Origin of the sequence: Mesorhizobium amorphae CCNWGS0123, from assembly GCF_001686985.1 — a bacterium.
GTDB classification, from domain to species: domain Bacteria; phylum Pseudomonadota; class Alphaproteobacteria; order Rhizobiales; family Rhizobiaceae; genus Mesorhizobium; species Mesorhizobium amorphae.
The window spans coordinates 1,688,844-1,803,593 of the sequence record NZ_CP015318.1; the positions used below are offsets into that span (position 1 = coordinate 1,688,844).

General features: G+C 62.7%; 96 protein-coding genes, 1 tRNA gene, 1 pseudogene and 1 riboswitch (2 of these 99 running past the window's edge). Of the genes and pseudogenes, 50 read left to right on the top strand and 48 right to left on the bottom strand.

The annotated features are described in order from the left end of the window. Positions 1-150, top strand: the 3' end of a protein-coding gene (locus tag A6B35_RS07935; RefSeq protein WP_006199963.1) for a thermonuclease family protein. It extends 696 nt beyond the left edge of the window; only the last 150 of its 846 coding nucleotides appear in the window; its start codon lies beyond the left edge, outside the window; the stop codon is at positions 148-150. Here A6B35_RS07935 and A6B35_RS07940 read toward each other — a convergent pair. Then, positions 113-1,762, bottom strand: coding sequence for a lysine--tRNA ligase (locus A6B35_RS07940; protein WP_006199962.1), 1,650 nt, complete (start codon positions 1,760-1,762; stop codon positions 113-115). The two genes, A6B35_RS07935 and A6B35_RS07940, sit on opposite strands and share 38 nt — an antisense overlap. 156 nt (positions 1,763-1,918) lie before the next feature. On the opposite strand from A6B35_RS07940, the gene A6B35_RS07945 reads away from it, so the two are divergent. After that, complete coding sequence (locus A6B35_RS07945; protein ID WP_006199960.1) at positions 1,919-2,332, top strand: tellurite resistance TerB family protein; 414 nt, start codon at positions 1,919-1,921, stop codon at positions 2,330-2,332. Positions 2,333-2,348: 16 nt separating this feature from the next. Here the strand turns inward: A6B35_RS07945 and A6B35_RS07950 are convergent, their stop codons facing one another. After that, positions 2,349-3,188: an ABC transporter substrate-binding protein gene (locus tag A6B35_RS07950; RefSeq protein WP_006199959.1), complete on the bottom strand. Its 840-nt coding sequence runs from the start codon at positions 3,186-3,188 to the stop codon at positions 2,349-2,351. Positions 3,189-3,451: 263 nt separating this feature from the next. On the opposite strand from A6B35_RS07950, the gene A6B35_RS07955 reads away from it, so the two are divergent. The 3 genes from A6B35_RS07955 to A6B35_RS07965 all read left to right on the top strand — a co-directional run bounded on the left by A6B35_RS07955 (position 3,452) and on the right by A6B35_RS07965 (position 5,685). Continuing rightward, on the top strand, positions 3,452-4,183 hold the full coding sequence (locus A6B35_RS07955; RefSeq protein ID WP_006199958.1) for a helix-turn-helix transcriptional regulator: 732 nt from the start codon (positions 3,452-3,454) through the stop codon (positions 4,181-4,183). A gap of 97 nt (positions 4,184-4,280) precedes the next feature. Further along, a complete protein-coding gene (locus A6B35_RS07960) occupies positions 4,281-4,919 on the top strand; it encodes an acyl-homoserine-lactone synthase (protein WP_006199957.1) in 639 nt (212 codons plus the stop codon). Between the two features lie 16 nt (positions 4,920-4,935). Further along, a complete protein-coding gene (locus A6B35_RS07965; RefSeq protein WP_006199955.1) occupies positions 4,936-5,685 on the top strand; it encodes an enoyl-CoA hydratase-related protein in 750 nt (249 codons plus the stop codon). 93 nt (positions 5,686-5,778) lie between these two features. Here the strand turns inward: A6B35_RS07965 and ppk2 are convergent, their stop codons facing one another. Further along, on the bottom strand, positions 5,779-6,684 hold the full coding sequence (gene ppk2 / locus A6B35_RS07970) for a polyphosphate kinase 2 (protein ID WP_006199954.1): 906 nt from the start codon (positions 6,682-6,684) through the stop codon (positions 5,779-5,781). Between the two features lie 114 nt (positions 6,685-6,798). Here ppk2 and A6B35_RS07975 point away from each other — a divergent pair, with 114 nt between their 5' ends. The 3 genes from A6B35_RS07975 to A6B35_RS07985 all read left to right on the top strand — a co-directional run bounded on the left by A6B35_RS07975 (position 6,799) and on the right by A6B35_RS07985 (position 10,021). Further along, entirely contained in the window at positions 6,799-8,064 is a 1,266-nt protein-coding gene (locus tag A6B35_RS07975; RefSeq protein ID WP_006199953.1) for an ATP-binding protein, read from the top strand. A 129-nt stretch (positions 8,065-8,193) separates the two neighbouring features. Beyond that, positions 8,194-8,919: a phosphate signaling complex protein PhoU gene (phoU, locus tag A6B35_RS07980; RefSeq protein WP_006199951.1), complete on the top strand. Its 726-nt coding sequence runs from the start codon at positions 8,194-8,196 to the stop codon at positions 8,917-8,919. A gap of 91 nt (positions 8,920-9,010) precedes the next feature. After that, entirely contained in the window at positions 9,011-10,021 is a 1,011-nt protein-coding gene (locus A6B35_RS07985) for a magnesium and cobalt transport protein CorA (protein WP_006199950.1), read from the top strand. A gap of 79 nt (positions 10,022-10,100) precedes the next feature. Here the strand turns inward: A6B35_RS07985 and A6B35_RS07990 are convergent, their stop codons facing one another. Next, positions 10,101-10,619, bottom strand: a complete 519-nt coding sequence (locus A6B35_RS07990; protein ID WP_006199948.1) for a GcrA family cell cycle regulator — start codon at positions 10,617-10,619, stop codon at positions 10,101-10,103. A gap of 357 nt (positions 10,620-10,976) precedes the next feature. On the opposite strand from A6B35_RS07990, the gene A6B35_RS07995 reads away from it, so the two are divergent. The 3 genes from A6B35_RS07995 to A6B35_RS08005 all read left to right on the top strand — a co-directional run bounded on the left by A6B35_RS07995 (position 10,977) and on the right by A6B35_RS08005 (position 14,218). Further along, positions 10,977-12,176: an aspartate aminotransferase family protein gene (locus A6B35_RS07995; RefSeq protein WP_006199946.1), complete on the top strand. Its 1,200-nt coding sequence runs from the start codon at positions 10,977-10,979 to the stop codon at positions 12,174-12,176. Positions 12,177-12,193: 17 nt separating this feature from the next. Then, positions 12,194-13,105: an ornithine carbamoyltransferase gene (gene argF / locus A6B35_RS08000; protein ID WP_006199941.1), complete on the top strand. Its 912-nt coding sequence runs from the start codon at positions 12,194-12,196 to the stop codon at positions 13,103-13,105. A gap of 78 nt (positions 13,106-13,183) precedes the next feature. Further along, entirely contained in the window at positions 13,184-14,218 is a 1,035-nt protein-coding gene (locus A6B35_RS08005; RefSeq protein WP_081482046.1) for an Hsp33 family molecular chaperone, read from the top strand. A gap of 86 nt (positions 14,219-14,304) precedes the next feature. Here A6B35_RS08005 and apaG read toward each other — a convergent pair whose 3' ends face one another. Further along, positions 14,305-14,697, bottom strand: coding sequence for a Co2+/Mg2+ efflux protein ApaG (gene apaG, locus A6B35_RS08010; RefSeq protein WP_006199938.1), 393 nt, complete (start codon positions 14,695-14,697; stop codon positions 14,305-14,307). 230 nt (positions 14,698-14,927) lie between these two features. On the opposite strand from apaG, the gene A6B35_RS08015 reads away from it, so the two are divergent. Beyond that, positions 14,928-16,076, top strand: a complete 1,149-nt coding sequence (locus A6B35_RS08015) for a ceramide glucosyltransferase (protein WP_006199936.1) — start codon at positions 14,928-14,930, stop codon at positions 16,074-16,076. 40 nt (positions 16,077-16,116) lie between these two features. On the opposite strand, the gene A6B35_RS08020 is transcribed toward A6B35_RS08015, so the two are convergent. Next, positions 16,117-17,304 carry an O-succinylhomoserine sulfhydrylase gene (locus tag A6B35_RS08020; RefSeq protein ID WP_006199934.1) on the bottom strand — a complete coding sequence of 396 codons (1,188 nt, stop codon included), beginning with the start codon at positions 17,302-17,304 and terminating at the stop codon, positions 16,117-16,119. Between the two features lie 55 nt (positions 17,305-17,359). Continuing rightward, positions 17,360-17,437, bottom strand: a riboswitch (SAM riboswitch). Between the two features lie 78 nt (positions 17,438-17,515). Between A6B35_RS08020 and A6B35_RS08025 the strand changes: the two genes are divergently transcribed. After that, positions 17,516-18,610, top strand: a complete 1,095-nt coding sequence (locus A6B35_RS08025; protein WP_006199933.1) for a 2'-deoxycytidine 5'-triphosphate deaminase — start codon at positions 17,516-17,518, stop codon at positions 18,608-18,610. A gap of 97 nt (positions 18,611-18,707) precedes the next feature. Then, positions 18,708-19,481, top strand: coding sequence for an ABC transporter substrate-binding protein (locus A6B35_RS08030; RefSeq protein ID WP_006199932.1), 774 nt, complete (start codon positions 18,708-18,710; stop codon positions 19,479-19,481). A gap of 177 nt (positions 19,482-19,658) precedes the next feature. On the opposite strand, the gene araD1 is transcribed toward A6B35_RS08030, so the two are convergent. The 4 genes from araD1 to chvE form a co-directional block, all read right to left on the bottom strand. Next, entirely contained in the window at positions 19,659-20,651 is a 993-nt protein-coding gene (gene araD1, locus A6B35_RS08035) for an AraD1 family protein (RefSeq protein ID WP_006204533.1), read from the bottom strand. Positions 20,652-20,850: 199 nt separating this feature from the next. Continuing rightward, positions 20,851-22,143 carry a multiple monosaccharide ABC transporter permease gene (gene mmsB / locus A6B35_RS08040; protein WP_006204534.1) on the bottom strand — a complete coding sequence of 431 codons (1,293 nt, stop codon included), beginning with the start codon at positions 22,141-22,143 and terminating at the stop codon, positions 20,851-20,853. Beyond that, positions 22,140-23,672 (bottom strand): multiple monosaccharide ABC transporter ATP-binding protein, encoded by a 1,533-nt coding sequence (mmsA, locus tag A6B35_RS08045; RefSeq protein WP_006204535.1) that lies wholly within the window; start codon positions 23,670-23,672, stop codon positions 22,140-22,142. The genes mmsB and mmsA overlap by 4 nt, the downstream gene beginning before the upstream one ends. 100 nt (positions 23,673-23,772) lie before the next feature. Beyond that, positions 23,773-24,840 (bottom strand): multiple monosaccharide ABC transporter substrate-binding protein, encoded by a 1,068-nt coding sequence (gene chvE / locus A6B35_RS08050; protein ID WP_006204536.1) that lies wholly within the window; start codon positions 24,838-24,840, stop codon positions 23,773-23,775. Between the two features lie 294 nt (positions 24,841-25,134). Between chvE and A6B35_RS08055 the strand changes: the two genes are divergently transcribed. Beyond that, on the top strand, positions 25,135-26,124 hold the full coding sequence (locus tag A6B35_RS08055; protein WP_040583486.1) for a LysR family transcriptional regulator: 990 nt from the start codon (positions 25,135-25,137) through the stop codon (positions 26,122-26,124). Positions 26,125-26,247: 123 nt separating this feature from the next. Here A6B35_RS08055 and A6B35_RS08060 read toward each other — a convergent pair whose 3' ends face one another. Beyond that, on the bottom strand, positions 26,248-27,618 hold the full coding sequence (locus A6B35_RS08060) for a putative sugar O-methyltransferase (protein ID WP_006204538.1): 1,371 nt from the start codon (positions 27,616-27,618) through the stop codon (positions 26,248-26,250). A 112-nt stretch (positions 27,619-27,730) separates the two neighbouring features. Here A6B35_RS08060 and A6B35_RS08065 point away from each other — a divergent pair, with 112 nt between their 5' ends. Together A6B35_RS08065 and A6B35_RS08070 are read left to right on the top strand one after the other, a co-directional pair. Beyond that, entirely contained in the window at positions 27,731-29,980 is a 2,250-nt protein-coding gene (locus tag A6B35_RS08065; RefSeq protein WP_081482233.1) for a glycosyltransferase family 2 protein, read from the top strand. 265 nt (positions 29,981-30,245) lie between these two features. Next, positions 30,246-30,692, top strand: a complete 447-nt coding sequence (locus tag A6B35_RS08070) for a hypothetical protein (RefSeq protein ID WP_006204541.1) — start codon at positions 30,246-30,248, stop codon at positions 30,690-30,692. Between the two features lie 35 nt (positions 30,693-30,727). On the opposite strand, the gene A6B35_RS08075 is transcribed toward A6B35_RS08070, so the two are convergent. Next, positions 30,728-30,801: transfer RNA gene (locus A6B35_RS08075), tRNA-Gly, on the bottom strand. 185 nt (positions 30,802-30,986) lie between these two features. On the opposite strand from A6B35_RS08075, the gene A6B35_RS35460 reads away from it, so the two are divergent. The 3 genes from A6B35_RS35460 to A6B35_RS08095 all read left to right on the top strand — a co-directional run bounded on the left by A6B35_RS35460 (position 30,987) and on the right by A6B35_RS08095 (position 33,082). Continuing rightward, the gene (locus A6B35_RS35460) at positions 30,987-31,940 is read left to right on the top strand and encodes a lysophospholipid acyltransferase family protein (protein WP_139032245.1); all 954 of its coding nucleotides are present in this window, start codon (positions 30,987-30,989) and stop codon (positions 31,938-31,940) included. Between the two features lie 17 nt (positions 31,941-31,957). Beyond that, the gene (locus A6B35_RS08090) at positions 31,958-32,716 is read left to right on the top strand and encodes a glycosyltransferase (protein ID WP_006204544.1); all 759 of its coding nucleotides are present in this window, start codon (positions 31,958-31,960) and stop codon (positions 32,714-32,716) included. 102 nt (positions 32,717-32,818) lie between these two features. Further along, positions 32,819-33,082: a DUF6460 domain-containing protein gene (locus tag A6B35_RS08095; RefSeq protein WP_006204546.1), complete on the top strand. Its 264-nt coding sequence runs from the start codon at positions 32,819-32,821 to the stop codon at positions 33,080-33,082. A gap of 17 nt (positions 33,083-33,099) precedes the next feature. Here A6B35_RS08095 and A6B35_RS08100 read toward each other — a convergent pair whose 3' ends face one another. Continuing rightward, positions 33,100-34,002, bottom strand: a complete 903-nt coding sequence (locus tag A6B35_RS08100; protein ID WP_006204547.1) for a histone deacetylase family protein — start codon at positions 34,000-34,002, stop codon at positions 33,100-33,102. Between the two features lie 126 nt (positions 34,003-34,128). Here A6B35_RS08100 and A6B35_RS08105 point away from each other — a divergent pair, with 126 nt between their 5' ends. Further along, positions 34,129-35,460 carry an MATE family efflux transporter gene (locus tag A6B35_RS08105; protein ID WP_006204549.1) on the top strand — a complete coding sequence of 444 codons (1,332 nt, stop codon included), beginning with the start codon at positions 34,129-34,131 and terminating at the stop codon, positions 35,458-35,460. Here A6B35_RS08105 and A6B35_RS08110 read toward each other — a convergent pair. Together A6B35_RS08110 and A6B35_RS08115 are read right to left on the bottom strand one after the other, a co-directional pair. After that, a complete protein-coding gene (locus A6B35_RS08110) occupies positions 35,457-36,533 on the bottom strand; it encodes a quinone-dependent dihydroorotate dehydrogenase (RefSeq protein WP_006204551.1) in 1,077 nt (358 codons plus the stop codon). The genes A6B35_RS08105 and A6B35_RS08110 overlap by 4 nt on opposite strands. Next, complete coding sequence (locus A6B35_RS08115; protein ID WP_040583488.1) at positions 36,530-36,880, bottom strand: DUF952 domain-containing protein; 351 nt, start codon at positions 36,878-36,880, stop codon at positions 36,530-36,532. The genes A6B35_RS08110 and A6B35_RS08115 overlap by 4 nt, the downstream gene beginning before the upstream one ends. 104 nt (positions 36,881-36,984) lie before the next feature. Here A6B35_RS08115 and A6B35_RS08120 point away from each other — a divergent pair, with 104 nt between their 5' ends. Continuing rightward, positions 36,985-37,413 (top strand): hypothetical protein, encoded by a 429-nt coding sequence (locus A6B35_RS08120; RefSeq protein WP_006204553.1) that lies wholly within the window; start codon positions 36,985-36,987, stop codon positions 37,411-37,413. 119 nt (positions 37,414-37,532) lie between these two features. Continuing rightward, positions 37,533-38,192, top strand: coding sequence for a response regulator transcription factor (locus tag A6B35_RS08125; protein ID WP_006204554.1), 660 nt, complete (start codon positions 37,533-37,535; stop codon positions 38,190-38,192). 19 nt (positions 38,193-38,211) lie between these two features. Here A6B35_RS08125 and A6B35_RS08130 read toward each other — a convergent pair whose 3' ends face one another. Then, entirely contained in the window at positions 38,212-41,688 is a 3,477-nt protein-coding gene (locus A6B35_RS08130) for a PAS domain-containing hybrid sensor histidine kinase/response regulator (protein ID WP_006204555.1), read from the bottom strand. Positions 41,689-41,925: 237 nt separating this feature from the next. On the opposite strand from A6B35_RS08130, the gene mscL reads away from it, so the two are divergent. Both mscL and A6B35_RS08140 read left to right on the top strand, forming a co-directional pair. Beyond that, entirely contained in the window at positions 41,926-42,345 is a 420-nt protein-coding gene (mscL, locus tag A6B35_RS08135; protein ID WP_006204556.1) for a large conductance mechanosensitive channel protein MscL, read from the top strand. Positions 42,346-42,451: 106 nt separating this feature from the next. Further along, positions 42,452-43,618, top strand: a complete 1,167-nt coding sequence (locus A6B35_RS08140; RefSeq protein ID WP_006204557.1) for a pyridoxal phosphate-dependent aminotransferase — start codon at positions 42,452-42,454, stop codon at positions 43,616-43,618. 22 nt (positions 43,619-43,640) lie between these two features. Here the strand turns inward: A6B35_RS08140 and hemA are convergent, their stop codons facing one another. Then, entirely contained in the window at positions 43,641-44,918 is a 1,278-nt protein-coding gene (gene hemA / locus A6B35_RS08145; protein ID WP_006204559.1) for a 5-aminolevulinate synthase, read from the bottom strand. Between the two features lie 278 nt (positions 44,919-45,196). On the opposite strand from hemA, the gene galE reads away from it, so the two are divergent. The 3 genes from galE (at position 45,197) to A6B35_RS08160 (ending at position 49,362) form a co-directional block, all read left to right on the top strand. Further along, the gene (gene galE, locus A6B35_RS08150) at positions 45,197-46,192 is read left to right on the top strand and encodes a UDP-glucose 4-epimerase GalE (RefSeq protein ID WP_006204560.1); all 996 of its coding nucleotides are present in this window, start codon (positions 45,197-45,199) and stop codon (positions 46,190-46,192) included. An 89-nt stretch (positions 46,193-46,281) separates the two neighbouring features. Continuing rightward, complete coding sequence (locus A6B35_RS08155; protein ID WP_006204561.1) at positions 46,282-47,532, top strand: D-amino acid dehydrogenase; 1,251 nt, start codon at positions 46,282-46,284, stop codon at positions 47,530-47,532. A 3-nt stretch (positions 47,533-47,535) separates the two neighbouring features. Then, on the top strand, positions 47,536-49,362 hold the full coding sequence (locus A6B35_RS08160) for an alanine racemase (RefSeq protein WP_006204562.1): 1,827 nt from the start codon (positions 47,536-47,538) through the stop codon (positions 49,360-49,362). Positions 49,363-49,417: 55 nt separating this feature from the next. Here A6B35_RS08160 and A6B35_RS08165 read toward each other — a convergent pair whose 3' ends face one another. The 7 genes from A6B35_RS08165 to A6B35_RS08195 all read right to left on the bottom strand — a co-directional run bounded on the left by A6B35_RS08165 (position 49,418) and on the right by A6B35_RS08195 (position 56,575). Continuing rightward, complete coding sequence (locus tag A6B35_RS08165; RefSeq protein ID WP_006204563.1) at positions 49,418-50,785, bottom strand: FGGY-family carbohydrate kinase; 1,368 nt, start codon at positions 50,783-50,785, stop codon at positions 49,418-49,420. After that, positions 50,782-51,096, bottom strand: a complete 315-nt coding sequence (gene rhaM / locus A6B35_RS08170; RefSeq protein ID WP_006204564.1) for an L-rhamnose mutarotase — start codon at positions 51,094-51,096, stop codon at positions 50,782-50,784. Before rhaM ends, A6B35_RS08165 begins: the two co-directional genes overlap by 4 nt. Then, positions 51,096-52,097, bottom strand: coding sequence for an ABC transporter permease (locus A6B35_RS08175; RefSeq protein ID WP_006204566.1), 1,002 nt, complete (start codon positions 52,095-52,097; stop codon positions 51,096-51,098). Before A6B35_RS08175 ends, rhaM begins: the two co-directional genes overlap by 1 nt. Then, a complete protein-coding gene (locus A6B35_RS08180; RefSeq protein ID WP_006204567.1) occupies positions 52,094-53,071 on the bottom strand; it encodes an ABC transporter permease in 978 nt (325 codons plus the stop codon). Before A6B35_RS08180 ends, A6B35_RS08175 begins: the two co-directional genes overlap by 4 nt. Beyond that, complete coding sequence (locus tag A6B35_RS08185) at positions 53,068-54,627, bottom strand: sugar ABC transporter ATP-binding protein (RefSeq protein WP_065518167.1); 1,560 nt, start codon at positions 54,625-54,627, stop codon at positions 53,068-53,070. Before A6B35_RS08185 ends, A6B35_RS08180 begins: the two co-directional genes overlap by 4 nt. A gap of 86 nt (positions 54,628-54,713) precedes the next feature. Continuing rightward, on the bottom strand, positions 54,714-55,709 hold the full coding sequence (rhaS, locus tag A6B35_RS08190; protein WP_006202200.1) for a rhamnose ABC transporter substrate-binding protein: 996 nt from the start codon (positions 55,707-55,709) through the stop codon (positions 54,714-54,716). Between the two features lie 56 nt (positions 55,710-55,765). Continuing rightward, positions 55,766-56,575 (bottom strand): DeoR/GlpR family DNA-binding transcription regulator, encoded by an 810-nt coding sequence (locus A6B35_RS08195; protein WP_006202201.1) that lies wholly within the window; start codon positions 56,573-56,575, stop codon positions 55,766-55,768. Positions 56,576-56,762: 187 nt separating this feature from the next. Here A6B35_RS08195 and A6B35_RS08200 point away from each other — a divergent pair, with 187 nt between their 5' ends. The 3 genes from A6B35_RS08200 (at position 56,763) to ggt (ending at position 62,102) form a co-directional block, all read left to right on the top strand. After that, positions 56,763-58,865, top strand: coding sequence for a bifunctional rhamnulose-1-phosphate aldolase/short-chain dehydrogenase (locus A6B35_RS08200; RefSeq protein WP_006202202.1), 2,103 nt, complete (start codon positions 56,763-56,765; stop codon positions 58,863-58,865). Between the two features lie 89 nt (positions 58,866-58,954). Beyond that, positions 58,955-60,247, top strand: coding sequence for an L-rhamnose catabolism isomerase (gene rhaI, locus A6B35_RS08205; RefSeq protein ID WP_006202203.1), 1,293 nt, complete (start codon positions 58,955-58,957; stop codon positions 60,245-60,247). A 115-nt stretch (positions 60,248-60,362) separates the two neighbouring features. Further along, a complete protein-coding gene (ggt, locus tag A6B35_RS08210; RefSeq protein ID WP_006201086.1) occupies positions 60,363-62,102 on the top strand; it encodes a gamma-glutamyltransferase in 1,740 nt (579 codons plus the stop codon). Positions 62,103-62,120: 18 nt separating this feature from the next. On the opposite strand, the gene A6B35_RS08215 is transcribed toward ggt, so the two are convergent. From A6B35_RS08215 to A6B35_RS08225, 3 genes are all read right to left on the bottom strand, one after another. Further along, positions 62,121-62,465 (bottom strand): hypothetical protein, encoded by a 345-nt coding sequence (locus A6B35_RS08215; protein ID WP_006201085.1) that lies wholly within the window; start codon positions 62,463-62,465, stop codon positions 62,121-62,123. Between the two features lie 161 nt (positions 62,466-62,626). Continuing rightward, positions 62,627-63,982, bottom strand: a complete 1,356-nt coding sequence (locus A6B35_RS08220) for a sigma-54-dependent transcriptional regulator (RefSeq protein ID WP_006201083.1) — start codon at positions 63,980-63,982, stop codon at positions 62,627-62,629. Further along, the gene (locus A6B35_RS08225) at positions 63,979-65,850 is read right to left on the bottom strand and encodes a sensor histidine kinase (protein ID WP_006201082.1); all 1,872 of its coding nucleotides are present in this window, start codon (positions 65,848-65,850) and stop codon (positions 63,979-63,981) included. Before A6B35_RS08225 ends, A6B35_RS08220 begins: the two co-directional genes overlap by 4 nt. A 233-nt stretch (positions 65,851-66,083) precedes the next feature. On the opposite strand from A6B35_RS08225, the gene A6B35_RS08230 reads away from it, so the two are divergent. Then, positions 66,084-67,415, top strand: a complete 1,332-nt coding sequence (locus A6B35_RS08230; protein WP_040582399.1) for a dicarboxylate/amino acid:cation symporter — start codon at positions 66,084-66,086, stop codon at positions 67,413-67,415. Between the two features lie 111 nt (positions 67,416-67,526). Further along, entirely contained in the window at positions 67,527-68,108 is a 582-nt protein-coding gene (locus A6B35_RS08235; RefSeq protein ID WP_006201080.1) for a histidine phosphatase family protein, read from the top strand. Between the two features lie 30 nt (positions 68,109-68,138). Here A6B35_RS08235 and A6B35_RS08240 read toward each other — a convergent pair whose 3' ends face one another. Then, positions 68,139-68,888 carry a pseudouridine synthase gene (locus A6B35_RS08240; protein ID WP_006201079.1) on the bottom strand — a complete coding sequence of 250 codons (750 nt, stop codon included), beginning with the start codon at positions 68,886-68,888 and terminating at the stop codon, positions 68,139-68,141. 270 nt (positions 68,889-69,158) lie between these two features. Between A6B35_RS08240 and A6B35_RS08245 the strand changes: the two genes are divergently transcribed. Genes A6B35_RS08245 through A6B35_RS08255 form a run of 3 tightly spaced genes read left to right on the top strand, consistent with a single transcriptional unit; the run spans position 69,159 to position 72,973 of the window. Next, complete coding sequence (locus A6B35_RS08245) at positions 69,159-70,028, top strand: ABC transporter substrate-binding protein (RefSeq protein ID WP_040582398.1); 870 nt, start codon at positions 69,159-69,161, stop codon at positions 70,026-70,028. Further along, positions 70,021-72,060, top strand: coding sequence for a Fe(3+)-hydroxamate ABC transporter permease FhuB (fhuB, locus tag A6B35_RS08250; protein WP_006201077.1), 2,040 nt, complete (start codon positions 70,021-70,023; stop codon positions 72,058-72,060). The genes A6B35_RS08245 and fhuB overlap by 8 nt, the downstream gene beginning before the upstream one ends. Positions 72,061-72,085: 25 nt before the next feature. Then, positions 72,086-72,973, top strand: a complete 888-nt coding sequence (locus A6B35_RS08255; RefSeq protein WP_006201076.1) for an alpha/beta hydrolase — start codon at positions 72,086-72,088, stop codon at positions 72,971-72,973. On the opposite strand, the gene A6B35_RS08260 is transcribed toward A6B35_RS08255, so the two are convergent. Then, positions 72,970-73,410, bottom strand: a complete 441-nt coding sequence (locus A6B35_RS08260; protein ID WP_006201075.1) for a hypothetical protein — start codon at positions 73,408-73,410, stop codon at positions 72,970-72,972. The genes A6B35_RS08255 and A6B35_RS08260 overlap by 4 nt on opposite strands. Before the next feature lie 1,149 nt (positions 73,411-74,559). Next, positions 74,560-75,732 (bottom strand): coiled-coil domain-containing protein, encoded by a 1,173-nt coding sequence (locus tag A6B35_RS08270; protein ID WP_006201073.1) that lies wholly within the window; start codon positions 75,730-75,732, stop codon positions 74,560-74,562. A 686-nt stretch (positions 75,733-76,418) separates the two neighbouring features. Here A6B35_RS08270 and A6B35_RS08275 point away from each other — a divergent pair. After that, positions 76,419-78,548 (top strand): adenylate/guanylate cyclase domain-containing protein, encoded by a 2,130-nt coding sequence (locus A6B35_RS08275; protein ID WP_193364549.1) that lies wholly within the window; start codon positions 76,419-76,421, stop codon positions 78,546-78,548. 336 nt (positions 78,549-78,884) lie between these two features. Here A6B35_RS08275 and A6B35_RS08280 read toward each other — a convergent pair whose 3' ends face one another. Beyond that, positions 78,885-79,631: a bestrophin-like domain gene (locus tag A6B35_RS08280; RefSeq protein ID WP_244425893.1), complete on the bottom strand. Its 747-nt coding sequence runs from the start codon at positions 79,629-79,631 to the stop codon at positions 78,885-78,887. Between the two features lie 507 nt (positions 79,632-80,138). On the opposite strand from A6B35_RS08280, the gene A6B35_RS08285 reads away from it, so the two are divergent. Next, positions 80,139-80,798, top strand: a complete 660-nt coding sequence (locus tag A6B35_RS08285) for a L,D-transpeptidase (RefSeq protein ID WP_040582358.1) — start codon at positions 80,139-80,141, stop codon at positions 80,796-80,798. Positions 80,799-80,810: 12 nt separating this feature from the next. After that, positions 80,811-81,323 carry an OmpA family protein gene (locus A6B35_RS08290; protein ID WP_006201064.1) on the top strand — a complete coding sequence of 171 codons (513 nt, stop codon included), beginning with the start codon at positions 80,811-80,813 and terminating at the stop codon, positions 81,321-81,323. 602 nt (positions 81,324-81,925) lie between these two features. Here the strand turns inward: A6B35_RS08290 and A6B35_RS08295 are convergent. Beyond that, the gene (locus A6B35_RS08295; RefSeq protein WP_139032190.1) at positions 81,926-83,539 is read right to left on the bottom strand and encodes a hypothetical protein; all 1,614 of its coding nucleotides are present in this window, start codon (positions 83,537-83,539) and stop codon (positions 81,926-81,928) included. 176 nt (positions 83,540-83,715) lie between these two features. Continuing rightward, on the bottom strand, positions 83,716-84,210 hold the full coding sequence (locus A6B35_RS37500) for a TIR domain-containing protein (protein WP_139032189.1): 495 nt from the start codon (positions 84,208-84,210) through the stop codon (positions 83,716-83,718). On the opposite strand from A6B35_RS37500, the gene A6B35_RS08300 reads away from it, so the two are divergent. Further along, a complete protein-coding gene (locus A6B35_RS08300; RefSeq protein WP_006201060.1) occupies positions 84,189-84,827 on the top strand; it encodes a NapC/NirT family cytochrome c in 639 nt (212 codons plus the stop codon). The genes A6B35_RS37500 and A6B35_RS08300 overlap by 22 nt on opposite strands. A 116-nt stretch (positions 84,828-84,943) precedes the next feature. On the opposite strand, the gene A6B35_RS08305 is transcribed toward A6B35_RS08300, so the two are convergent. Next, positions 84,944-85,396 (bottom strand): pyridoxamine 5'-phosphate oxidase family protein, encoded by a 453-nt coding sequence (locus A6B35_RS08305; protein ID WP_006201059.1) that lies wholly within the window; start codon positions 85,394-85,396, stop codon positions 84,944-84,946. A gap of 266 nt (positions 85,397-85,662) precedes the next feature. Between A6B35_RS08305 and A6B35_RS08310 the strand changes: the two genes are divergently transcribed. From A6B35_RS08310 to A6B35_RS08330, 5 genes are all read left to right on the top strand, one after another. Beyond that, positions 85,663-86,583 (top strand): universal stress protein, encoded by a 921-nt coding sequence (locus A6B35_RS08310; RefSeq protein WP_006201057.1) that lies wholly within the window; start codon positions 85,663-85,665, stop codon positions 86,581-86,583. A gap of 12 nt (positions 86,584-86,595) precedes the next feature. Then, a complete protein-coding gene (locus A6B35_RS08315) occupies positions 86,596-88,233 on the top strand; it encodes an MBL fold metallo-hydrolase (protein ID WP_006201056.1) in 1,638 nt (545 codons plus the stop codon). Between the two features lie 73 nt (positions 88,234-88,306). Further along, positions 88,307-90,868: a cation-translocating P-type ATPase gene (locus tag A6B35_RS08320; protein WP_040582356.1), complete on the top strand. Its 2,562-nt coding sequence runs from the start codon at positions 88,307-88,309 to the stop codon at positions 90,866-90,868. A 189-nt stretch (positions 90,869-91,057) separates the two neighbouring features. After that, on the top strand, positions 91,058-93,448 hold the full coding sequence (locus A6B35_RS08325) for a phosphoketolase family protein (RefSeq protein WP_006201052.1): 2,391 nt from the start codon (positions 91,058-91,060) through the stop codon (positions 93,446-93,448). A gap of 67 nt (positions 93,449-93,515) precedes the next feature. After that, positions 93,516-94,682: an acetate/propionate family kinase gene (locus tag A6B35_RS08330; protein WP_006201051.1), complete on the top strand. Its 1,167-nt coding sequence runs from the start codon at positions 93,516-93,518 to the stop codon at positions 94,680-94,682. Between the two features lie 42 nt (positions 94,683-94,724). Here A6B35_RS08330 and A6B35_RS08335 read toward each other — a convergent pair whose 3' ends face one another. Together A6B35_RS08335 and A6B35_RS08340 are read right to left on the bottom strand one after the other, a co-directional pair. Then, positions 94,725-95,240 (bottom strand): GNAT family N-acetyltransferase, encoded by a 516-nt coding sequence (locus A6B35_RS08335; RefSeq protein ID WP_006201050.1) that lies wholly within the window; start codon positions 95,238-95,240, stop codon positions 94,725-94,727. A 72-nt stretch (positions 95,241-95,312) separates the two neighbouring features. Then, entirely contained in the window at positions 95,313-95,960 is a 648-nt protein-coding gene (locus A6B35_RS08340; protein WP_006201049.1) for a helix-turn-helix domain-containing protein, read from the bottom strand. Between the two features lie 839 nt (positions 95,961-96,799). On the opposite strand from A6B35_RS08340, the gene A6B35_RS08350 reads away from it, so the two are divergent. Together A6B35_RS08350 and A6B35_RS08355 are read left to right on the top strand one after the other, a co-directional pair. Further along, positions 96,800-97,540 (top strand): metallophosphoesterase family protein, encoded by a 741-nt coding sequence (locus tag A6B35_RS08350; RefSeq protein WP_006201047.1) that lies wholly within the window; start codon positions 96,800-96,802, stop codon positions 97,538-97,540. Positions 97,541-97,556: 16 nt separating this feature from the next. Beyond that, a complete protein-coding gene (locus tag A6B35_RS08355) occupies positions 97,557-99,020 on the top strand; it encodes a bifunctional serine/threonine-protein kinase/universal stress protein (RefSeq protein WP_006201046.1) in 1,464 nt (487 codons plus the stop codon). On the opposite strand, the gene A6B35_RS08360 is transcribed toward A6B35_RS08355, so the two are convergent. From A6B35_RS08360 to arcD, 6 genes and pseudogenes are all read right to left on the bottom strand, one after another. Beyond that, complete coding sequence (locus A6B35_RS08360; protein WP_006201045.1) at positions 98,994-99,815, bottom strand: universal stress protein; 822 nt, start codon at positions 99,813-99,815, stop codon at positions 98,994-98,996. The two genes, A6B35_RS08355 and A6B35_RS08360, sit on opposite strands and share 27 nt — an antisense overlap. A 123-nt stretch (positions 99,816-99,938) precedes the next feature. Next, positions 99,939-101,560: pseudogene (gene groL / locus A6B35_RS08365) on the bottom strand (chaperonin GroEL). Positions 101,561-101,781: 221 nt separating this feature from the next. Then, entirely contained in the window at positions 101,782-102,705 is a 924-nt protein-coding gene (gene arcC, locus A6B35_RS08370) for a carbamate kinase (RefSeq protein WP_006201042.1), read from the bottom strand. Between the two features lies 1 nt (position 102,706). Continuing rightward, the gene (argF, locus tag A6B35_RS08375) at positions 102,707-103,708 is read right to left on the bottom strand and encodes an ornithine carbamoyltransferase (protein ID WP_006201041.1); all 1,002 of its coding nucleotides are present in this window, start codon (positions 103,706-103,708) and stop codon (positions 102,707-102,709) included. An 18-nt stretch (positions 103,709-103,726) separates the two neighbouring features. Continuing rightward, positions 103,727-104,941, bottom strand: coding sequence for an arginine deiminase (locus A6B35_RS08380; RefSeq protein ID WP_006201040.1), 1,215 nt, complete (start codon positions 104,939-104,941; stop codon positions 103,727-103,729). A 10-nt stretch (positions 104,942-104,951) separates the two neighbouring features. Continuing rightward, a complete protein-coding gene (gene arcD, locus A6B35_RS08385; protein WP_006201039.1) occupies positions 104,952-106,418 on the bottom strand; it encodes an arginine-ornithine antiporter in 1,467 nt (488 codons plus the stop codon). Between the two features lie 263 nt (positions 106,419-106,681). Between arcD and A6B35_RS08390 the strand changes: the two genes are divergently transcribed. Both A6B35_RS08390 and A6B35_RS08395 read left to right on the top strand, forming a co-directional pair. After that, entirely contained in the window at positions 106,682-107,329 is a 648-nt protein-coding gene (locus tag A6B35_RS08390) for a BON domain-containing protein (RefSeq protein WP_006201038.1), read from the top strand. A 69-nt stretch (positions 107,330-107,398) separates the two neighbouring features. Next, complete coding sequence (locus A6B35_RS08395) at positions 107,399-108,382, top strand: zinc-dependent alcohol dehydrogenase family protein (protein ID WP_006201037.1); 984 nt, start codon at positions 107,399-107,401, stop codon at positions 108,380-108,382. 20 nt (positions 108,383-108,402) lie between these two features. On the opposite strand, the gene A6B35_RS08400 is transcribed toward A6B35_RS08395, so the two are convergent. From A6B35_RS08400 to A6B35_RS36160, 6 genes are all read right to left on the bottom strand, one after another. Then, positions 108,403-108,993, bottom strand: a complete 591-nt coding sequence (locus tag A6B35_RS08400; RefSeq protein ID WP_006201036.1) for an NAD(P)H-dependent oxidoreductase — start codon at positions 108,991-108,993, stop codon at positions 108,403-108,405. Between the two features lie 32 nt (positions 108,994-109,025). Further along, a complete protein-coding gene (locus A6B35_RS08405; protein WP_040582389.1) occupies positions 109,026-109,412 on the bottom strand; it encodes a hypothetical protein in 387 nt (128 codons plus the stop codon). Positions 109,413-109,492: 80 nt separating this feature from the next. Next, positions 109,493-110,737, bottom strand: coding sequence for an MgtC/SapB family protein (locus A6B35_RS08410; RefSeq protein ID WP_006201034.1), 1,245 nt, complete (start codon positions 110,735-110,737; stop codon positions 109,493-109,495). Positions 110,738-110,750: 13 nt separating this feature from the next. Continuing rightward, complete coding sequence (gene trxC / locus A6B35_RS08415) at positions 110,751-111,200, bottom strand: thioredoxin TrxC (RefSeq protein ID WP_006201033.1); 450 nt, start codon at positions 111,198-111,200, stop codon at positions 110,751-110,753. A gap of 31 nt (positions 111,201-111,231) precedes the next feature. Then, positions 111,232-113,085, bottom strand: coding sequence for a heavy metal translocating P-type ATPase (locus tag A6B35_RS08420; protein WP_006201032.1), 1,854 nt, complete (start codon positions 113,083-113,085; stop codon positions 111,232-111,234). A gap of 182 nt (positions 113,086-113,267) precedes the next feature. Next, on the bottom strand, positions 113,268-113,441 hold the full coding sequence (locus tag A6B35_RS36160; protein ID WP_006201031.1) for a hypothetical protein: 174 nt from the start codon (positions 113,439-113,441) through the stop codon (positions 113,268-113,270). Between the two features lie 166 nt (positions 113,442-113,607). On the opposite strand from A6B35_RS36160, the gene A6B35_RS08425 reads away from it, so the two are divergent. Next, positions 113,608-114,750: the beginning of a bifunctional acetate--CoA ligase family protein/GNAT family N-acetyltransferase gene (locus A6B35_RS08425; protein WP_006201030.1), read on the top strand. Its footprint extends 1,539 nt past the window's final position; the window shows 1,143 of its 2,682 coding nt (coding positions 1-1,143); it begins with the start codon at positions 113,608-113,610; its stop codon lies beyond the right edge, outside the window.

A 114,750-nucleotide genomic window follows, 5' to 3' on the forward strand; every position in this document is an offset into this window, starting at 1 on the left:
AAGGGCATTTTCGGATCAGGGCCGATCCTTACCGGCCTGGCGCCGGTTCCGCCGGCACCAAGCCCTGCGCCTCAGGCGCCGGGCTCGATACTGCAGGAAGAGGACGGCGTTCTTACGCCGCCAACTGACCAGCCAGAGCCCGCTCAATAAGCGCACGCGTTTCGGCAATGCCGTAGAGCGCCGCGAACGAGCCGAAGCGCGGCCCGCGCTCCTGCCCGATCAGCACCTGGTAGATCATCTGGAAGAAGGCGACCGAAACACCCGGCCCGCCTTCCGGGCTCTGCTTGGAATGGTCCTGGTAGCGCTCGATCCGGCGCGCGACGTTGAGCGCTGCGTTCTGGATTGCCTCGCCGTCGGCGGCGGGCGACAATACGGAGAGCGCCTCCGAAAGCTTGCTTAGCGCCTCGCGCTCCACCACGTCGGCGGCGCGGTAGACCTTGGCCGGCTTCACGAAATCGTCGAAGTAGCGGATCGCATAGCCCGTCAGCCTGTCGAGCTCGGGATGCGTCTTCGGCGTCACGCCCAGCGCATGGCGCGAGATGAACCCCCACAGCACATCCTTGTTCTGCGCGTTGGAGGCGCTGACCAGGTTGAGCAGCAGCGAGAACGGCACCGGCAGGTCGATTGCCGGAGGGTTGCCGTCATGCATGTGCCAGACCGGGTTGCCCAGCCGCTCCTTCCAGTCCTGCCGCGGATAGGCGGCGAGGAAGGTGTAATACTCGTCCACGGCCCGCGGGATGACGTCAAAATAGAGCTTCTTGGCCTGCCGCGGCCGCTGGTACATGTAAAGCCCGAGGCTTTCCGTCGGCGCATAGGCCAGCCACTGGTCGATGGTGATGCCGTTGCCCTTCGACTTCGAGATCTTCTGGCCGTTCTCGTCGAGGAACAGTTCGTAGACGAAATGTTCCGGCGCCCGTCCGCCCAGAATGTTGCAGATGCGGTCGTAGACCACCGCGTTCGTCTGGTGGTCCTTGCCGAACATTTCGAAATCGACGCCCAGCGCCGCCCAGCGCATGCCGAAATCAGGCTTCCACTGCAGCTTCACCTTGCCGCCCCTGATCGAAAGCGTGGTCTCGGTGCCTTCGTCGTCGAAGGTGATGGTGCCGGCCTTGGCGTCGACATGCTTCATCGGGACGTAAAGCACGCGGCCGCTCTTCGGCGAGATCGGCAGGAACGGGCTGTAGGTGGCCTGGCGCTCCGGCCCAAGCGTCGGCAGCATCACCGCCATGATCTCGTCATAGCGTTCGGCCGCGCGCAGCAGCACCGCGTCGAAACGGCCGGCCTTGTAATACTCGGTCGCGCTGGCGAATTCGTAGTCGAACCCGAACGTGTCGAGGAAGCGGCAAAGCATCACGTTGTTGTGGTCCGCGAAGCTCGCAAAGTCGCCGCCGAACGGATTGGGCACCGACGACAGCGGCATATGCAGATACGGCTCGAGCGCGGCGCGATCCGGCACGCTGTCGGGGATCTTGCGCATGCCGTCCATGTCGTCGGAGAAGCACAGCAGCTTGGTCTTGACCGCGTCCCTGGTCAGCACGCGAAAGGCGTGGCGCACCATCGAGGTGCGCGCGACTTCGCCGAAGGTGCCGATATGCGGCAGGCCGGACGGCCCGTAGCCGGTCTCGAACAGGACGGTTTCCGGAAAGTCCGTGTTCTTGTAGCGCTCGATGATCTTTTTGGCTTCCTCGAACGGCCAGGCCTTGCTTTCGGCCGCCGCCACGAGCATCTCGGGATTGAGATCGATGATGTTTGATCCCGCCATGTTACTGTTTCCAAGTCGTTCGCCGGCGCCGCCGGAAGGGAATTTTTCAACCGGTCTCTAGGCGTGCCTGCCTTGGGCGTCAACGATGGCGGCTGTTTTTCCTTGCGGCACCGATATGCTGTTCCTAACTACGAGGCCCTTTCAAGGAGTTCCCGAATGCCGTTGCCGTCCCCGCATGAAGCGCTGATCTACCTGATGGTCATCACCTCGGCCTCCGATCGCGACATGACCGATGTCGAACTGGCGCGCATAGGCGACGTCGTCCGCACATGGCCGGTGTTCGAGGATTTCAGCCACGACAGGCTTGTCGGCATCGCCCAGGATTGCCAGAAGAGCCTGCACGAAAAGCACGGCCTGGAAGGTGTTCTGGCGCGTGTCGCCGAAGCGCTGCCCGAAAGGCTGCGCGACACCGCCTATGCCGCCGCCTTCGAGGTCGCCGCCGTCGATCTCGAAATGCGCCTCGAGGAAGTGCGGGTGCTGCAGCTTATCCGCCTGAAGCTCGATCTCGACACGCTGACAGTCGCAGCCATCGCGCGCGCGGCGAAGGCCCGACTTAGAACCCTCACTTAGCGAGAGGTTCTGCGTATCAGAAGAAACTGACCGGGAAATAGCGCAGATAGAATTCGGCAAACGTACCTTTCACCGAGATCTCCTGCAGCGCGTAGTCCATGGCCGCGGCAAGGGCCGGATCGCCGGCCCTGGTGGCGATGGCCATGCCCGATCCCAGATATTCCGGCGCCAGATACGGCCCCCCGGCGAAACGGCAGCAGCCCGCCGCGTCCGTGCCGCCCAGCCAGAAGGCGAAGCGCATGCCGTCGCCGAAGGCGGCGTCTATCTTGCCGGCCTTGAGGTCGCCGTAGAGCTTTTCCGGACTGTCGAGGGGGACGACCTGAACGGCGCCGAAATAGGCGCGCAGCATGCGCTCATGCGCCGAGCCGGCGATGACGCCGACGCGCTTGCTGCGCAACTTGTCGAAGATCGGCTCCGCGAAGGCTGTTGTCTTCGGCATGATGAAGCGCGCCGGAAACTGCAGATAGGAGCGCGAGAAGGCATATTTGGACCGGCTCTCCGGCGTGGCGGCGATGCCGGCAATGATGGCTTCGCCTTCGCCCTTCTGCAGCGCCGCGTCGAGCTCGCCCCAGGGCAGCGCCTGGATCTGGCACTTTTCAGGGATGCCGAGCTCGGCGCAGATCGCGCGTGCCAGATCGACATGGAAGCCGGACAGCCGCCCGGCGCCGTCGAGAAAGTTGAACGGCGGAAAATCGGTGGTGGTGAGGAATCTCAGCCGCGGCAGCGCGGAAAGGTCGGGCTTCGGCAGCCGCTCCTTGGCGTCCCACAGCACCGGCACCTGCGGCTCGGCGGCGAAGCCGGCAAACGACTGCGCCCCGACCAGTATCGATACCAGGGCGATGAGTATCCACCGCAATGTCACAATAGAGCTCCGCCCGTCATGCTTTCGGCTTTTCGTACGAAAATGGCGCCGGCACAATGGTTTTTGATTTCAACTTGCTGAATTAGGCGTATGGTTTAGCGGGTTTGCAAATAGCAGCGCGGCGCCGGCCGAAAGGGAGGCATTCGCCGGCGTAACGAAAGCGGTGCAGCTTTGCAATCCGGGGTTGATGGCGAGGCGCGTCTCGGGCATCTACCATCGATCTCTGAGGCGGCAGGCAACATAGGGTAGATGTTGCGATGGGACATTTCGATCGCACGCTGGAATATATCGATCAGCTGCAGCACGCCAACACGGCGGCGGCGGTCTGTGAAAGGCTGCTTGGGGTCACGTCGGATTTCGGCCTGACGGCGCTGATGGCGGGAACCGTTCCGCAGCCAGGCACGCCGCGCGGCCAGCAGAAGGATCATGTGCTGCTGTGCGACTGGCCGGGCGAATGGCTGGAGCGCTACGTGGCGCGCAACTATGTCGATCATGACCCCGTCGTCAGCCACATGAAGCAGCTTCAGGCGCCGTTCCAATGGCGCGAAGCGTCCGAAAGCATCCGCATCGACAAGAGCAGCGGCGAAGTCATGGGCGACGCCAGGGAGTTCAAGCTGCGCGACGGCCTGGCCTTCCCGCTGATCACCCTCGACGGCCTGATCGTCATGGTGTCGCTGGGCGGCGAGGCCGTTGAACTTTCGGAGGCCGAGTTCGGAATCGTGTCGCTGGTGTCGACCTATGCGATCGGCCGCGCCATGCAGATCCACACGATGGCGGGCAAGACCATCGATCACATCGAATTGACGCCGCGCGAGCGCGAATGCCTGCAATGGGCAGCTGTCGGCAAGTCCGAGTGGGAGATATCTCAAATTCTAGGCATCTCGGAGCACACGTCGGAGAAACATCTCCTTAACGCCAAAAGCAAACTTGGTGCCGTCAACCGGGTGCAAGCGGTCGCGGAAGCCATTAGGCGCGGCTATATTAGTTAGTTCGGCCGCGCCGGCCTAGAAATTCTTGCCTACGTGATCGCGTAATTTTTTCGGGAAAGCCCGGCCGTATCTTCCTCTTGAAACCAGGAGACGGCTAATGCTTTTTTCCCTTACCACACAGGAATTGATGGATCGTCCCGACCTCTGGGAGGCCGTCCATCGTTTGCGCTACAAGATCTTCGTCGAGGAAATGGGGTGGACCGATCTTCAGCGCCCCGATGGCCTCGAGATCGACCAGTTCGACCATGACGAGGCGGTGCACCAGATCGTCATCCGCAACGGGGAGGTCGCCGGCTATCAGCGGATGCTGCCGACGACGCGGGCACATCTTCTGACCGAAGTGCTGGCGGACCTCTATGAAGGGACGCCGCCCTCGGGGCCGAATGTCTGGGAACTGACCCGCTATGCCGTGGCGCCGGGCTTTCGTGACGGCAAGCGCGGCGTGTCGACGGTCGGCACCGAGCTGATCGCCGGTTTCGTCGAGTGGGGGCTGCCGCGCGGCATCAACCAGGTTATCATCGAATTCGAGCCGATGTGGGTCCTGCGGGCGCTGCAGCTGCACTTCCTGGCAACGCCGCTAGGCTACCAGCGCACCTACGGCAACCAGCAGGTCGTCGCCACGCTGCTCACCTTCAACGAACATACACTCGATGTCGTGCGTTCGCGCCGCAATCATCATGCGCCGGTGCTGGCCAGGGGATACCCCGACAGGCTCGGAATGAAACAGGCCTCGTGAGATTTGGAGACCCGCCATGAATACCCACCCGCAACCCGAATTGCGTGGCCATACGCTGATCGTCACGGTTTCCTCGGACGACGGCCGGCCCGTCCTCGACAGGCGCGCCTATGCGAGCCTGGCAAAGACCTTTCATGAAGCCGCCGTCGACGACGACGTCCGCGTCGTGGTGCTGCGCGGCCTGGCCGGCTGCTTCTGCCTCGGCGGCGACTTTTCCGAATTTCTGGACGCCACCAAGCATCAGCAGCTTATCGCCGCGGTCACCGACATGTTCCGCACGCTGGCGACCTTTCCCAAGCCGGTCCTTGCCTGCGTGGACGGCGATGCCGTCGGCGTCGGCTGCACCATCCTGTTCCATTGCGACATGGTGATCGCCTCACGCGGCAGCACGTTCCGGGTGCCGTTTGTCGATTTCGGCCTGGTGCCGGACGCGGCAACCAGCATCCTGGCACCGCAGAAGCTGGGCTATGCCGGCGCCTTCCGCTTCTTCTGCCTGGGCGACACGCTTCATGCCGAAGACGCAAAGGCACTCGGCCTGGTCGGCGAGATCGTGGCAAACGGCGGTGCCGAGGAAGCGGCTCTCGGCCGGGCAAGGCAGCTCGCCAAGAAGCCGGTCGCGGCATTGTTGCAGACGCGCGGTCTGCTCAAGGGCGACACCAACGTGCTCTGCGACCGCATCGACCAGGAGATATCGCTGTTCCAGCAGGCGCTGCAGGATGACACCACCCTGAAGCGGCTGCAGCGCATTGCCCGGCTGGCGGCATAAAGCCGCCTGGCCAGTAAGTTGATCGTCGGCGAAATGGGCCGATCCGGAGAAAGGCTCGGTGCGTTTTCCAGACCCGCTATTTTTCCAGGCCAGTCATTTTTCCAGGAATGATGGCCCTTCGCCGATGATCTTCTTGTCTTCCTTGCCGACAACATCGAGATCGCGACCGTCATAGGGCAGCGACAAAAGGATGCGCCGCATGACGGCCAGCCGCTCCCGCCGCTTGTCGTTGGCCCGCACGATGATCCAGGGCGCGAACTCCTTGTGCGTACGCTCGACCATGAGGTCGCGCGCCTTGGTGTAGTCGTCCCATTTGCCGATGCCGGCGATATCGATCGGCGAGAACTTCCAGTTCTTCAAGGGGCTGTAGCGGCGGTCGTGGAATCGTTCGAGCTGTGTCTCGCGACCGATGTCCAGCCAGAATTTGAAGAAATGGATGCCCTCATTGCAGATCATCCGCTCGAAATGCGGCGTCTCGTCGAGGAATTTCTCATGCTGCTCAGGGGTGCAGAAGCCCATGACCGGCTCGACACCGCCGCGATTGTACCAGGAGCGGTCGAAGGTGACGAACTCTCCCGCCGTCGGGAAGTGGGCGACATAGCGCTGGTAGTACCATTGTCCAACCTCGGTCGGCGTCGGCTTGGTCAGCGCCACGTTGCGCGCGGTGCGCGGGTTCATGTACTGGCGCAGCACGAAGATCGTGCCGCCCTTGCCGGCGGCATCGCGTCCCTCGAACAGCGCCATCACCCGCTTGCCGGTCGCCTGCAGCCAGGCCTGCGCCTTGACCAGCTCGATCTGCAGCCTCTCGAGCGTCTCGTCATATTCCTTGCTCTTCATCTTCTTTTCATAGGGATAGCCGCCGGCCGTCAGCTTGTTGTCCTCGATCCAGTCGGGAAGCACGGGGTTCTCGATGTCGAACTCCCGCTCCTTGCCGTCGATCCTGATCTTCAGCGGACCCTGAGCCGGTGCCGGGGCGGGACTTTCCTTGGTTTTTTTCATCGAGACGAACCTTTCCAGCTTGCGGACTCATGCTATGGGGAGCCTCAAAGCCGGTCCAGCGGAAGTTTCCGCCACCGACAAACCGGTGCGAAGGTATGGGGCGCGCGCGAGCGAATGGCTGACCTGGACGCAGAACAGAAAGGCACGGTGCAGCCGATAGCCACCCGGCTGTGGAACAGTCGGTGGCTGCTGGCAGCGGGCATCGTCGCGGTCCTCGCCGTCTATGGCTTTGCCGGCATGTCCGCCTATGTCGTCCTGGCCGCCTTGGCGCTGCTGCTTGCGGCGGCGCTGCTGCCGTCCGGTGCCGCGCGCCAGTCCGCCCAGGATGCGGCGGCGATCGAGGCGAGCGGGCTGCAGCGGCTTTCCGGCGAGTATCTCGCCGCGGCCGTCGCCGATCCGCTGATCATCTTCGACCGCACCGCCACCATCGTTCACGCCAACGCCGCTGCTTTCGCCGCCTTTGGCGGCATCGCTCCCGGCATGTCGCTGTCGCTGAAATTCCGCGCGCCCGAAATGCAGGCCTTGCTGGATGATCTGCTGTCTGGAAACGTCGCATCTGACGTCGTCGACTACACCGAAAAGCTGCCGGTCGAGCGCGCATACCGCGTCAGCGGGTCCTCGGTCGGCCATGCCACCGATCTCTACGTGCTTGTCTTCAAGGACCAGAGCGAGGCACGCCGGATCGACAGGATGCGCGCCGACTTCATTGCCAATGCCAGTCACGAACTGCGTACCCCGCTTGCCTCGATTTCCGGCTTCATCGAAACGTTGAGAGGACCGGCCCGTGGCGATCCGGCGGCGCGCGACCAGTTCCTGCAGATCATGCAGAACCAGACCGGCCGCATGGCGCGCCTGATCGACGACCTCCTGTCGCTGTCCCGGCTGGAGATGAAGCCCTATCTGAAACCGGGGAGCGAGGTCGATCTGCGCCAGACCATCGACAGCGTCATAGACTCGCTTGGACCGCTGGCCCGGGAAACCGGCGTCGTCATCGAGCGCGATTTCGTCGAGGGGCCGCTCGAGGTGCCGGGAGACCGCGACGAACTCTTTCAGGTCTTCGAGAACCTGATGGAAAACGCCTGCAAGTACGGCCAATCGGGCGGGCGCGTCACGGTGTCGATCGCCCACGCCGAGACCGGCCCAGAAGCCGGCATCGACGTCACCATCAGGGACTACGGCCCCGGCATTCCCGAAGAGCATATCCCGCGCATCACCGAGCGCTTCTACCGCGTCGATGTCGAGAACAGCCGCACCCAGAAAGGAACAGGCCTGGGACTGTCGATCGTCAAGCACATCCTGACGCGCCACAACGCCAGGCTCTCGATCAAGTCGGAAGTCGGCAAGGGCGCGGCGTTCACGGTTCATTTGCCGGCGCGCTAAGGCTGTACTATTTACCAACTGGCCGTTTCTTCTTTCTGTCATCCGGCTGGCGTATCAGCACAGGATTCGAGGAAACGACTCGGGCCAGCAGATTCCGGGCCAGAAGATTCGGGGAAGGCATTTCGTCCCATGCAGTCCGTTCACATCGTAAGTGCCTATGACGAAGAGCTGAAATACCTGTCGAAGCGGATCGCTGCGATGGGTGGCCATGCCGAGCGCATGGTCGAGCAGGCGATCACCGCCCTGGTCAATGCCGATCCTGGTCTCGCCCAGAAGGTCATCCACGACGATATCGTCCTCGATGAAGGCCAGCGCGAGATCGATGACAAGGCGATCGTCATCATCGCCAAGCGCCAGCCGATGGCGACCGACCTGCGCGAGATCGTCGGCGCGATCCGTATCTCGGCCGACATCGAGCGCGTCGGCGACCTCGGCAAGAACGTCGCCAAGCGGGTGGCGGCCGTCACCGACGGGCGCCAGCCGACCAGCCTGTTTCGCGGTCTCGAGGCCTTGGCCAATTTGGCGCTGACGCAGCTCAAGGAAGTGCTCGACGTCTATGCCTCGCGCTCGGTCGAGAAGATCGGCTTCGTGCGCGACCGCGACGACCAGATCGACGCCATGTACACCTCGCTTTTTCGCGAGCTCCTGACCTACATGATGGAAGATCCGCGCAACATCACGCCCTGCACGCATCTCCTGTTCTGCGCCAAGAACATCGAGCGCATCGGCGACCACGCCACCAACATCGCCGAGACGATCTATTACATCGTCACCGGCGACCAGATGCCGGCCGAGCGCCCGAAGGGCGACAAGACCGACAAGATCGTCCTTCCCGGTACCGTTCCGGCTAAGTGAACGACGTCCCCTCGAACCCCTGGCCAATTTAGGCTAAGCTTCCCCGAACGTACCTGGTCCTGACCCGAGGCCATGCCTTGAGGAGGTAGCGATGGAAAACGTTCGGAACCTGACTCCGGCCCCGCCGCCGACATCCGGCATTATCGCGTCCAGCGTCTATACGGCCGGCCGGCGCATCGCCGACATTCCGATCGAGGAGGCCGGCGAATGGGCGGCCAAGCCCGGCCACGTCGTCTGGATCGGGCTTCTGGAACCGGACCGCAACCTTCTGCTGCGCGTCCAGGCGCAATTCCATTTGCATGAGCTGGCCATCGAGGATGCCGAACATCCGCACCAGCGGCCGAAGATCGAGCAATACGGCGACGCCCTGTTCATCGTTGCCCGCACCGCCCAGCTGATCGACGGCCGCGTCACCTTCGGCGAGACGCATCTGTTCGTCGGCGCCGGCTACATCGTCAGCGTCAGGCACGGCCCTTCGACCTCCTATGCCGCCGTTCGCCAGCACTGGGAAAGCTGCCCGCATTCATTGGCCAAGGGCGAGGATTTCGTCCTCTATGCCATTCTCGATTTCATCGTCGACAACTACATGCCGGTGCTCGAGCAGATCGAGGACGAGGTCGAGGCGATCGAGGACAAGGTGCTGCTGCAGCCGATGACCGGCCCCGACATCGAGCGGCTCTATATGCTGCGCCGTGATCTGTTGCGCCTGCGCAATGCAGCTCTTCCGCTGGTGGAGGTTTGCCGCCGGCTGACCAGCGCCGAGCTGCCGCAGATCCATGCCGCCATGCACCCGCTGTTTCGCGACGTCACCGATCATATCCGAACCGTCCAGGAGAAGATCGACAGCTTGCGGGAAGTTCTGGCCTTTGCCTTCGAGGCCAGCCTTCTGGTCGGCCAGAGCCAGGAAACGGCGAACACCAAGAAGCTCGCTTCATGGGCTGCCATCCTGGCGGTGCCGACGGCGCTCGCCGGTATCTATGGCATGAATTTCAACGACATGCCGGAACTGAGGATGGAATACGGCTATCCGGTCGTGCTGGGCGCGATCGCGATGATCTGCTCGTTCCTGTACTGGCGTTTTCGCAAGAATGGATGGCTGTGAAGAAGTGAGTGGCGAGTAGTCAGTAGTGACTGGGGCAGCGGCGCTCGCCGGCCCCCTCACTACTCACCATTCACGCCGCTCAGCGGCTCCGCCGCCGCTCCGCCGCCGGCTGGAACGCCACCCTTGCATGATACTTGCAGTAGGGCCCGGTTTCGGCGGCGTCGTTGCCGCAGAAGTTGAAGTCTTCCGAAAGCGGATCGCCATTCGGCCATTTGCAGGTGCGCTCGGTCAGTTCGACCAGTTGCAGGTGCCGCGAGATCGGCACGACGACGTTCTCGACCGGGCGGATGTAGTGGCGCGCCACCGGTTCGGCATCGAACTGCACCTGCAGCGCGTTTGCGCCGATCGACGTGGTGACGTGGCGCTGCGTGCTTGCGGCGCGCGACACCGACTTTTGGACGGATGATCCCTGCACTGCCTTCTTCTGGCGCGCCGGGCTGGCCGTCGCGCGTCCGCGGCCCGACAGCTTCAGGCGGTGCACCTTGCCGATGACCGCATTGCGGCTGACGCCCCCGAGCTGTGCGGCAATCTGGCTGGCGCTCAGCCCCTCCGACCACAGTTTCCTGAGAAGTTCTACCCGCTCGTCAGTCCAGTTCATGAGACCGCGCTCCTGCTTAAGCGTGCGGCGATCGGAATCCTTTCCCGTCCCGGCTCCCGCCGGGCAGACAACACCACATATACCGGGTGATTGGGTCCGCCGCACGAAATCTAGTAATTTCTCGACTACAAATACCTCATGTGCTGACTCGGTGACAAGAGTCCCAAAGGCAACACGAATCAGTTTTTACGGTTTTCCCCAACTTGCCCGGTCGCTGATGAGCCGGCGTCCAGTTGGGGGCGTGCCGCGCGCCTATGCGCGACGTTTTCGTTGACTTCATGGCCGAAAAACACGATAAGCCGCGAAGGCCGCCGCTTTGGCGGCTTTTTTGATTTTCCGGTACCGGAGACGCATATAATGAGCGGTTCGGCGCTTTTCGAGACCTTTGCTCGCGCACCCCTGGCCTTCGACCACGGGGAGGGGACTTGGCTGGTCACCGACAAGGGCGAGCGATATCTCGATTTTGCCGGCGGCATCGCGGTCAATTCGCTCGGCCACAGCCATCCGCATTTGGTCGCCGCGCTCACCGAGCAGGCGGGCAAGCTGTGGCACGTCTCCAATCTCTATGAGATTCCGCAGCAGAGGCGGCTGGGCGAACGGCTGGCGGACGCCACTTTTGCCGACAAGGTGTTCTTCACCAATTCCGGCGCCGAGGCGCTGGAATGCGCCATCAAGACGGCGCGGCGCTACCAGTTCGTCAAGGGTCATCCCGAACGCTTCCGCGTCATCACCTTCGAAGGCGCCTTCCACGGCCGCACGCTGGCGACCATCGCCGCCGGCGGCCAGTACAAATACCTCGAAGGCTTCGGCCCCAAGGTCGAAGGGTTCGACCAGGTCGGTTTCGACGACATTGACGCGGCTGAAAAGGCGATCACATCGGAGACCGCAGCCATCCTGATCGAGCCGGTGCAGGGCGAAGGCGGCATCCGCCCGGTGCCGACGCAATCCTTGAAGCGGTTGCGGCAGCTTTGCGACCAGCACGGCCTGCTGTTGATCTTCGACGAGGTCCAATGCGGCATCGGCCGTACTGGAAAGCTGTTCGCGCATGAATGGACGGGTGTGACACCCGACATCATGGCGATCGCCAAGGGCATCGGCGGCGGGTTCCCGATGGGCGCCTGCCTCGCCACCGACGAAGCCGCGGTCGGCATGACTGCCGGCGTTCACGGCACCACCTTCGGTGGCAATCCGCTGGCGATGGCGGTCGGCAACGCCGTGCTCGACGTGGTGCTGGAAGACGGTTTCCTCGAGGATGTGCAACGCAAGGCGCTGCTGCTGAAACAGGGGCTGGCCGGCGTCGCCGACGAATTCCCCGATGTCATCGAGGGCATAAGGGGAACCGGGCTGATGCTCGGCCTGAAATGCGTGATGCCCAACACCAAGGTCAACATGGCGCTGCGCGACCAGCATTTCCTGGCGGTCCCGGCCGGCGACAACGTCATCCGCCTTTTGCCGCCGCTCACCGTCACCGACGCCGAGATCAGCGAGGCGCTCGACCGCATCCGCGCCGGCGCCAAGGGCCTAGCCGATGCCATCGCCGCGGCCGCCGCGAAGTAATCCTGGAACCATTCCCGATGAGCGTTCGCCACTTCACCGACCTTTCCGCCGTTTCCGAAGGCGATCTGCGCTTCATGCTGGACGATGCGGTGGTGCGAAAGGCCAGGCTCAAGGCCGGCGAGCGGACCAAGCCGCTCGAGGGCAAGGTGCTGGCGATGATCTTCGACAAGCCGTCGACGCGCACGCGCGTATCCTTCGACGTCGGCATGCGCCAGCTCGGCGGCGAAACCATCATGCTGACCGGCACCGAGATGCAGCTTGGCCGTTCCGAGACCATCGCCGACACGGCCAAGGTTCTGTCGCGCTATGTCGACGCCATCATGATCCGCACCACCTCGCATGAGCGGCTGCTCGAACTGACCGAGAATGCCACCGTTCCGGTCATCAATGGGCTGACCGACGACACCCATCCCTGCCAGCTGATGGCCGACATCATGACCTTCGAGGAGCATCGCGGTCCGGTCGCCGGCAAGACCATCGCCTGGACCGGCGACGGCAACAACGTGCTGCATTCGCTGCTCGAAGCCTCCGCACGCTTCCGCTTCAACCTCAACGTCGCCGTGCCGGAAGGCAGCGAGCCCGACGAGAAGCATGTCGACTGGTCGAAGGCGCATGGCGGCAAGCTGAGCTTCACCCGCTCGCCCGAGGAAGCTGTCCACCAGGCCGATTGCATCGTCACCGACTGCTGGGTGTCGATGGGCCAGGAGCACCGTGCCCGCGGCCACAATGTCTTCCTGCCCTACCAGGTCAATGCGGCGCTGATGGCCAAGGCGAAGCCCGACGCGCTGTTCATGCACTGCCTGCCGGCGCATCGCGGCGAGGAGGTCACCGACGAGGTGATCGACGGGCCGCATTCGGTGGTGTTCGACGAAGCCGAGAACCGGCTGCACGCCCAGAAGGCTGTTTTGGCCTGGTGCCTGGGCGCTTGATCTCCGGAGGTGTGATGCCTATCTGCGGGCCATCACGCAAATTGAGCGCGTTTCGGTGCATGTGCCCCTCCGGGCCGCATGGCCGCGCGCCGGAGCTTTGTCATGTTGGAAACCCGTCAAGTGACTGAACACCACCCTCAACTAGGCGAATTCGGCTATGCCGGCGACGATCACGTCGTGCCGTTCGAGGTCGCCCCGCTCGACGTGCGCGGCCGGACCGTCCAGCTCGGGCCGATGCTCGATGCCATCCTTGGACGCCACGAATATCCCGAGCCGGTCGCCCGCCTGCTGGCGGAAGCCTGTGTGCTGACGGTGCTGTTCGGCACCGCGCTCAAATTCGAGGGCAAGTTCATCCTGCAGACCCGCACCGACGGGCCGGTCGACATGCTGGTGGCGGATTTTTCGACGCCATCCGCGTTGCGGGCCTATGCACGCTTCGACCCCGATAGGCTCGAGGCGCTGACGGCTGCCGGCGAGATCTCGCAACAGACGCTGCTCGGCAACGGCGTGCTGGCGCTGACCATCGACCAGGGCGCGCACACGCAGCGCTATCAGGGCATCGTCCAGCTCGACGGCGAGACGCTGGAAGAGGCCGCGCGCACCTATTTCCGCCAGTCGGAGCAGATCCCGACCGACCTAAGGCTTTCGGTTGCCAAGCTGGTGACGCCGGGCATCGGTGGTCCCCGCGAGCAATGGCGCGCCGGCGGTCTGTTGGCGCAGTTCCTGCCGCAGTCGCCAGAGCGCATGCGCGTGCCGGACATTTCCGGCGGCGACGGCGATCCGCGCGACGAGGTCCATGACCCGGTCGACAATTCCTGGCAGGAGCTGCTGGCCCTGCTCGGCACCATCGAGCCGACCGAACTGATCGACCCGACCGTCGGCGCCGAGCGGCTGCTTTACCGGCTGTTCCACGAGCATGGCGTACGTGTCTTCGGCGGCGTGCCGGTGGCCGACCAGTGCTCCTGCTCGCGCGAGAAGATCCGCGGCATCCTCGAAGGCTTCTCGGCGCAGGAGATCAAGGACAGCACCGAGGATGGCGGCATCCATGTCGCCTGCGAGTTCTGCTCGACGCAGTACGACTTCGACCCGGCGGAATTCGCGGCGGCTCAATGACGTAAGTTCTTCTCCCCGTCACCATACGGGGAGAAGGTGCCGGCAGGCGGATGAGGGGCGGCGCGAACTTTAGACCGCTTGCTCCCTTAATTCACCGTCCTGCGCGTGCCCGGCAGATCGAGCGAAAAGGCGGGGATGGCGATGTCGAACGTCTCTCCCCGCTTGTTGCGCATCGTGTAATGGCCGACCATGATGCCGGACGGCGTCGAGAGCGGGCAGCCCGACGTATATTGGTAGCTGTCGCCGGGGTTGAGTTCGGGCTGATCGCCGACGACGCCGGCGCCGCGTACCTCCTCGACCCGGCCAGTGCCATCGGTGATGTGCCAATAGCGCGACATCAGCTGCACGAACTCGTCCGACTGGTTGTCGATGGTCACGTGGTAGCCCCAGACATAGCGGTTCTCCGACGGATCCGAGCGATCCTCGAGATAGAACGGCCTGACCTGCACTTCGATGTTGCGCGTAATGGCGCGGTACATGAGCTACTCCAAACAGTCCTGGCGGAAGTCTCGGTGCACTCTTTGACCAGGTCAACGGAGCGCGGCGCCTGTCTCTTCCGTCTTTGTGCGCACCTGCCGCCAAACAATGTCATTTAAGTGACACATGACAATGATGGTGTGCACGGACCGTGCTGGGCGACTCAAGCGCTCTGTCGACCTGTTCAAAACGGCCACCTTCCGGCCGGCTTTTCCGGAGTGACCAGATCTCGATGGAACTGATCGTCATCGCCGCCGCCGTGCTTTCGACAGCCCTCATTCTTTCAAATCTCGCCGGCATCCTGCTTGCGGCCTTCAGGCTGAAGCGGCCGCGCACGCTTGCGCGGTCACCCGGCAAGGCGCCGCCGGTGTCGATCGTCATCCCCTCGCGCGGCGTCGAGCCGTTCACCGAAGAAACGCTTCAGCGCGCCTTCTCGCTCGACTGGCCGCGCTACGAGCTGATCTTCTGCGTCGCCCACGCCGACGATCCGGTGGTCAAGCTGATAAACAGGGCGATCGTCCGGTTTTCGAAGGTGCCGGCCCGGCTGCTGGTCGGTGACGACCGCATCAGCGCCAATCCCAAGCTCAACAATTGCGTCAAGGGTTGGGAAGCGGCGCGCCACCACTGGGTCATCCTTGCCGATTCCAACGTGCTGATGCCCAGGGACTATATCCAGCACTTGATGGCGGCGTGGCGGCCCGACACCGGCCTTGTCTGCTCGACGCCGATCGGCTCGCGGCCGGACGGCTTCTGGGCCGAGGTCGAATGCGCCTTCCTCAACACGCTGCAGGCGCGCTGGCAGTATACCGGCGAGGCGCTCGGCCTCGGCTTCGCCCAGGGCAAGAGCATGCTGTGGAAGAAGCCTGTGCTCGACGCCAATGGCGGCATCCGCGCGCTGGCCGCCGAGATCGCCGAGGACGCCGCCGCGACCAAGCTGGTCAACGGGCTGGGGCTGCGCGTCAATCTTGTCGCTTCGCCTTTCGAGCAGCCGCTGGGTGAGCGCCGTCTCGGCGAAATCTGGTCGCGCCAGGCCCGTTGGGCGCGCCTGCGCCGCGTCACCTTTCCGCTGTTCTTCGCTCCCGAAATCCTGACCGGCGTGGCCGTGCCGCTGGTGCTGGCGCTGGTCGCAGCGGCCGGTGCCGGCATCAGTCTGCCGCTCACCGCGCTCTGCGTCCTGGCGCTCGCCTATCTGCCGGAATGCGCCTTGGCCTGGGCCAAGGGCTGGTACCTGTCGCCACGCACCATCCCGGCGATGATGGTGCGCGACCTGATGCTGCCGGCGATCTGGGCGCGCGGCTGGCTCGGCGGCGCCGTCGACTGGCGCGGCAATGCGATGACCATCCGGACCAAGGCCATGACCGAACTGGAAGAGGGCGCCTGAGCAACGCTCAGGCGTTTGTCCAAATCGCAGTCTGAACCCTTTACTTGGCTGATTTCAGCGCCTGCTCGACATCGGCGAGCAGATCGTCCGCATCCTCAAGTCCGACCGAAAGCCTCAGCGTGCCCGGGCCGATGCCGAGTTCGGCGCGCGCCTCGTCGCTGAGGTTCTTGTGCGTCGTCGTCGCCGGATGGGTTATCAGGCTCTTGGCGTCGCCGAGATTGTTGGAGATCAGTACGATGTCCAAAGCGTTCTGGAAGGCGAAGGCTGCCTGCTTGCCGCCCTTGACGTCGAGGCAGATTAGCGTCGAGCCGCCCGTCATCTGCTTCCTGACGATATCGGCCTGCGGATGGTCGGCACGGCCCGGATAGATCACACGGGCGATTTCCGGGCGTTCGGCGAGGAAGTTGGCGATCTTGCCGGCGCTTTCCGTCTGCTGGCGCACCCGCAGCGGCAGCGTCTCCAGGCCCTTGAGCAGCGTCCAGGCATTGAACGGCGACAGGCTGGGGCCGGTGTGGCGGAAGTAGTCGTGCAGATTCTCGTCGATCCACTTCTTGTCCGACAGGATGACGCCGCCGAGGCAGCGGCCCTGACCGTCAATATGCTTGGTCGCCGAATAGACGACGATGTGGGCGCCGAGCTGCAGCGGCTTCTGCTGCAAGGGCGTGGCGAAGACGTTGTCAACGATCAGCCTGGCGCCGATCGAATTGGCGAGCGAAGCGACGGCAGCGATGTCGACCACTTCCAGCGTCGGATTTGTCGGGCTTTCGAGGAAGAACAGTTTGGTGTTCGGCTTGACCGCCTTTTCCCAGTTGGCGATGTCGGTGCCGTCGACCAGCGTCGCCTCGATGCCGTATTTCGGCGCCAGCGTCTCGACCACCCAGCGGCAGGAGCCGAACAGCGCGCGTGCCGCCACGATATGGTCGCCGGCCCTGGCGCTGCACAGAAGGGCCGCCGTCACCGCCGCCATGCCGGAGGCCGTGGCGCGCGCGTCCTCGGCACCCTCCAGCGCGCACATGCGCTTTTCGAACATGTCGACGGTCGGATTGGCATAGCGCGAATAGATGAAGCCCGGTTCCTCGCCCTTGAAGCGGGCTTCCGCCGCCTGTGCCGTCTCGTAGACATAGCCCTGGGTGAGGTACATCGCCTCGGAGGTTTCGCCAAAGCCGGAACGCAGGGTCCCGCCATGCACGAGTGCCGTCTGAGGTTTCCAGTCGCGCTTCTTGGTCATTGCTCTGTCCCAAACACAAAAAAACCGGCCGCGAAAGTCGCAACCGGTCCATACGGCCTTGCGGCCAACGGTCCTTTAGCGACTTGTTTAACGTGGCTGCAAGCCGACCGGCCAAATCACCACGGGATAACGACCCTTTAGACCCGCACCGCGCTTGCGTCAATTGCCGGCTTGATTAAGAGGTTTGTACCAGCGGCCTTGGAGCGAAGCCTTGCGGCAGACAGGCATTCTTCCCGATCAGGACATTTCCGCGCTCTTCCAGTCAGGCGCGCTGAAGTCGCCGCGCGCGCTCGACGCGGATCAGATCCAGCCGGCCAGCCTCGATCTCAGGCTCGGCGATAAGGCCTGGCGCGTGCGCGCCTCCTTCCTGCCCGGCCCCGATCATCAGGTCGCCGACAAGCTCGCGCGGCTGCAGCTGCACGAGTTCAGCCTCACTGAGGGCGCGGTGCTGGAAACGGGCTGCGTCTATATCGTGCCGCTGCTGGAAAGCCTGGCGCTGCCGTCGGACATTTCTGCTTCCGCCAATCCGAAGAGCTCGACCGGACGGCTCGATATCTTCACCCGCGTGATGACCGATCGCGGTCACGAGTTCGACAAGATCGCCGCCGGCTATCATGGTCCGCTCTATCTCGAGGTCAGTCCGCGCACTTTTCCGATCGTCGTACGCGCCGGCTCGCGGCTGTCGCAGATCCGTTTCCGCACCGGCAACGCGCTGCTGTCGGAAAGCGAATTGCGCGACCTGCATCATGCCGAGATGCTGGTGGCCACCGAGCCGCCCAACATTTCCGGTGGCGGCATTGCACTGTCGATCGATCTCGATGGCGACAAGGACGGGCTGGTCGGCTATCGCGGCAAGCACCACACCGGCCTGATCGATGTCGACAAGCGTGCCGCGCAGGACGTCGTCGATTTCTGGGAGCCGCTCTACAAGAGCGGCGCCGGCGAACTCGTGCTCGATCCGGACGAGTTCTACATCCTCGTGTCGCGCGAGGCGGTGCATGTGCCGCCGCTCTATGCCGCCGAGATGACGCCTTTCGACCCGCTGGTCGGCGAATTCCGCGTCCACTATGCCGGCTTCTTCGATCCGGGCTTCGGCCATTCGGCGGCCGGCGGCACCGGCAGCCGCGCGGTGCTCGAAGTGCGCAGCCATGAAGTGCCCTTCATCCTCGATCACGGCCAGATCGTCGGCCGGCTGGTCTACGAGCACATGCTGAAACGGCCGCAGGCGCTCTATGGCACCGATCTCGGCTCGAACTACCAGGCACAGGGCCTGAAACTGTCCAAGCATTTCCGCGCCGCGCGCTGATCTTTTCCGCCACCGCCAGACCGTGCTTGCCTGACCGGGCGTGTCATGCTTGGCTGTGCCTCAGCCCGTCGAGGTGACGGAAATAAAGGGGAAGACCATGCAAATCTCGAGATGGATCCTGTCGGCAGCCGCGGCTGCCCTGCTGACGCTCGGCGCCGGTTCGGTGTCGGTGCAGGCAGCGGAGAAACTGAAGATCGGCACCGAGGGCGCCTATCCGCCGTTCAACACCATCACCCCGGACGGCAAGGTCGTCGGCTTCGACATCGACATCGCCGATGCGCTGTGCGCGCAGATGAAGGTCGAATGCGAAATTGTCACCCAGGACTGGGACGGCATCATTCCCGCCCTCCAGGCCAAGAAGTTCGACGCCATCATTGCGTCGATGAGCATCACCGAGGAGCGCAAGAAGCAGGTCGCCTTCACCAACAAATACTATACGACGCCGCTTGCACTGGTCGCCCCGAAGGACAGCGAGTTGACCTCGACCGACCCGGCTGCCCTTGCCGGCAAGACGGTGGGCGCCCAGGCGTCGACCACCCAGGCCGATTTCGCCCAGGACGTCTACGGCAAGGCCGGCGCCGAGGCCAAGCTCTATCCGACCCAGGAAGAGGCGATCACCGACCTGCAGAATGGCCGCCTCGACGCGGTGATCTCTGACAAGTTCGTGCTGGTCGACTGGATGAAGAAGGCAAGCGACGGCTGCTGCAAGATGGTCGGCGACGTCAAGGGCACCGAGACGCAAGCCGGCATCGCGGTGCGCCTGGACGACACCGCCCTGCGCGACAAGCTCAACGCGGCCATTGACGCCATCGTCGCCGACGGCACCTACAAGAAGATCCAGGCCAAGTATTTCGACTTCGATATTTATTGAGGCTGGAGAGCCCCTCTTCCTTCCCCCCTTGTGGGGGAAGGTGGCCTCGCGAAGCGAGGTCGGATGAGGGGTGTTCCAGCGGAGTGAGACGTTGGCATTCCCTGGAACACCCCTCATCCGTCTCGGCGCTGCGCGCCGATCCACCTTCTCCCACAGGGGGAGAAGGGGAAACTGGCGCTAAAGCGCCTTCACCGCCACCTTCACCGGCTTTTCGATCTCGAGCGGGTTGCGCAGCGGCAGGCCGAAATCCCCGGCTTCGATCTCGAAAACATCGCCGGCCTCGGTCCTGATGCCGTCGGCAAAGGACAGCGTCGCCGTGCCGAACATGTGCACATGCACGTCGCCCGGCTGGCGGAAGGCCGAATATTTGAAATGGTGGTGCTCGAGATTGGCGATGGTGTGCGACATGTTCGCCTCGCCCGACAGGAACGGCTTTTCCCAAAGCAGCTTGCCGTCGCGAACGATGCGCGATGAGCCCCTGACGTCGGACGGCAGGTCTCCGATCAGGATCTCCGGCCCGAACGAGGCGTTGCGCAGCTTCGAATGAGCCAGGAAAAGATAGTTCACGCGCTCGGTGACATGGTCGGAAAACTCGTTCGACAGCGTGAAGCCGACACGGAACGGCGCGCCGTCGTCGCCGATGACGTAGATGCCGGCGATCTCCGGCTCCTCGCCGGCATCCTGGGCAAACGCCGGCGACATCAGTGCCGCGCCCGGCGCTACCGCCATTGTGCCGTTGCCCTTGTAGAACCATTCCGGCTGCACGCCGGTCTGGCCCTTCGCCGGTTTGCCGCCCTCCAGCCCCATGCGAAACATCTTCATGGAATCGGTGAGCTGTTCATCACCATCCGAATTGAGCTTCTTGTGCATCGAATCGCGCGTCGCCGCCGAGCCGAGATGGGTGAGCCCCGTGCCGGTGAGATGGAGATGCGCGGGATCCGGATGGTTGATCGGCGACAGCAGCCGACCCTTCTTGTAGGCGGCGTCGAGGTCGACGGTCTCCCCGAAACCCTTGCGCTCGATCAGCGCGGCGAGCCCGGTGCCGGTGCGCGCGGCCTCCATGGCCAGCGAATAAACGCTGCGGGCGCCGTTGATGATCCGCGTCTTGCCGCCGTTGCGGGCGACGACGCGGATCGTTTCGGCGTCGTCGAGGATCTGGGAGATCAGCATGATGTACCCTCTCTCTGGTGCCTTGGCCCGGCCGCCTGCATGGCAAACCCTGACCTGCGCGGCTCGGACCAATCCGCGCCACGGGTGAAACTCTTTGTCCGGATTGCGCTCGCAGGCCTGGTCCCTCGGGGACTTCTTTGCATCGGCGGGTTGCCGACGGCCGCGATGTGACCCGTATGCCTTCCTGGTTGCCTCGCCCTTAACCCTTGTTCTTGTTGTAGACGTCGAAGACCACAGCACCGAGCAGCACCAGGCCTTTCACGACCTGCTGCCAGTCGACATTGACGCCCATGATCGACATGCCGTTGTTCATGACGCCCATGATGAAACCGCCGACCACGGCGCCGATGACCTGGCCGACGCCGCCCATCGCCGAAGCGCCGCCGATGAACACCGCGGCGATTACGTCGAGCTCACTGCCGAGGCCTGCCGCCGGAACCGCCTGTCCGAGGCGCGCCGCGATGATCAGGCCGCCAAGCGCCGACAGCACGCCCATATTGACGAACACCATCAGCGTCAGCCGTTCGGTCTTGATGCCCGACAGCTGCGCCGCCTTGGCATTGCCGCCCATCGCATAGATGCGGCGGCCGATCGTCATGCGTTTGGTGACGAAGACGAACAGCGCGATCAGCACGCCCATCACCATGAGAACGATCGGCAGGCCTCTGTAGCTGGCGAACTGGTAGACCAGGAACAGCGCCAGCGCGCTGGTCACCAGGGTCTTGACGACGAACAGCGTGAACGGCTCGGCCTGATAGCCGTGCTGCTCGCGCGTGCGGCGCGCCCTGAGGCCGAAATAGGCATAGGCGAGCACGGCGACGAGGCCGAGCACGATCGTCGTCATGTGCAGAGTCAGGCCGCTGCCCATAATGGTCTTGCCGGCCGCATTTACCGTCGGTGGGATCAGCGTCAGGGGGCCGATGACATCCGGAATGAAGCCGGAGCTGAGCGCCTTGAAGCCGTCGGGAAGCGGCCCGACCGAGGATCCGCCACCCAGCAGCGCCTGGCAAATGCCGCGGAAGATCAGCATCCCCGCCAGTGTGACGATGAAGCTCGGTATTCGGTGATAGGCAATCCAGTAGCCTTGGGCCGCGCCGATCAGGCCGCCGATGATCAGGCAGACGATCGACACCACCAGCGGATTGCTTAAGGGGCCGAGCGGCCAGATGACCATCATCATCGCCGCCAGCGCGCCGATGAAGCCGGCAACGGAGCCGACGCTGAGGTCGATATGGCCGGAGACGATCACCAGCAGCATCCCCAGCGCCATCACGATGATGAACGAGTTCTGCTGCACCAGATTGCTGAGGTTAACCGGTTTGAACAGCGTTCCGGACGTGGTGAACTGGAAGAACACCATGATGGCGATCAACGCCAGGATCAGCCCGTATTCGCGCAGATTGGTGATCAGCGCCGAGACAGCAACACGCGGTCCCTGCGGCACATCTTCGGCGACGCCGCTTTTCGGCGCGGGAGTGCTTTCGGTGCTCATGATGCTTTTCCTTCTCCCCGGACGATGGCGCGCATGATCTTTTCCTGGCTTGCATCGCTTGCCGCCATTTCGCCTACTATGCGCCCTTCGTTCATGACGTAGATGCGGTCGGTGATGCCGAGCAGCTCGGGCATTTCCGACGAGATAACGATGATCGCCTTACCCTCGGAGGCGAGACGCGCGATGATGGTGTAGATTTCATACTTAGCGCCGACGTCGATGCCGCGCGTCGGCTCGTCGAGGATCAGCACCTCCGGATTGGCGAACAGCCATTTCGACAGCACCACCTTCTGCTGGTTGCCGCCCGACAGATTGCCCGTCATCTGATAGACGCTGGACGAGCGGATGTTGGTCTTGGCCTTGTAGTCGTTGGCGACGGCGAGCTCGCGCAAATCGTCGATCACGGCGTGGCGCGACACGCCGGGAAGGTTGGCCAGCGTGATGTTGTGCTTGATGTGGTCGATCAGGTTGAGGCCGTAGGTCTTGCGGTCCTCGGTGACGTAGGCAATGCCATGGTCCACGGCCTTGCTCACCGAGGAGACGTCGATCGGCTTGCCCTTGAGCAGCACTTCGCCGGTGATGTGGCGGCCATAGGAGCGGCCGAACAGGCTCATCGCGAATTCGGTGCGTCCCGCTCCCATCAGTCCGGCGATACCGACCACCTCGCCCTTGCGGACGCTGATATCGATGCCCTTGATCACTTGCCGTTCGGCATGGATCGGGTGGTAGACCGACCAGTTCTTCACCTGCAGCACAGTCTCGCCGATCTTGGGCTCGCGCGGCGGATAACGGTCGTCGAGCGAGCGGCCGACCATCGAGGTGATGATGCGGTCCTCGCTGATATCCTTCTTGGCAAGCGTCTCGATCGTCCGCCCGTCGCGGATGACCGTGACCTTGTCGGCAACCCGGTTCACCTCGTTGAGCTTGTGCGAGATCAGGATCGAGGTCATGCCCTGCCGCTTGAATTCGAGCAAAAGGTCGAGCAGCGCCTGGCTGTCCTTTTCGCTGAGCGACGCCGTCGGCTCGTCGAGGATCAGCAGCTTCACTTCCTTGCTCAGCGCCTTGGCGATCTCGACCAGTTGCTGCTTACCGACGCCGATATTGGTGATCAGCGTCTTGGGGTCCTCCTTGAGGCCCACCTTCTTCAACAGGGCGCTGGTGCGCGTCTCGTTGGCATTCCAGTCGATGACGCCGAATTTGGCGTGTTCGTTGCCCAGAAATATGTTTTCGGCGATCGACAGCATCGGCACCAGCGCAAGTTCCTGGTGGATGATGACAATGCCCTTGTGTTCACTGTCGTGGATGCCTTTGAAATGGCATTCCTCACCGCGGTAGACGATCACACCCTCGTAGCTGCCGGATGCATACACGCCCGACAGCACCTTCATCAGCGTCGATTTGCCGGCGCCGTTCTCGCCGACCACGGCGTGGATCTCGCCTTCCTCGACGCTGAGGTTGACGTTCGACAGCGCCTTCACGCCGGGAAACGTCTTGGTGATGTCGCGCATCTCCAAAATCGTCGAGGTCATCAGGAATTAAGCTCCTCCGAGGCCGGCAAACAATACCGGGCTCGCTGGTTAACGAAAAGGGGCCCTGCGTTGCGCAGGACCCCTGATTTTGCAACCGAGATTACTTCAGTTCGTCGGCCTTGATGTAGCCGGAGTCGACGACCAGCGCCTGGTAGTTCGACTTGTCGACGTCATGCGGCGTCAGCAGGATCGAGGGGACGACCTTGACGTCGTTGTTGTAGGTCTTTTCGTCGAGGCCGTCAGGCTTGCCGCCCGAGAGCACCTTGTCGACCAGACCGACAGTGGCCTTGGCCAGTTCGCGAGTGTCCTTGAACACGGTCGAGTACTGTTCGCCCGAGATGATCAGCTTGACCGAGGCGGTCTCGGCGTCCTGGCCGGTCACGATCGGCCAGGGCTGAGCGTCGGTGCCGTAGCCGACAGCGCGCAGCGAAGCGGTGATGCCGCGCGACAGGCCGTCATAGGGCGACAGAACGCCATCGACGCGGCTGCCGTCCGAGTAGTTGGCGGAGAGCAGATTGTCCATGCGCGCCTGGGCGGTGGCGGCCAGCCAGCGCAGCGTGCCGACCTTGTCCATGCCGGTCTGGCCGGACTTAATCTTGATCGAGCCGTCGTCGATCAGCGGCTGCAGGACGGAAATCGCACCATTGTAGAAGAAGAACGCGTTGTTGTCGTCGGGCGAGCCGCCGAACAGTTCGACGTTCCACGGCTTGGTGTTCGGGAAGCGCTCCTTGAGGCCCTTGACCAGGGAGTTGGCCTGGATCACGCCGACGCCGAAATTGTCGAAGGTGGTGTAGTAGTCGACATTGGCGGTCTTCTTGATCAGGCGGTCATAGGCGACGACGACGACGCCCGCGTCAGCGGCCTTCTGCAGCGCGTCCGACAAGGTGGTGCCGTCGATCGAGGCGATGATCAGCGCCTTCGGGCCCTTGGTGATTTCGTTTTCCAGCTGGCTGAGCTGGTTCGGAATGTCGTCCTGCGCGTATTGCAGGTCGACGGTGTAGCCGAGAGCCTCGAGCTGGGACTTGACGGCGTCGCCGTCATTGATCCAGCGCTGCGAGGTCTTCGTCGGCATCAGCACGCCGATCAGGCCTTCGCCTGCATGCGCAGGCAGCGTCATGGCCGCGATGCCAAGGGCCGCCACGGCGGCCAGTGTCTTGATGATTTTCACAGTAACTCTCCCTGGTTGATGGACGCGACACCTCGGGGCTTCGCGGGCCGCGCAGTCGAGCAGAAGCGCAAGCGCGCTGCTGTCGTCTATCGATCTCCGGTATCCTCCCAATCGGCCCCGGGACGCAGATTTCAATCGATACGATTTTCCTCGTCATCGACTGGCACGCCCCAGGACGCGCGAAGGGTGTGTCCCTTTGACATAACTGTCAAATGCGATCTTTGATGATTGCTATACCGAAACTGATATATGATCGAAAACAGATCGATCCTTCGACGCGAACAGGCGACACTCATGGCGGCATTGCGAAATCCTTCAGGAATTTCCGGTAGTTACGACGAGCTGCCGGGCGACGGCGAAACCCTGCTGCGCAGCGGTCTGAGCCTGCGCCACATGCGCATGATCGCCGCACTCGACGATCACGGCCGGGTGAGCGCGGCCGCGCAGGTGATGAACATTTCGCAGCCCGCCGCCTCGCGCATGATCGCCGAGATGGAGGCGGTGCTCGACGTTAAGCTGTGCGAAAGGCTGCCGCGCGGCATCACGCTGACGCCCTACGGCAAGGCGCTGGCCCGGCGCGCGCGCTCGATCCTGCTCGAGATGCGCGAGGCCGACCGCGAGATATCCGAGCTCAAGGCGGGCAAGGGCGGTTCGGTGTTCCTCGGCGCGGTGACGGCGCCGGCGATCGAACTGGCGGTGCCGGCGATCCGCGAGATCCGCCGCATCTACCCGCGTATCGAGATCACCATGCAGGTCGAGACCTCCAACGTGCTGGCGCGCGAGCTGATCGCCTCGCGCCATGATTTCATCATCGCGCGCATCCCCGACGACCTCAATCCGCGGCTGTTCGAATCGCGCGTCATCGGCGTCGAAAAGGCCTGCCTGATCGTGCGCCGCGGCCACCCGCTAAGCATGGGCAAGGCGGTGCGGCTGGAGGACACCGCCGCCTATGACTGGGTCTTCCAGTCGGGCGGCTCGCCGTTGCGCCAGGCGATGGAAAGCAATTTCCTCAACCGCAACATCGCGCTCCCGGACCGCATCCTCAACACCAGCTCGCTGCTGCTCACCCTGGTCATGGTCGCCCAATCCGACGCCATCGCGCCGGTGTCGATCCAGGTGGCGAAATTCATCCAGAGCCCGGAAGGGCTGGCCGGCGCCATCGACGTCGTCCAGACCGAGTTCGACATCGAGGTCAGGCCCTACAGCCTGATTACGGTCAAGAACCGCGCGCTCTCGCCGGCCGCCAAGATGCTGCACGATTTTATTCTGCGCGAAGTGGGGTGATGGCTGGTGCGGGAAGGAGACCCCTCGCTTTCAGCTTGGGATCGAAGACCACCTCGGCCTTTGTGTCCCCGGCCGACATCGGCGGGAAGCTTGCGCACCGGAACGAGAGCAGCGGCGCACGAGCTACCACGTCAGAACCTCTTCGACATATCCACGTCGCATCCAGTATGGATACCTCAATCCTCGAACATCGGGATCATTTGCGTAAAGCGATCGTACAGTATTCTGGTTGATTTCGTGGTTGATCGAAAGGAACGTATTCGTGTTCTTTCGAGCAAACCGCCAATATGCCTCGGCGGTTTCTTGCGACATCTCCGTCAGGGAGTCGACGTTGACGATCAGGTCATATCTTTCATCGATTTGATCGATCGCCGTAGCGGGCACTATACGAACCGGTGCAACTGATTCTTCCCCATGCAATCGAATACGCGACGCGCCGAGCGTCCGGCCGAGGAATGAAGCCTGCGCGGCATTGGTCAGGGGAATGTCGATGATCGTATAATCCTTGATCCCAAAGAGGTCGGCAAAATAGGCTGTCCTGCCCAACCCCGCTCCAATCTCCAGAACCTTGAAATCTGCTCGGCTTCTTGAAAACTGGCCAATTCGCCACGCTTGGTAGACCGCTTGCAACGCGCGGAACCCCGCGATTCCCCGCTTTGTGTTGAGCCCGGTTTCATTTGGAAATGGATTGGGGAATTGCAGCTTGATGCCGAGCGTCTCGTCGATATCATCCAGTATCTGGTCGGCGCTTCGCGCATTGGCGTAGTAGGCGCCGACATCTGCAGGCTGCATTTCCGGATAGGTCATACGACGCGCACCAATAGCTTCAGCAAGGCTGTTCAACATATCCATCAGCCACATCGCGTGGAGTTTTTGCCACGATATGGCGCCGTTGAGACGGCGGACAACGAGTTCGTGCGGTTCAACCTCGCCGGGCGGGGCTTTCGCAATATCGTCAAAGCCCCAGAAGAATGATGTCTCGCTGGGGCGACCCAATACCCTCGCGGCTTCGTCAGCATTGTCTCCCAGCAAAGCCCTGTGAACATCGGCCTTGATGCTGAGCAGGGAGTGATCCCAAGCCGAACTTGTCGGCACAAACGCCGCATATGCTCGGCGATACGCTGCCGTAATTCGGTCAACGAAACCGCTGTCATCCTTGGCCCCGACGTGCGGCGATTGCGCTAGGTTAGGAGCGTCACCCAATGGCATGCGGCTCAACAGCCACGTGAAATATTCCAGGGAAGGTTCTTCTTCCACGGTTTGGACTGGCACATTCTCGGGGTTGGAAAACCAGCGCTTTAAGAATTGCATATGTGACGGGCTCCCCTTGTTCCTGCCATTTGATCGCGCCGCATGGTCGTGGGCTGAGATCACAACCTTGCGGGTCATCCGCTGCATCGCCTCACGCACCAAGTCAACGGCCCCGGTTGGATAGCTGGCGTCGAGTCTTTGGGCGTGATGTCCCTCTTGCACCAATTGATAGATCAGCCGCATGTCATCCCACAGGCCTCATAGCCTCTTGGGTTGTCGAGAACGCGAAAGGGCTCGCCGAAACGGTCATGTTGTGGTTTAGAACAGCAAGGTACTTGGGTGGACAAAAGGCAAGATGGCGTCGAGCATCGCAGTCTTTTATTTGGCGCGACTTACTGAGGGCCGCCCTCCCGTCCAGGCCTTCATAGAGTCCTACCGGCGCCACGATGCCGGCGTCCCCCACCACCTGATCATCATAGCCAAAGGGTACAGCAAGGCAGGAGAACTTGCCGTGCTTCGGGACATTTTGGGTGACATTCCGCATTCGGTTCACGTCGTCAACGACGACATCGGCCATGACCTGCACGCCTACAAGCATGCCGCGAAGCGCTTCGATTTCTCACATGCCTGCTTCGTCAACACGTTCACCGAAATCAAGGCGGACCGCTGGCTCGAAAAGCTCTACCGCAACCTGACCAAGCCGGGCGTCGGAATGGTCGGAGCCTCCGGTACATTCGAAAGCCTCTATGATTCCTGCAAAGTGCTCGAAAAGGCCAATTGGCTGGTCCAGCATACGCCGCGCTTTGACCCCGATCTCGCACGGACCTTCAAATGGTGGTTTGGAATAGTGCAGCAAGGGTGGATTCTTCCGCTCCACTCGCCCTATCGTCGCGTTAGGCGGGCCGTAGGCGATCTACTCAAGCGCCGCCGCCCCTGGTCAACCTATCTCCCCGATTTCGAGCACCACTGGCGGATCGCGTCAGACCATGGCGGCCCCCAGGAGCCATGGACAAAATTCCCGCATTTCCCAAATCCGCATATCCGTTCAAACATGTTCATGCTCTCAAAGAAGGCGTTCAGCAGCACGGCGATACCCTCACATTCGAATATCAAGATCGGTTGCTGCGAATTTGAGAGCGGCCACCGAAGTCTGTCCCGAAATGTGATGCGTCAAGGGTTGAGGCTGGTGCTGGTCGGTGCTGATGGCCACGGCTACGAGATGGACGAATGGGCAGCCAGTGAGACCTTCCGGTGCGGCAAGCAAGCCAATCTGCTGGCCACCGACAATCAGACCAAAGCGTTTGACGCCATGAGCCCTGGCGAGAAGTGGGTCCATGCTTGCTTCTCGTGGGGCGGATACTCCGAAACAATCGGCGGTCCACCGCAAATCCTGGGGCACGCCTTTTCTGCGTCCCGGCCGGTCGCAGAGGTCGCTCGCGAATGCTTGGCAAAAAGGTCGAAGCCGAAGGCTCCTCTTATCTCCATCGCGATCCCGACACGCGGAAGGGATAATCTCATCGCCGAGGCTGCCGAAACGGCCGTCCGACAGAAGTACAAGAACCTTGAGCTGGTGATATTCGACAACTGTTCGAAGCGTCCGATCGCTGAGCGAAACATCTCGGATGACAAGCGCGTTCGGATCAAGCGCTCCGACCAATTCCTCAGCGTGACCGACAGTTGGAATAGCGCCATCGACATGGCCCGAGGCGATTATGTTGTCCTCATGGGCGACGATGACGGGCTGGCGCCCGGTTTTTGCGAACGCATCGCAGAGCTTGCGGATCGCTTCGACGCCCCCGATTTAATCGTCTCGAACCTCTATCAATTCCTCCATCCGGGCGTTGTAGATGTAAGCCTGCTGCGACATTTGCCGATGGGGACGTTCTTCGGCCAACGCGATCAGCCGTTTGTGTTGGAGCCGGAAGAGGGGAGGAATGCCGTCGCCGGTTCCATCCAGCTCCGTCGCTGCTTTTATTTCAACATGCAGGCGTTCACGATGAGCCGCGCGCTACTCGATCGTGTCCGCGCCGGCGGCGCGATCTTTCGGTCACCATTCCCTGACTACTACCTCGCGAATGTCGCGCTTGCGCTGTCTGAGAAAACTGTTATCGAGCCGCGCCCATTGGCCATCCAAGGCGTCTCGCAAGGCTCTGTCGGTTCAACCCTGTTTGCCAACACCCTCGATCTTGGCTTGGCGGCGCTGAACCACGATCTGGCCAGCGATGCCGTGTTCCAGCAAGTGAAGCCGGAAGTGATGCCGGGTCCGATGTATTGGACGAACTACATCTTGACGATGGAGTATGTGGCGCGGCGTCTCGGCGGAGACTATCCGAAGCCTGATTTGGGGCGATATCGTCGCTGGCAAATCCTGGACGCCATCGAGGCGGAGAGGCCGCTTCGACCGCTATGGCCGGCCATGCGATTCCAGGAACAGATACAGGCGTTGTGGGCCAAGCTCATGAAGCGCTACGACCAGGACCGTTACCGAACCCTGCGCAAGAGGGCCAGTCCGTACGACTACGAGCACCCTCAACACGTCTACGACGTCGGCGGTTACAAGACCGATCTTGAGGTCTATGAAGCCATCGAGCGCGGTGCCATCTGAGGAAATGCCTATTTGAGAAAGCCATTCCGCAAAACGCGAAGTGGGAGCGCCCGACTGTCCATGCCAGTTGCTGGAGCGGGTAGAGGGAATCGAACCCTCGCGTTCAGCTTGGGAAGCTGACAAGCGGCGCCAAAGGCTGGAGCACGTGGCGGGGATCGAGCTCGCGCTAGTGTAACAGAACCGATCGGAAGGTTGATTAGCGTTTCCTTATGTTAACCATCTTGATGCTAGCGTTGGCGTCGCGAGACGAACGCGAGATCACAAGATGGACAAGGATCTGATGCCCGCACGGATGTTGACGACCAGGGCGATTGGGTTCATCGCCGCCGTCCTGATGGCGCTGCCCGTGAACGCGGAGACCGTGAGCGACAATCCCGGTGGCCAGATCGTGAACTTCGCTTTGCATGTCGCCGAACTGCGCGTCGCCGAGGAGCCAGTGAGCTTTGAAGGGGCATGCGACAGCGCCTGCACGCTCTACCTGTCCCTGCCCGCCGAGCAGCTTTGCGTTACCCTGGATGCATCCTTTGGCTTCCATCTGCCCTATGGCGTCGGCGCTCGGCAGAAAGTGGTCGCCGCCAACTACCTCATCTCGCAATATCCCGATTGGGTGCGGCACTGGATCGAGGAGCATGGCGGCCTGTCGCACACGATAATGCGGATGGAAGCTGAAGAGGCGGCAAAGCACCTGCCCCTGTGCGGAGTGCTGGCGTGAACGTGGTCGCGGTGGCGCTGTTCGCCTTCGGACGCTGGAGCGGGTAGAGGGAATCGAACCCTCGCGTTCAGCTTGGGAAGCTGACAAGCTACCATTACATCATACCCGCAGCGTCACCTCGTTACCATGAGGGCCACGCTTCGGGCAATCGTCAAAGCCGCCGAAAGCCGCTCGCCCTGTTGGCAAGACGCCTTTGATGCCGGTCGACGGGCATGATAGAACGGCCGCGCCTTGCGAGCCGGCACTTGTTTGCTTGGCGATGGTCCGAACATGAAGTGCTGGGTGGGGACCCGCTTGGAATTCAAGATAAGGAGGAGGAGAAGGACTTCTCACTCCAGAAAGACATTCACGTCAGAAGACCTGCAGTTTCTCCTGCAGCTTCCCGTTTTTGCGATTGTCTCCCTTCTCGCTCCCGAGAAGCGCTGGCCAGCAGCTTGTATGGCCATTGAGCGGCTGAAAGGCGCTTCTTCCAGCCTGGGGGATGGCTGCGTCCGGCAGACTCTCGCCTCGTTCGGATTGACTGGCGCTGACGATCAACGCCGCATCGGTGCGATGCGAAGCGAGCACCATGTCCAGGTCGTGCGCGAGCGTCTGGCCGGCTGGAAACCCGACATCGAGTTGCGAGGTCGGCAGCAACTTGATGCGGCAAGTAACGCAGGCCACGGCGCTGTCCTGTGGATCGCGCATTTCTCCTTCAACGCGCTCGCGGCGAAAATGGCTTTCGCCGGGGCAGGGCTCGAAGTGTTCCACGTCAGCCGGCCGGAGCACGGCTTCACCAAGTCGCGCTTCGGCATCCGTTTCCTCAACCCGATCAGGACCGGCGCCGAGCTGAAATACGCGGCCGGCCGGATCGTGATCGATCGTGCCAATCCAGCAGCAAGCATGCACGAGGCCCGGCGTCTGCTGCGCGCGAACAAATTCGTGTCGATAACGGCGGGAGCCTGGGAGGGCGAATTGCTGGTCAAGGCAAGGATTGGCCAGTCGGCCATCGAACTGTCGAGCGGCGCGCCCCGCCTGGCCAAGATCGCCGGCGCCCCGCTGCTGCCGGTTTTCGTCGTGCGTGACGACAGCACCGGCAAGATCCGGGTGACCGTGGATCGGCCCATCGACCTGGACGGTCATCGGGACAGGGCCGAACTCCTGCAGTCAGCCACGCAGGAATTCGCCGACAGGCATCTGCCCTTCCTCGCTGCCTGTCCTCACCAGTGGCGCGACTGGGAGAAACTGACGGCGTTCAACCGGCACTGACGGCCGAAAGCAAAGCGATGCCCCTGTTCAGCATTCTCATAGCCGATGACGACGGCGGCGACCTCTCCGACCTGGTCACGCAGAACATCCAGTCGTTCAAGGCCGCGCATCCGGGCGAAGGGCATGTCCTGTTTCGGGAAGCGGCGTTGATCGAGTTCATTTCGGCGCATTTCGACGCCGAGGTGCTGTCGGCCTTCCGCACCCTGCGGCCCTACGCCTACAAGGCGGACCTGGCCAAATACTGCCTGCTTTACGAACAGGGCGGCGTCTATGCCGACCTCTCCTATGCCTTCGTGCGCGGCGTTCCCCGCGACAAGCAACGCCTGTCGGTGTTTCGCGACTTTCTGAGCTCGACGCCTTGGGATACCAGCCTCGGTGTGGTCGCCGCGCCGCGGCGCCACAGGGCTCTGGTGAAGGCCATCGAGCTCGTCTGCGCCAATGTGAAGCGTCAGTATTACGGACCAACCGCGCTGTGCCCCACCGGTCCGACCCTCTTCGGCAAGGCCATCGCCATGACCTGCGATGCGGAAGACCTGATCGTCGGAGAGGCGGTCTGGCTGACGCTGCCACCGTCGGATGGCGCCGAACCTTCGCAAGAGCCGAGCCACTGTCTTCAGCATGGCAAGGAGTTGGTGGCCATCAAGCGCAAGAAGGGAGGTGGGCCCCTGTCGGAACTCGGCATCTCCAGCGGCAACCGCTACAACCGGCTTTGGCGTTCCGGGGAAGTCTATCGTGAGCGGCCACCCTGGGCGCGCATCTTCCGCCGGCGGATTTGACGGCCTTCCCTGATATGACGCCCTTCGGCTTGATGCCGGACCGGCAAATGCGTATTTCTGCACCGGCACCCGAATCCGGGCACCTCAATCGGGAGACAGGCCTTGTCCGCACTGACGCGCTTTCTCGGAGACTCGCCACTCAGGGTGCTCATCAAGCTGCTGGTGGTGTCTTTCCTCGTCGGTCTGGTCATGAACGCTTTCGGCTGGTCGCCGATGGATGTCTTCTACGGCATCCGCAAATTCTTCGTCGACCTCTGGAACCTCGGCTTCCATGCCATCGATCGCTTCCTCGGCTATATATTGCTGGGTGCCGCGATCGTCGTGCCGGCCTTTATCCTGATCAGGATCGCCAACTACCGGAAGTGACCTATCGGACGCAAACCTCAGGCGTAACCGGAGGCCACCTCGAACAGGATGGCGTGGCGCGCGGCCAATCTGGCCACGTCGGTCGAGTAGCCGCCGCCGATGACGCCGCAGAGCGGGATGCCGAGTGCGCGAAAATGGCCGATCACCATCTCGTCGCGAGCGCGCAGACCATTATCGCTGAGGGCGAGCCGTCCCAGCCGGTCCTCGGCATGGACGTCGACGCCGGCATTGTAGAAGACGATGTCCCAGCGCGCTCGGGCGGAGAGCTCCGGCAGGATGCCAGCCAGCCGTTCCAGATAGGCGGTATCGCCGGTGCCGTCGGGCAGTGCGATGTCGAGGCTTGAAGCGATCTTGCGCACCGGATAGTTGCGATCGCCATGCATGGAAAAAGTGAAGGCGCGTGGTTCATCTTTCAGGATGTCCGCTGTGCCGTCGCCTTGATGCACGTCGAGATCGACGACCAGGATGTTTTGGACAGCGCCTTCGGCCAGCAGCACCAGCGAGGCAACGGCGACGTCGTTGAAGGTGCAGAAGCCGGCGCCTTGCGCGCGCCGGGCATGATGGCTGCCGCCGGCGGCGTTGCAGGCAATGCCATGCTGCAAGGCGAGCCGCGCCGCCTGCACCGTGCCGCCCGTTGCGAGCTGCGCCCTGAGCGAGACGCGGGGACCGACCGGGAAGCCGATTTCGCGCTCGATCGTTTCGGGCACCTCGCAGGCCAGCACCTGCTCGACATAGTCAGGCGCATGCGCAAGCTTCAGCCAGTATGCAGGCGCCGGTTCGGGCAGGTTCAGCGTACCCGGCCGCGCCAGCCCGCGCGTGCTCAACGCTTCCATCAGCAGCGGATACTTGCTCATCGGAAAACGGTGGTTGACGGCAAAGCCGGCGTCGTAGTCGGGATGATGGACGATCTGCAGCGACATGATGTCGGGCGGCCTGCGCCAGTGCTGGAATTCGGTTGGCCGCCATTGGTTGGCGATTGCGTGGCATCGTGAAACTGGGGCACATCGGCTGTCCGATCAAGCCGCAATCAGCAAGGCAGCAATCCTTTGGATGCAACCCAAGCCAATGCCAGAGCCTTCGTCGTTACCAACCGCTCGGTGCTCGCCATCGCGGTGCCGATGACGCTGGCCTATCTGACGACGCCGCTACTCGGCATCGTCGATACGGCGGTGGTCGGCCAGTTCGGCGACGCGGCCCTGCTCGGCGGGCTGGCGGCAGGCGCACTGATCTTCGATGTCGTCTTTACAACCTTCAATTTCCTGCGCTCCGGCACCACCGGCCTCGTTGCTCAGGCTTTCGGGCGCGGCGATGAACTGGAGGAACAGGCGGTGTTCTGGCGCGCCGTGTTGATCGCGGTTGTCGCCGGCATCGTATTTGCCGCCCTTGCGCCCCTGGTCGCCGTGGCTGGCCAATGGTTCATGGGCGCAGAGCCCCGCGTCAGCGAGGCGATTGGCGTCTACGTCCGCATCAGGCTGCTCGCCGCCCCCTTCACGCTGACCAACTACGCCATTCTGGGTTACGTGCTGGGGCGCGGCGAAGGCGGGCTGGGGCTGATGCTGCAGGGGGTGCTGAATGGCATCAACATCGTGCTCTGCATCGTGCTCGGGTTGGAACTCGGCTGGGGCGTCACAGGTGTCGCATGGGCGACCGTCACCGGCGAGTTCCTCGCCATGTTGCTTGGTCTGGCGATCGTCGCCAGGCGTTTTCGGGCCGCGCCCCGGCTGCCCCGCCATCGCATCCTCGACGTGACGGCCTTCCGGCACATGCTGTCGCTCAACCGCGACATCATGATCCGCTCGTTTTCGCTGCTCGCCGCTTTTGCGCTGTTCACCCGCCAGGGCGCGCAGTTCGGCACGGTGACGCTGGCCGCCAATGCCGTGCTGATGAACTTCTTCCTCATCGCCGGCTACTTCCTCGACGGTTTCGCCACCGCCGCCGAACAGCTTGCGGGACGGGCCATCGGCGCGCGCGCCGCCGCGCCCTTCCACCGGGCGGTGCGGCTGACCCTGTTCTGGGGCTTCGGGCTGGCGGGCGCGGCGACGCTTGTCCTGCTCACGGGCGGTGCCGGTCTGGTCGCCCTGGTCACCACGTCGCAGGATGTTCGCGCCGTCGCCGACACCTATCTGCCCTGGGCGGCCTTCACCGCGCTGAGCGGCGTGCTGGCCTTCCAGATGGACGGCGTCTTCATCGGCGCCACCTGGTCGCGCGACATGCGCAACATGATGCTGCTGTCGTTTCTCGCTTTCAGCGCCGCGCTACTCGCCCTGGCGCCGGCCTTCGGCAACAACGGTCTGTGGGCGTCGCTGCACGTCTTCCTGCTGGTGCGCGGCTTCAGCCTGCTGGCGATTTTGCGGCTGCGCGTGCGAACCGCCTTCTAGAGTGGCTTCGATGCCCATTTGTCGAGGCTGACGTCGCGCAACGCCCGGATCGACTTGAGCCGTTCCTTGTCGGCGAAACCAACCATGCCGGTGAGGATGCGGCCGGGCAGTGCGGGCCCGGCATAGATCATGCCGGTGTAGAGCTGGACGAGATCGGCGCCGGCGCGGATCTTTTCCAGTGCCGCGTCAGTGGAATCGACGCCGCCGACACCGATGATAGCGCGGTCCGGCCCAAGCAGCTTGCGCATCTTCGCCAGCACGATGGTCGAGCGCTCGAACAACGGCTTTCCCGAAAGCCCGCCGGCCTCGCCGGTGACACTGGCGCTGCGCAGCGCCGGCCGTGAAATGGTGGTGTTGGAGACGATGACGCCGTCGAGTTGCTTCTCGGTGACTTCGGCGGCGATGTCCTCCAATTCGGCCTCGACAAGGTCCGGCGCGATCTTGAGGAAGACGGGCGGTTTGGCCGAAGCGGCTGCGCGCGCCGCGATGACGCGGGACAAAAGTTCGCCGAGCTGCTCGCGCGCCTGCATGTTGCGCAGGCCCGGCGTATTCGGCGAGGAGATGTTGACCGTCAGATAGCTGGCATATCGGGCAAACCGGGCCACGCCGCGTTCATAGTCGCCTATACGGTCGGCGCTGTCCTTGTTGGCGCCGATGTTGACGCCGACGATGCCGGGGCGGCCCTTGCGGGCGGCAAGGCGCTTCTCGGCGACCTCATGGCCCTCATTGTTGAAGCCCAGGCGGTTGATCACAGCTTGATCCGCCGTCAGCCGGAAGATGCGCGGCTTCGGGTTGCCTGCCTGCGGCAACGGCGTCACCGTGCCAACCTCGGCGAAGCCGAAGCCGAGACCAAGCAGCGCGTCCGGCACCTCGGCGTTCTTGTCGTAGCCCGCGGCCATGCCGAGCGGGTTCGGGAAATCGATCCCGCAAACACCGACTTTCAGTCGTTCGTCGCGCACCGGCCGTCCGGCAACTGGCAGGCCACATCGCAGCGCGGCGATCGACAGCCCGTGGGCTGCTTCCGGATCGAATGTGAACAGCAGCTTCTGGCCGATCCGGTCAAGCACGCTCATTCGGCCTCCAGCGCCGGGAATTGGTGCAGGCCGTCAGTGCCGAGCGGCAATGGCTTTACCCATATGACGACCTCAAGATCCAGCGGGGCGTAGAGGTGCGGGAACAGCGCCCCACCGCGCGACACCTCGTATTTCAGCGCGTCGCCGAGCCGGTTGCCGTCGATTGCAATCAGCAAAAGGTCGGACTGGCCGGCGAAGTGCCTGGCCGCCGTTTCCCGCACCTGCCCGGCGGTGGAGAAATGGATGAAGCCGTCGGCGACGTCGATCGCAGCACCGGTGAAGCGGCCGTTTTTCTCGGCTTCGCGCCACAAGGCTTCTGGCGCGATCTTGTAGATAATCTGAGACATGGCTGCGCTATAGTCCGAACCGATCATGCGGGGAAGGGCAACTCTTCCCCATTTACGGCGCAAACCTGTGATAAGGTGCGCATACTGGCTCGTGGAGGTTGAACATGCGTCTGCAGCACATACTGATCCCCGCCGCACTGGTCTCGTTCGTCGCAGCGTCGGCCTGGTCCGAAGAGACCGACCGCTACAAACTGGAAAAGTCGGCCAACGGCTATGTCCGCATGGACACGCAGACCGGCGCCATGTCGATCTGCGAGGAGCGCGCCGGCCAGCTGGTGTGCAAGATGGCGGCCGACGAACGCGCCGCCTTCCAGGACGAGGTCGACCGCTTGCAGACTTCGATGAAGGCCATGGACGAGCGCGTCACCAAGCTCGAAAACTCGTTGTCCGCCCGCCTCGAATCGAAGCTGCCCAGCGAAGAGGATTTCAACAAGACGATGAGTTACATGGAACGCTTCCTGCGTGGCTTCATGGGCATCGTCAAGGATATGGAAAAGGACGACGGAGCCCAGCTCAATTCGCAAAAGACCTGAGCCGTGCTGGGAAAAACTCCGTGTCCGGCCTTTGCCGCTTGAAAACAGGGCGCATCGCCGCATAATCGTTCCGATCCCGTAAAAGCAGTCAATCAGCATCGGGATTTGGGGAGGACTATTTGCCGTCGGGCTACACGTTCGTCATCGCCGACGACCATCCGCTTTTCCGCGGCGCCCTGAAAGAGGCGCTTGCCGGCGTCGGCGATGTCGCCGCTATCCACGAGGCCGGCGATTTCGAGAGCGCCAAGGCGCTAGTCGTGGCCAATGAAGATGTCGACATGGTGTTGCTCGACCTGTCTATGCCGGGCGCCAGTGGCCTCTCCGGCCTGATCTCGCTGCGCGGCGTCCACCCGGCGGTGCCGCTGGTCGTTGTGTCGGCGCATGACGACCCGGTGACGATCCGGCGCGCGCTCGATCTCGGCGCCTCGGGCTTCATCTCCAAATCGGCCAGCATGGAGGAGATTCGCGGCGCCGTGCAGGCAGTGCTGGCCGGCGATATCGCCGCGCCCGTCGGTATCGATCTCGGCGTCGAACGCGACCCCGAAATATCAGACCTGATCAAGCGCCTGCAGGCGCTGACGCCGCAGCAGACGCGCGTGCTCGGCATGCTCGCGGAAGGACTGTTGAACAAGCAGATCGCCTACGAACTCGGCGTCTCCGAGGCCACGATCAAGGCGCATGTCTCGGCTATCCTGCAGAAACTCGGCGTCGACAGCCGCACCCAGGCGGTGATCCAGCTGGCCAAGATCGGCGGCGACCCGCTTCAGGCTGCGGGCTGACCCTGGTTGCGGGGTCGAATTATTCGGCCGCTGAGGCCAGCGGCCTGACCCTGGCCATCATCGAACGCAACACAGCCGGTTTCAGCGGCTTGTTGATCACCGGCACGTCGAGTGCGCCGGCAGCAGTGCGGACCTCTCTGGAGCGGTCGGCCGTGACCAGAACGGCCGGCAAGTCGTGGCCGTGAATTGACCGCAGCGTCTCGATGGCATCCAGTCCGGTGCCGCCGTAGAGATGATAGTCCGCAAGCACGATATCCGGCCGGCGCATGCCGGATGTCGCCTCGACACCCGTGACGGTGTCGACGCTGCAGCCCCAGCCTTCGAGCAGCAGCCGCATCCCGTCGAGGATGCGGGCGTCATTGTCGATGCAGAGAACACGCAGTCCGGCCAGCGAGTTTGTGGCGCGCACCGGCGTCTTCGCTTCGACTTCGCGCCGGGGCGCCTCGGCCGCGACAACCGGCAGGATCACTGAAAAGCGCGTGCCCTTGCCTGGGTTGGAAAATATCCGGATTTCGAGCCTGAGCACGCGAGCGATGCGGTCGACGATGGAGAGGCCAAGGCCGAGGCCTTCGGCTTCGCGCGCGCCTTCGTCGAGCCGGGTGAATTCGTGGAAGACCGTATTCAGCTTGTCGCCGGCGATACCGATGCCGGTGTCGATCACCTGGATTTCGGCCAGTTCCCCGCGCCGCCGCACCCCGACCAGGATGCGCCCGTGGCGGGTGTACTTGATGGCGTTGGAGATGAGGTTCTGGATCAGCCGGCGCAACAAATTGCGGTCCGTCATGACGCAGAGCGACGACGGCATGATGGTCAGCCCGAGCTTCTTTTCGGCGGCTAGCGGCCGGAAATCGTTGCCGATCTGGCGCAGCAGCCCGTCCAGGCTGAAGGCGGTGTCCTCCGGTTTCATTGCACCTGCATCGAGGCGCGAAATGTCGAGTACGGCGCCCAGAATGGTCTCGACCGATTCCAGCGAGGATTCGATGTTGACCGCCGCTTTGCCGGTGGGTCCCTTGCCGGCCTTTTCGATCAGCGACGAGCAATAGAGCCGGGCGGCATTGAGCGGCTGCAGGATGTCGTGCCCCGCGGCGGCAAGGAAGCGCGTCTTGCCGAGATTGGCCTCCTCGGCCAGCATCTGCGCCTGCGCCAGCTCCTCATTGACGCGCGTCAGTTCGATGGTGCGCGTCTTGACCCGCTGCTCCAGCGATTCATTGGCCCGCTTCAGCGCCAGATCCTGTTCGACGCGCCCGGAGATGTCCGCATAGGTTGCGACGATGCCTCCGTCCGGCATCGGGTTGGAGCGCAGTTCCAGGATGCGGCCGCTGGTCTTCAGCTCCATCTGCCACGGGCTGACGAAGCTGGTCAGGCGGTTGAGCATCGCCACCCGCTGGTCGGACGGAATGTCGCCGCGCTGCGCGAGGTGATGTAGGATGCGGTCGAGCGAGACGCCGACCTGACCCATCTCGTCGGGCAGGTCAAACAGCACCCGGTATTGGCGGTTCCAGCAGATCAGGCGGAAGTCCCGGTCGAAGACGGTGATGCCCTGTTCCATCTGGTCGAGCGCGATCTGCAGCAGGTCGCGGTTGTGCTGCAGCGCCTCGGTGGCGTCGTCGAGCAGGCGGAAGGCATCCTTGGATTCCCGGTCGTTGCGCCGGAACAGTAGCGACAGGATCAGCCGCGCCGAGGAGGAACCGACGGCGCTCGCCAGCAATTGCTCGGAAAAGCGGATGACATCCATGCTCGCCTGCTCGTTGCCGTGCAGCGTGATGCCGTTGGTCTTTTCGAAGGACTGGAAGGAACGCTCGGTGCGCTCGACGCCGAGATAGCGCGAGATCGTGTCCTTGAGGTCGTTGACGGTGATCGCGGTGCGGAAGCGGCGCAGGCTTGGCATCGGGCCGGCCTCGCGCGGCACGAAGATCGCCGCCTGGATGCGTTCCAGCGGCACTGAGGCACGCGACAGCGAACCCAGGACAAAGAACACCGCGTTGATCGACAGGCTCCACAGCACGCCATGGTTCAACGGTTCGGCGACGGTGCCGAACAGCGCCTGCGGCCGAAGCGCCTCGAAGCCGAACAGGCCGTGGACGAGGATGTCGGCATCCGGCGCGGCGAGCGAGGGCAAAAGCAGCGTGTAGCCCCAGCAGAGGATGCCGGCGACCATGCCAAGTGCTGCACCCCTGCCGTTGGCGCCGCGCCAGATCAGCCCGCCGATCAGCGCCGGCGCGAACTGGGCGATGGCCGCGAACGACATCAGGCCGATGGAGGAGAGCCGCGCGTTGTTGGTGCTCTCGCGATAGTAGAGGAAGGCGATGAACAGCATGACGAAGATCGCGCCGCGCCGCACATTGAGGATCAGCGACGACCAGTCTTCGCTTTCGGAGGTCGTGGTCTTGAGCAGGCGGCGCACGAACAGCGGGATGACGAGGTCGTTGGAGATCATGATCGACAGCGCCACGCTTTCGACGATGACCATGGCGGTCGCCGCCGACAGGCCGCCGATGAAGGCGGCCATGGCCAGCACATCATGGCCGCTGAAAAGCGGCAGCGACAGCACATAGAGGTCGCTGCTGGTCCTGGTGCCGACCAGCGACAGGCCAGCAAAGGCGATCGGCAGCACGAACAGGTTGATCGCGACAAGGTAGAGCGGAAACACCCAGGTCGCGGTGCGAAGTTCAGCCTCGCTGCGGTTCTCGACGATGGTGACGTAGAACTGGCGCGGCAGCATGATGATGGCAAACCCGCTGAGGCCGGTCAGCACCAGCCAGGTGGCCAAGGAGGTGTTGTAGCCCATCGCCTGCCGCACCTCGCCATTCTGAGCGAGCTTGTCGAACATGTCGCCTGGTCCGCCGAAGATCAGGAAGGTGACCATCAGGCCGATCGTCAGGAAGGCGGCGAGCTTGACCACGGTTTCCACCGCCACCGCCAGCACCAGCCCGTCCTGGTGCTCGGTGGCGTCGGCATGGCGCGTACCGAACAGCACCGCAAACAGCGCCAGCAGCATGGCGACGACCAGCGAGATGTCGCTGACGAACGGATCGAAGGAGGGTGGCGATCCCGTGTAGTGCTCGACCATCAGGCTGACCGAGCCGGAGATCGCCTTCAATTGCAGCGCGATGTAGGGCACGGCGCCGATCGTCGCGATCAGCGTGGCGATCGCCGCGACGGTGAAGCTCTTGCCGTAGCGGGCGCCGAGGAAGTCGGCGATCGAGGTGATCTTCTCGGTCTTGGCCAGCCTGACGATGCGGTTGAGCAGCGGGAAGCCGAACACGAACACCAGCACCGGGCCGGTATAGATGCCGAGGAATTCGAGGCCGCGTTCGGAAGACAGGCCGACCGAGCCGAAGAAGGTCCAGGAGGTGCAGTAGATGGCGAGGCTGAGCGCATAGATGAACGGACGGGCGCGGTCCGGCCCTGCCGAGCGCCGGTCGCCAAGGCTGGCGATGACGAACAGCAGCGTCACATAGGCGATTGCGATAATGACGATGAACCAGCCCTGCACGGCCCGAAAGTCCTCCTGGTACAGACGCAATCACAGCTTGGGGGGCGAGTCCATCGCGGCTTTCGGCGCATGGCTGTCGGGTCTGTCTGACATTTGGCCGCTGACCTCGGGGAAGGAGAAAGCAGCTGCTTTCTCGCTTTTGCTTCTGTTGCAACCAAGGGTTTTTGTTATGGTGGACGTGGGCCGGCGCCGAAGGGATGGTGGAGGCGGCAGCGTGGCCATGGCAAGGAGGGTCGAATGCTGAAAGAATTCCAGGAATTCATTTCCAAGGGCAATGTCATGGACTTGGCCGTCGGCGTCATCATCGGCGCTGCCTTCGGCAAGATCGTCGATTCTCTTGTCAACGACATCATCATGCCTTTCATCGGCGCGCTCGGCGGTGTTGATTTTTCGAACTACTTCTTCGCCCTGTCGTCCAACGTGCATTCGACCAACCTTGTCGATGCGCGCAAGGAAGGCGCGGTGTTCGCCTACGGGAATTTCATCACCGTGGCGCTGAACTTCATCATCCTCGCTTTCATCATCTTTCTGATGGTCAAGGCGGTGAACAATATGCGCAAGCGGCTGGAGAAAGAGAAGCCGGCAGCACCCGCCGCTCCACCGCCCGCCGATGTCGCTTTGCTCACCGAAATTCGCGATCTGCTCGCCAGGAGATAGCCGGAGCAACATTTCTGGACCAAAACCCCGGTCGCTTGCGGCCGGGGTTTTCTGTTTTCGCCTGCCGCAAAACAGGCTAGCTGTCGCAAAACCAACGGACATTTGCATGACCCTGATCCAGAATTTACGCGCCGAGGCCCGCGCCGCGCCCGAAAGTGGCATCGTCGCCGTCGTCAACCACGGCCGCCTGCGCGACGGTCTGATCCCGCTTTGGGCCGGCGAGGGGGATCTGCCGACGCCTGCCTTCATCAGCGATGCCGCCGCCCGCGGACTGGCCGCCGGCGAGACCTTCTACACCTGGCAGAAGGGTATCCCGGAGCTGAGACAGGCGCTTTCCCGCTACTATGACAGGCATTTCGGCAAGAGCTTCGCCGCGGACGAATTCATCGTCACCGCCTCCGGCATGCACGCCATCCAGCTGGCGATCGACGCGGTCGCCGGCAGTGGCGACGAGGTCGTCTATTTGTCACCGGCCTGGCCAAATTTCGCCGCTGCCGCCGGTGTCGCCGGCGCCGTTCCGGTTGCGGTCACGCTCGACCAGTCCGGCAATGGTTGGTCCTGCGATGTCGACAAGGTCGCAGCCGCGATCACGCCAAGGACCAAGGCGCTGTTCGTCAACACGCCGTCCAACCCGACCGGCTGGACCGCGGACCGGGAAACCCTGCAGGCGATCCTCGACCTCGCCCGCGAAAAGGGCATCTGGATCATCGCCGACGAGATCTATGCGCTGTTCCACTACGGCCATGGCCGCGCGCCGTCCTTCCTCGACATCGCGACAGGGGAAGACCGCATCCTGTTCGTCAACAGTTTTTCCAAGAACTGGGCGATGACCGGCTGGCGCGTCGGCTGGATCAAGACCCATCCTGCCCTGCAGCAGGTGTTCGAGAACCTGATCCAGTACTCGACCTCGGGCGTAGCTCAGTTCATGCAGCGCGGCGCCGTCGCCGCACTCGACGAGGGCGATGCCTTCATCGTCGAGCAGGTCGAGCGGGCGCGGGCGGCGCGTGATCTGGTTTGCGGCATCCTCGGCGCGACCGGCAAAGCGCGCTTCACCGTGCCGCAAGGCGCCTTCTATCTGTTCTTCACGGTCGAGGGCATCACCGATTCCCGAACCGCCGCCTTCGACATCGTCGATCAGGCCAATGTCGGCCTGGCGCCCGGAACCGCCTTCGGCCCCGGCGGCGAAGCCTTCCTCAGGCTATGCTTCCACCGCCGCCTCGATCAACTCGAGGAAGCCGCGCACCGGCTGGCGAAGTGGATGAAGACGGTTTGAGCAACTGAGGATCAGACGGCCTTCAGCCGCCTGACTTCGGTACCAACAGAGGGATAATCCGGTCGCTCTTGGCGACCGCGGGGCGGCCCGCTGCGCCATAGGGGATGCCGAGCGCATCCCAGGTCTCGACCAGGGCATCCTGCAGTTCGGCGATCAGCTGATCGGAATGGAAGGGCGTCGGCGTGATGCGCAGCCGCTCGGTGCCGCGCGGCACGGTCGGATAGTTGATCGGCTGGATGTAGATGCCGTGCACGCCAAGCAGGCGGTCGCTGGCCATCTTGCAGAGCTCGGGATCGCCGACCAGCAACGGCACGATATGGGTCGGCGAGTCCATCACCGGCAGGCCCGCGGCGCCGAGAATCTCCTTGGTCCGTGACGCCTGGCGCTGCTGCGCGTCGCGCTCGGCCTGTGAGCGCTTCAGATGACGGATCGACGTGGTGGCGGCAGCCGCGATCGCCGGCGGCAGCGCCGTGGTGAAGATGAAGCCCGGCGCATAGGAGCGCACGGCGTCGATGACGGCACTTGTGCCGGTGATGTAGCCGCCGAGCGTGCCGAATGCCTTGGCGAGCGTGCCTTCAATGATGTCGATGCGATCGGCGAGCCCCTCGCGCTCGGTGATGCCGCCGCCGCGCGGACCGTACATGCCGACGGCATGGACCTCGTCGATATAGGTCATGGCGTTGTAGCGCTCGGCGAGCTCGACGATCTGCTTGATCGGCGCGATGTCGCCATCCATCGAATAGACGCTTTCGAAGACGATCAGCTTGGCGCGCTCACGGCCGGCCGCCTGCAGCAGGCTCTCGAGATGCGCGACGTCATTGTGGCGGAAGATCTTCTTTTCGGCGCCCGAGCGCCGCACGCCTTCGATCATCGAGGCGTGGTTGAGCTCGTCCGAAATGATCAGGCAGTTGGGCAGCAGCCGGGCGATGGTCGAAATCGAGGCTTCGTTGGAGACGAAGCCCGAGGTGAAGACCAGTGCCGCTTCCTTGTCATGCAGGTCGGCCAGTTCCAGCTCGAGCTGGACCAGCGGATTGCTGGTGCCGGAAATGTTGCGGGTGCCGCCGGCGCCCGAACCCATCTTGCCGGCCGCGTTCTGGACCGCGGCGATGACGTCGGGATGCTGGCCCATGCCGAGATAGTCGTTGGAGCACCAGACGGTGATTTCCTGGGCGCGGCCGTTGGAGCGCCAGATGGCGCGCGGGAACTTGCCCACGATGCGCTCGAGGTCGGCGAAAACGCGATAGCGCCGCTCGGCATGGAGCTGGTCGATCGCTTCCTCGAAGAACCGCTGATAGTTCATGTCGACGTCCCAAGTTTTGCGCGGGATCATAGTCATTGCCCCCTTTGGCGTCCACCGGACCTTTTTGGTCAAAATGCCACGCCCCGGACCTGTTCCTAACGATCACGGTTCGTGGCCTATTCCCTTGATGTGGATCAATTTTGTTTCGGTACCATGTCGCAGGCCATAGCGACTGTTACCGATTTAACATTGAGGGTTTTAATGGCCTTGCGGCAGGCTTTCCAGTAAGGCGCTTGTTGAGACAGTTTCCGATAAATCAGAAGGTGCGAGGATTCGGGATGGCGGTTTTGGTAACGGGCGGCGCCGGCTATATCGGCAGCCACATGGTCTGGGAGCTTCTGGATGCGGGCGAGAGCGTGGTCGTGCTCGACCGGCTTTCGACCGGCTTCGAATGGGCGGTTGCGCCCGAGGCGAAGCTCGTCGTCGGCGATGTCGCCGACAGGGAACTGGTCGGTTCGATCATTAGAGACAATCATGTCGATGCGATCATCCATTTCGCTGGCTCGATCGTGGTTCCCGAATCGGTCGCCGATCCGCTCGGCTACTACGAAAATAACACCTGCAAGACACGCACGCTGATCGAGACCGCGGTCCGCGAAGGCGTCCCCAATTTCATCTTTTCCTCGACCGCCGCCGTCTATGGCGGCGCCGGGCTGGAGCCGGTGCGCGAGGACGCCAGCCTGGCGCCGGTATCGCCCTACGGCCTGTCCAAGCTGATGAGCGAATGGATGCTGCGCGATGCGGCGATCGCGCATGGGCTGCGCTATACGGCGCTGCGCTACTTCAACGTTGCCGGCGCCGACCCCAGGGGCCGCACTGGCCAGTCGACGCCGGGCGCCACGCACCTGATCAAGGTTGCCTGCGAGACGGCGCTCGGCAAGCGGCCCTTCATGCAGGTGTTCGGCACCGACTATGCCACCCCGGATGGTACCTGCATGCGCGATTACATCCATGTCAGCGACCTGGCGGCGGCGCATCGCCTGGCGCTGCAGCGGCTGCGCGCAGGGGGACAAAGCCTCGTCGCCAATTGCGGCTACAGCCACGGCTATTCCGTGCTCGAAGTCATCGACAGCGTGCGCCGCGCCTTCGGCCATGATTTCGAGGTGAAGATGGGCGATCGCCGCCCTGGCGACGCCGCCGCCATAGTCGCCAATTCGGAGCTTGCGCGTGCGGAACTCGGCTGGACGCCGCAGCGCGACGACCTCGACCTGATCGTCGCCGATGCGCTTGCCTGGGAGCGGATCCTGAGCGGCAAGAACGCCGCACGCGGCTGAAGGGCTCGTCCCGCGCTCGCTAAAGCGCTATTGAAGGGCTTCGCGGCGGAGCGTGGAGGCGCTTTGGCCGTTGAGATTTGGGGGGCGGCATGAAAATACTGGTACTCGGCGCAGGTGTTGTCGGCACGGCGGCGGCCTACTATCTGGCCAACGACGGCCACGAGGTGACGGTGATCGAGCGCCATCCGGCGCCGGCGCGCGGCACCAGCCAGTCGAATGCCGGTCTGGTGTCGCCAGGCGACGCCACCGCCTGGGCCTCGCCGGCGGCGCTGAAAACGTTCCTGCGCGCGCTCTATAACCACGATCTCGGCATCAAGGTGCGGCTGCGCTTCGATCCGTACTTCCTCGCCTGGAGCATGCGTTTCCTGCGCCAGTGCACGGTATCGCGCCTGCGCGCCAACAGTCAGGTCAAATTGCGTCTGGCGCTCTATTCGCGCGACTGCATCAATGCGCTTTCGGCCGATACCGGCATCCACTATGACGAGCGCAAGAAGGGCATCCTCTATTTCTTCCGCTCACAGCACAGCCTCGACACCGGCACCGACAATTACCGTTTTCTCGCCCAACATGGCCTGCCGATCGAGATCGTCGGCCGCGACCGCCTGATCGAGCTCGAGCCCGGCCTTGCCGATGCGAAGGACAAGATCGCCGGCGGCGTCTATTCGCCGATCGACCAGACCGGCGATTCCCGGCAATTCGTCGAAAAACTCGCCGCCCACGCCGCCGAAAAACTCGGCGTGAAGTTTCTCCACGGCACGACGGTCGAAGGCCTCGACATCGAAGGCGATCGTGTGCGTACGGTGATGACGTCGGCCGGACCGGTCTCCGGCGACGCCGTCGTTATCTCGATGGGGCCGGAAAGCGGCCTGCTTGGTCGCCGCTACGGCATCGACCTGCCGGTCTATCCGGTGAAAGGCTACACCGCGACCATTCCCCTGGAGGATGAGAGCAAGGGGCCGACCATGGGCGGCGCCGACGAGGACCAGCTGATTGCCTACTCCCGGCTCGGCAACCGGCTGCGGCTTGCCTCGACGGCCGAATTCACCGGCTTCGACCGCACGTATCGGCCACGTGACTTCGCCGCCATGTTCAGGACCGGCAAGGAGCTTTTCCCCGGCGCCTTCGACGAGAAGAAGGCCGAACTCTGGGCAGGTCTGCGGCCGATGATGCCGAATTCGGTGCCGGTCATCGGCCAGGCGCGCTACGCGAACCTCTATCTCGACACCGGCCACGGCCATGTCGGCTGGACCATGGCCTGCGGCTCCGGAAAATTCCTTGCCGACATCGTCGCCGGCCGCGAACCGGAGATCGACCCGCAAGGGCTGGTCTACAGGAACTGAGCGATGTCGGGACCGCAAGTCGCCATCGACCTTGGCCGCATCGAGCGCAACGCCCGCACCGTCGTCGAGCGCTGCGCGCTCTCCGGCATCAAGGTCTTCGGTGTTACCAAAGGCACGTGCGGCATGCCGCAGGTGGCGCGCGCCATGCTGCGCGGCGGTGTCACCGGCATTGCGGAATCGCGCTTCGAGAACATCCGCCGGCTGCGAGACAGCGGCATCAATGCCCCGATCATGCTGCTGCGCAGCCCGCCGGTCGCCCGCGTCGAGGAGGTGGTGCGCAGCGTCGACATCAGCCTGCAATCCGAACTCACCATCATCCGCGAGATCGCCCGCATCGCCGAGCGCATGGGCCGCGTCCACGACATCATGCTGATGATCGACCTCGGCGATCTCAGGGAGGGCATCTGGCCGAACGATCTCGTCCCCACGGTCGAGCAGATTCTTGAAATGAAGGGCGTGCGCATCGCAGGCATCGGCACCAATCTCGGCTGTTTCGGTGCCATCATGCCGACGGAGGAGAATCTCGGCCAGCTTGTCGCCCACGCCTACAAGACCGAGCGCCTGTCCGGCAAGAGCCTCGACTGGATCTCGGGCGGCGCCTCGTCGTCGCTGCCGCTGCTGCTCGAGGGACGGCTGCCAGCCGGCATCAACAATCTCAGGGTCGGCGAAGCGATCCTGCAAGGCGGCGTCGAAACCTTCCGCGACACGCCGTGGGACGAACTCGAACCCGATGCCTGCCGGCTGACCAGCGACATCATCGAGGTCAAGCTGAAGCCGTCGCGGCCTATCGGCCAATCCGGCTATGACGCTTTCGGCAATCAACCGGTCTTCCCCGACGAAGGCGATCGGCTGCGCGCCATCGCCAATATCGGCCGCGAGGACGTGCTGGTCGAAGGACTGGTGCCGATCACCAAGGGCATGCGCGTGCTCGGCGCCTCCAGCGACCATCTGCTGCTCGACGTGGCCGATGCCGATCCGCCGCCCGCCGTCGGCGACCGCGTCGCCTTCCACATGAGCTATGGCGCCATGTTGATGGCGATGACTTCGGAATATGTCGAAAAGGCCCCGATGCACGATGTCGAGGACTATTCCGGCCGCAAGATGGTGTCGATCTCGGCCGAGCCGGCGGCGGCCGGCATCGTGGCGCGCGAGGCGACCGGCGCCCGGCTGGAGGCGATGAATTTCGACGTCGTCGAACTGGCCGATGTCGAGCGGCCGCCATCCGGCCTGATCCGGCTGACCGTCGGCGCCGATCGTCGCAATGCCTACAAGGCGCTGGCGGCGACGGCGCGCGCCACGCATTCCTTCGGCCTGATCTGGATCGATTCCATCGCCGCGCTGATGCCGGAGGACGAGGACGGCATCGACCTGCCGGAGGTTTCTGTGCTGGCGCGCGCGCTCGGCCTTGATCATAAGCCGGGCGCCTTGCAGCCGCAGCTGTCGCCGGAAAATGTCGTCATTGTCGGCCTGCGTCACGCCGATCCGGCCGAGGCGCGGGTGCTGAACGATTCGCGCGTTTCCGCCTTCACAATGACCGACGTCGATGCCATGGGCATGCGCGACGTGATGCGCGAAGCCATCCACATCGCCTCCTCGGGTACACAGGGTTTTCACGTCAGCTATGCGCCCACCGTCACCGAGTTCGCCGGCTGGGCGGCGGGCTCAGGCGGCATCACCGTGCGCGAAACGCATCAGGCTATGGAGACCATCGCGCTGTCCGGCGGGCTGCTGTCGATGGATGTGTCCGGGCTGACGGCCGAACTCGAACCGAGGCTGGCGACGGAAACGATCAACTTCGTCATGTCGGCCTTCGGCAAGCGGATCCTTTAAGCATGATCCCGAAAAGTGGACACCGGTTTTCGGAAAAGATCATGCTCAAGAAATATCAGCTCGCGTCGACCGCTGCTCGCCATGCGCGCGCATAGTCGGCCCATGCGAGATCATCAGGCGGTTTCGTTGTTTCGCCCTTGCTTCCAACCGCGCCGCGATCGGTCGCCAAAAGGGCGGCGCCGATGCTGGTGCCGGTCGCGGCTTCTGAGGCGATGACTGGCCGCGCCGTCGCGGCCGCGAGCATGCGGGTGAACAGCCGGTTGCGGGCGAAGGGGCCCTCGACGATCGCCGGACCATCGCGGCCGATCAGGCCCAGACAAGTCGCCGTCATCAGCGCCAGATAGAACGAGATAGCAACGAAGTGCTGGCCGTCGGTGACGTCCTCGGCAGCAAGCCATTGCGCGGCGTGATGCGGATAGGGCCCCGAGCCTTGCTGGGTCGAGGGCAGCAGCAATGTCTTGCGAGCCAGCACGGCGGCAACGTCGGCCTCGCTCCAGTCCTGCGCATACCCCTCAGTCAGCAGTGAAAACTCACGTCCGCCCATGAAGCGCGCCGAAGGCACGGGATTGCCGAGCGCGTTGACATTGACCAGCGTGTCACGCGCCGCATCGAGCGCCACCTTGTTGCCGCCGACTGCCATCGACACCACCCAGGTGCCCGTCGAGACGACCGAGAAGGGCGGCCGATCGGCGATGAGATGCGGCAGCAGCGAGGCATTGGAATCGTGCAGCCCGCAAAACACCGGCGTCTGCGGGTCGAGCCCGGTTTGTTGCGCAAGGGCAGGCAGGATCGGCCCCAGCCGGTCCTTCGCCGGGCGCACCGGCGCCATCAGCCGGCGCCAGCCCATCCGGTCGACCAGCGACGAGAAATCGGCCTGCCACGGGTCCCACAGATCGGTGTGGCAGCCGAGCGAGGTCACCTCGTTGGCGGCAACTCCGGTCAGCCGAAAGGCCCAGTATTGCGGGTACATGAGGACGGCGGTGGCCCGGGCGAATTCGGCCGCAAAGCGCTTCTGCTGCCAGAACAATTGCGCCCCGATGTTGAGGCCACCCGGCAGCCGCGGCGTGCCCGTCTCGGCAAAGGGCGGACGGATTGCATCGTAGTCGCCGGCAAACGCGTCTGGTCCGACAAATTCATAGTCGAGCACCGGCAGCGCCAGGCCGCCTTCGGCGTCGACCAGAACCGCCGTCGCACCATGGGTGGTGATCGAGATGGCGTCGACGCGCTGCTCGCGATGGATCGCGGCGAGGCTGTCGAGGATGAAGGCCCAGAGAGCCTCGACATCGTGATGCGGGTAGGGGCCATCTGTGGAGGCCGCGTTGGCGATACGGTGCAGCGCGACCTCGCGCACGGTCGTGAGATCGACCAGCGCCACCTTGGCGTTGGTCTTGCCGATATCGATGACGGCGATGTGGCGGATCATGCCATATGGAACATGGTTTCCAGTGGCACCGCCACCGGTTCGTTGTCAGCCTTCGTTTCCATGACATCGGCCATGTGCGCCCACCAGCGCTGCATCACAGGATGCTTCGGCAGGTCGGCCATGCCGTGGTCATCCTGTCGCCACAGCACGCCGAACAGGATGTTGGTCTCCTCGTCGAGATGGATCGAATAGTCGGACACCCCGGCCTGTTTCAGCAGCGCCACTAGCGACGGCCAGATCTCGTCATGGCGGCGCTTGTACTCGGCCTTCATGCCGGGATTGAGCTTCATCTTGAAGGCGTATTTCTCCATCAGGCGAAGCGCCCCCCGCGCAGCCGCCGCCAGACGATCGGCAGCGCAATCACGATGATCAGCAACAGCCCGATGAAGATCGACATGACGATGCCCGGCACGTTGAGCAGGCCGAGGCCGAAGGTCACCAGCCCCATGATGAAGGCGGCAAGCACGACGCCCAAAATGCTGCCTGCGCCGCCGAGGATGCTGACGCCACCCAGCACCACCATGGTGATGGCCTCGAGCTCGTAGCCTTGCGCGATCGAAGGCCGCGTCGAGCCGAGACGCGAGGTGATCAGCACCGCGGCGATGCCCGACATCAGCCCGGTTAGGCAGAACAGGATGAATTTGATGCGATCGACGCGCACGCCGGAGAACTGTGCCGCCACCGGATTGTTGCCGATGGCAAAGACGCGCCGGCCGAAGCTCGTCCGGTGCAGCACGAACCAGTAGATGACGGCCGCAATGAGGAACAGCGCCAGCTCGAACGACACGACCCACCAGACATAGCCTTGGCCGAAGAAGGCGAAGCTCGCCGGATAGCCTTTGTAGGCCTGGTCGCCCAGCACGATGAAGGCGACGCCGCGAAACAGGCTCATCGTGCCGATGGTGACGACGATGGAGGGCAAGCCGAGCCGGGTCACCAAGAGCCCGTTGAAGGCGCCGCAGCCGAGCCCGACCGCGATGCCGATCAGGACAAGCGCCGGCGTGCCGGCGCCGGCCTGCACCGCCATGCCCATCATCGTTGACGCCAGCGCGATGATGGCGGCCACCGACAGGTCGATTTCGCCGGAAATGATCAGCAGCGCCATGGCGAGCGCGATCAGCGCCTTTTCGGTGAAGTTGAAGGTCAGGTCCGACAGCGACCACGGGTCGAGGAAATAGGGCGAGGCAAAGCTGTTGACGACAAAGATCGCGACCGCGACGACAACCAGCAGCGCTTCCCAGGAGAAGATCGCCGAAGAGAGCGGCTTGTCCAGCCGGTCCGGTATATGGCGCGGGGCAGGGGGGTCGGTCATGCCGCTTCCGCCTTTCTGAGGATGATGCGGCCCTGTCGGCGTTCGCCACGCGCATTGAGCACGACGGCCAAGATGATGGCGCTGCCCGAGATCGCCATCTGCCAGAAGGGCGAGATGTTGATGACCGGCAGCGCGTTGGAGATGATGCCGAGGAACAGCGCGCCGAGCACCGCGCCGCCGACCGAGCCGATGCCGCCGGCGATCGAGATGCCGCCGATGACGCAGGCCGCGATGATGTTGAGCTCATAGCCGTTGGCGACCTCGACCGAGGCGATGACGTAACGCGAGATCCACAGATAGCCGGCAAGCCCACCGATCATACCGGAGATGCAGAAGACGATGAATTTTGTCCGGCCGACATCGATGCCGGCATAGACCGACGCGGTCGGATTGACGCCGATGGCATAGATCGAGCGGCCGAGCGCGGTGCGCGTCATCACCAGGAAGAACAGCGCGATCACCAGAAGCGCGATCCATGACAGCACTGGAATGCCGAGAAAGGCCGCGCGTTGAAAATTAATGAAATCGGCGCTCATCTGGTCGGCATTGACCCAGGCGCCGCCGGATATGACGAAGGTCGCGCCGCGATAGATGGTGAGCGTGCCCAGCGTCACCACGATCGAAGGGATGTTCAGCCGCCACACCAGCAAGCCGTTGATGGCGCCGAGCACCAGTCCGACTAGGAGGGCGATGACTATCAGCAGCGGAATCGGGATCGCCGGATGCGCTGCGTTGAGCATCGCCACCACCATCCCGGTGAAGCAGAGATTGGCAGCCATCGACAGGTCGATCGAGCGGGTCAGGATGACCACCATCTGCCCCAGCGCCAGGATCATCAGGATAGAAGTGTCGTTGAACACCTGGCGCAGATTGCCCGGGTTGGCAAAGCCCGGGAAGCGCGTCGAGATCAGCCCGATCAGCATGGCGATGGCCGCCAGCAGCCAGATCTCGCGATACTTCAGAAAATTCTTCATGTCGCGATCCCCGCTGCTGTCCTCACCAGCGTCTCGGCGTCGAGCTCCTTGTTGTCATGCACCGCCGCGATACGGCCTTCGCGCATGACGACGACGCGGTCGGACATGCCGAGGATCTCGGGCAGCTCGGACGACACCATGATCACCGACAGGCCCTGCGCCACCAGCTCGGCCATGAAGCCGTGCACAGCGGCCTTGGAACCGATGTCGATGCCCTTGGTTGGCTCGTCGAGGATGATCACCTTGGGCGCGGTCGCCAGCCATTTGGCGATGACGATCTTCTGCTGGTTGCCGCCGGACAGCGTGCCGACATCCTGGCTGAGCGAGGAGGCACGCAAGTCCAGCCGCTCGGTATAGGAGCGGGCCAGCGCGAACTCGTCCGCCAGCCGAAGCATGCCGGATTTGGACGTGCGCTTGAGCGAGGGCAGGGAGACGTTCTGGAAGATCGGCAGGCCAATCACCACGCCCTGCTTGCCGCGCTCTTCCGGCACATAGACGATACCGGCGTCGATCGAGTCAGCCGCCGATTTCGGCGCGATTGTCTTTCCCTCGAGCGTGATCGTGCCGCTGCTGGTGCGGGTGATGCCCGATATCGCCTGCATCACCTCGCTGCGCCCGGCGCCGACAAGGCCGTAGAAGCCTAATATCTCGCCCTTGTGCAGTTCGAAGCCGATGTCGTCGAACTCGGTCGGATGCGACAGGCCGGCGACCGACAGCACCGGCGCGCCAATGTTGGCTTGGCGCTGCGGAAATATGTGGTCGACGTTGCGGCCGACCATCATGCGCACGATCTGGCCCTGATCGGCGTCTTTGAGCAGGCCTTCGCCGATCATCTCGCCATCGCGGAACACGGTGTATCGATCGGCGATGCGGTAGATCTCGTCGAACTTGTGGCTGATGAACAGGATCGCCTTGCCCTCGCTCTTGAGGAATTCGATGAGCAGGAACAGCTCCTCGATCTCCTTCATCGAAAGCGCCGCGGTCGGCTCGTCCATGATGACGATGCGTGCGTCGATCGACATGGCGCGGGCGACCGCGACCAGATGCTTGTTGGCGATGCCGAGATCCTTGAGGCGCGCGTCGGCGTCGATATGGCCCGCGCCCATCGTGCCCAGCACTTCGCGCGCGTTGCTGCGCATGGTGCGCCAGTCGATGGTGCCGAAGCGGGTGCGCGGCGCGTGGCCGAGGAAGATGTTCTCGGCAACCGAAAGGTCGTCGAACAGCACGGTTTCCTGATGGATGGCGGTGATGCCGTGGCCGAAGGCGGCATGAGCGCTGTGCAAGGCAACGGCCTCGCCGTCGATGCTGATCGTGCCGGCGTCGGGCTGGTAGATGCCGGTCATGATCTTGACCAGCGTCGACTTGCCGGCGCCATTCTCGCCGATCAGCGCCGTTACCTGTCCCGGGTAGAGCGACAGGCTGACATCGTGCAGCGCGCGTACACCGGGGAAACTCTTGGAGATGCCTGAAAGCGTCAGGCGCGGGGCAGAGGGCTCGGACGGGCCTGAGGGCTCGGGCCGTTCCGTCTCCAATTTGTGTTGGGCTGTCGTGTCCATATCCGTATCAGGCCCTGTAGCAAGATCCGTTTGAAGATGCGGCGGGGCGTGAGCCCCGCCGCGTCAGCTTGGAGGGTGCCAGGATATCAATAGATCTTGGAGAACTTCTCGATGTTGGTCTTGTCGAACTGGAAGGGCGGAGCCATCGCAGCCGAATTGGTGTCGTCGAGCGTCACCTTGCCGACGCGGCCGATCGACAGCGTCGCGCCGGGCTTGGCCTCTTCCTTCTTCACCGCCAGATCATGGGCGAGGTAGATGGCCGAGTAGCCGAGGTCGATCGGGTTCCACAGCGCCACCGCCTGGCTGGAACCATTGTCGATGAATTTCTTGAACTCGGACGGCAGCGCCAGGCCGGTGACATTGACCTTGCCGATCAGGCCTTCGTCGGTCACCACCTGCGCGGCGGCAACGACGCCGACCGTGGTCGGGGCGATGATCGCCTTGAGGTTCGGGTAGGACTTCAGCAGGCCCTTGGCTTCGTCGGTGCTCTTGGCCGAGTCGTCATCGCCATAGACCGTGGCGACGAGGTTGATCTTGGGAAACTTCTCCGGCAGGATTTTCTTGGCCGCTTCGATCCAGGCGTTCTGGTTGGTCGCGGTCGAGGATGCCGAAAGAATCGCGACGTCGCCGCCTTCCGGCAGATAGTCGGCGGCGAGTTTGATGATGGTCTCGCCGATCAGGCCGGTGTCGGACGGGTTGAGGTGAAGCTGGCGGCCTTCGGGCGCGACGCCCGAATCCCACGAGATCACGGTGATGCCGCGTTCCATCGCCTTCTTCAGCGCCGGAACCAGCGCGTCGGCATCGTTGGCCGAAATCGCGATGGCGTTGACCTTCTGGGCGATCAGCGAATTGACCACTTCGATCTGCGCCTCGGCGGTTGCCTTGGTCGGGCCGGTGTAGATGACCTCGACATCGCCGAGTTCCTTGGCCGCCTCTTCGGCGCCCTTGTTGGCGGCGTCGAAGAAGCCGTTGCCGAGCGACTTCACCACAAGCGCGATCTTGACGTTTTCGGCATAGGCGGCATTCACGAACATGGCGGCGGAAAAGGCCGCCGTAACCAGCAGTTTCTTCAAAAAGCTCATCGAATATCCTCCCTTGAGCGTTGCATTCCATCGCCGCTGCGGGCGTGAGGTGTGTCTCAGGCCTGCAGTGAAGATTCTTCCTTGTTGCTTGCCGGTTTGCGGGCGACGATCAGCGTCACCCCGGCGGTCTCCAGCATCTTGGCTTCGCGGTCCTCGATGCCGTCGTCGGTGATCACCGTGGCGATGCGCGACAGGCCGCACAGGATCAGGCTGGAGCGCATGCGGAACTTCGAGGAGTCGACCAGCACCACCAGCTCGTCGGCCTGGTCGATCAGCTTCTGCTCGGCCTGGATCAGCAGCGGGTCGCCTTCCATCAGGCCGAGCGGCCCCAGCCCCTGCGCGCCCATGAACATGCGGCGCGCGTAGAAATTGCGCGTCACGTCATTGTCGAAGGGCGACAGGATGATGTTCTGCTCGCGGTAAATCGTGCCGCCCGACAGCATCACCGTGTTCTTGGAATGCTTGAGCAGGTGTTCGGCGATCGGAAAGGAATTGGTGAAGATCGGCATGCGGCGGCCGGTCAGGAAATGCACCATCTGGAAGGTGGTGGTGCCGCCATTGATGATGATCGGCTCACCGTCCTTGCAGAGCTCTACCGCTTCGCGGGCAATCGCCCGCTTCTGCTGAGCATTGAGCGTCTCGTTGACGGAAAAGGGCCGGCCGGCAAGGCCGATGAACTGCGGCGGCGAGATCGCCTCGGCGCCACCGCGCACCCGGCGCAGGCGCTTCTGGACGTGGAGTGCCGCGATATCGCGCCGGATCGTCGCCTCGGACGAGTCCGTCAGGTCGACCATCTCCTGCACCGTCACCACAGGCTTTTCCTGGACGGCGGACAGAATGATCCTGTGGCGCTCTTTCTCGTGCATGGTTCCTCCCTGCCTGAGCATCTAGGCACCCAAAACGCGCAGTGTCAATCATTTCCAATCATATATTTTCATTGTGCAGTGCAATATGATCGATGTTGATCGTTTGTGATTGACAATCTCGCCACTTCCATAGACATTTGGCCAAGATCGACCGCACTGTTCGTGCGTCTCACGGGAGGATATTCAAATGCTCGACAAGCGCTCCGGCTCGCGCCTTGCCAATCTGTGGGATGACGCCAAGGCGGCGTCGATGAGCGAGCCGGAACGCCTCGTCTATCGCTCGAACACGCTCGGTTCCGACAAGCGCGTCACCAATTATGGCGGCGGCAACACCTCGTCAAAGATCTGGCAGAAGGACCCGCTGACCGGCGAAAGCGTCGAAGTCTTGTGGGTAAAGGGCTCGGGCGGTGACAGCGCCTCCATCAAGCTCGACGGCTTCGCCACCCTCTACATGGACAAATTGCGCGCGCTGAAGGGCCTCTATCGCGGCCTCGCGCATGAGGACGAGATGGTCGGCTTCTTGCCGCACTGCACCTTCAACCTCAATCCGCGCGCCGCCTCGATCGACACGCCGCTGCATGCTTTCGTGCCGAGGCCCTTTGTCGACCATATGCATCCCGACGCCATCATCGCCATTGCCGCGGCCAAGGATTCCAAGGCGCTGACCAAAGAGATCTTCGGCGACGCCATCGGCTGGCTGCCGTGGAAGCGGCCGGGTTTCGAACTGGGTCTGTGGCTGGAGAAGTTCTGCCTTGAACATCCGGCCGCCAAGGGCGTCATTCTCGAGAGCCATGGCCTGTTCACCTGGGGCGACACGCCGAAGGAATGCTACGAGACGACGATCGCGGTGATCAACCAGGCGATGGAGTGGTTCGAACGCCGGTCGGAAGGCGTGGCGATCTTCGGCGGTGAAGTCGTCAAATCGCTCGATGCGCAGGCGCGCCGCACTGTGGCCGCAAAACTGATGCCGCGGATTCGCGGCCTGATTTCGGAGAAGAGCCACAAGCTCGGCCATTTCGACGATTCCGCCGCCGTGCTCGAATTCGTCAATTCCAGGGATCTGCGGCCGCTGGCAGCCCTCGGCACATCCTGCCCCGATCATTTCCTGCGCACCAAGATCCGGCCGCTGGTCATCGAGTTCGATCCGGCAAAACCCGATGTCGATGCCGTCATCGCGCGCCTCGCCGACGACATTGCTGCCTATCGTGTTGGCTACCAGGCCTATTACGACAGCTGCAAGCATGCGGACTCGCCCGCCATCCGCGATCCCAATGCGGTCGTCTATCTGATGCCCGGCGTCGGCATGTTCACCTTCGCCGGCGACAAGGCGACCGCCCGCATTTCGGGCGAGTTCTACGTCAACGCCATCAACGTCATGCGTGGCGCCTCGACCGTCTCGTCCTATGTCGGCCTGCCCGCACAGGAAGCTTTCGATATCGAATACTGGCTGCTCGAGGACCTGAAGCTGCAGCGCATGCCGAAGCCGAAGGCGCTGGCCGGCCAGATCGCATTGGTCACCGGCGGCGCTGGCGGCATTGGCCGCGCCACCGCCAACCGCCTGCTGCGCGAAGGCGCCTGTGTCGTGCTGGCCGATATCGACGAGACGGCACTTACCGGCGCCAATGAGGAACTGGCCAAGGCCTACGGCAAGGATTTCGTGCGCCCGGTGCTGATCAATGTCACCTCAGAGGATCAGGTCATCTCGGGCTTCGCCGAGACCGCGGTCGAATTCGGCGGCATCGACATTCTCGTCTCCAATGCCGGTCTTGCCTCCTCCGCTCCCATCGAGGAGACGACGCTGGCGCTGTGGAACAAGAACATGGACATCCTGTCCACAGGCTATTTCCTCGTCTCGCGGGAAGCCTTCCGGCTGTTCCGGGCCCAGAAGATCGGCGGCAACGTCATCTTCGTCGCTTCCAAGAACGGTCTCGCCGCTTCGCCCAACGCCGCCGCCTATTGCACCGCCAAGGCGGCCGAGATCCATCTGGCGCGCTGCCTGGCGCTGGAGGGCGCCGAGGCGCAGATCAGGGTCAATGTCGTCAATCCGGACGCCGTGTTGCGCGGCTCCAAGATCTGGACCGGCGAGTGGAAGGAACAGCGCGCCGCTGCCTACAAGATGTCGACCGACGATCTGGAAGAGCACTACCGCTCGCGCTCGATGCTGAAGCGCTCGGTGTTTCCAGAGGACATCGCCGAAGCGATCTACTTCTTCGCCTCCGACATGTCGGCCAAATCGACCGGCAACATCATCAACGTCGACGCGGGCAACGCCCAGAGCTTTACGCGCTGAACTTTCCTTCTCCCCGTTCACGGGGAGAAGGTGCCCGAAGGGCGGATGAGGGGCAGCGCCGGCCGAACGCATTCTTGGGAGGAACAGCATTGTCCGAAACGATCATCTCGGCTGAAGTCGTCGAAAAGAGCAACGCCGCGCGTAAGGCCAACCTTGAGCGCGACTACGCTTCGCTCGGCGAACGCCTCGACCGGCGCGGCATCGCCATCGACGCCATCCGCGACAAGGTGGAAAAATTCGCGGTGGCGATCCCGTCCTGGGGCGTCGGCACCGGCGGCACCCGCTTTGCCCGCTTTCCCGACGCCGGCGAGCCGCGCGACATCTTCGACAAGATCGAGGACTGCGCCGTCATCCGCCAGCTGACGCAGGCCACCCCAACCGTCTCGCTGCACATCCCGTGGGACAAGGCCGATCCGAACCGGCTGAAGCAGGCGGCCTCGCGCTTCGGCCTCCGCTTCGACGCCATGAACTCCAACACCTTCTCCGATGCCAGGGACCAGAAGCTCTCCTACAAATTCGGCTCATTGTCGCACGCCGATGCCGGCACGCGCCGCCAGGCGGTCGAGCACAATCTCGAATGCATCGAGATCGGCAGGACGCTCGGCTCGAAGGCGCTGACGGTGTGGATCGGCGACGGCTCGAACTTCCCCGGCCAGGTCAATTTCGCCAGGGCCTTCGAGCGCTATCTCAACGCCATGAAGGACATCTATGCCGGTCTGCCGGACGACTGGAAACTGTTCACCGAGCACAAGATGTATGAGCCGGCCTTCTACTCGACGGTCGTGCAGGACTGGGGCACCAACTACATGATCGCCAAGGAGCTAGGCGACAAGGCGTTCTGCCTGGTCGACCTCGGCCATCATGCGCCCAACGTCAACATCGAGATGATTGTGTCGCGGCTGATCCAGTTCAAGAAACTCGGCGGCTTCCACTTCAACGATTCCAAATATGGCGATGACGACCTCGACGCTGGTTCGATCGATCCCTACCGGTTGTTCTTGGTCTTCAACGAACTGGTCGATGCCGAGCTTTCCGGCGCCGAAGGTTTTCATCCGGCGCACATGCTCGACCAGAGCCACAACGTCACCGACCCAATCGAAAGCCTGATGCTGTCGGCGGTCGAGGTACAACGCGCCTATGCCCAGGCGCTGCTGGTCGACCGCAAGGCGCTCGAAGGTTATCAGGACACCAATGACGCGCTGATGGCGACGCAGATGCTAAAAGTGGCCTACCGCACCGACGTCGAGCCGATCCTGGCCATGGCGCGGCTGAAGACCGGCGGTGCTATCGATCCGGTCGCTGCTTATCGGGCGGCTGGCTATCGGGCGAAGGTTGCGGCGGAACGCCCGGCGGTCGCTGGCGGGAGCGGCGGCATCGTCTGAGCCGAACCCTCAGCCGATATTGCCTCACCGGTTTGCTTCGTGAGATGGCCATTTTGTGAATGGACTCGGTCCGTCCGAGAGGCTCTTCTAGGCGTCCCCCGCCCCGGAGAATCCCATGCCTCTCACCCGTCGGACACTGATCGCCGCCAGTCTTTCCATCACCCTCGTCCTGGCGCCGCTGACGAGCGTCTTCGCCGCTTCACCCCAGCCCGCGAAGGGCGAACACGGCATGGTGGTGACCGCCCAGCATCTGGCGTCCGAAGTCGGCGTCGAGGTGCTGAAGAAGGGCGGCAACGCCATCGATGCGGCGGTCGCGGTCGGCTATGCGCTCGCCGTCGTCTATCCCAATGCCGGCAATATTGGTGGCGGCGGATTCATGACCATCCGCTTCAAGGACGGCAAGTCGACCTTCCTCGATTTCCGGGAACGCGCGCCGCTGGCCGCGACCAAGACCATGTATCTCGACAAGGACGGCAAGCCGGTGAAGGGCGCCAGCCTCGACGGCTACCTTGCGGTCGGCGTCCCGGGTTCTGTCGCTGGCCTTGAGATGGCGCGCGAAAAATACGGAACGCTGTCGCGGCAGGACCTGGTGGCGCCGGCGATTGCCTACGCCAAGGACGGGTTCGTCCTCGATCAGGGCGATGCCGGCTTTTTTGCCCGCTACGCAGACCGGCTGGCGAAGGATCCGGCTGCGGCCGCCATCTTCCTGAAACCGGACGGCAAGCCCTATGGCATTGGCGAGCGGCTGGTGCAGCCGGACCTCGCCGCCTCCCTCTCCGCTATTTCTGAAAAAGGACCTGACGCCTTCTACAAGGGCGCCATCGCCGACGCCATCGTCAAGGCAAGCAGCGCCAAGGGCGGCATTCTGGCCAAGCCGGATTTCGAGCAATACGCGGTGCGCGAGCTGAAGCCGGTGACCTGCAACTATCGCGGCTACGAGATCATCTCCTCGCCGCCGCCGAGTTCGGGCGGCGTCATCATCTGCGAGATCCTCAACGTGCTGGAGGGCTACCCGCTGTCCTATCTCGGCGCCGGTTCGGCCGAGACGGTCCATGCCATGGTCGAGGCCATGCGCTACGCCTATGTCGACAGGAATTCGGCGCTTGGCGACCCGGATTTCGTCGACAATCCGGTCTCGAAGCTGCTCGACAAGGGCTACGCCAAGGACATCCGCGACAAGATCGATCCGTTCCGGGCCGGCATCTCGCAGGATCTGATGCCGAAGGGTTTTGGCGAGAGCAAGGAAACCACGCACTATTCGATCATCGACAATGACGGCAATGCGGTGGCGGTCACCTATACGCTCAACGGCTCGTTCGGCGCCGGCGTCGTCGCCGACGGCACCGGCATCCTGCTCAACAACGAGATGGATGATTTCACCCAGAAGCCGGGCGTGCCTAATCTCTATGGGCTCGTCCAGGGCGAGGCCAACGCCATCCAGCCGAGGAAGACGCCGCTATCCTCGATGAGCCCGACCGTGGTGGCCAAGGACGGCAAGCCGTTCATGGTCATCGGCAGCCCCGGCGGCTCGCGCATCATCACCATCACTCTGGAAGCGATCGTCAATGTCGTCGACCACGGCATGAACATCCAGGAGGCCATCGACGCGCCGCGCATCCACCATCAGTGGCTGCCCGACACGGTCTATGTCGAGCCGTTCGGACTGTCGCCCGACACCGAGAAACTGCTTGCCGGCATGGGCTATCATCTCGATCTCGGCGATACGACCTGGGGCCAGGCTGCCGGCATACTGGTCGGCGGCAAGAGCCTGGCGGAAATCGAGAAAGGCGGCGGCGCCCGCTACAATGGCGCCATCGATAGCCGCGCCGCATCCGGCGAGGCGCTTGGATATTAGGGTGCGCTGAGATTCAGGTCAGGTGACCAGCGTGATCGTCGACGCAATCAGCATCAGGGCCGCGATGCCGACGAACAGGGCATAAAGTCGCGGCCGGTCGAGCAGCAGCGCATTACCCGATATCCAGGCCGAGGTGGCGCCACCAAGCGCGAACAGGAAGCCGTTGCGGTGCCCGAAGGTCATCGAAGCGGCCATCAGCCCACCGATGATCAGGGCGCCGAACACGATGATGACGGCCACGGCATATTTCTCGAAATCGTTGCCGCTGCCCATTGCCGGTCCGATCGTGTTCAGATTCGGCAGGTCGTCCGGATCGAAGGGGTTGGCCGAACCGTATTCGTCTTGACCGATGGATTCGCGCATCACTCGTTCTCCGCTGAGCGGCAACAAACCATCAACGCTTGCCGAGCGCAACCGGCAACGCCACCCGCGGCGATATGTTCGCCGCCCTCTGGTGCCAACGTGCCACGGTTTGCCGGTCAAGCTCAACGGTCAGATGGGCGATCTGGTTCCACAGGCTTGATCTATTTGGAGAAATCGCTGCGCACGATGCCGTGCCGCTGCAGCTTGTCGTAGAAGGTCTTGCGCGGAATCCCCAGCGCCTCGATCGTGCGCCTGACGTCGCCGTCATTGCGGCCAAGCGTCTCACGGATGATGTCGGCCTCGTAGCGATCCAGCCGCTCCGGCAACGGCATGGCGTCATCCAGCTCCACCGGCGCGGCGGCCCGTGCTTCGCCTCCTTCTTCCAACCCGAGCACGAAGCGCTCAGCAAAATGCGCCAGTTCCCGTACATTGCCCGGCCAGTCATGTTCCCTGAGATGGCGCTGGACGGAGGCCGGCACGGCCGGCACCGAACGCCGGAAACGGGTGGCGGCGCGCTCGGCGAAATAACCGAACAGGAGAAGAATATCGTCGCGGCGCTCGCGCAGCGGCGGGATCGAGATCGTCACCACGTTGAGCCGGTAATAGAGGTCTTCGCGAAAGGCGCCGCGCTGGCTGGGATCGCCGAGATCGACCTTGGCGGCCGCGACGACGCGCAGGTCGACCGGCCGCACCTCGTTGGTGCCGAGCGGCGTCACCTCGCGCATTTCCAGCACCCTCAGCATCTGCACCTGCGTCGACGGCGGCATGCTTTCGATCTCGTCGAGGAACAGCGTGCCGCCGCTGGCATGCTCGATGCGGCCGATCCGCTTCTTCTGCGCGCCGGTGAAGGCGCCGGCCTCGTGGCCGAACAATTCGCTCTCGATCACGGTTTCCGGCAGTGTGCCGCAATTCAGCGCCACGAAATTGCCCTTCGCGCGGCGGCTCCAGCTGTGCAAGAGGCTCGCGACCACCTCCTTGCCGGAACCGGTCTCGCCGGTCACCAGCACGTCGACATCGGTGTCGGCGATTTGTCTGAGCGTGCGGCGCAGCCTTTCCATCGCCGGCGTCTGGCCGATCAGCGGCAGGCCGTCCTGCGCCTGCTCGGCCGCCTCGCGCAAGGCCCGGTTCTCCATCACCAGGCGGCGCTTTTCCGCCGCGCGCCACACACTTTGCGCCAGCTTGTCGGCGGCAAAGGGCTTGGTGATGAAGTCGTAGACGCCGTCCCTGATCGCCTTGACGGCCATGGCGATGTCGCCGTGCCCGGTGATCAGGATCACCGGAATGTCCGGATCCAGTTCCAGGATGCGGTCGAAAAGCTGCAGGCCGTCGATCTCCGGCATCCTGATGTCGGACACCACGACGCCGCCAAAGCCGGCATCGAGCCCGGCCAGCGCCTTGGCCGCCGAGGAAAAGGCCGACACCGAAAACCCGGCCAGTTCCAGCGTCTGCCTTGTGGCCTTCAGCAGATCGATGTCGTCATCGATCAGGACGACCGGTGCGGGATCGTTGCTCGTCATGCTGCTTTCGCAAGATGGATGGTGAAACGGGTGCCGCGGTCGTCGCTTGCAACCTCGATGCGTCCGCCATAGTCGGCGACGATGTCCTTCGAAATGACGAGCCCGAGCCCGAGGCCTTTTTCCTTCGACGTGTTGAACGGCGTGAACAGCGACTTGAGGATTTCGGGCGGAATGCCCGGCCCGTTGTCCGACACATTGACGGTCACGCCGTCAGCCGTCTCCTCGGCCGACACCTCGACCCTGGCGTTCTCGCGGCCGTCAAGCGCTTCCAGTGCATTCTGGAACAGGTTGATCAGCACCTGTTCAAGCCGGATCCGGTTGCCCTTCACCTTGAGGCCCGGTGGTGGCGGCGTGATATCAAGCGCGTCGAGCCGACCGGCAAAGCGACTTCGAAGCAGCACCACCGCGCCCTCGATGACACCCTTGAGTTCGACCGGCTCGGCCGCGGTGCGGCCCTTGCGGGCAAAGGCTTTCAATTCCTCGGTGATGGTGCCGATGCGTTCCGTAAGTGCGGCGATGGCGCCGAGATTCTCTTCGGCCGGTACGGTCTGCTTCCTGTCGAGGAAGACGCGGGCATTGTCGGCATAGGCGCGGATCGTGGCGACCGGCTGGTTGATCTCGTGCGCGACGCCGGCGGCGACCTGGCCGAGGATGGCCAACCGGTTCGCCTGAACCAGCTCCTGCTGCACCACCTGCAGCTTGGCTTCCGTACTGCGATGGCCCGTGATCTCGGCCTGCAGCCGGTCGCGGGCGCGGCTCAGATCCTCGGTGCGCTCGACGACGCGGCGTTCGAGTTCGGTGCGCGCCGCCTGTTCGGCGGCGATGCGCATCTCACCCGACTGCCGGCGCCACAAAAGATAGGCGGCAAGGCCAATGAGTGGACCGATGACGCCAAGCGCCAGAAGCCGCATTTCACGCTGAGCTGCAGCAATCGGCGCCGCCGCCGGAACGAGATAGTCAAGTCGCCACGGCGTCGAGGCGATCGGCGTCGAGAGCCTGAGATATTCGGCTTCGCTGCCGCCCGGCGTGATCGCGTGGACGAGCGCGACGTCGGCGCTCAAGGCTTGCGGCCGATTGATCGGCAGCGGCACCAGCGGCGCGTTGCCGAACTGCTGGCTGTTGCGGATTTCGCCAAGCACGGGCTGGCCAAGCGGTGCCGTCGTCATGAAGCGCCAGGAAGGTACGCTGGTGATCAGCACGACGCCATGATCATCGCTGACATAGGCCGGGCGGTTGGCCTCGTGCCAGTCTGCCTCGAGCTGGTCGAACTCCATCTTGACGACAACGACGCCGAGGGGTGCCGAGGCGCTGCCGACGCGGCGTGAAATGTAAAGGCCCGGACGCTTGCTGACATTGCCGAGCGCGAAATATTCCGCGGTGCCGGTCTGCATCGCGCCAGAAAAATAGGCGCGAAAACCATAGTCGTTGCCAACGAAGCTTGTCGGCTCACGCCAGTTGCTGGAGGCGATGGCCAGGCCGTCTATGCCGGTGACGTAGAGCACCGAGGCCTTGGTGCCGGAGACCAGCCCTTCGAGCTTGCGGTTCAAAACGTCGATTGCCACCGGGTTGCGCTCGGTCAGCGCGTCACGCACCTGCTGGTCCTCCGACAGAAGCAGAGGCAGCGCGCGCGGGTTCTCCAGCACCGCGCGCAGCAGCGCGACCTTCAGGTTGGCGTCGGTGCGCCCTTGCGCCGCCAGTGCCCGGATTTCGGTGCTGCGGCCATAGAGGCCGGCGCCGTAAAGCGCCGCCGCGGTGATTGCGAGCGCCGCAGCTGCGAACAACAGCCAGGCCCGGCGCGCCCGCTTGCCGAGTTGCTCGGGCGTCGAAGACAGGACTTGAGCTGGGGCAGCGGCGGGGCGTTGCAGCATGGCCTATCTGTGCATGATTTCGCACAAAGCACAATTCGACTTATGCGGATGGCCGCACGTCGCGATATGGCAATGCATCGATCGAACAGAAAATATTCAACAAAATCAATCGGAAGAGCTCACAAGCAGAAACTGGCACGCCTGTTGCAATCTCATTCGCAGCAGCCGCGAGGCTGTTGGAGGTCAACGCCCCGGGAGGTCGAGGGTTCGATCGGGGCACAATGGAGGACGTCATGCAGACAGCATTCGCTGCCGCCGAACCGCGCGGCAAAGTTCCCTTTTACCGGCATCTTTACGTGCAGGTGCTTACCGCCATCGCCGCCGGCATCCTGCTCGGCCATTTCTATCCCGAATTGGGCGCGTCACTGAAGCCGCTCGGCGACGCCTTCATCAAGCTGGTCAAGATGGTGATCGCGCCGGTCATCTTCCTGACGGTCGCAACCGGCATCGCCGGCGTTTCCGACCTGCAGAAGGTCGGCCGAGTCGCCGGCAAGGCGATGATCTATTTCCTGTTCTTCTCGACTCTGGCGCTCGTCGTCGGCCTGGTCGTCTCCAATGTCGTCCAGCCCGGCGCCGGCATGCACATCAATCCGGCGACACTCGATGCCACCAAGGTGACGACCTTCACCGAGAAGGCGCATGACACGACCATCGTCGGCTTCCTGATGAACATCATCCCCGACACCATCACCGGCGCCTTCGCCCAGGGCGATATCCTGCAGGTGCTGTTCTTCTCGGTGCTGTTTGGCGTCTCTCTCGCCCTGGTCGGCGATCGCGGCCGCCCGGTGGTCGATTTCCTGCAGGCGCTGACCACGCCGATCTTCCGCCTGGTCGCCATCCTGATGAAGGCCGCCCCCATCGGCGCCTTCGGCGCCATGGCCTTCACCGTCGGCAAATACGGCATCGCCTCGATCGCCAATCTCGCCATGCTGATCGGCACCTTCTACCTGACTGCTTTCCTCTTCGTGATTGTGGTGCTCGGCGCCGTCGCCCGCTACAACGGCTTCTCGATCCTCGCACTGATCCGCTACATCAAGGAAGAGCTGCTGCTCGTTCTCGGCACCTCGTCCTCGGAAGCAGCATTGCCTGGCCTGATGGCCAAGATGGAGCGCGCCGGTTGCAACCGCTCGGTGGTCGGCCTGGTCGTCCCGACCGGCTATTCCTTCAACCTCGACGGCACCAATATCTATATGACGCTGGCCGCCCTGTTCATCGCCCAGGCGACCGACACGCCGCTCACCTTCGGCGACCAGATCCTGCTGCTGTTGGTTGCGATGCTGAGCTCCAAGGGTGCCGCCGGCATCACCGGCGCCGGCTTCATCACGCTGGCGGCGACGCTTTCGGTCGTGCCGTCGGTACCGGTCGCCGGCATGGCGCTGATCCTCGGCGTCGACCGTTTCATGTCGGAGTGCAGGGCGTTGACCAACTTCGTCGGCAACGCGGTGGCGACGATCGTCGTGGCGCGCTGGGAAGGCGAGCTCGACCAGACCAAGTTCGCCGCCGCGATGGCAGGCGATCTTCCGGAAGAGGCAGATCTCTCGCTGCCGGGCCTGCAACCCGCCTGATCCTTCAGGCTTTCGCCTGTGCAGGCCGCAGCCGGTCACCGGCTGCGGCCTGTTCTTTTCACCGGCCGGCGCATAGGTTGATCTCAACCCGCCATTGCGAAAGGCCCGTGAATGAGCAGCACGTTTCCCGAAATCTACCTGGTTCGCCACGGCGAGACGGAATGGAGTGCGTCGGGCAAGCACACAGGCCGCACAGACATCCCGCTGACGGCTGCCGGCGAGGCTGCTGCCCGCTCTGTGGCGGAGCGCCTCAAGGGCCTGTCGTTCCAGGCAGTCTGGTCGAGCCCGTCGCAGCGGGCCTACAACACCTGCACTCTCGCCGGGTTCGGCGCGGCCGGCGTCAAGAAAGACGATCTGCAGGAATGGGATTACGGCGCCTATGAGGGGCTGACCACCAAACAGATCCTTGCCGCGCGCCCCGGTTGGAATGTATTTCGCGACGGCTGTCCGGGCGGTGAGATGGCAGCGGATGTCGGCGCCAGGGCCGACCGGATCGTCAGCGGCCTGCGAGCCGCCGGCGGCAACGTGCTGGTGTTTTCGAGCGCGCATTTCCTGCGCGTGCTTGCGGCGCGCTGGCTCGGCCTGCCGCCGCAGGACGGCGCCCTGCTGGTGCTGGACACCGCGAGCCTCAGCACGCTCGGTTACGAGCACGACCTTACCGAACCGGTTATCCGCAGGTGGAACCAGAAATAGCAAGGCTGACGGCAGCCGCGTGCCCGTAGCTCAGTTCGCTAGCATCGCCCGTTCCTCGGGAGTGAGGTGCCGCGCCTCGCCTTTGGCGAGATCGCCGAGTTGCAAGTGTCCGATCGCCACCCGCACCAGCCGCAGCACCTCGACGTCGAAGGCGCCGAGCAGGCGGCGGATCTGGCGGTTGCGTCCTTCGTCGAGCACGATTTCGAGCCATGCCGTGCGGCCGCCGCTGCGCAGCATCTCGATCGAACGGGCCGTCAAAAGCTCACCATCGACGACCGCGCCTTCGCGAAACCGCGCCAGCATCGCCTCGTCCGGCTGGGTGCCGATCTGCACGTGATAGGTCTTGGCGACATGCGAGGCGGGGTCGAGCAGGCCATTTCCCCAATGCGTGTCGTTGGTCATCAACAGCAGGCCTTCGCTCGCCTTGTCGAGGCGGCCGACCGGCGACACGAAGGGCAGGTCGAGCCCAACCAGGCAGTCATAGACCGTATCTCGATCCTGCGGGTCGTCCCGGGTGGTGACCAAACCGCGCGGCTTGTTGACCATCAGATAGACCTTGCGCTCGGCAACGATGCGCTCACCGTCGACGGTGATGCGGTCGCGGCCGGGATTGACGCGCAGCGATCCGTTGCGCACCACCTTGCCGCCGACCCGCACCCGCCCCTCGGCGACCAGCGCCTCGGCCTGCTTGCGCGAGCACAGCCCAAGCTTCGACAGCGCACGGCAAAGGCTGACCCCGGCGGGAGGTGGTCGGCGGGCGATGTTGGGCGGCCGTGTCATGCGTTGGTGGGTGTTCTTCCCGGTGGTCATCGACAGATGCCATGCGCGGCGATCGTTGCGCAACCCGCCCGGGGCATACCGCGAGAGCGCCGCATGATTCCACGTAGCGAAGATTGTTGGCCGGTTTCGTCATCTTGAATGTTGACTATGAAAGTCATGTTTCATAGTCAGCTTGGCACCGGCGGCTGCAAGCCGGGTATTCAAGATCGCGGCGCAGAGGAGACCAGGATCGTGCCGGAGAATGACAGACGGGCGGCCAGGCGCGGCAGCATGACCCGGCGAGGCGCGCTTGGGCTTTTCCTGCTGCCCTTCGCCGGCTCGCTTTCCGCCGCGCCGCGCCCCCTGCGCATAGTCTCACTGGACGCCGGGCTGACCGAGACCTTGCTGATGCTCGGCGTCCGGCCGGTCGCCATTGCCGACCGCGAAGTCTGGGAGAAATGGGTGGTCGAGCCGCCGCTGCCGCCGGAGATCGCCGATGTCGGCACGCTGCTCGAACCCAACCTCGAATTCCTGCAGCAACTGCGCCCGGATGTCATCCTGGCCATCCCCTATCTGGACGGCATCAAGCCGCTGCTTGAGCGCGTCGCGCCGGTGACGACAATCGGCATCTACACCGAGGAGGGCCGGCCCTATCAGCTTGCCGTCGATGCGACCCGGCAGCTGGCTCGGCTTGTCGGCAAGGAGGAAGAAGGCGAGGCGCTGATTGCCGCGACGGAGGCCGGTTTCCTGGAAATCCGGCAGCAGTTGGCGCCATTGTCGGCGCGGCCGCTCTACATCGTCAACTTCATGGATCCACGCAATGTGCGTGTCTATGGTCGGCAGAGCCTGTTCCAGGATGTGTTCGACCGCATCGGCATCCGCAACGCCTGGACGGGCGACACCAACTATTGGGGCTTTGCCACGCTCGGCCTGGACGGCCTAGCCACTGCAAGTGACGCGCGGCTGGCCTACATGGAGCCCCTGCCCGAGGGCGCCGGCGGTACGCTGACCGAAAGCCCGGTCTGGAACGCCATGCCCTTCGTGCGCAACCGCTCGATCATGCGCCTGCCGGCCGTGCTGATGTTCGGCGCGCTGCCGTCCGCAGCCCGCTTCGCGCACGAGCTGGCCAAGGCGATGACCGGAGATGCCGCGCATGGCTGACGACACTGTCGCCCAGGGTGGTAGGCGCGCCGGTGGGATATGGTCGCGCCGCCTATCCGCCGGCCAGCCGCTCGGCGCCATCCTGCTCTGCGTAGTGCTCTCGGCCGCCGCCACCACTGCCACACTCTCCAATCTTGCCGCGCAATTGCCGGCGGCGCTCTGGCTCGACGCGCTCGGCACGCCTGATGTCGCGGACATGCGGCTGGTGCTCGTCCACTATGCCTTCCTGCCGCGGCTGGCCATCAGCCTGCTCTGTGGCGCAGCACTTGGGCTCGCTGGAACCGTTCTGCAGCAGGTGCTGCGCAACCCTTTGGCCTCGCCGGAAACGGTCGGCGTCTCGGCCGGCGCCCATCTGGCGCTGGCGCTGGCGACGCTTGCCGCGCCGTCCTTGCTCGCCTTCGGCCGCGAATGGGTGGCGCTGGTCGGCGCCTTCGTTGCGATAGTCGCGGTTGTCGCTCTGTCCTGGCACAAGCGTCTGTCGCCGCTCTCCGTCGTGCTCGCCGGCCTGGTCGTCAGCCTCTATGCCGGCGCCATCGGCGCTGCCCTCATCGTGTTGCGGCATGAATGGCTGGCCAGCCTGTTCATCTGGGGTGCCGGCTCGCTCGGCCAGCAGGACTGGACGACGACGCTCTGGCTGCTGCCGCGCCTCGCTGCCGCCGTCGTCGCCATCGGCCTGATGGTCCGTCCGCTGACCTTGCTCGGCCTTGAAGACGAAGGCGCCCGCAGCCTTGGCCTGCCGCTCGGCGTCTACCGAGTCGCCGGGCTCGGCGCGGCGGTGGCGCTCATTGCTTTCGTCGTCGCCGCCGTCGGCGTCATCGGCTTCGTCGGCCTGGCCGCCGCCACGCTCGCCCGCATCGGCGGCGCCCGCCGCCTCGGCCAGCGGCTGCTCATGGCACCACTCGTCGGCGCGGTTCTGCTCTGGGCCGCCGACCAGGCGGTGCAATTGGCGACCGGGCCACAGGGTGACCTGTTGCCGACCGGCGCCATCACGGCACTTCTCGGCGCGCCCCTTCTGCTGTGGTTGCTGCCACGCCTTGCACTGGCCTCGGAAGCCCCGGCGCTGACCGCAGAGCATCTGCCTCGAAGCCGCCGGCCCGGCCTGGTGCTGGCGGCGCTTGGACTGTCCTTGATTGTGCTGGTCGGGCTTGCCTTGCTGCTGGGGCCGGGGCCGCATGGCTGGAGTTTTGCTTTCGGAGATCAGCTTCAACCCTTGCTGTCATGGCGCTGGCCACGCGTCACGGCAGCGCTTTCCGCCGGCGCCATGCTGGCGCTGGCCGGGCTGATGATGCAGCGGCTGACTGGCAATCCGATGGCCAGCCCCGAAGTGCTCGGCATTAGCGCCGGGGCAGCACTCGGCATGGTGCTGGCGCTGTTCTTAGTCTCCGATCCCGGCCGCCCTGTCCAGACCGCCGCCGCCACCGCCGGCGCCTTCGCCGCCTTGCTGGTCACGCTGACGCTCGGCCGCCGCGCCGCCTATGCGCCCGAACGGCTGCTACTCGCCGGCGTCGCGCTGACGGCGCTGTTCGACGCGCTGATCCTGGTGCTGACCGCCACCGGCGATCCGCGCGCCATGCTGCTGCTCAACTGGCTGACCGGCTCGACCTATGGTGTCGATGTGGGTTCGGCGCTGCTGACTTCGGCCATTGCGCTTTGCCTGTTCCTGCTCGCGCCTGCCTTCATCCGCTGGCTGGACATGCTGCCGCTCGGCGCGCCTGCCGTACAAGGCCTTGGCATCGACCTGCGCAAGACGCGGCTCGCGGTGCTGCTGATGGTTGCTGCACTCACCGCCGCCTCGACCCTGATCGTCGGTCCACTGACCTTCATCGGCCTGATGGCGCCGCATCTCGCCCGCCGCCTGGGGCTGGCGCGCGCGCTGCCGCAGGCCCTGGGCGCGGTGCTGGCAGGCGCGCTGATCATGGTTGCCGCCGACTGGATCGGCCGCACCGCCATCTTCCCGCGCCAGATCCCGGCCGGCCTCGTTGCCACGCTGATCGGCGGCCCGGTGCTGATGTGGCTGCTGCGCCGCCGCTGACGCTTTTGTTCCTCCGGAGATCTCCATGTTCCAGTCGATCGCGACGCCAGCCTTGATCGCCGACACCACGGTCCACGACTTCGTTCCCGCCGCGGGCGGCGAGCCCTGGCGGATCTTCCTGCATGTGCCGCCCGGTGAAACCCCCGAGGCCGGCTGGCCGGTCCTCTACATGACCGACGGCAACGCCGTCATCGGCACCGCCGTCGATGCCATGCGCGCGCAATCGGGCTACCCCTCGGGCACCAACATCGAAGACGGAGTCATAGTCGCCATCGGCTATCCCGTCGCCGGCGCCTATGACCCGCTCAGGCGCTCCTGGGATCTTGGCCCGCCGCCCGGCAAGACCTATCCGCCTTTCCACGAAGGCGGCCCCGAGGTGCGGACCGGCGGCGCCGAAAAATTCCTGACCTTCATCGAGGACGAGCTGAAGCCGTTCGTGGCCAGCCGCGCCAGGATCGACGCTGGCCGGCAGGCGCTGTACGGACACTCCTTCGGTGGCCTGTTCGCGCTCTATGCGCTGTTCACCCGCCCGCGTGCCTTCAGCACCTGGATTGCGGCGAGCCCGGCCATCTATTGGGAAGACCGCGCCATCGACCGGTTTCTCGAAACATTCGAGACCGCCGTCCCGGACGGCTTGAGCGCGCAAATGATCCTGTCGGCCGGCGAATACGAGACCGAAAAACTGGCGCCGTTTCAGATCGGCGCCGCCGACGAGCAGAAGCGCCTGGAGCAGAAAAGGGTAACCCGCACCGACGAATTCGCCCGGGCAATGGCCGAGCGCCTCGACGCCATCCCGAGCTTGCGCGCCAGTTTCGAATTGCACGCCGGCGAAAACCACATGTCGATCCTGCCGGTCACCGTCAACCGCGCGGTGCAGACGGCGTTTGCGGTGGCGAGGGGAGGTGGCCGCTAGCCGCCGCGAGCCGGTGGCAGTTCGAACAAAGTAGCGCCATTCTCCTGGCCGCGTTCGACATAGCCGATGATCCGGAACCATTTGGCGACGTCGGTTCTCTGCAGCCAGCTGCGCGAGCGAATGGGGAGGTTGCCGGCCAGCGCCTGGATATGGCGAATGTGCCGCTTGCAGAAGCGGATGGTGGCGGCGCTGAAGAAACCCTCCTGCGCGGCAAACAGCGTATCGGCGGCGTCGCTATGTTCGTTCCAGGCGATGATCGCCACCGTTTTTTCGCCCTCGACAAGGGCATGGGCACGGCCTTCCTTCAAATTCATCATCAGATTGTCGTAGGCGGCCTTGCTGTCCTTGCCGGCCGCCACATACTCGTCCGATATCCGCTTGGACAGACCCCGGAAAACACTCTCGAGATCGCCGACCGTAGCTGCGCGTGCTCTCATTTCTCCTCCTGCAGCCCCGGCAGGCAGTTTGCCCTAGGGATCGGGGATCACCAAGCAAATCAAATCCGCCAATCGGCCGATGCGAGCAAAGTGATTTCAGCGGGTGGAGCCGGCGAATACGCGACCGAAAGGCTGGCGCTGTTTCAGATCGGCGCTGCGGACGAGAAAAGCGCCTGGAGCAGAAGAAGCCGACCGCATCGACAAATTCGCGCGAGCCATGGCCGAGCGCCTCGACGCCATCACGGCCTCAGCGCAGGAAACCGTTTGGGGTCAACGGTAGCCGGTCGCACAGCTTCTCCATCCGATGGCACCAGTCCAGGCGCAGGGTGGCTTACCTTGGCCGTGCTGAGGGTGAACGTATCCGCCAACCTGGCGCTTGGGTTCGCGCAGACCTATCCATCGGGTGAGCAAACCCAAGGCCGAACATCTATGTCAGCCTGATCACTCGGCCTGCAGCGTCGAGGTGGCATCTGATTCGCGCCTGCCGGATCTCGGCACCACCTTGCCTTGCATAATGTATGCGAACTGCAATCGGGGCCGAGACTGCGCCTCGGCTCAGACGGCGTAGGGAGCCTGCGCTCATCGCACGTACATTCACGACACCAAACGGAATAGCGGCCAGCTCAATCGCCTCGCGGCAGGCGCGAACCATTGCACCCGGCGTGCCCGGTATCGCTTCAATTGTCGTCACGGCCGATGAGCGACTGCTCCTGGGCCAGAGGATGCGCGGCAGGGCGATGGATTTTGGCGCGCCGACGGCCGCGGCCGCCGTGGCGGCGGGAGCACCGGGGGTATCGCCTGGAGGGGTGCTTGCTGCGCTACTATCCGACGAGGCGTCTTCTCCACTAACTTGGCCGCTCGTTCCAACGCTCGCGCCGCCGAGTTGGCCGCTGGCTCCAACGCTTGCGCCGACCGGGCCGTTGCCGGTTCCGAGCGAAGCTCCGGCGTCTGCCCCTCCAACGCTACCGATGTCCGCGCCAACACCGACTGACGCCCCCTTCTGGCCGACGCCCACACTGGCGCCAACCCCCACATTGCCCGCCCGGGTACCAACGCCCGCCTCGAGGGCCATGGCAGGCTCGATCGCGATCGCAATCGAGAAAGCGGCCGCGAGATATTTGCGCATCGCAATCCTCCGTTCCCCGGCTGTCATTGGCGCAATCCCTCAGCCGGCGGCCGCGTGGGAAGCAGCGCGTCTGGCAGCTCGATCGTCATCAGGCGAGCGGCTCGCGACTTGCGTACTTCCGCGCTGCCGACTTCCTGCTGCCCCGAGTTTGGCGACGATCTGCGCTGAGACGCGCGCGCGCTTGCGCGATCGATGGGGCGTGCCTTTGCTGCGTTTTCGACCTGCGAGGTGCGACGCTCAGCAGCGCGCTTAAGGGCGGCGATGTCCTTGCGTGCCGAAGCGAGGTCGCGGGCCAGGCCAATGGCCTTTTCGCGCTCCTGCTCCCACGCCTCCTTGAACGCCGTCGATATCCGGGTCAATTCCTTCTTTGCCGCGTCGCGTTCCTGCCGAGCGGTTTCAAGATCGCTCGCCAGCGAGCTTGCTCTTTCGCGTTCCCGTGCGAGCGCCTCGCCAGCTTGCCTTGCAGCAGCTTCGGCAAGCTGCCGGCCCTGGATGGCGCCGGCCTGCGTTGTTGCTGCCAGCTTCGCGCTTCCCTCCAGAGCTTCGATGGATTGACGGGCCTTGGCGATATCACGCTCCAGAAGCCCGACCTTCCGGCGCTCCTCTTCAAGCGCCCGCCTCGTCCCGGCCAGAGACACTTCCGCGGTATTGCGCGCGGCTTCGGCAAGCTGCCGGCCCTGGATAGCGCCGGCCTGCGTCGTCGCCGCCAGCTTCGCGCTTGCCACCAGCACTTCGAAGGCCTGACGGGCCTCCGCGATCTCTCGCTCCAGGAGTTCGACCTTCCGGCGCTCCTCGTCAAGCGCCTGCTTCGTCCGGGCCAGAGAAGCTTCAGCGGGATTGCGCGCCGCGACGCCCTCGGCAGCAAGTTCCAGGCCGGGCGCCGCCAGCTCGCGGGGCAGATTTTCCTCATGCGCGCTGGTCTTGATTGCATCGATATCGTTTCGTCGCGTGAGGAAACTCTGTTCATTTGCTGCGCGTTCGCGTTCAGCCAGGTCGCGCTCCTCCAAGGTTTGCTTCTGTGCCGCAGAAGCAGGCCCCATCGGGACGTCGTTCGGCTGCGTGACTTGGACGGCAGTGACGGGAGGTTTCGTTTCTGGCGGAACGAATACGATTGCCGCAAATCCAAACAGCACCAGGCAAATCGGAATGAAGGGCAGCGGGGCGGCGCCCGACTGTTTGCGGCCGTTATTGAGCAACCCAGCTATTGCCGCGTGTGCTCGGTCAGGAGAGTGGCCGAGGGGCGTAGAAGCCCAGTTGGATCTCCGCCCGTGATCCATTGCGGATCCTCCATGGGTCGACCGCACTGGTGAAACGCTTGCCTGTGGCGTCAGAGTCGACGCAAACCCGAGCGCTCCGCGCTACCGCGCCAGGCAACCCCTCAGGCATGTCATTCAAGCTATCAAAGGCATGTAGGGGCAGTAAGTACCGAATAAGGGTAGGGGGATTCCCAATCCTCTCAAAAGGGTCTCCTAAAGTACTAGCTGCCATGGGCTTCGAGCGCCTTGGCGAGCTTCATCGAGGGCGGTTCCGCAAACTGGCGCTAGTTCTCGGCGGAAAAGTTGCCGAAATGCGAGAAGCCGAAGCGCGAGGCCACGGCCGTAACCGTTTGCTGCCGGGGGTGCCACGGCGCACGGTGCGCTATGCAGTTGGCGAGTTTAGTTGCTAAACCCAGCGATAGAACGAGGGGACGGTGTCCGTGCGACCGCGACGCTTCTGCGCCGTGCGGGGCAAATCGACAACGCATTCCCGCACACGTCTCGCAGTAAAGTTGGTATGCATACGCGAGGGAGAGGGTAACAGATGAAACACAATCTTGGCTTGCCGTCCGACTCGACGCCGACGCTCCTTTTCCCGACGTGATGCAAAAGCAATGTCAGATCTCATGTCTTCTCCAGATGTGACCGGATCGTCTCGCCCCCCGCGTTGGGGCTTGGCTGCAAAGCTGTTTACAACCCTCGTCCTGCTTGGCGCGATCGCAGTCCTGGTGACCGGGGTGCTCGGTTATATCCGCGCCCGCGATGCTTTAGAAAAAGCCGTCTTCGACCAACTCACGGCCGCCCGTCAGGCCAAGACACGCCAGGTTGAAACCTACTTCCGCACGATCCAGTCGGAGCTGCGCCTGCTTGCCACTTCCAAGATGGTGGTCGATGCGACACGCGAGTTCCGGATCGCGGTCGACCAACTCGACCGGGCAGGCGCGCCGCCTGACCTGCGGCAGAAGGTCGGCGATTGGTACGCCGCGAACTTCATCCCTGAGATGACGCGCATCCTGGGCAGGGAACCAGCCTTGTCGGACTACCTGCCGGTCGGTGGCGCCCCCTACTATCTGCAGTATCACTACATTGTGGAAAGCCCGAACCCGGAGCGGCGCAAGCTTCTCGACGACGCCGGCGATGGAAGCGAGTACAGCCGGCTGCATGCCATATATCATCCATTGATGCGCGCTGCGGCTACCACGGTCGGCCTTTTCGATCTCATGATTGCCGATCCCAAATCAGGTCGCCTGATCTATACGGTCGACAAGGAGGTGGATTTCACCACGTCCCTTCAATTGGGTCCGTACCGTCGCACCAACGTCGCGGCCGCCGTCGCTCGCTGCTCGCAGATCGCAGACCCGTCAGCCATCTGCCTCGAAGATTTCTCCTCTTATGCGCCATCTGGCGGCGCACCGATCGCCTTCATGGTAGCACCGGTTATTGCCCAGGGCGTCGTCATCGGCGCGCTGGTCGCGCAACTGTCGAATGATGAGATCGACAACGTTGTCACCGGTAACCGCCGCTGGCGGCAGGAAGGGTTCGGCGACACGGGTGAGGCCTATCTCGTCGGACCCGATTATCTGGCGCGCTCTGGCCCGCGGGCGTTCTACGAGAACCGGGAAAACTTCTTCGCCGACGTCAAATCGGTGGGCGCCTCGGACGAGGAGATCGCCGACATTCAACGATACGGCACACCGGTTCTTCATCAGCGCATCGACACCCAGGCCACCCGGGCCGCGCTATCAGGTGTCGAGGGCACAGGCGAGATCATCGGATACCGTGGCGTCCCGACGCTCGCGTCGTGGGGACCGCTCGCGATTTCCGGTGTCAAGTGGGCTCTCGTCGCCAAGATCGACAGCGCCGAGGCCTTCACACCGATCGCCGAACTCCGCCGGGATCTGCTGCTCGTAGGGGGACTGGCGCTGCTCGTGGTGGCCTCCACCGCCGCCTGGCTTTCGCGCGCGCTGCTCGGACCGCTCCGCGATCTCACCGCCGGGGTGAAACGCTTCTCTGCTGGTGACTATGCGGTCAGCGTGCCGGTTCGCACGCGCGACGAGATTGGCGAGCTCTGCTCGGCCTTCAATGGCATGGTTGAGGATCTGCACCAGAAGAATGTCGTGATCGAGAACAAGAACCGCGAGAACGAGCAGCTGCTGCTCAACGTCCTGCCGGCACCGATCGCCAACCGGCTGCGCGCTGGCGAGGAGAGGATCGCCGACGGCTTCGCCGAGGTCACGGTCGCCTTCGCAGACCTGGTCGGGTTCACGGCACTGACATCGGAAATGCCGCCGCACGATGTCGTGATGTTTCTCAACGGACTCTTCACGCGCTTCGACGTTGCCGCCAATGATCTCGGCATCGAAAAGATCAAGACGGTGGGCGACGCCTATATGGCGGTGTGCGGCCTACCCGTGCCGGTGGCCAACCACGCCGAGCGCATGGTCCGCATGGCCATCCGCATGGTCCACATTACCCGCGAGCACGCGATGGAACACAACGTCTCGATGAAGCTCAGGGTTGGCGTCAACAGTGGGCCAGTGGTCGCCGGCGTCATTGGGAAGAGTAAGTACATCTATGATTTATGGGGTGACACAGTGAACCTGGCGAGTCGCATGGAGTCTGGCGGAGTTCCCGACTCTGTTCAGGTGACGCGCCCCGTCTACGAACAGCTCAAGGACCAATTCGTCTTCGAGCCGCGCGGCGCTATCGAAGTCAAAGGCAAGGGAAAAGTGGAAGCCTGGGTATTGAGATTTTAGTTGCGGGGCAGCTCCGATACCGGCTTGCCCTCCACCTGTCCGCCGTCAATGGCTTTCGCCGCGGGCGCGACTGGCACGCCCTGAGGGGAGCGGACCCGAATGTCCGCTTCGCGCCTCATGTCGGCCGAAGAGATTGGCTTAACCGATGCCTGAAAGCAGACGTGGCCAGCGACAGGGCCGGACGTCTTGATTGCACCAATTGCTGACATTGGCATTCAGCTTCCTCAGTGCCGCGAAGCGGTCTCGTCGCGGACTGTCAAAATGATCCCGAAAACAGTCATGGTCGCCAGCGCCACACCGAAGTGGGAATCTACCGTCTCTGCACTCCTACCTGTATCATTCGCCGCCGCCCGCTTTGGCTTCCGGCATAACTTGCAGCAACGGCTGCGGCGACACTGCGATCTCTCCCGTGAAGGGCCGGTCGTGGGCGAGAATCAAGAGAACGGATGCCGCCACGCCGGTCGCAAAACTTCCAAGAGCGATCGCCGATGCCATTCGGTTATCACTATGAACGACCGCGATCGCGAGAAGAGCACAGAAGGCTTGCAGGATCAGGCAGGCCCACTTCGTGGGGTTGACTTGTGCGGAGCTGACGAGAATCCGTTGGCGACGCGCCTCAAAGGCGTCTTCAAGCCACCTCGTAATCTCGCGCTGCGCGATCTCCTGGCCGGGATTGTTTGGCGTCAAAGCCAGCGTCGTCCGCAGCGCCTCGTTAAGCGCCGGCGGGATTATGGTGAGGGTCGCCGCGCTCTCGGCCATCAGCGGCCACTCCTGGCTCGTCGTTTCCTCAATATAGCTGCGCACCAGCGTCCGTAAGCGCGCCTCGGGCTCCCCGGGAAAGCTGCTCGCCAAAATCACGACCGACCGCAATGCACTGGCCTCGCGATTGACTGCCGCATTGGCGTGATCGCTGTCGCTCCAGACCTGAGCCGCGGTGAACGCCACAAATAAGCCAAAGATGATACCGAGCGGCGGCAGCATGCCAGGCGAAAGCGCCTTGAATGACCGCGCCGTCGAGCCCGCAGAAAGAGCGGCGATGCCTTGGTGCAAGATGAACGCGACGATATAGGTGGCCCCGAACACGACGAGAGCCATCCAAGCGAGTGGAAGAGTATGCAACCAGCCACTCATAGTATCGCCTGCCCTATCCTGAGAATTCGTCGGCAGGCGTTTGTAGGGCCGTAGTTCCACTCGTGGCAATGCCACAGTCTTCCGTCGTGTCAACAATCTCTACGCACGGCTGCCAGCGGCGTGGTCATCGAACTAGGTCAGAACGGCGAGATGGTGGTGCTAGAGGATGAAGCTGCTAATGCACCCAACCTTGAGTCCGTTGATTGTACGATTAGGTTGGCCGGGAAGAGGCGCGAAGTCGACATCGCGGCACCTTAGGGAATACTCCTGCGTGACGTAACCACCCGGTGACAGGTGAGCGTAACATTTGGGTCAAGATCGACCCTTGTGACAGGATAGCGTCGAGGCCTAAACGTTGATGTGACACGGCGAAAACACCGGCTAACTGCAGCATTTTCCACTTTGAGGCGAAATAATTCTCAACTATGCTCCGCCAGACTTAAGGCATGGGGATTGCCGATGGTTTTATCACGCAGGGGTGTCGTGCTCAGCGGCCTGGCGCTGGTCGCGGTCGGTGCAACCGGCAATATTGTTCAAGCCGCGACGGCAAAATCCTTTTTCGCCGGTACCGCCAGCGACAACAATTTTGTCTATCGCAAGACCAACTTCGCCAAGATCGACAAGAGATGGCATCGCCAGATCGTCAAGTATTTCAGCAGCGAGCCGGTCGGCACCGTCGTGGTCGATACCCGCCACCACTTCCTCTACCTCATCATGGAAAACAAGACAGCCATCCGCTACGGCGTCGGCGTAGGCAAGGAAGGCTTCAAATGGTACGGTCGCGCGACGATCGACCGCCGCGCGCTGTGGCCGCAGTGGGTTCCGCCCCCCGAAATGCTTAAGCGCAGGCCGGACCTACCGCCCATGATCGCAGGCGGCGCGCCCGACAATCCACTCGGGCCGCGCGCGCTCTATCTGTACCGCGACGGCGCCGACATCGGCTACCGCCTGCATGGCACGCTGGAGCCATGGAGCATCGGCACCGACGCTTCCAGCGGCTGCATCCGCATGTTTCCGGAAGACATCATCGACCTCTACCAGCGGTGCCCGATCGGCACCGCGGTGGAGGTCCTGCCGCACATCGCCGACCAGGCGCCCGCTTCCACCACTGTCGAATGATTGGCGCGCCTCATGAACCGCATGATTGAAAACACGCGCCGGCTGCTCGCCGCCGGCCTGCTGGTGCTGGCCGCATCCTGCTCGACCAGCAACACGCTGGCCCCGTCCACGCCCGACGTCACCAACGCCGAGATTGCCGCCTTCCAGAACGTGCAGCCGGGCAGCGAGGAGGATTTTATCCTCAATGTCGGCCGCCGCACCTACTTCACGCAGGGTTCGGCCGCGCTCGATTCTGTCGCCAAGGCCACCCTCGACACCCAGATCGCCTGGTTGTCAAAGCATCCGCGCTGGCTGCTCAAGCTGCAGGGTTTCGCCGACGATCCCGGCGCAAGCGAAACAGCGCTGTCGCAGCAGCGCGCCGATGCGGTGATGGACTACCTCGCCGCCGGCGGCATAGACCGCAACCGCATGTGGGCCAAGGGCTACGGCAAGGACAGGCTCGTCCGCGACTGCCCCAACACCGCCTGCAGGTCGCAGAACCGCCGCGTTGTGTCTAATTTGCGCGATGAGAGGGACGAGTCGTAGGGGCTGCTGTTTTGCTTGTCACCAAATCAGAGTCTCACAACGCGACGACGGCATGGCTGCTTTGCGCCCCATTGCGTAGGCGATTTGAAGAGGATCATGGATCATCCTCCGAGTAGCGAATGACCTTGTACGTATAGGCGAGCAAAGCAGCTCCGAGCCAATATAGGCCGAATTCGACCTAGAATGGTGCGAATCCATATCGATCGTCGTGTGCGAGCTAAGGCCATTTCGCGCAAAATTGAGAAAGTCGAATAGCTTGGCGATTTCAGTTTGAAAAAATGGTGCCCAGAGGCGGATTGGTCCCCTTGCTCCAATAGACATTGATTTTGTTAGAGAATTTCCACTCAACTTGGTTGGGGTGTATCACACATTGTATGACAATTGCAACGCACATGCGGCTGAGGGAGATCGCCGTTGCAGAACAAACACTTGCTTTTTGCGTCCGGGCACCAAAAGTCTCAACTTGGCCAAAAGCGGTCATCCGTCGCCAGTTCTCGAATGACCGAAATGGGCCGCAACCGATCCGTCCGAATTTGAGATGATTCTCGCAGAAAGCAGACCTTCCACTTCCGCCTTCCGGCACCAAATAAATGCCTGAGTGCCTAACGCGGGTGCAATGCCACCCAGAGCTCCTCACGCTCTGTTAGGTGTCGGGTCTCTCGGCGAATTCCCTGACTTTCAATTGCCATAGCGAACATGCCCGAGACGGGGAGATGCCTCGGGGATGGATGACCTAGAAGGTAATCCCGCAGGCACACCATATGACGATCTGGACCGGCGATGGCGGCAGTGTCGGCTCGAACTCTCCTAGCGTAGCGGCGGTGACTGGGGTCGGCAAGAGCGGCAACCTTTTCGGAGTACGGGATGCTTGTGGCAGCGATATTTCCGCCGCTGACGACATAACGCATCAACTCATTTTGCCCGAACAGGGTGCCACTTGAACCGACGTGTTCGTGCACAGAGTATGTTAGTTTTGCGTTCTTCGGCGTCGGTAACGTATGGACCAAGACAGCCCCCCCTTCGAGGCGCACTCCCACGGCGAACGCATTGTAAGCGGAGTTGGCATCGAAGACGTATGCAGCCACCACAGAAGCGGCCTTGCCGTCGGCAATCATCGCAACATGGGCTTCGTCCCCTTTGTCGCAACCTGGAAGCTCATAGTGTGCCGCCTTCCCGTGGGCGCCCGCCACGGAAAATTGTACCAGACAGCCAGAGGGTCGGGCCTCAACTTGTCCGCCCAGCAAAGCCAAAGTTTCGAAGTCTTCTTCAACAATCGCTGGAGGTTCCAAACTGGCACTTGCTTCGAGCCAAGCCAAACGAGGATATAGGTTGATCGTTATCAGCCCGTCGTGTGTTGCCACATGGAGGACAGTGCCGGCCGCGTTAAAGGTGAGACCCAGTACCTTCTGACCTAGATCAAAACTCTTCCAGGCCGCGTCGAAACCGCCCGCGACATTTGCCGCCAGCCACAAGTTAACCTTGTTGTCGGCTGAAATGGCGATAAGTCGACCGTCACGGCTCATTCCAAGAACGTTCCGTGACAACGAAGGAGCGTAGAAGCCGCCGTTGAGCTGCCGCCATCCCGGCTGTGCGTCAACGAGATTTTCGTCTTTCTGGTAAGTCCATTGTTCAAAGCGATAGGTGCTCGCGCGCGCGTCGGTTGCGAACTGTATGACGCAGGTAGCCCGATCAAGACCGCATGACCCGCCAGTAACGGTCTCATCTGAGAAGAATGCTTCGGCACTAGCCTGCGCGGATTCTTCCGCACGAACGAGCAGGGGAGCTGTCGACAAAATATAGTTGTCGGAGTCGCCTACCAATTTACGAGGTGAAGCCGCAGAGTCGTCGGGGATCAGGTCGAGTGCATTTCCGAGAACTATCGCGCTGGCAGTCGCCGATCGTTGGCTGTGACCCGCCGACATATCCAGATCCGCGACAAGCGCCCGTTCTCCATCTATTACGAGATGGAGGTCATGGCCCGGGTCTGCGTCGATCCGGCGTTGCTGGCATGATTTTCCGTCAACGGAGCAAACTACAATGATCCAGGAGTTGGCGATTTCATCCTCTGAAACGCCAGCATTCACCATTTGCGTGATGGGATAAAGCGCGTAGATGGCCTTGCCTGTGATTTGGATTTTTACGTCTTGGTAGTTGTAGTAGGCTAGTCGCTCGCCACTCTTCATTTTGAAGTGCATTTGCGTCTCGCTGGCGATCAATCCATAATCCAATATCTCCGTCGCCAAGGTCTCAGCACTAGCTGGACTCGGGATGATCTCCGTTGGTGGTGCGGAAGCCCAAGTGAGGAAAGCCCTTTCGACTTGCCTTAGATTGTTGCCAATGAGTGCGACACGCGTAGCGTTAAGGCTCGCGTCGGCGCTGTAAAAGATCGAAATTAGGGCGGCGACCGCAGCAAACAACAGGATGCCTGCGACCGCCGCCACAGCAAACGGACGTGAACGAGCTCGCCCCTAGGTGGCGGCGCGGCGATCCACTTGCGCGCGTTACTGAGGCGATGCCCACGTAATAGCTCCGCGGATTTGCGACCGCCAGCCTCCCAACGCTTCGCTTCTTCGAAATAACGAGTGTTCGTCCGAACCCACGATAGATTGGTAACCACGGCTTTGCTTAGCTGAAGCAGAGCGGCTGACGCCGCCCCTGCGTCGCCACTTGTGAGGCGTAGGCCATGGATCCGCGACACATATGCCGGTATCTGATGCCATTCAATATTACCCACGAGGATCGGAAGGATAGCCTTTTTCTGCCGGTCGGCCTCTGTTAGCTCGTCGGCGCAGATCTTCGATTTCACGGATACCGACGACGCGATGAAAACAACTCGGTCGCTAGCAGTGATTAACTCCACGGCGCGTGCCCACCACTGCTCTCGCATTCCTGACGCTTGGCGGTTTCGTTGGCGGCATCATGTTCTGGGGCGCTTTCAATACCGCGCTGGAATTGACCAACACTGAGCAATTTTGCGTTTCCTGCCACGAGATGGAGAACAACGTCTATCAAGAACTGACGCGGACGGTCCATTTCTCCAACCGTTCCGGAGTCCGCGCTTCTTGCCCGGACTGTCATGTGCCGCACGAATGGACCGACAAGATCGCGCGCAAGATGCAGGCTTCAAAGGAAGTCTGGGGAAAGATATTCGGGACAATCGACACACGGCGCAAGTTTCTCAACATGCGTCTCGATCTTGCCAAGCACGAATGGGCGCGGCTGAAGGCGAACGACAGCCTTGAATGCCGCAACTGCCATTCGTCGGTCGCCATGGACCTGTCGAAGCAGACTGTGCGGGCCGCCGAAATCCATACGCGCTACCTGCTTTCAGGCGAAGCGACGTGCATAGACTGTCATAAAGGCATCGCGCATGAGCTGCCGAATATGGAGGGCGTCGATCCGGGCTGGAGGGTGCCGCCGGAACTCCAGGGCGAGAAGCTTCCACAGTCGTCTGCCATCGACGAACTCGAGCGTTTGATAGCGGTTTATCATCCCGGGCGCTAACGAAGGCTACAGGTCACCAACAAAGCCAGAGGGATCGTCAGCCCGCCAGGTCTGAATGCATAGACTTTGCGGGCCTCGCCCGCACAACCCAAAGGTTGTTTTGGGGAAGAGCGTGCTCAGCAAGTGACGAGTTCGGCGTGGCCAAAGCCCTTGGAATAGTCGAGCACGGAGATGACCGTAGGCATCACGCGAAATATGCGCACCTGCTCCGGCGTCGGCATCGGGCCTGGCAGCGAGACTTGCTCCGGATATTTCAGCGGCAGCATCCGTAGGACCTTTTCCGCTTCGGCCCGGTCTGCCACCGCCTGCGCGCGCGCCGCCATGGAAAGTCCGGTGATTTCCATCACCTGTGGCGTGTCGTGATCGATGGTCAAGGACACCCGATCGTCTTGCGCCAGATTCGCGGCCTTCTGGCTTTCCAGACCGCAGAGGAAGTAAAGGGTAAGGCCTTCGTTCACGTAGCCAACGGTCGTCGCCTGCGGCCAGCCGTCCGGCCTTAGCGTTGCAATCGTCATGACCCGATGCTGATCCAACAGCGTCTCGATCTTGTTCCTGATCTCTTCGTTCATCCGTTGTCTCCAACGTCATTGCTGACCGTGGTCATAGTAGGGGCCGTAGACCGCCACGCATTGACGCACATCAACGCAATGGCGGGCAAAAGTGCCTCGGCAGCGTTTGCTGGCGGAACGAAACGCAAATCAGTTGGGCCCGCTCTGCGACTCCAGCGGTAGCGCCGCGAAATGCCGACATTCAGCATAACTGAGGCGGACTCAGCGAGCGTGCGTACGCAACCTCAATTCCCCGGCCGACGGACGACAGCATTTGCGGTGAATCAATGCGCACGCCGTCCACTGCCTCCACAGATGTCGCAAGCGCTGGCATCCAGTGGCTCGACCCCGCCGCAAAGGAGGCGAATCTGATGAAGCTAATGGCATCTCTGTCTCTGGCGACATACCCGGAGGCGAACACACCAAAGATCGCGTCGAATGCAGTCGCAGTCGCCAAGCATATTGGAGCGACGCTGCACGCGGCCGCCATCAATGTCGACATTCCCGACGTTTCAAACGCTCTGTCGAGCTACCTGCTCGATCTTCCCAACAAGATCAGGGAGGCCGAAGCGACCAGTCGCAAGTTCGGCAAGAACCTGCTGGAAACAGTTGCAAAAGAAGCATTGCAGGGCGAAGTGAGCTTGACGACACAGGAGCTGGCCGCGCCACCGGCCCTTATTGGGGATACAGCGGCGGCGCAGGGCCGCTATTTCGATGTCTGCCTGGTCGGATGGGCTTCGGACAACCAGACGGCGCGAATGACGGCCGAGGCGATCGTATTCGGATCGGGTCGGCCGACCCTGCTGCTCCCTGACACCAAGGAAATCGGTGCCCTTGACCATATCGTCATCGCCTGGGATGGCAGTCGCGTAGCGGCACGGGCTGTTGCTGATGCACAACCGTTTCTGGAGCGTGCCTCGATGATCACGGTTGTGACCGTGACGGACGAAAAGCCGCTTCCGGGACAAGACATCGGTGAACGCCTTGCGCAAGGCCTGAGGATGCGCGGTCTGGCGGCCGAAGCCGCATCAATTCAGGCGGGGCGTCGCTCTATCGCCACTGCTCTCCAGGAGCATGCCCTCGAAATCGGCGGCAAACTATTGGTGATGGGTGGATACGGTCATTCGCGCGTCAGGGACTTCGTCCTCGGTGGGGCGACAGAAGGCATTCTCTCGGATTTGCGCCTGCCCGTTCTCCTATCGCACTAGGGCATGAGTGCCATGAACGTCAATCGCGACACGGATCCTGTCTTGCGCTTCCACGGCGCAGCCCACGGCGTTACCGGCTCTTGCTACGAGATCGAAACACCACGCGCGAGAATTCTCGTCGACTGCGGCCTCTTCCAGGGATCGAAGTCGGAGCGGGCTTTGAACTACGGCGCGTTTCCGTTCCCGCCGGACGCGATTGACGCCGTCATCCTGACGCACGCGCATATCGACCACAGCGGCCTTCTGCCAAAACTGGTCAAGCAGGGTTTTGCCGGGCCAATCCACACGACCCGAGCTACAATCGATCTTTGCTCGGTCATGTTGCCGGATGCGGCACATATCCAGGAAATGGAGGTTGAGCAGCTGAACCGCCGCAACGCGCAGCGTGGGCGGGCGCCGGTCGAGCCGATCTACAGGCAGAAGGATGCTGCAGCGTGTATGACGCTGTTTCGGGCTCTGGGATACGGCGAATGGACCACCGTCGCCGAGGGTCTTCGGGCCCGCTTCTGGAACGCTGGCCATCTGCTCGGTTCCGCCTCGGTCGAGCTCGAGATCGACCTGGAACATCAGAACACACCGATGCGCATATTGTTTTCAGGCGATATCGGACCCGGCCACAAGCTGCTGCATACCGACCCCGAGGGCCCGGCCGGTGTCGACTATCTCGTCTGCGAATCGACTTATGGCGACCGGGACCGCCCGGACGTTTCGCCTGAACAGCGGCGATCCATGCTCGGCGACGTGGTGCGCAGCGCTGCCGAGGCGAATGGCCCCCTTATCGTTCCCTCCTTCGCCGTCGAGCGGACACAGGAATTGCTGGTAGACCTCTACCTGCTCATGAAAGCGGGAGAGGTGCCGACTGCTCCGATCTTCGTCGACTCGCCACTGGCGACACGCGCCAGCACGATCTTCGAAAGACATGCCGACGACATCGAGCATGGCGACGTTCTGCGTCAGGCTCTCAGTTCACCCCAGTTGCGCTTCACCGAAACCATCGAGCAAAGCAAGGCGATCAACCGCCTGACCGGCTTTTTCGTCGTGATCGCCGCCAGCGGCATGTGCGACGCTGGGCGTATCCGCCATCATCTCAAAGCCAACCTCTGGCGCCGGAACGCCACCGTGATGATGGCCGGGTACCAGGCTCAGGGGTCGCTCGGTAGAATACTGCTCGACGGCGCGCAGCGTGTGCGCATCCAGGGCGAAGAGGTGGAGGTCAAGGCCCGCATCAGTCTATTCGATCTCTACTCCGGCCATGCCGACGCAAGCGAACTCGTCGCCTGGGCCTTGGCTCGAACTCCGGTCAAGCAGACGGTGTTCCTGACGCATGGCGAAGAAGAAGGCTTGGTCGGCCTCAGCGGCCGGCTGGCAGGATCAATGCCTTCGGACCAGATCATCATGCCGGAGCTGGATAACGCTTTCCAATTGACGTCCCACGGCTGTTTGCCGGTCGACGCCAACGAGCCGCGCCGCCTGAAGCCGGAAAAGATTGCCCGCCTCGACTGGCACAACGATCTTTCAAAGCTTCTCCTCGACGTCACCGAGGCCGTCAACACCGCGGCCGACGAACGGGGTCGCGCTGCAATCATAAGACGGATGCGCCGAGCGCTGGACGCGCCAGCACATGGTGCCTTCGCAAGTGACGAAAGCTAATCGCGCATCTTTGAATTCAATTCTCGTCATACAGCAAGTGCAAGGCAGCACGCTGGGACTCGAAGAAGGCCAAATGTCTCGATCCGCTTCATCGACTATTGCAATGCCCGGCCTCAGCGAGGCCGAAGCGCAGGCAAGGCTTGCCACCGAAGGGTTCAACGAATTGCCCAGGTCCAGTCGCCGGACGTCGTTGCGGATTGCTATCGAGGTCATGCGCGAGCCGATGCTTGCCCTGCTGTTGGGTGGAGGTAGCGTTTATCTGCTTCTTGGCGATCTCCAGGAGGCGTTGATCCTGCTTGCATTTGCCACCTTGTCTGTGGGGATTACCATTGTTCAGGAGGCGCGGACGGAGCGTGTCCTCGAGGCGTTGCGCGACCTGACAAGTCCGCGCGCCCTGGTAATACGCGATGGCGAACGCAAGCGAATTGCGGGCCGCGAGGTGGTGCGCGGCGATACGGTCGTGCTGGGCGAGGGGGATCGGGTTCCGGCCGATATCATGCTCATCCAGAGCCGGGATATCCAGACCGATGAGTCCTTGCTGACAGGCGAGTCCGTTCCGGTACGCAAGATTGCGGCCAGGGATGGCGATCTGCCAGCCGAATGCAGGCCGGGGGGTGACGACCTGCCTTTCGCGTTTTCCGGATCACTCGTCGTTCGCGGTTCAGGCATTGGCGAAGTTCTGGCAACCGGGCCGCTCAGCCAAATCGGTGCGATCGGGCAATCGCTTAGTACCATGGAAACCGAGGCACCCCGCTTGCAGCGACAAACAAAACGCCTTGTCGGCATCTTCGCACTGGTCGGCGGCGCCGTCAGCGTTCTCGCCGTCGTGCTCTACGGCGTTTTGCGCGGAGGATGGCTTGATGCGGTTCTTGCTGGCATCGCGCTGGGCATGTCGATGCTGCCCGAAGAGTTTCCGATGGTGTTAACGATTTTCATGGCCATGGGCGCCTGGCGCATCTCGCAGGCGCGCGTGCTCACCCGTCGTGCGGCAGCGATCGAGACGCTTGGCTCGGCAACTGTCCTTTGCACCGACAAGACCGGAACGCTGACCGAAAATCGCATGACAATTGCAGAACTGAGAACGCCCGATGGCAAACTGCTTCGCCTGCTGAACAACTCAAACACAGAGATGCCGGAGGCATTTTGGGAGTTGGTCAAAATCGGCGTGCTTGCCAGTGCCGAGATTCCCTTTGATCCGATGGAAAGGGCATTTCACAAACTTGCGCAAGAACGATTGCCCAAGCGCGCGGACAGTGCTGATCGGAAATTGGCCCGCGCCTATGGGTTGCGTCCTGAACTGTTGGCAATGTCGAATGCCTGGCAGTCGTCGGCTGAAGGCAGCGACTGCCTGATTGCCGCCAAGGGTTCGCCGGAGGCCATCGCGGCGCTCTGTCGTCTGCCTGCGGATCGTGTCGCGTTGGTCAAGGATGTAGTGGACGCCATGGCGACGGAAGGACTCCGCGTTTTGGGCGTGGCGCGTTCCAGTCATGCCGGCGATCGATTGCCTGACAAGCAGACTGGTTTCGATTTCGAATTCATGGGCCTCGTCGGACTTGCCGATCCCCTGCGTCCAGGGGTTCCGGATGCGGTGAGCAATTGCCGCTCCGCCGGCATCAGAGTGATCATGATCACCGGGGACTATCCCGCGACCGCCAGAGCGATCGCCCGCGAGGCCGGGCTCGACTTCAACGATGTCGTCACCGGTGAAGAGCTCAAGACACTGGATGACGCAGCCCTGTTAGCTCGCGCAAAAACCGCAGCGGTGTTCGCGCGGATTATGCCCGAGCAGAAACTGGCAATCGTCAGAGCATTGAAGGCCAATGGCGAGATTGTCGCCATGACGGGAGACGGCGTCAACGATGCTCCGTCGCTGAAAGCCGCAAGCATTGGCATTGCCATGGGCGGTCGCGGCACGGATGTCGCGCGGGAGGCGTCGTCCATCGTCCTCCTCGACGACGACTTCGGGTCAATCGTCAAAGCCATCCGGCTGGGGCGCCGCATCTACGACAACTTGCGCAAGGCAATGGGCTTCATTCTTGCCGTGCACGTACCGATCGCGGGGCTGGCCCTCCTTCCCTTGCTGTTTGGGCTGCCCATCCTGTTCGGGCCAATTCACATTGCCTTTCTGGAGATGGTGATCGATCCGGTCTGCTCATTGGTCTTTGAAGCAGAAACCGAGGAAGACGACACGATGAGGCGTCCGCCGCGGGATCCGGAGGCTGCGCTCTTCTCGCGCTCGTTGATCGCGTGGAGCGTTGTGCAGGGCCTGCTGGCATTCGCGCTTGTTGCGGGCATCTTCCTCTTCGCCTTGCACTGGGGAATGCCGGAAAATGAGATTCGCGCCCTGACGTTCTTCTCGCTGGTGTTGACGATCGTTGGGCTTATTTTCGTCAACCGCACGTTCAGCGAGTCGCTGCTTACTGCGTTAATCCGGCCAAACAGATCGCTTGCTCTCGTCGTCGTGGTGGTTGCTGCGGCGCTGGGCGGGACACTTGTCTGGCCACTCGCAAGTGGCCTCTTCCAGTTCGGACCGCTGCATCTGGACGACCTCGCCGTCACGTTTGCGGCTGGGTTGGCAGTGCTGGTCTGCCTCGAGATCCTCAAACATTTCTGGCGGGAGGGGCTGAAAGCCTGATTACTGGTGGAAGTATGACCGCGGTTTCGAGCAGCGCGAACGCCCAGCTTGCGCAATGCGCGAGCGATGCAGCAGCGGGCGGCCTTCGCCGAGCAGGTGATGAACCGAAAGTCGCGCGACGCGTTGGTGCTCCATGGCTAAGGCGGGATCCGCGGGCTTTCGCAAAATGAGACAACGGAGCCAAATCAGATGACCGAACATTCGGCAACAACAGTCAACAACAAACGGATGTCCGACCAGGAGTTGCACGACGTTGACGCTTATTGGCGCGCCGCCAACTATCTGACGATCGGGCAGATCTACCTGCTCGACAATCCTCTGCTTCGGGAGCCGTTGAGGCTGGAACATGTCAAGCCGCGGCTGCTAGGGCACTGGGGGACTTCGCCGGGCCTGAGCTTCATCTACGCCCATCTCAACCGCGCGATACGGCTTCGAGATGCAAACATGATCTATGTCTGCGGCCCGGGCCATGGCGGTCCGGCCATGGTCGCCAACACCTATCTCGAAGGCATCTACAGCGAGCTCAATCCCGACATATCTCTGGACGAACAAGGCATGCGCAAGCTGTTCCGGCAGTTCTCTTTTCCGGGCGGGATTCCGAGCCATGCTGCGCCGGATGTCCCGGGCTCGATCCATGAGGGTGGCGAATTGGGCTACGCGCTTTCTCATGCTTTTGGTGCAGCCTTCGACAGTCCGGATCTCATCGTCGCCTGCGTGGTCGGCGACGGCGAGGCGGAAACCGGGCCGCTTGCCAGCGCCTGGCATTCCAACAAGTTCCTCAACCCGGCGCGCGACGGCGCGGTGCTGCCGATCCTGCATCTCAACGGCTACAAGATTGCTAATCCGACGATCCTCGCTCGCATCCCCGAAGACGAATTGCGCGCTCTGTTCGTCGGCTACGGCTACGAGCCACTGTTCGTCGAAGGCCATGAACCGACGCCAATGCATGAGAGGATGGCGGTTGTGATCGACGATGCGCTGGACCGCATCAGGGCAATCCAGGACGAGGCTCGCGGCGGTGGCGCGATTGCACAGCGCCGACCCTGGCCAATGATCGTGCTGCGAAGCCCGAAAGGCTGGACCGGTCCGAAGGAAGTCGACGGGCTGAAAACCGAAGGCTTCTGGCGCGCCCACCAGGTTCCCTTGTCCGGCCTTGCGGAAAACCCTGAGCATTTGAAGATGCTCGAAGAGTGGATGAGGAGCTATCGGCCTGAAGAACTGTTCGATGCAATGGGTGCGCCTGTGGCCACGATCCGTGCCACTGCTCCGCAAGGCACGAGGCGCATGGGCGCCAATCCGCATGCCAACGGCGGCTTGCTGCGCCGGTCCCTTGAACTGCCCGGCCTACGGGATCATGCCGTTTCCGTCGAGCGACCCGGCACCGTTAAGGCCGAGTCAACGCGCGTGATGGGCAACTTCCTGCGCGCCGTGATGGAACTGAACGATGCCGCGAAGAACTTCCGCATCGTCGGCCCGGACGAGACGGCTTCGAACCGCCTTCAGGACGTGTTTGAGGTTACCGAGCGCGCCTGGATGGAAATGATCCTGCCTGAAGATGTTCATCTCGGGCGCGACGGCAGGGTTCTGGAAATTCTCTCGGAGCACACCTGCCAAGGCTGGCTCGAAGGTTACCTGCTGACCGGTCGGCACGGCTTCTTCTCATGCTACGAGGCGTTCATCCACATCGTCGATTCTATGTTCAACCAGCATGCGAAATGGCTGGATGCATGCCGCGATATTCCTTGGCGGCGATCGGTGGCGTCGCTGAACTACCTGTTGTCGAGCCATGTCTGGCACCAGGAGCACAATGGCTTCAGCCATCAGGATCCCGGCTTTATCGATGTCGCCCTCAACAAGAAGGCCGACATAGTACGCGTCTACCTGCCGGCGGACGCTAACAGTTTGCTCTGCGTGACCGACCATGTGCTGCAGACATGGGACCGCATCAACGTCATCGTGGCCGGCAAGCCACCGTCATGGCAGTGGCTTTCGATGGAAAAGGCGATCGTTCACTGCAAAACAGGTATCGGCATATGGGATTGGGCCTCGACGGACGGCGGGGCGGAGCCGGACGTGGTCATGGCCTGCGCCGGCGACGTTCCAACCCTGGAGACGCTGGCGGCTGTCCAGATACTCCGGCAACATCTTCCGCAACTCAGGATCAGGGTGGTCAACGTGGTCGACCTGATGACGCTGCAGCCTAGGGAGCATCACCCGCACGGGCTGTCGGATCGCGACTTCGATGCGTTGTTTAGCACCGAAAAGCCGATCATCTTTGCCTACCATGGCTACCCTTGGACTATCCATCGTCTGACCTATCGGCGCACCAACCACGACAATATTCACGTGCGCGGCTACAACGAGGAGGGCACGACGACGACGCCTTTCGACATGACGGTTCTGAACGGCCTGGACAGATATCATCTGGTGCTGAGTGTCCTTGACCGTATCCCTGAGCCGACCGGGGCGCATGTCGGACTGAAACAGACCATGGAAGGCAAACTGATCGAGCACCGAGCCTATATCCGCGCCCATGGGCAGGATATGCCGGAGATCCTCGGCTGGAAGTGGGAGCAGTAGCCGGTGGAAATCAGTGCGCCCAGCGGATCGGCAGTCCGTGTCCGTTGGCGGGCGCGGCGGACAGACCATGAATGACCCGATTCTTGTCCTTAACGGTGGCTCGTCGAGCCTGAAATTCGCGGTGTTTCAGCAGCGTGACGACCTTCACCTGCTGGTGCGCGGCAGCATATCGTCAATCCGGCAACGTCCACGGCTGCACGTCGCTCCGACGGCGCTGTCGTCCGGGATCGATCGGAGCTTGGGCGCAGGGTCGATCAATATCGCCAGCGCATTCGAAGTCGTGGGCTCCTTGCTTGCGGACCGCGGACTCCTACGTCAGATCGGCAAGGTCGGTCACAGGATCGTCCATGGCGGACAGAATTTTTCCAAAGCAGCCATCCTTGATGCGGAGACGACGAAGGCCTTGCATCTGCTCGAGCCGCTCGCCCCGATCCACCAGGCCATCAATCTCGAAATCGTCAGCTTGGCAGCTCGGCTTTTGCCTGACGCTCTCCAGGTCGGATGCTTCGATACGGCCTTCCACGCGCGGCGGCCGGAACTTGCCAAGCTCTATGGCTTGCCCCGCGAGTTCTCGGAACAAGGCGTGGTTGCCTACGGCTTTCACGGACTTTCCTTTAGCCACATCGCAACGAAACTTCGCAGCCGCTACGGCGCGAGCGCCGGGGGCCGGGTGATCGTTGCCCATCTGGGCAGCGGAGCAAGTCTATGTGCGATGAAGACAGGGGCAAGTGTCGCCACCACTATGGGGTTCTCAACGCTTGATGGCCTCATCATGAGCACACGTTGCGGCACGGTCGACCCCGGCGTGATCCTGTACCTGTTGCAGGACCAAAAGCTGTCATTGGATGAGCTGTCCAACCTTCTCTACGAGGAATCCGGTCTGCTGGGTGTCTCCGGCATCTCGGGGGATATGCAGACACTGCTAGGCTCGAGCGACCCTGCAGCCGCGCGAGCCGTCGATCTCTTCATCTATCGTGTCGGGCGCGAGATCGGGTCACTTGCCGCGGCCCTTGGAGGTCTCGAAACCCTCGTCTTCACCGCGGGCATTGGCGAGCACGCACCTGTGATCCGGCAAAAGATCTGCGAAGCCGCCGAATGGCTTGGCGTTGCGGTCGACAATGATTTGAACCAGAACGACGAAGAATTGGTCAGCAGCCCGCAGTCCCGCGTCGACGTCCTTGTCATTCCCGCAGACGAGGAAGCCGCGGTCGCCAGGGAAATCCTCGACGTCTGAACAAGAGCTTCGCTGCGGCCTGCATCTGCGCGAGACCGGTCGCTACCGGGGCAGGGGGGCGCCGAGCTTTCGCCGAACCAGGAGCAGAGTCGGGTCGTCGGGGTCAGTGGTGACAGTGAATCCCATGTCGCGCTCAAGCTCGATTGCAGCACGATTCTCACGGCTTTCGATCGACTCGATTGTCTCGAGGCCGATCCCGTCGGCATACCTTGCGATATAGGCAAGCAGTTCCCAGCCGACGCCAAGATTCTTGCGGTCCTGGCGAATGCAGATAGCGACTTCGCCGCGCCGGTCGGCAGCGTCGCTGGCGAGCGTCGCCACTGCGATCAACGCTCCGTCGGTCGAGAACGCCAGAAAGTTATTGATATGCGGATCGTCGGAGCAAGTCATCGCTACCAACCGTTCATGCGAGACCTCTTTCACTCCGCCGAGAAAGCGGAAGCGCAGATCTTGCGGCGTCACATGGGTGAAGAACTCCGCCAGGGTGGGCTCATCTTCGGGGCGTGCGCGGCGTACATCGAAGCGAAACCCGGTATGCGTGGTAAGCGTGCTAACCATCGTTATATATGGTCTCCGATCCGAGGTTGTGCTGCGGCGCCGTTGTCGTGTCTCTTTCTAAGGCGCGCGCCCTCACTCACTCATGTACTGAAGCGCGTCCTGCTTGACGATTTCTATGCTGCGCAGGTTCAGCAGGCGGATGACGCCCTTGTCCTTCAGCCGGGTGAAGACTCGCGACACGGTCTCGATTGTTAGGCCGAGATAGTCGCCGATATCCACGCGAGACATCGGTAGATCGACCTGCTGCAATCCGCCTTGCCGCTCTGCCATGTCGACCAGGAACGCGGCCACCCGTTCGATGGCATTCTGGCGACCGAGGACCAGGAGGTGTTCCTGCGCCCTGGTCAAACCTTTGAGGGCCAGGGGCAGCAACTGGCGGGAGACATCCACCCCGGCAGCGAACCGATAGACCCGGATGCCGGTCGCGTTGATTGCTTCGGCGAAGAAATGATGTGTCGTGTCGGCTTCGAAACCGAATGTCTCGCCAGCTAAGTGGAAGGCACTTATCTGCCGGCGACCGTCGGCAAGGAGGCGATAGATGCGGACGGCGCCGAACTCGACCTGGTAGAGAGCTCCGGCCTTTTCCCCCTGCGCATAGATTTCCGAACCGGCCTGGAAGAAGTTGATGGGCTGCAACGGCACGCTGTCCAGAACTGCCGGCAGGCTCGACTGTGGCACGTGTGGCGGCAGTGAAATTGTGGAGGTCGTGTGAGCGTACATGGCTGCTTCTCCGTGATCCGTGGCAACAGCTATCGCGCGAATCGGCGGGCAGCGAAATTCGGTTATGTCCCTACGGGAAACTACTTAGTGGGGGCACCCAGACGACATTGCATCCGCCGAGGATGGCATGGCGCCACCGCTTGCCTCAACGCCAAAAAGACGGACTTTGCGATGCTGGCATGAGGAGAGCTGGCTGCATCGCAATTGCATCATCAAGGTGGTCGGCGCAGGCCGCGGGGGCAGCATTGTTGGGTGTGCTCGAAGCCCGCACCGACCGAGGCGGCAGGGGCCGCCCTGGTTGGCGCTACAGCATATGAGAGAAGCCGGAACCTGCCCGAACGCCGAACTTGTCCTTATGCACATACTTAGGTTCTGCGCGCCTAAATGGATTGAAAATATCCATGGTAAGATTTGATTCAACTCAAAGCGCGGGCGCCCCGGAGGTTGTTGAAAAGCCCTGTCGCTAAATGATCGGGGCAGGCCGCCATGTATTTTCCGCAATTCTGGTGGGCATGCTCGTGACGTCGTTTGTCGTGGCGATCTGGACCGGTGTGGAAACAGATTCGGGTTGGGTTGCACTCGGTTGGGCTGTGCTCACACTGGTCGTCCTGCAAGTTGGATATGTCGTCCTGATCATTAGCTTGATGCTCAACCAGATACCGAAAACGGGAGCGGCGGCCTCGGCTTCGGCGAACCCGGCGCCACCGCTCCACGGAGACGGGGTCTCGCTTTAGGCGCGCGAAGCACGAGGGTTCTTGGACCGCATGCGGTCCCATTGACTTTGTTAGCGCCGTCGTTTGACTGGCAGGGCGAGCTTGCAAGGTCCACGATGGAAACGAATGCGCATCGCGATCCTGTCTGACATCCATTCCAACCGCGAGGCGCTCGATGCGGTTCTCGAGGTGGTTGGCGAGCGCGGATGGGACGAGTTGGTATTGCTTGGCGATCTGGTTGGCTACGGACCCGACCCAGTCTATGCGGTCGAGACGGCTGCGGACCTGGTCGATCGAGGCGCGTTCTGCGTCATGGGAAACCATGACGAAGCGATAGCCTTCAACAAGGGCGGCTTGACGGAGAATGCTCGGATCGCGGCCAGTTGGACGCGTGAACGCTTGACCTCGGCGCATGTCGATTTCCTGGCGCGTTTACCGGTGTCGTTAACGTCGGAAGGCCGGCAATATGTTCACGCCAGCGCGGAAAGGCCGGGAAAATGGCTATACATCCGCGACGTGGATTCAGCAGAGCGCTGCCTGTCTTCAAGCGCGGCCCGTTTCGTCTTCTGCGGCCACACGCATATCCCGGCCATCTACTACGCGCTGCCAGGTCGCCGGCCGATCTGCTTTCAACCGCTGGCCAATGTGGCTGCGCCGTTATCCGCGGTCGGACGGCTCGTCGTGAACGTCGGAGCGGTCGGCCAGCCTCGCGACGGCAATCCGGCGGCCTGCTTGGCCCTCGTCGATACGCAGCGGCACGAGGTCTCCATGATCCGTGTGCCTTACGACTACGAAGAGACCGCCCGAAAGATTGCTGACTTTGGGTTGCCGGCATGGCTGGGGACGCGATTGAAGATCGGACGATAGGGTTGGAGACGATCTGGTGCAGCGGTTTGAGTCAGGGGCAATCATTGATGGTTTCGAACTGGTCGAACGACTGGCGTCCGGCGGCATGGCCTCGCTCTGGCGCGCAAACAGCCCGCAGTTCGATTTCCCGCTGGTGTTGAAAGTCCCTTTCCTGGATCCGGGAGGCGATGTCTCCGTCATACTGGGCTTCGAGGCGGAAGAGTTGATCCTCAGGCGCTTGTCAGGTCCGCATGTACCCCGCTTCGTGGCCTCAGGAAGCCTTTCACAAATTCCTTTCATAGCCATGGAGTTCGTGGCCGGCACAAGCCTGGCGCAGTTGATCAGCAATGCGCCACTGCCAGCTGACGAGGTCGCCAGGGTCGGCTCCGAAATTGCCAAGGCGCTCGCCGCCCTGCATCGCCAGAAAGTGGTGCATCTCGATCTCAAGCCCGAAAATGTCGTTCTTGCCGAGCGCGGCGCGGTGCTTCTCGATTTCGGACTCGCGCGGCATGCAGAGCTTCCCGATCTTCTCGGCGCGGAAAGCTCCGTGCCGATGGGCTCCGCCGCCTACATTGCCCCCGAACAAGTGCTTGGCGAAAGAGGCGACCCTGCAAGTGATCTTTTTGCGCTTGGCTGCATTCTTTACCAGCTGACAACTGGCGAAGAGCCGTTCGGCCGGCCAGCGACTTTCGCCGGAATGAAGCGAAGGCTCTACCACGCCCCCAGGCCACCACGGGACCTGAACGGAACCATTCCGCGGTGGTTGGAAGCAATCATACTGCGGTGCATGGAGGTGGACAGATCCAAGCGATATGTCGATGCCGCTCACGTCCTGTCCGATCTAAGGAACCCCGATCAGGTGGTGGTGACGGGGCACTTATCTCGGAGCAAGGGAATTTGGGCCACGATCCTCGGTCTGTTTCGCAAGACGGACGAGCGGTCGCTTGTCGGAATGCCGGCAGACCCCAGGCTTCAGGCCGGACCATCAATTGTTTTGGTCGCCGTCGATCTGGCCAACGGAAACGATCCGCTGGCACAGGAGGTGCTAGGCGAAACCGCGCGCGTCCTTGGCTCGCGAGAAGATTCGTGGCTGGCCTGTGTGACAGTCCTGAAGACCGAGATTATCGGCGACACGCTCGCGGTGGACGAGTCGGGCCGTTCGGAATATTTGAAGCGGCTGGTTGCACTGAAGGATTGGTCACGTCCACTCCATCTGCCGGAGGATCGCATCAGTTATCATGTGTTGGAGGCGGTCAGCCCCGCCGATGCGATCCTCAACTACGCAGAACACAACGATGTCGGACATATTATTGTCGGCGCACGGGCTTCTTCAGCAATTCGCCGGCACCTCGGCAGCGTTTCGACCAAGGTGGTAGCACAGGCGCTTTGCTCGGTTTCGGTCGTGCGACTGAAAGCGATTGAGGAACAAGGGCGCCAGCACAGCGAGGATCGAAGGCCGGCCGCGATCTCGCCGTTAGTTCGAGAGCAATCGATTGATTGATCCCTGTCTCAGCAGGGAGCGCGTCATACCGCCAAAGGCCCACTCACGAACCCGGCTGTGACCATAGCCGCCGGCGACCACAAGTTCGGCACCCATCCCACGGGCGAGCTCGGTGACGGCATCACAGGCGTAGTCAAGACCGACGTCTAGAACCTCCGATCGTGCTTTCACGCCGTGTCTCGTCAGGAACCGGACAACGTCGTCGACAGTTTCTCGTGCATTGCTCAGGTTCTGTTCCTCGATCGTCGCCACGAGCACATCCCGTGCGCCGGTCAGAAAGGGCATTGCATCGGTTACTGCGCGTCGAGCCTCGCGAGTGTCCTTCCACGCCACCAGAACCCCTTTGGGGTCGGGCGGAACCAGCTTGTCAGCCGCAAGCAGCACGGGTCGTCCAGCCGACAGGACCAAACTACCGGCATCGACTATGCGGTGGCGGTCGCTGGCGACGCCCTTTGCCAGATTTCCTGTGACGATGAGATCGGCGGCGCGAGCATGCGTCGCGAGTAGACGTGTCGGATCTCCGATCTCCTCGCACCAGGACGCTCTGTCTCCGACAATGGACAGGAATTCTTCCCTTACGATTTTCAGGCGATCCTCGATTTCCGCCCTACGTTGACGCATTATCTCCGCCGCTGCCGCGCCGCCTTCGTCACCTGAGACAAACACATAGGCATCGGCCGCGGCGAAACCGACCAGCGTGGCCTCGAACCTTCGTGCCAATTCCCGCGCATACATCGTTCGCGGCGCTGCCGGTGAATCGATATCGAGTTGAACCATTATGGTGTTGAAAGTCATTTTCATTCCTCCTGGACCCATCATCACGAATGCGGCGAGGCCAGTCCTTGCTCTGGTGTAGGCAAAAGCCCGCAAGCCATGCGGTGCTCGGGCATGATCGTCCCTTGCTGTCGTGGTCGGGACCTACATCGTCATTTCCGGTTCCAGCGAACGTTCTTTGGCCGGCTCTGGAAGCTCGGTCATGGTCGCTTCGGTCAACAGCAGAACACTGGCAACCGAGACGGCATTCTCCAGAGCGATCCGAACGACCTTGGTCGGGTCGACGATGCCGGCTTCGGCCAGATCGACATATTCCTTCCTTCCCGCATCGAAGCCGAAATTGCCGGTGCCTTCGATCATCTTGGCAATGACGACGCCACCGTCGACGGCAGAATTCTCAGCGATCTGCCGGACTGGTGATTCAAGCGCGCGCTTGAGTATCTGCACGCCGGTCCGCTCGTCGCCTTCGCAATGCTGCTCCTCGTCGGCCACGGTCGCGATGCAGCGCAGTAGGGCAAGTCCGCCGCCTGGAACTATGCCTTCGGCGACCGCGGCTTTGGTGGCGCTAATAGCATCGTCGAGGGCTTCCTTCTTCGACTTCATTTCGGCCTCGGTCGGCGCGCCGACCCTGATGACGGCGACGCCGCCCGCAAGCTTGGCCAGCCGCTCCTGCAGCTTTTCGCGATCGTAATCGCTGGTCGTGTTCTCGATCTCGCGCCGGATCTGCTCCACGCGACCCTTGATTGCCTTGGCGTCTCCGCCACCGCCGATGATCGTCGTGTTGTCCTTGTCGACTACTATCCGCTTTGCACGCCCCAACTGCTCCATCGTGACATTTTCCAGTTTGAGACCGAGATCCTCGGAAATGACCTGTCCCCCGGTTAGGATGGCGATGTCCTGCAGCATGGCCTTGCGGCGATCGCCAAAGCCCGGCGCCTTGACGGCACAGTTCTTGAAGGTGCCCCGAATCTGATTGACGATGAGGGTCGCAAGCGCCTCGCCTTCCACTTCTTCGGCGACAACCAGCAAAGGCGAGCCCGACTTGGCCACGGCTTCCAGCAACTTGATGAGATCGTTCAGGGAAGCGATTTTCTTCTCCACGATCAGCACCAGCGCGTCTTCCAGGACCGCTTCCATCTTCTCGGGATCGGTCACGAAATACGGTGACAGGAATCCGCGATCGAACTGCATGCCCTCCACCACTTCCAGAACCGTTTCCGTCGTTTTGGACTCCTCGACCGTGATGACGCCTTCGCCGCCAACTTTTTCCATCGCCTCGCCGACCAGTTGACCGATGAGCGGGTCGTTGTGCGCTGAGATCGTTGCGACTTGCTCCTTCTCGCGTCGAGTCGAGACCGGTCGGGATATCTGCTTGAGTGTCTCGATCGCGCGTTTGGTGGCGCGATCAAGGCCTCGCTTGATGTCGATCGCGCTGGCGCCGGCGACGACGTTGCGAACGCCATCGGCAAATATCGCTTGAGCGAGGATGGTCGACGTGCTGGTGCCGTCGCCGACCATATCGCCGGTCTTCTCGGCTGCCTGTCTCAGCATCCTGGCGCCGAGATTTTCTTCCGGGTCCTTCAGGTCGAATTCCTTGGCGATCGTCACCCCGTCGTTGCAAACGATCGGCGCACCCATTTTTTTTCGATCAGTACAGACTTCGAGCGCGGCCCGAGCGTCACGCGCACGGCATCGGCAAGCTGGGTCGCGCCGCGAAGAATTTTTTCGCGCGCCGCTGAACGGAACAGTACCTGTTTGTGAGCCATGGCCGTCTCCGAAATCTGTTAGCCAGTTTCAGCTAAGCAGGCATCCCGTCGGTCGGCCTTGATACGCATCAATCGCGATCCCGGGCCATGAGCGCCGTGAGGTCCATCCAATCGGGGGCGACCATGCAGACGAATGAAACGTCCCGATAGGACGCTAGCGTGAATACGGTTCTCTGTCGCCCGAGGTTCAATCCCGAGGACTAGGACGGTCAGGAATTGCACTAACTGCGCGCACTTGGGCTGGCCTCCAACCATGTGCCGCGTTCACCTCTGACAATTTCGACGGCGTCATCGAGCTTGCCGATCGCGGCAGGCCTGCCTGTTGCTTCAACGAACTCGATTGCAGCGCTGACCTTCGGCCCCATGGAGCCGGCTGCAAAATCCTGTGCCGATATCTCTGATGCATTAACTCGTCGGAGCGCACGAGCAGCAGCGGTGCCAAAATCGACGTACACAGCGTCGACGTCAGTCAGCATGAGCAGCATGTCGGCCTTCAACTGGCGCGCGAGAAGCGAACTTGCCAGATCCTTGTCGATGACGGCCTCTATTCCGCAAAGGCTGCCGTCGTCTCGCGCTATCACCGGGACGCCGCCGCCGCCCGTGCAAATGACGATGACGCCGCGTTCGACAAGGAACGAGATCACCGATGCTTCCAGAATCTCGAGCGGCTTGGGTGACGGCACGACGCGACGCCATTTGTCGCCATCGGGTGCGATTTTCCAGCCACGCTCGCTCGCAAGCCGCTGCGCGGTTGGCGCGTCGTAGACCGGGCCTATCGGCTTTGTCGGGCGGCCGAAGGCCGGATCGTGCGGGTCCACCTTCACCTGCGTCAGCAGCGTTGCGAACAAGCTCTGCCTGAGGAGATTGCTTAGTTCCTGTTCGATCACGTAACCGATCATCCCGGCGCTCTCGGCGCCGAGCACGTCGAGTGGGAACGTACTGCCGTCCGAAGTCGCTGCGGCCTGGAGCGCAAGCAGGCCAACTTGGGGGCCGTTGCCATGCGTGATCACAACCGAGTGCCTGTCGCCGACCAGAGCCGCCAACACGGAAGCGGCGCGCACGATGTTGGCGCGCTGGTTATCGGCAGTCATCGGTTCCCCGCGCCGCAGCAGCGCGTTGCCGCCGAGCGCCACGACGATCAGCATCTCAGTTGCCGATCGTGGCGACGAGCAGGGCCTTGATCGTATGCATGCGGTTTTCGGCCTGGTCGAAGACGATCGAAGCACCCGACTCGAACACTTCGTCGGTGACCTCCATGCAGCCGATGCCATATTCGCGCGCGATGAAAGCACCGACCTCCGTGTCGGTGTCGTGGAATGCCGGCAGGCAGTGCATGAATTTGACGTGCGGGTTGCCGGCTGCGGCCATCACGTCGCTGGTGACACGATATGGCGTCAAAAGGCGAATGCGTTCGGCCCAACCGGACTTGTCCTCACCCATCGACATCCACACGTCGGTGTAGATGAAGTCGGCGTCCTGGACGCAGCCTGTCACGTCATCGTCGAGCCGGAAGCGGCCACCGCTGCGTTGCGCCAGCTCCCTGACATGCGCGCAGAATTCCTCATCCGGCCAAAGCTCCCTCGGCGAGGCGATGCGCATGTCGATGCCGACTTTGGCTGCTCCCAGCGCCAGCGATTGCGCGACATTGTCGCGTCCTTCGCCGACAAAGGCGACAGTCATGTCCGAGAGATGCCTGTGCGTGAACTCGCGCATGGTCATGAGATCGGCGAGGATCTGCGTCGGATGCGCCTCGTCGGTGAGGCCGTTATAGACGGGCACGCCGGCGTGTGCGGCAAGCAGTTCAGCCTGGTGTTGGCCGAAGCCGCGATACTCGATCGCATCGTACATGCGGCCTAGCACTCGCGCTGTGTCCTTCATGGATTCCTTGTGGCCGATATGGCTGCCAGTGGGGCCGAAATAGGTGACATGGGCGCCCTGATCATAGGCCGCCACCTCGAATCCCGTTCGGGTGCGTGTCGAATCCTTCTCGAAGATCAGCGCGATGTTCTTCCTGACAAGACGCGGTATCTCGTGCCCCGCGAGCCTGGCCGCCTTGAGGTCAGCGGCCAGTTTCAGGAGAAAGCGGATCTCGTCGGCCGTGAGATCGTCGAGCGTGAGCACCGAGCGGCCGTGAAGGTTGATCGACATCGGGAATTTCCTTTCCGGTCACATCGGATCGCGGGCAATCGGGCAGGTCATACAGTGGCCGCCGCCCCGACCACGGCTGAGTTCAGCGCCTTCAACGGTGATCACTTCAATCCCGGCGCGGCGCAGAAGCGTGTTGGTGTAGACGTTGCGGTCGTAGCCGATGACGACGCCGGGTTCGACGGCAACGACGTTGTTTCCGTCGTCCCATTGCTCGCGCTCGGCCTCGTAACGGTCGCCGCCCGTAGCAATGATACGCAGCGATTTTAGTCCAAGCGCTTCTGCAACCACTGCGGTGAAAGGTTCTGTCTCATCCGTGACCTCGACTGCCGCCTCTCCATCGCCCGGTCGCAACGAGAAGGTTCGCAGGCGGTCGACCACCGGCGGGTACATGGTCACCAGGTCGCGGTCGCAGAAGGTGAAGACAGTGTCGAGATGCATGAAACTGCGGTCCCGCGGCATCAGGGCTGCGATGACGCGTGTCGCTTCACCGGCCGCGAACAGGCTGCGCGCGAGGTCGCCCACTGCTTGCGGCGTGGTGCGTTCTCCCATTCCGACAAGCACCGTTCCGCCGCCGATCGGCATCACGTCCCCGCCTTCCAGACTGGTGCCTGCTCCCAAACCTGGCGACACGAAGGGGAGGCCGCTGTCGCGAAAGCGGGGATGGAAGCGGTACACTGCCTCTACGTTGGCCGCCTCCGGTCGCCTCGCCGGCCAGTACATCGCGTTGACCGAAACTGATCCGTAGATCCAGCAGGAACTGTCGCGCGTGAAAAGCTGGTTCGGTAGCGGCGGAAGCACGAAGTCCTGCTGAGCAAGGGTCCTTCCGGTCAGACCCTTGGGCTGGAAAGGAAGCTCGGCGCGGGCGATGCCTCCGACAAGATAGGAAGCCAACTGCTCCGATGGCATCTCGTTTAGCCATCCACGCAACTCGTCGACCATATCCAGTCCGACGACACCGGGATGGACCCGGCGATCGAGAAGCCAGTCGCGCGCCTTGCTGATGGTCATGGTCTCCTCAAGGAGCTCTCCGAAGGAATGCACCAGCACGCCTCGTTCGCGCAACGCATCGACAAAGACGTCATGTTCCTGGCGCGCCCGCTTGACCCACAATACGTCGTCGAACAGCAGCGCCTTGCAGTTCTCAGGCGTGAGCCTGCGAAGGCTGAGATCCGGTCGATGGACCATCACCTCGCGCAGGCGGCCGACTTCGGAATGGACCCCCAGGCTTGTCATCGTGCGTCCTTCAGAGCGGGCTGATAGCGCCGGTCCACATCTCGTAGACGGCCAGCATGGCGACGGCGACGAGAGCTGCAGCGACAGCAGCCTCTACGGGATGGAAGACGCGCTGGTTGGTCTCGCGACGTGCCCAGACGTAGAAAATGATGCCAGGTGCATAAAGGATAGCGCACATGAACAGATACGCCGGTCCGGCCGCATAGACGAGCCACAGACCATACACTGTCGCCAATGCGCCAGCGAAAAGGGGACCAGCGCGTTGCTCGCCGCTGTCGTAGCTCTCCCCGGTCAAGGCGAGCTTGGCCGCGTACGCCCCGGAGAAGATGTAAGGTACGAGGATGGCTGCCGACGCGATGTAGAACAGCGCCTGGTAGGTGCTTTGCGCGAAGAGAGTGATCACCAGGAAAGCCTGGACGAGCAAGTTGGTGATCAAGAGCGAGGTCGCCGGCACGCCGCGCTCGCTCTCCTGGCCGAAGAATTTCGGCATCGTCCCATCCTTACCGGCGACATGCGGAATCTCGGCGGCAAGCAATGTCCAGCTCAGGAAGGCGCCGACCACCGACACGACAAGCGCGATGTTGATGAGGATGGCGCCCCAGGGACCGACAACCGCCTCCAGCACCCCGGCCATTGAGGGGTTTTTCAGCGCGGCGAGTTCAGGCTGGCTGAGGATACCGAGCGACAGCAGCGAAACCAGGGCATAGAGCGCAAGGCAGGTGAAGAACCCAAGAACGGTTGCCGTGGCGATGTCCTTGCGACGCTCGGCACGTCCGGAAAACACGCTGGCGCCCTCTATGCCGATGAACACCCACAGTGTCACCAGCATCGTGCTTTTTACCTGCGCGGTAATCGAGCCGAGGCTTGCATTGCCAAGCCCATAGAAATCGAGCGACCAGACATTCAGCTTGAAGGCGACGGCGACGACCCCGATGAACAAGACGATCGGGGCGATCTTTGCCACCGTGACAATGAGATTCACCACTGCGGCCTGCCGAATGCCGGCGAGGATCAGCACGTGGATAAGCCACAGCAGGATCGATGCGCCCAGCACCGCCTGCCAGGTGTTTCCATCACCGAAAGCCGGAAAGAAATAGGACAGGGCACTGAATACGATCACGGCATAGGAGACGTTGCCGACCCATGCGCTGATCCAGTAGCCCCAGGCGCTGTTGAAGCCGATGAAGGGACCGAAGCCCGCCTTGGCATAAGCATACGGACCCGCATCGAGTTCGGGCTTGCGGGTCGCCAGCGATTGGTAGACGAAGACCAGCGCCAGCATGCCGACCGCAGTGATCGCCCAGCCAACGAGGATTGCGAGAGGACCTGCGCCAGCCGCCATGTTCTGCGGCAGGCTGAAGACACCAGAGCCGACCATCGAGCCGATCACAAGTGCGGTAAGAGAACCCAATCGAAGCTTGGTCGATGCCGTTGTCGTGACTTTTTGGATCGGGATATCGATCCCAGCCGTGGCCATAATGCTCTCCCCAATTTGAAAGACGCTTGATGGGGAGTATTGAACAGGAAAATGGGTCGGCAGCTTTGATGCGGGTCAAATACCTCATCAATAGGCCGCTGCCTCGAATAGAGCTAGGTGCGGGAGCAATCGCACCAGCGTGGTACGGCTCGAGATGCTTCAAAATTCGTCGCGATTGATCCCAGTCAACGCGCCGGGTCGCACAACCTCCACAGTCGTGATCGAGCAGGCCACTATGGCCGCATTCGACAGGAGGCAGGAACATGAACGATAACATTTTGAGACAGGACATTGTCGATGAGCTGGAGTTCGAGCCCAGCATCGACGCCGCCAATATCGGCATTGCCGTCGAAAATGGTGTGGTCACCCTGACCGGTCATGTGTCGACATACGCGCAGAAGGCAATTGCCGAAAATGCGGTACTGCGCGTCAAGGGTGTGAGGGGCATCGCACAAGAGATCGAGGTGCGGCCCTTCGGCGCCAACGTGACAACCGACGACGAGATCGCGAAGCGGGCTCTCAACACGCTCGCATGGAACACGGTCATCCCTGACGAGGCGGTAAGGATCAAGGTGCAAGGTGGCTGGGTGACGCTCACCGGCAATGTGGAGTGGCAGTACCAGAAGACCGCCGCTGGTGCCGCGATTCGGTATCTGGCAGGCGTACGGGGTGTCTCCAACGATATCGAGGTCAGACCGCACGCATCGGTTGCCGATGTGAAAAAGCGTATCGAAGATGCACTGAAGCGCAATGCCGAAGTCGAGGCGAAAGCAATAAGCGTAAAGGTGTCCGACGGTAAGGTTACGCTGGAAGGCAAGGTCAGCAGCTGGGCCGAACGTCGCTCGACGGAACGGGCCGCCTGGGCAGTGCCCGGCGTTCGCGCGGTCGAAGACCACATCACCATCGCCTGATGTTTGGCACGGAAGTGAAGCGGATCTTGATCCGCTTCCTTTCTTTCTGCGGCAATCGTGGAGTCCGTCATGAAAGCGATGTTGCTCGAGAGCGCAGGCACCCCGTTGAAGCTGGTCGACAAGCCCGATCCAATGCCTGGAGCGAGTGAGATCAGACTGAAGGTCGAGGCTTGCGCGGTCTGCCGGACCGATTTGCATGTCGTTGACGGTGATCTGCTTTGCCCGAAACTGCCGCTCGTACCAGGCCATGAAATCGTTGGTATCATTGACTTGGTTGGTGAAGGCGTTGCCCCGTCCCGGCTTGGGCAGAGGGTGGGGGTGCCTTGGCTAGGGCACACATGCGGGCACTGTCGCTATTGTACTGAAGGCAGCGAAAATCTCTGCGATCAACCGCTATTCACCGGTTACACGCGAGACGGCGGGTTCGCCGGCTATGTTGTTGCCGATGAGCATTTTGCCTTCGATCTCGACTCGGATGCTGACCCTGTATCGCTGGCACCTTTGCTTTGCGCCGGTCTCATCGGCTGGCGATGCCTGAAGGAGGCTGGCAATGGCCGGCGGCTGGGCATCTACGGCTTCGGCGCCGCCGCGCATATCGTCGCGCAGATTGCGATCTGGCAAGGCCGTGAGATTTTCGCCTTCACGCGACCGGGCGACAAGGAAGCGCAGGAATTTGCGCGCTCGCTGGGCGCCAGTTGGGCCGGCGGTTCGGATGAACTACCAGCCCACCCGCTCGACGCCGCAATCATCTTCGCGCCTGTGGGTGGCCTGGTGCCAACAGCGTTGTGTGCCGTGCGCAAGGGTTGCCGGGTGGTGTGCGGCGGCATTCACATGAGCGACATTCCAGCGATGCCGTATGGCTTGCTTTGGGAGGAACGGGAGTTGGTGTCGGTTGCGAACCTAACCCGCCGCGACGCAGAAGAGTTCTTCCCAATTGCGACGAGTGCTCAGGTTCACACACATACAAGGGTCTATCCGCTGGAGCAGGCCAACCAGGCACTGGACGATCTGCGTGTCGGGAGACTGACCGGCGCAGCCGTCCTGGTTCCGTGACAACGTACGGTCAACGAGCGCTATTTGGCCAGTCGGCCGAGTTTGCGCATCTGTCCGATCCATTTCGCCCGGGTCGCGTCACTGCTGCCGGCAACCATGCCGAACAAGGTCTCGCGCACCGGACTGATGCCGGCAAAACGCAGAACGCTCCGCCGCATGCCCGCAACGCCGTGGCTGAGGAACCAAAGCCGGTAGACAAAGGACGGCATGCCCATCGTCACCACGACCCGAGCAGAGCGGCCGCGAAGCATTGTCCTGGGCAAGCTCCCACCCTTGTCCGGGTAAGCAAAGGCAGTTCCCGGCCGCATGACCTGCTCCAGAAATGCCTTGAGCAAAGCCGGCATGGTCCCGAGCCAGAGTGGGAAGACAAACACGATATGCTCCGCCCACACGATCGCTTCAGCGGCATGCTTGAGGCTGTCGGGGACCGCGCCGTGTTCGAATTCCTGCATTGTCCGCAGCATTGGAAAATCAATTGCCGCGATATCTATCTGGCGGACGCTATGCTGTGCCTGTTCCGCACCTTCGGCGTAGGCCAGCGCAAGGGAGCGACAGAGCCGGTCGGGGGATGGGTCGGGATGACCGACCACAATGAGGATGCGCCGCGACATGGTCTGCACCTGGGGAGCCTGGCGTGGCGGTGTTACGGCCGTTCGACCCGCGCGACCTGATAGGTGTGCATGGCTCCGTTGCGTTCGATCGAAACATACTCGCCTGTCACGAAACGTTCGTCGCCAAGATGAAAACCGATCTCGTCATCGCGATCGCCTTCGGCATAGTCGAAATACCATTGCCCGCCCGGCTTGCGCCTCAGACGGCCGATCAAGTCGTCCTCGCCAGTGCGAAAACGGCGCACGCGGCAGGCGGCCCGGTGCGATTTCCATTCTTCCGCGTCAATCCTGCCTTCGCCGGTCAAGGGAGCAAGTACATCATAGCCTTCCTCGCGTTCCCCTTCCGGGTGACCCTTCTCGCGAGCAAGCAGCAACCGTACATGGCGGAATTTCGGGGTGAGGTCCTGCAAATTGGTCATGGCGAACTCCTTTGAGGTGATCCATAGCGCGGCCACGGGGGCTAGCCTTGATCCGTGTCAAAGGAGAGTTGCAGTTCTCGTTAGAGCAGAAGCGTGGTGAGATAGCCTGCTGCCGCAGCGACCAGGGTGATGCCAGCCAGAGGCAACCAGAACCTCACGGGACCAGCAAATGCCGCCAGGGCCAGGCGGCCGATCGCGTTTGCAGCGAGTGCTGTCAGCACCGCCAGGCCGACTGCCTCAACGGAGACCGAATGCTTGACCAGACGCAATGCGCTCAGCACTGAAACGTCGACATCGAACATGCCCGCAAGCGCCGAGCTCGCCAGCAAGCCGCGTCCTCCGAACTGAGCTGCCAATGCAGCGCTCGCGGTCGAAACGATCGCGAAAAGCATCGCAAACAGCAGCAGCGGGCCCAGTTCAAATGGATTGCGCGCTGATGTGCCCTTTTCTGGATCTCGGCCATGGTTGGCCAGCAAGAATATTCCGCTTATGGCGAAGGCAAGCGACGCGGCAAGGGCCGGCATGCCGACCGTGGCCAATACGCTTGGCTCGATGGCCAGAACCACAGTGCAAACGCGCAAAATCGAAACCATCGCGGCAAGCGAAGCAGCGCCCGCGAGCGGCAGAGGACTGGCGGCGGAAGCGGCACTACTAGCAAGCGTCATGGTCACGGCGGTGGAAGAGACGACTGCACCGGCGAGCGAACTGACGAGCAGGCCGCGCGTGCCACCGAGGACGCGGACGGCCACATAGCCGGCGAAGGATATCGAGGCCATCAGCACTGTGAGGAACCAGACCTCCCAAGGGTTGAACCCACCCCATGGGTCCATCGTGCGATTTGGCAGCAGGGGGAGGACGATCGCGGTCATCACCGCAAGCATCAAGGCCGAACGAAGCTCGAGCCAGGTCAGTCGCCGCAAGAGGCCGTGCAGGATTTCGCGACTGGCAAGGACGGCAGCGAGGGCTGCACCGCCAGCAGCCGCGGCCCGATAATCTCCGGCGACCGAAAGCGCACCGAGCGCGAAGACGCCGAGGCCGGCGATGACGCTCGTAACGCTGAAATCCTCGTCGTGGGCCGCCTCGCGCGCCTTGTACCAGGCGAAGATTGCCGCAAAGGCGATGAATCCGCCGACCAGAACGGATACCGCGCCGAGCGCGTTGGCCAGCGCTGTCACAATGCCGCCGAGCAGGCCTGATATGCCGAACGTTCGAATGCCGGCCGTCCGGCTGCGATCGGGGGCGTCGCGCTCCCGCCACCCGCGCTCCAATCCGACGAGCAGACCTATTGCCAAGGCGAGTCCGAGTCGGGCTATGAGCGTATCCATGAGGTGACGGCTTTCAGGCTGTGACCATCGGCAGGTGGTCGCGAACCCACCTGACGATTTGCCCGGCAGTCATTGCGCCGGAGACGCGCGCAACCTCTTGCCCGCCGTGGAACAGGATCGTGGTAGGGATGCTGCGGATACCGAGCCTGGCAGCGACGACCTGCTGCCTGTCGGAATTCAACTTGATCAGCCGAACACGCGGCTCCAGTTCCTGCGCTGCCGCTTCATAAGCCGGTGCCATCGCCTTGCACGGGCCGCACCAGGGTGCCCAGATATCGACGACAACGGGAAGGTTGCTTCGCGTGATCTGTCGATCAAAAACCTGAGCATCAACGTCCTCTGGGTGACCAGAAAACAGCCTGTTCGCGCACTTTCCGCATTTCGCATCCGTGGCATTGCGGGCTGGCGGCAGACGATTGACCCCGCCGCATTTGCTGCAAACCACCAAATTCTGCTGCGCCATGGTTATCCGTCCGTCCTCTTTATATAATCAGTCATGTGCGGGGGAGATGTCCATTGCCAAGGGCGCGTAGCGCATTCAGGATAACCGCCACGTCGATCCCCTCTTGAAGCAGTGCTCCGGCAACCGGGGTGATCTGTCCCATGGCCGCCGCCGCCATTGCCATCCCCGAAAGCGCCAGCCCGACGATGATGCTTTGCAGGGCAATCGTCCGCGTTCGCCGGGCAATCCCGACAGCTTCGGCGACTGGTTGCAGCCTGTCGGTCAAAACGACAACGTCTGCAGCTGCGGAAGAGGCGGTGGCTCCGCGCGCGCCCAACGCGATGCCGACCGTTGCTGCGGCGAGGGCCGGGGCATCGTTGATGCCGTCGCCCACCATCATTGTCGGTGCCAGGGCTTTCTCGGCTTCGACCGTCGCAACCTTTTTCGCCGGATTTGCATCGGCGATGACGGCATCGAGGCCGAGTAATTTGGACACCCGCTCTGCCGCCGCGCCGTCATCGCCGGTGAGCATGATCATGCGCTCGATGCCAGCGGAGCGGAGGGTGCCGAGCGCATCGCGAGCATCCGCACGCAGGGCATCTCCGAAGGTGAATATGCCGGCAAGGCGACCGTCGAACGCCACGAAGACTCTGAGCACGGCCTCGTTCCGGAATCGCTCCTCACCGCATAGCGTCCAGCGGGGCAGTGGCCTGCCGGCGAGCACCAGCGTTCGCGATCCTGCGAGGACCGATACCTTGCCAACCTGACCTTTCAGGCCCGCTCCGCGATACTCGCAGACGGCATGCGGATGTGAAAGCATCAGGTGTCTGCCGCGGGCCGCGCGGATAATCGATTCGGCGAGCACATGGTGCGAGGCCTGCTCTAACGATGCCAACGACTGCAGCAACTGGTCGGCTTCGTCGCCAGGTGCAACGTCGATCTCGACGAGTTCGGCGCCACCGATGGTCAAGGTGCCGGTCTTGTCGAAAATCGCGGTGCGGGCCTGTGCGAGGGCTTCCAAGGCCGCACTGCCTTTCATCAAGATGCCGATGCGCGCGGCGCGCGAGACGCCGCCGATAAAGGCGACAGGGGCAGCGAGGATGAGCGGACAAGGCGTCGCTACAACGAGAACTGCAAGTGCTCTGATCGGATCGCCGGAAGCATACCATGCGGCACCCGAGACCAGCAAAGTGGCAGGCAACAGGAACAGGGCAAAGCGGTCAGCCATGCGGATGAACGGAGCTTTCGCAGTCTGCGCAGCGGCGACCATACGCACGATCGCCGCATAGGTACTCTGTTCAGCCAGCGCAGAAGCCCGCATGCTGAAGGGCTCGCCGGCATTGAGAGTGCCACTGCGCAGCGTGTCGCCGGCGCTTCGCCGTACCGGCAGTGGCTCTCCTGTTACCGCCGACTCGTCAAGAGACGCCGAAGCATCGAGCAGGATCCCATCGACAGGCAGCAATTCGCCTGCTCGCACCAGGAGTTCTTCACCGACGGCAACCTGATCCACGGAGATCGTATCTGTACTTTGGACCGACTTTCGATGTGCGACGCGCGGCGCCCTATCGGTCAGCGCCTTAAGATTCCGCTCGGCCCGGCCGCGGGCAAAATCCTCGAGCACTGTGCCGCCGGCATACATTATCGCCACCACAACTGCGGCCAAGGGCTGGCCCAGGAGCAGTGCCGCGGACATTGAGACCAGCGCGATCGCATCGACACCGAAACGGCCGATCCAGAAATCGCGCAAGATGGAAATGGCGAGAGCTACCACTACGGGAATGGTGGCCACTGTCCAGATTGTGCCGGCCTCGATGGAACCAAAGCCGAAATGCCTGATCCACGTCCCAATGGCCAGGCCCAGGATGGCGATGACCAGCAATGCGCGTCGCAGGGCGGACTCGTTCATGCGATGCTTTCCGATTTTATCCAAGGCACCCGAGGTCGCGAAGCCGGGTCTTCGCCGAACCCGGTCTCGCTCGATCAACGGGGAGCGCTGACCACCAAGTTTCAGCGTGCCGGCTCACCCAGAAGTTGGCCATTCTGTTGCAGTGGTGTGAAGCTCAGGACTGCGCCGCCTCATGCAAGAGATTAGTCGTCGTCCAACGGGAAGAAGTGGACCACCTTTAGCGTGATCGGGATGTCATAGCCCTCGATCAGCACCGTGGCCCACTGGTCACCTAGATCGTCCTGCCAGGTGTCGGTGACGCGGCACCTCACGGCCAGATCCATGCCAACCTCGATCTTGTCCGTTCTCTTCGCCATCACCCTATCCTTTCATCAGTTCGCAGACAGACGGTCTCCGCTACCCTATGCTTCCCGACCTTGCGGGCTTTGATTTTGGTCAACCGCCAATGGAGGCGGCTTTGATCCAACGCAATGAACGGGCAAGATCGACCGGCAACTATCGCCACGAACGGGAGAAACAGGAGTGACGATCCGCAATCTCGAACATGCTTTCGCCCCGAGGTCGGTTGCCGTGTTCGGCGCATCGGTGCGCGACGGCTCTGTCGGGCGTGTCGTCTTCGACAACATCGTCAACGGCGGTTTCGAGGGCGAGATCTGGCCGGTCAATCCGAAATATTCGCAAGTGGCTGGGCGACGCTGCTATGCGACAGCGGTCGAATTGCCGGGCGTTCCCGATCTGGGGGTAATCGTCACGCCACCAGAGACGGTCCCCGGTATCGTGCGCGACCTCGGGGAGAAGGGGACACGAGCGGCAGTCGTCCTTACCGCGGGGCTTACGCGCGAAAACGGCTTGCGCCAGGCGATGCTTGATGCCGCCAAGCCCACACTGTTGCGCATCATAGGACCGAATACGGTTGGTCTGATGATCCCGCCCAAAAAGCTCAACGCCGGTTTCGCGCATATGGCACCCAGACCCGGCAACATTGCCCTGTTGTCGCAATCCGGCGCCATCGCCACTTCATTGATCGACTGGGCGGCGGACAACAATATTGGCTTCTCGCAAATCGTCTCGCTGGGCGACATGGCGGATGTCGATGTTGGAGATTGCCTCGACATGCTGGCTGGCGACGCGCGGACAAGGGCCATCGTTATGTATCTCGAAACCGTACCCAATCCGCGTAAGTTCATGTCGGCGGCACGGGCGGCCGCACGCATCAAGCCGGTGATCGCGATTAAGTCAGGCAGGCACGAGCAATCGGCGAAGGCTGCTGCGACCCACACCAGCGCGCTATCGGGTGCCGATCGCGTGGTCGATGCGGCATTGCTGCGCGCCGGCATCCTGCGCGTCAAAGATCTGGCAGAGCTCTTCGATGCTGCCGAAACGACCTCTCGCTTCGCTCCGCTCGAACGAGCCCGCGTCGGCATCATCAGCAATGGCGGCGGGGCAGGCGTATTGGCCGTCGATCAACTCATCGACTGCAAGGGCGAACTGGCCGAATTTTCACCGGAGACCATAACTCGCCTGAGCGCTGTGCTGCCGCCCACCTGGTCGCACGCCAATCCGGTCGACATCATTGGCGATGCTCCGCCGGCGCGCTACACGGCCGCCATTGAAGCGGTCGCGGCGGATCCGGGAACAGACGTCGTTCTGGTGATGAATTGCCCA

What these genes read in the sequence shown, in the direction of transcription:
- A6B35_RS08115 (WP_040583488.1), bottom strand. Translation starts at nt 36,880, where the DNA reads ATGTCTCAGATTATCTACAAGATCGCGCCAGAAGCCTTGTGGCGCGAA.
- A6B35_RS08065 (WP_081482233.1), top strand. Translation starts at nt 27,731, where the DNA reads ATGGCGTCGAGCATCGCAGTCTTTTATTTGGCGCGACTTACTGAGGGC.
- A6B35_RS08390 (WP_006201038.1), top strand. Translation starts at nt 106,682, where the DNA reads ATGAACGATAACATTTTGAGACAGGACATTGTCGATGAGCTGGAGTTC.
- A6B35_RS08290 (WP_006201064.1), top strand. Translation starts at nt 80,811, where the DNA reads ATGAACCGCATGATTGAAAACACGCGCCGGCTGCTCGCCGCCGGCCTG.
- A6B35_RS08110 (WP_006204551.1), bottom strand. Translation starts at nt 36,533, where the DNA reads ATGAGCGTGCTTGACCGGATCGGCCAGAAGCTGCTGTTCACATTCGAT.
- A6B35_RS08260 (WP_006201075.1), bottom strand. Translation starts at nt 73,410, where the DNA reads ATGAGAGCACGCGCAGCTACGGTCGGCGATCTCGAGAGTGTTTTCCGG.
- A6B35_RS08015 (WP_006199936.1), top strand. Translation starts at nt 14,928, where the DNA reads ATGGAACTGATCGTCATCGCCGCCGCCGTGCTTTCGACAGCCCTCATT.
- A6B35_RS08350 (WP_006201047.1), top strand. Translation starts at nt 96,800, where the DNA reads ATGCGCATCGCGATCCTGTCTGACATCCATTCCAACCGCGAGGCGCTC.
- A6B35_RS08155 (WP_006204561.1), top strand. Translation starts at nt 46,282, where the DNA reads ATGAAAATACTGGTACTCGGCGCAGGTGTTGTCGGCACGGCGGCGGCC.
- A6B35_RS08020 (WP_006199934.1), bottom strand. Translation starts at nt 17,304, where the DNA reads ATGACCAAGAAGCGCGACTGGAAACCTCAGACGGCACTCGTGCATGGC.
- A6B35_RS08330 (WP_006201051.1), top strand. Translation starts at nt 93,516, where the DNA reads ATGAATGACCCGATTCTTGTCCTTAACGGTGGCTCGTCGAGCCTGAAA.
- A6B35_RS08335 (WP_006201050.1), bottom strand. Translation starts at nt 95,240, where the DNA reads ATGGTTAGCACGCTTACCACGCATACCGGGTTTCGCTTCGATGTACGC.
- A6B35_RS08320 (WP_040582356.1), top strand. Translation starts at nt 88,307, where the DNA reads ATGTCTCGATCCGCTTCATCGACTATTGCAATGCCCGGCCTCAGCGAG.
- ggt (WP_006201086.1), top strand. Translation starts at nt 60,363, where the DNA reads ATGCCTCTCACCCGTCGGACACTGATCGCCGCCAGTCTTTCCATCACC.
- A6B35_RS08070 (WP_006204541.1), top strand. Translation starts at nt 30,246, where the DNA reads ATGGACAAGGATCTGATGCCCGCACGGATGTTGACGACCAGGGCGATT.
- A6B35_RS08405 (WP_040582389.1), bottom strand. Translation starts at nt 109,412, where the DNA reads ATGACCAATTTGCAGGACCTCACCCCGAAATTCCGCCATGTACGGTTG.
- apaG (WP_006199938.1), bottom strand. Translation starts at nt 14,697, where the DNA reads ATGTACCGCGCCATTACGCGCAACATCGAAGTGCAGGTCAGGCCGTTC.
- A6B35_RS08255 (WP_006201076.1), top strand. Translation starts at nt 72,086, where the DNA reads ATGTTCCAGTCGATCGCGACGCCAGCCTTGATCGCCGACACCACGGTC.
- A6B35_RS08235 (WP_006201080.1), top strand. Translation starts at nt 67,527, where the DNA reads ATGAGCAGCACGTTTCCCGAAATCTACCTGGTTCGCCACGGCGAGACG.
- A6B35_RS08240 (WP_006201079.1), bottom strand. Translation starts at nt 68,888, where the DNA reads ATGACACGGCCGCCCAACATCGCCCGCCGACCACCTCCCGCCGGGGTC.
- A6B35_RS07945 (WP_006199960.1), top strand. Translation starts at nt 1,919, where the DNA reads ATGCCGTTGCCGTCCCCGCATGAAGCGCTGATCTACCTGATGGTCATC.
- A6B35_RS08315 (WP_006201056.1), top strand. Translation starts at nt 86,596, where the DNA reads ATGAACGTCAATCGCGACACGGATCCTGTCTTGCGCTTCCACGGCGCA.
- arcC (WP_006201042.1), bottom strand. Translation starts at nt 102,705, where the DNA reads ATGCTGATCGTCGTGGCGCTCGGCGGCAACGCGCTGCTGCGGCGCGGG.
- A6B35_RS08180 (WP_006204567.1), bottom strand. Translation starts at nt 53,071, where the DNA reads ATGAAGAATTTTCTGAAGTATCGCGAGATCTGGCTGCTGGCGGCCATC.
- trxC (WP_006201033.1), bottom strand. Translation starts at nt 111,200, where the DNA reads ATGGCGCAGCAGAATTTGGTGGTTTGCAGCAAATGCGGCGGGGTCAAT.
- mmsA (WP_006204535.1), bottom strand. Translation starts at nt 23,672, where the DNA reads ATGACCTCGACGATTTTGGAGATGCGCGACATCACCAAGACGTTTCCC.
- A6B35_RS08090 (WP_006204544.1), top strand. Translation starts at nt 31,958, where the DNA reads ATGCCCCTGTTCAGCATTCTCATAGCCGATGACGACGGCGGCGACCTC.
- mmsB (WP_006204534.1), bottom strand. Translation starts at nt 22,143, where the DNA reads ATGAGCACCGAAAGCACTCCCGCGCCGAAAAGCGGCGTCGCCGAAGAT.
- A6B35_RS08200 (WP_006202202.1), top strand. Translation starts at nt 56,763, where the DNA reads ATGCTCGACAAGCGCTCCGGCTCGCGCCTTGCCAATCTGTGGGATGAC.
- A6B35_RS07990 (WP_006199948.1), bottom strand. Translation starts at nt 10,619, where the DNA reads ATGAACTGGACTGACGAGCGGGTAGAACTTCTCAGGAAACTGTGGTCG.
- hemA (WP_006204559.1), bottom strand. Translation starts at nt 44,918, where the DNA reads ATGAACTATCAGCGGTTCTTCGAGGAAGCGATCGACCAGCTCCATGCC.
- A6B35_RS08175 (WP_006204566.1), bottom strand. Translation starts at nt 52,097, where the DNA reads ATGACCGACCCCCCTGCCCCGCGCCATATACCGGACCGGCTGGACAAG.
- A6B35_RS08325 (WP_006201052.1), top strand. Translation starts at nt 91,058, where the DNA reads ATGACCGAACATTCGGCAACAACAGTCAACAACAAACGGATGTCCGAC.
- A6B35_RS08220 (WP_006201083.1), bottom strand. Translation starts at nt 63,982, where the DNA reads ATGACGAGCAACGATCCCGCACCGGTCGTCCTGATCGATGACGACATC.
- A6B35_RS08215 (WP_006201085.1), bottom strand. Translation starts at nt 62,465, where the DNA reads ATGCGCGAATCCATCGGTCAAGACGAATACGGTTCGGCCAACCCCTTC.
- A6B35_RS07975 (WP_006199953.1), top strand. Translation starts at nt 6,799, where the DNA reads ATGGCTGACCTGGACGCAGAACAGAAAGGCACGGTGCAGCCGATAGCC.
- fhuB (WP_006201077.1), top strand. Translation starts at nt 70,021, where the DNA reads ATGGCTGACGACACTGTCGCCCAGGGTGGTAGGCGCGCCGGTGGGATA.
- A6B35_RS07995 (WP_006199946.1), top strand. Translation starts at nt 10,977, where the DNA reads ATGAGCGGTTCGGCGCTTTTCGAGACCTTTGCTCGCGCACCCCTGGCC.
- A6B35_RS08380 (WP_006201040.1), bottom strand. Translation starts at nt 104,941, where the DNA reads ATGACAAGCCTGGGGGTCCATTCCGAAGTCGGCCGCCTGCGCGAGGTG.
- arcD (WP_006201039.1), bottom strand. Translation starts at nt 106,418, where the DNA reads ATGGCCACGGCTGGGATCGATATCCCGATCCAAAAAGTCACGACAACG.
- A6B35_RS08120 (WP_006204553.1), top strand. Translation starts at nt 36,985, where the DNA reads ATGCGTCTGCAGCACATACTGATCCCCGCCGCACTGGTCTCGTTCGTC.
- A6B35_RS08005 (WP_081482046.1), top strand. Translation starts at nt 13,184, where the DNA reads ATGGCCGCGCGCCGGAGCTTTGTCATGTTGGAAACCCGTCAAGTGACT.
- araD1 (WP_006204533.1), bottom strand. Translation starts at nt 20,651, where the DNA reads ATGCTGATCTCCCAGATCCTCGACGACGCCGAAACGATCCGCGTCGTC.
- A6B35_RS07940 (WP_006199962.1), bottom strand. Translation starts at nt 1,762, where the DNA reads ATGGCGGGATCAAACATCATCGATCTCAATCCCGAGATGCTCGTGGCG.
- mscL (WP_006204556.1), top strand. Translation starts at nt 41,926, where the DNA reads ATGCTGAAAGAATTCCAGGAATTCATTTCCAAGGGCAATGTCATGGAC.
- A6B35_RS08230 (WP_040582399.1), top strand. Translation starts at nt 66,084, where the DNA reads ATGCAGACAGCATTCGCTGCCGCCGAACCGCGCGGCAAAGTTCCCTTT.
- A6B35_RS08410 (WP_006201034.1), bottom strand. Translation starts at nt 110,737, where the DNA reads ATGGATACGCTCATAGCCCGACTCGGACTCGCCTTGGCAATAGGTCTG.
- A6B35_RS08055 (WP_040583486.1), top strand. Translation starts at nt 25,135, where the DNA reads ATGGCGGCATTGCGAAATCCTTCAGGAATTTCCGGTAGTTACGACGAG.
- A6B35_RS08285 (WP_040582358.1), top strand. Translation starts at nt 80,139, where the DNA reads ATGGTTTTATCACGCAGGGGTGTCGTGCTCAGCGGCCTGGCGCTGGTC.
- argF (WP_006201041.1), bottom strand. Translation starts at nt 103,708, where the DNA reads ATGTCGATCAACCTTCACGGCCGCTCGGTGCTCACGCTCGACGATCTC.
- A6B35_RS07985 (WP_006199950.1), top strand. Translation starts at nt 9,011, where the DNA reads ATGGAAAACGTTCGGAACCTGACTCCGGCCCCGCCGCCGACATCCGGC.
- A6B35_RS08165 (WP_006204563.1), bottom strand. Translation starts at nt 50,785, where the DNA reads ATGATCCGCCACATCGCCGTCATCGATATCGGCAAGACCAACGCCAAG.
- A6B35_RS08360 (WP_006201045.1), bottom strand. Translation starts at nt 99,815, where the DNA reads ATGACTTTCAACACCATAATGGTTCAACTCGATATCGATTCACCGGCA.
- A6B35_RS08030 (WP_006199932.1), top strand. Translation starts at nt 18,708, where the DNA reads ATGCAAATCTCGAGATGGATCCTGTCGGCAGCCGCGGCTGCCCTGCTG.
- A6B35_RS37500 (WP_139032189.1), bottom strand. Translation starts at nt 84,210, where the DNA reads ATGCGAGAGCAGTGGTGGGCACGCGCCGTGGAGTTAATCACTGCTAGC.
- A6B35_RS08140 (WP_006204557.1), top strand. Translation starts at nt 42,452, where the DNA reads ATGACCCTGATCCAGAATTTACGCGCCGAGGCCCGCGCCGCGCCCGAA.
- A6B35_RS08185 (WP_065518167.1), bottom strand. Translation starts at nt 54,627, where the DNA reads ATGGACACGACAGCCCAACACAAATTGGAGACGGAACGGCCCGAGCCC.
- A6B35_RS08060 (WP_006204538.1), bottom strand. Translation starts at nt 27,618, where the DNA reads ATGCGGCTGATCTATCAATTGGTGCAAGAGGGACATCACGCCCAAAGA.
- A6B35_RS08100 (WP_006204547.1), bottom strand. Translation starts at nt 34,002, where the DNA reads ATGTCGCTGCAGATCGTCCATCATCCCGACTACGACGCCGGCTTTGCC.
- galE (WP_006204560.1), top strand. Translation starts at nt 45,197, where the DNA reads ATGGCGGTTTTGGTAACGGGCGGCGCCGGCTATATCGGCAGCCACATG.
- phoU (WP_006199951.1), top strand. Translation starts at nt 8,194, where the DNA reads ATGCAGTCCGTTCACATCGTAAGTGCCTATGACGAAGAGCTGAAATAC.
- argF (WP_006199941.1), top strand. Translation starts at nt 12,194, where the DNA reads ATGAGCGTTCGCCACTTCACCGACCTTTCCGCCGTTTCCGAAGGCGAT.
- A6B35_RS08225 (WP_006201082.1), bottom strand. Translation starts at nt 65,850, where the DNA reads ATGCTGCAACGCCCCGCCGCTGCCCCAGCTCAAGTCCTGTCTTCGACG.
- rhaM (WP_006204564.1), bottom strand. Translation starts at nt 51,096, where the DNA reads ATGGAGAAATACGCCTTCAAGATGAAGCTCAATCCCGGCATGAAGGCC.
- A6B35_RS07960 (WP_006199957.1), top strand. Translation starts at nt 4,281, where the DNA reads ATGCTTTTTTCCCTTACCACACAGGAATTGATGGATCGTCCCGACCTC.
- A6B35_RS08310 (WP_006201057.1), top strand. Translation starts at nt 85,663, where the DNA reads ATGCGCACGCCGTCCACTGCCTCCACAGATGTCGCAAGCGCTGGCATC.
- A6B35_RS08245 (WP_040582398.1), top strand. Translation starts at nt 69,159, where the DNA reads ATGACCCGGCGAGGCGCGCTTGGGCTTTTCCTGCTGCCCTTCGCCGGC.
- A6B35_RS08275 (WP_193364549.1), top strand. Translation starts at nt 76,419, where the DNA reads ATGTCTTCTCCAGATGTGACCGGATCGTCTCGCCCCCCGCGTTGGGGC.
- ppk2 (WP_006199954.1), bottom strand. Translation starts at nt 6,684, where the DNA reads ATGAAAAAAACCAAGGAAAGTCCCGCCCCGGCACCGGCTCAGGGTCCG.
- A6B35_RS08305 (WP_006201059.1), bottom strand. Translation starts at nt 85,396, where the DNA reads ATGAACGAAGAGATCAGGAACAAGATCGAGACGCTGTTGGATCAGCAT.
- A6B35_RS08420 (WP_006201032.1), bottom strand. Translation starts at nt 113,085, where the DNA reads ATGAACGAGTCCGCCCTGCGACGCGCATTGCTGGTCATCGCCATCCTG.
- A6B35_RS07955 (WP_006199958.1), top strand. Translation starts at nt 3,452, where the DNA reads ATGGGACATTTCGATCGCACGCTGGAATATATCGATCAGCTGCAGCAC.
- A6B35_RS08400 (WP_006201036.1), bottom strand. Translation starts at nt 108,993, where the DNA reads ATGTCGCGGCGCATCCTCATTGTGGTCGGTCATCCCGACCCATCCCCC.
- A6B35_RS08160 (WP_006204562.1), top strand. Translation starts at nt 47,536, where the DNA reads ATGTCGGGACCGCAAGTCGCCATCGACCTTGGCCGCATCGAGCGCAAC.
- rhaS (WP_006202200.1), bottom strand. Translation starts at nt 55,709, where the DNA reads ATGAGCTTTTTGAAGAAACTGCTGGTTACGGCGGCCTTTTCCGCCGCC.
- A6B35_RS07965 (WP_006199955.1), top strand. Translation starts at nt 4,936, where the DNA reads ATGAATACCCACCCGCAACCCGAATTGCGTGGCCATACGCTGATCGTC.
- A6B35_RS08340 (WP_006201049.1), bottom strand. Translation starts at nt 95,960, where the DNA reads ATGTACGCTCACACGACCTCCACAATTTCACTGCCGCCACACGTGCCA.
- A6B35_RS08195 (WP_006202201.1), bottom strand. Translation starts at nt 56,575, where the DNA reads ATGCACGAGAAAGAGCGCCACAGGATCATTCTGTCCGCCGTCCAGGAA.
- A6B35_RS36160 (WP_006201031.1), bottom strand. Translation starts at nt 113,441, where the DNA reads ATGGCGAAGAGAACGGACAAGATCGAGGTTGGCATGGATCTGGCCGTG.
- A6B35_RS08395 (WP_006201037.1), top strand. Translation starts at nt 107,399, where the DNA reads ATGAAAGCGATGTTGCTCGAGAGCGCAGGCACCCCGTTGAAGCTGGTC.